Origin of the sequence: Rhizobium sp. SU303, from assembly GCF_021052345.1 — a bacterium.
Lineage (GTDB): Bacteria > Pseudomonadota > Alphaproteobacteria > Rhizobiales > Rhizobiaceae > Rhizobium > Rhizobium laguerreae.
In genome coordinates this window covers 511,751-625,603 of sequence record NZ_CP088096.1, presented here as the reverse complement: position 1 = coordinate 625,603, position 113,853 = coordinate 511,751, and the positions used below count along the sequence as shown (strand labels likewise).

General features: G+C 60.2%; 106 protein-coding genes and 9 pseudogenes (1 of these 115 running past the window's edge). 53 read left to right on the top strand and 62 right to left on the bottom strand.

Annotated features, from left to right (window positions below; translation table 11 throughout):
• Positions 1–226 precede the first annotated feature (226 nt).
• From RlegSU303_RS27565 to RlegSU303_RS27555, 3 genes and pseudogenes are all read right to left on the bottom strand, one after another.
• Positions 227–700, bottom strand: a pseudogene (locus RlegSU303_RS27565) (hypothetical protein); the annotation flags it as partial.
• 319 nt (positions 701–1,019) lie between these two features.
• Positions 1,020–1,187, bottom strand: coding sequence for a hypothetical protein (locus tag RlegSU303_RS27560; RefSeq protein ID WP_017957966.1), 168 nt, complete (start codon positions 1,185–1,187; stop codon positions 1,020–1,022).
• Between the two features lie 340 nt (positions 1,188–1,527).
• On the bottom strand, positions 1,528–1,851 hold the full coding sequence (locus RlegSU303_RS27555) for a DUF736 domain-containing protein (protein WP_131719899.1): 324 nt from the start codon (positions 1,849–1,851) through the stop codon (positions 1,528–1,530).
• Between the two features lie 231 nt (positions 1,852–2,082).
• Between RlegSU303_RS27555 and RlegSU303_RS27550 the strand changes: the two genes are divergently transcribed.
• From RlegSU303_RS27550 to RlegSU303_RS27540, 3 genes are all read left to right on the top strand, one after another.
• Complete coding sequence (locus tag RlegSU303_RS27550) at positions 2,083–2,295, top strand: hypothetical protein (protein WP_131719900.1); 213 nt, start codon at positions 2,083–2,085, stop codon at positions 2,293–2,295.
• Positions 2,296–2,473: 178 nt separating this feature from the next.
• Complete coding sequence (locus RlegSU303_RS27545) at positions 2,474–2,755, top strand: WGR domain-containing protein (RefSeq protein ID WP_131719901.1); 282 nt, start codon at positions 2,474–2,476, stop codon at positions 2,753–2,755.
• Between the two features lie 289 nt (positions 2,756–3,044).
• On the top strand, positions 3,045–4,235 hold the full coding sequence (locus RlegSU303_RS27540; RefSeq protein WP_131719902.1) for a DUF1173 domain-containing protein: 1,191 nt from the start codon (positions 3,045–3,047) through the stop codon (positions 4,233–4,235).
• A gap of 1,288 nt (positions 4,236–5,523) precedes the next feature.
• On the opposite strand, the gene RlegSU303_RS27535 is transcribed toward RlegSU303_RS27540, so the two are convergent.
• From RlegSU303_RS27535 to RlegSU303_RS27525, 3 genes and pseudogenes are all read right to left on the bottom strand, one after another.
• Complete coding sequence (locus tag RlegSU303_RS27535) at positions 5,524–6,003, bottom strand: hypothetical protein (protein ID WP_131719903.1); 480 nt, start codon at positions 6,001–6,003, stop codon at positions 5,524–5,526.
• 204 nt (positions 6,004–6,207) lie between these two features.
• Positions 6,208–7,116 carry an ArdC family protein gene (locus RlegSU303_RS27530; RefSeq protein ID WP_131719904.1) on the bottom strand — a complete coding sequence of 303 codons (909 nt, stop codon included), beginning with the start codon at positions 7,114–7,116 and terminating at the stop codon, positions 6,208–6,210.
• 269 nt (positions 7,117–7,385) lie between these two features.
• A pseudogene (locus RlegSU303_RS27525) lies at positions 7,386–7,520 on the bottom strand (LysR family transcriptional regulator); the annotation flags it as partial.
• A gap of 446 nt (positions 7,521–7,966) precedes the next feature.
• On the opposite strand from RlegSU303_RS27525, the gene RlegSU303_RS27520 reads away from it, so the two are divergent.
• Entirely contained in the window at positions 7,967–8,575 is a 609-nt protein-coding gene (locus RlegSU303_RS27520; RefSeq protein WP_017956925.1) for a J domain-containing protein, read from the top strand.
• Between the two features lie 71 nt (positions 8,576–8,646).
• On the opposite strand, the gene RlegSU303_RS27515 is transcribed toward RlegSU303_RS27520, so the two are convergent.
• A complete protein-coding gene (locus tag RlegSU303_RS27515) occupies positions 8,647–8,865 on the bottom strand; it encodes a helix-turn-helix domain-containing protein (protein ID WP_017956926.1) in 219 nt (72 codons plus the stop codon).
• Between the two features lie 647 nt (positions 8,866–9,512).
• Between RlegSU303_RS27515 and RlegSU303_RS27510 the strand changes: the two genes are divergently transcribed.
• The 3 genes from RlegSU303_RS27510 to RlegSU303_RS27500 all read left to right on the top strand — a co-directional run bounded on the left by RlegSU303_RS27510 (position 9,513) and on the right by RlegSU303_RS27500 (position 10,490).
• Entirely contained in the window at positions 9,513–9,770 is a 258-nt protein-coding gene (locus tag RlegSU303_RS27510) for a CrpP-related protein (protein ID WP_094087784.1), read from the top strand.
• A gap of 17 nt (positions 9,771–9,787) precedes the next feature.
• Positions 9,788–9,955, top strand: a complete 168-nt coding sequence (locus RlegSU303_RS27505) for a hypothetical protein (protein WP_231283873.1) — start codon at positions 9,788–9,790, stop codon at positions 9,953–9,955.
• 292 nt (positions 9,956–10,247) lie between these two features.
• Positions 10,248–10,490 (top strand): hypothetical protein, encoded by a 243-nt coding sequence (locus RlegSU303_RS27500; protein ID WP_094087785.1) that lies wholly within the window; start codon positions 10,248–10,250, stop codon positions 10,488–10,490.
• An 815-nt stretch (positions 10,491–11,305) separates the two neighbouring features.
• Here RlegSU303_RS27500 and RlegSU303_RS27495 read toward each other — a convergent pair.
• The 9 genes and pseudogenes from RlegSU303_RS27495 to RlegSU303_RS27455 all read right to left on the bottom strand — a co-directional run bounded on the left by RlegSU303_RS27495 (position 11,306) and on the right by RlegSU303_RS27455 (position 21,291).
• Positions 11,306–13,267, bottom strand: a complete 1,962-nt coding sequence (locus RlegSU303_RS27495) for an AI-2E family transporter (protein ID WP_131719905.1) — start codon at positions 13,265–13,267, stop codon at positions 11,306–11,308.
• 74 nt (positions 13,268–13,341) lie between these two features.
• On the bottom strand, positions 13,342–13,623 hold the full coding sequence (locus RlegSU303_RS27490; protein ID WP_231283872.1) for a hypothetical protein: 282 nt from the start codon (positions 13,621–13,623) through the stop codon (positions 13,342–13,344).
• Positions 13,624–14,345: 722 nt separating this feature from the next.
• Positions 14,346–14,960 carry an alpha-ketoglutarate-dependent dioxygenase AlkB gene (locus tag RlegSU303_RS27485; protein WP_131719906.1) on the bottom strand — a complete coding sequence of 205 codons (615 nt, stop codon included), beginning with the start codon at positions 14,958–14,960 and terminating at the stop codon, positions 14,346–14,348.
• Positions 14,961–15,356: 396 nt separating this feature from the next.
• Entirely contained in the window at positions 15,357–15,548 is a 192-nt protein-coding gene (locus RlegSU303_RS27480; RefSeq protein WP_205920933.1) for a hypothetical protein, read from the bottom strand.
• Positions 15,549–15,714: 166 nt separating this feature from the next.
• Positions 15,715–16,422: a ribonuclease activity regulator RraA gene (locus RlegSU303_RS27475; RefSeq protein ID WP_231283871.1), complete on the bottom strand. Its 708-nt coding sequence runs from the start codon at positions 16,420–16,422 to the stop codon at positions 15,715–15,717.
• A 29-nt stretch (positions 16,423–16,451) separates the two neighbouring features.
• Positions 16,452–18,186, bottom strand: a pseudogene (araD, locus tag RlegSU303_RS27470) (L-arabinonate dehydratase).
• 50 nt (positions 18,187–18,236) lie between these two features.
• Positions 18,237–19,736 carry a tripartite tricarboxylate transporter permease gene (locus RlegSU303_RS27465; protein WP_017956933.1) on the bottom strand — a complete coding sequence of 500 codons (1,500 nt, stop codon included), beginning with the start codon at positions 19,734–19,736 and terminating at the stop codon, positions 18,237–18,239.
• Positions 19,737–19,772: 36 nt separating this feature from the next.
• A complete protein-coding gene (locus RlegSU303_RS27460; RefSeq protein WP_017956934.1) occupies positions 19,773–20,249 on the bottom strand; it encodes a tripartite tricarboxylate transporter TctB family protein in 477 nt (158 codons plus the stop codon).
• Between the two features lie 61 nt (positions 20,250–20,310).
• Complete coding sequence (locus RlegSU303_RS27455; protein WP_017956935.1) at positions 20,311–21,291, bottom strand: Bug family tripartite tricarboxylate transporter substrate binding protein; 981 nt, start codon at positions 21,289–21,291, stop codon at positions 20,311–20,313.
• Positions 21,292–21,596: 305 nt separating this feature from the next.
• On the opposite strand from RlegSU303_RS27455, the gene RlegSU303_RS27450 reads away from it, so the two are divergent.
• The 10 genes from RlegSU303_RS27450 to RlegSU303_RS27405 all read left to right on the top strand — a co-directional run bounded on the left by RlegSU303_RS27450 (position 21,597) and on the right by RlegSU303_RS27405 (position 32,732).
• On the top strand, positions 21,597–22,550 hold the full coding sequence (locus RlegSU303_RS27450) for a LacI family DNA-binding transcriptional regulator (RefSeq protein WP_231283870.1): 954 nt from the start codon (positions 21,597–21,599) through the stop codon (positions 22,548–22,550).
• Between the two features lie 328 nt (positions 22,551–22,878).
• Positions 22,879–24,030, top strand: coding sequence for a transporter substrate-binding domain-containing protein (locus tag RlegSU303_RS27445; RefSeq protein WP_017956938.1), 1,152 nt, complete (start codon positions 22,879–22,881; stop codon positions 24,028–24,030).
• A gap of 12 nt (positions 24,031–24,042) precedes the next feature.
• Positions 24,043–24,651 carry an ANTAR domain-containing response regulator gene (locus RlegSU303_RS27440; protein ID WP_017956939.1) on the top strand — a complete coding sequence of 203 codons (609 nt, stop codon included), beginning with the start codon at positions 24,043–24,045 and terminating at the stop codon, positions 24,649–24,651.
• Between the two features lie 248 nt (positions 24,652–24,899).
• Positions 24,900–26,150 carry a transporter substrate-binding domain-containing protein gene (locus tag RlegSU303_RS27435; protein ID WP_131719908.1) on the top strand — a complete coding sequence of 417 codons (1,251 nt, stop codon included), beginning with the start codon at positions 24,900–24,902 and terminating at the stop codon, positions 26,148–26,150.
• 151 nt (positions 26,151–26,301) lie between these two features.
• A complete protein-coding gene (urtB, locus tag RlegSU303_RS27430) occupies positions 26,302–27,195 on the top strand; it encodes an urea ABC transporter permease subunit UrtB (RefSeq protein WP_131719909.1) in 894 nt (297 codons plus the stop codon).
• 1 nt (position 27,196) lies between these two features.
• Entirely contained in the window at positions 27,197–28,336 is a 1,140-nt protein-coding gene (gene urtC, locus RlegSU303_RS27425; RefSeq protein WP_017956942.1) for an urea ABC transporter permease subunit UrtC, read from the top strand.
• Between the two features lies 1 nt (position 28,337).
• A complete protein-coding gene (gene urtD, locus RlegSU303_RS27420) occupies positions 28,338–29,087 on the top strand; it encodes an urea ABC transporter ATP-binding protein UrtD (protein WP_017956943.1) in 750 nt (249 codons plus the stop codon).
• On the top strand, positions 29,087–29,782 hold the full coding sequence (gene urtE, locus RlegSU303_RS27415) for an urea ABC transporter ATP-binding subunit UrtE (RefSeq protein WP_131622169.1): 696 nt from the start codon (positions 29,087–29,089) through the stop codon (positions 29,780–29,782). The genes urtD and urtE overlap by 1 nt, the downstream gene beginning before the upstream one ends.
• Before the next feature lie 28 nt (positions 29,783–29,810).
• Positions 29,811–31,562, top strand: coding sequence for a nitrilase-related carbon-nitrogen hydrolase (locus RlegSU303_RS27410; protein ID WP_017956945.1), 1,752 nt, complete (start codon positions 29,811–29,813; stop codon positions 31,560–31,562).
• Between the two features lie 12 nt (positions 31,563–31,574).
• A complete protein-coding gene (locus RlegSU303_RS27405; protein ID WP_131719911.1) occupies positions 31,575–32,732 on the top strand; it encodes an iron-containing alcohol dehydrogenase in 1,158 nt (385 codons plus the stop codon).
• A gap of 8 nt (positions 32,733–32,740) precedes the next feature.
• On the opposite strand, the pseudogene RlegSU303_RS27400 reads toward RlegSU303_RS27405, so the two are convergent.
• A pseudogene (locus RlegSU303_RS27400) lies at positions 32,741–32,886 on the bottom strand (transposase domain-containing protein); the annotation flags it as partial.
• Between the two features lie 643 nt (positions 32,887–33,529).
• On the opposite strand from RlegSU303_RS27400, the gene RlegSU303_RS27395 reads away from it, so the two are divergent.
• The 7 genes from RlegSU303_RS27395 to RlegSU303_RS27365 all read left to right on the top strand — a co-directional run bounded on the left by RlegSU303_RS27395 (position 33,530) and on the right by RlegSU303_RS27365 (position 40,724).
• A complete protein-coding gene (locus tag RlegSU303_RS27395) occupies positions 33,530–35,095 on the top strand; it encodes an ABC transporter substrate-binding protein (RefSeq protein ID WP_231283903.1) in 1,566 nt (521 codons plus the stop codon).
• Positions 35,096–35,173: 78 nt separating this feature from the next.
• Positions 35,174–36,127: an ABC transporter permease gene (locus RlegSU303_RS27390; protein ID WP_131719913.1), complete on the top strand. Its 954-nt coding sequence runs from the start codon at positions 35,174–35,176 to the stop codon at positions 36,125–36,127.
• A 3-nt stretch (positions 36,128–36,130) separates the two neighbouring features.
• Positions 36,131–37,021, top strand: coding sequence for an ABC transporter permease (locus RlegSU303_RS27385; protein ID WP_131719914.1), 891 nt, complete (start codon positions 36,131–36,133; stop codon positions 37,019–37,021).
• The gene (locus tag RlegSU303_RS27380) at positions 37,018–38,079 is read left to right on the top strand and encodes an ABC transporter ATP-binding protein (RefSeq protein WP_131719915.1); all 1,062 of its coding nucleotides are present in this window, start codon (positions 37,018–37,020) and stop codon (positions 38,077–38,079) included. Before RlegSU303_RS27385 ends, RlegSU303_RS27380 begins: the two co-directional genes overlap by 4 nt.
• A 1-nt stretch (position 38,080) precedes the next feature.
• Positions 38,081–39,049, top strand: coding sequence for an ABC transporter ATP-binding protein (locus tag RlegSU303_RS27375; protein WP_131719916.1), 969 nt, complete (start codon positions 38,081–38,083; stop codon positions 39,047–39,049).
• 59 nt (positions 39,050–39,108) lie between these two features.
• Positions 39,109–39,789 (top strand): aspartate/glutamate racemase family protein, encoded by a 681-nt coding sequence (locus RlegSU303_RS27370; RefSeq protein WP_131719917.1) that lies wholly within the window; start codon positions 39,109–39,111, stop codon positions 39,787–39,789.
• Positions 39,790–39,884: 95 nt separating this feature from the next.
• Positions 39,885–40,724 carry a MurR/RpiR family transcriptional regulator gene (locus RlegSU303_RS27365; RefSeq protein WP_131719918.1) on the top strand — a complete coding sequence of 280 codons (840 nt, stop codon included), beginning with the start codon at positions 39,885–39,887 and terminating at the stop codon, positions 40,722–40,724.
• A gap of 93 nt (positions 40,725–40,817) precedes the next feature.
• Here the strand turns inward: RlegSU303_RS27365 and RlegSU303_RS27360 are convergent, their stop codons facing one another.
• Positions 40,818–41,492: a GntR family transcriptional regulator gene (locus RlegSU303_RS27360; protein WP_131719919.1), complete on the bottom strand. Its 675-nt coding sequence runs from the start codon at positions 41,490–41,492 to the stop codon at positions 40,818–40,820.
• A gap of 367 nt (positions 41,493–41,859) precedes the next feature.
• On the opposite strand from RlegSU303_RS27360, the gene RlegSU303_RS27355 reads away from it, so the two are divergent.
• From RlegSU303_RS27355 to RlegSU303_RS27335, 5 genes are read left to right on the top strand one after another with little or no spacing between them, the layout of a single operon-like run.
• The gene (locus tag RlegSU303_RS27355; RefSeq protein WP_131719920.1) at positions 41,860–43,119 is read left to right on the top strand and encodes an NRAMP family divalent metal transporter; all 1,260 of its coding nucleotides are present in this window, start codon (positions 41,860–41,862) and stop codon (positions 43,117–43,119) included.
• A gap of 11 nt (positions 43,120–43,130) precedes the next feature.
• Positions 43,131–43,895, top strand: a complete 765-nt coding sequence (locus RlegSU303_RS27350; protein WP_131719921.1) for a LamB/YcsF family protein — start codon at positions 43,131–43,133, stop codon at positions 43,893–43,895.
• Between the two features lie 24 nt (positions 43,896–43,919).
• On the top strand, positions 43,920–44,726 hold the full coding sequence (locus tag RlegSU303_RS27345; protein WP_131719922.1) for a putative hydro-lyase: 807 nt from the start codon (positions 43,920–43,922) through the stop codon (positions 44,724–44,726).
• Positions 44,727–44,733: 7 nt separating this feature from the next.
• Complete coding sequence (locus RlegSU303_RS27340; RefSeq protein WP_131719923.1) at positions 44,734–46,335, top strand: 5-oxoprolinase subunit B/C family protein; 1,602 nt, start codon at positions 44,734–44,736, stop codon at positions 46,333–46,335.
• A 40-nt stretch (positions 46,336–46,375) separates the two neighbouring features.
• Complete coding sequence (locus tag RlegSU303_RS27335; RefSeq protein ID WP_131719924.1) at positions 46,376–48,127, top strand: acetyl/propionyl/methylcrotonyl-CoA carboxylase subunit alpha; 1,752 nt, start codon at positions 46,376–46,378, stop codon at positions 48,125–48,127.
• Between the two features lie 312 nt (positions 48,128–48,439).
• On the opposite strand, the pseudogene RlegSU303_RS27330 reads toward RlegSU303_RS27335, so the two are convergent.
• The 7 genes and pseudogenes from RlegSU303_RS27330 to RlegSU303_RS27300 form a co-directional block, all read right to left on the bottom strand.
• Positions 48,440–48,702, bottom strand: a pseudogene (locus tag RlegSU303_RS27330) (HlyD family efflux transporter periplasmic adaptor subunit); the annotation flags it as partial.
• A 663-nt stretch (positions 48,703–49,365) separates the two neighbouring features.
• Positions 49,366–50,586: a M20 family metallopeptidase gene (locus RlegSU303_RS27325; RefSeq protein WP_131719925.1), complete on the bottom strand. Its 1,221-nt coding sequence runs from the start codon at positions 50,584–50,586 to the stop codon at positions 49,366–49,368.
• A 22-nt stretch (positions 50,587–50,608) separates the two neighbouring features.
• Positions 50,609–52,240: a dipeptide ABC transporter ATP-binding protein gene (locus RlegSU303_RS27320; protein ID WP_231283868.1), complete on the bottom strand. Its 1,632-nt coding sequence runs from the start codon at positions 52,238–52,240 to the stop codon at positions 50,609–50,611.
• Positions 52,241–52,250: 10 nt separating this feature from the next.
• Positions 52,251–53,075: an ABC transporter permease gene (locus tag RlegSU303_RS27315; protein ID WP_131719927.1), complete on the bottom strand. Its 825-nt coding sequence runs from the start codon at positions 53,073–53,075 to the stop codon at positions 52,251–52,253.
• A complete protein-coding gene (locus tag RlegSU303_RS27310) occupies positions 53,068–54,051 on the bottom strand; it encodes an ABC transporter permease (RefSeq protein WP_445944757.1) in 984 nt (327 codons plus the stop codon). The genes RlegSU303_RS27315 and RlegSU303_RS27310 overlap by 8 nt, the downstream gene beginning before the upstream one ends.
• A 26-nt stretch (positions 54,052–54,077) precedes the next feature.
• A complete protein-coding gene (locus RlegSU303_RS27305) occupies positions 54,078–55,628 on the bottom strand; it encodes an ABC transporter substrate-binding protein (protein ID WP_131719928.1) in 1,551 nt (516 codons plus the stop codon).
• Between the two features lie 19 nt (positions 55,629–55,647).
• Positions 55,648–56,961 (bottom strand): M20 family metallopeptidase, encoded by a 1,314-nt coding sequence (locus RlegSU303_RS27300; RefSeq protein WP_131719929.1) that lies wholly within the window; start codon positions 56,959–56,961, stop codon positions 55,648–55,650.
• 115 nt (positions 56,962–57,076) lie between these two features.
• Here RlegSU303_RS27300 and RlegSU303_RS27295 point away from each other — a divergent pair, with 115 nt between their 5' ends.
• Positions 57,077–57,841 (top strand): GntR family transcriptional regulator, encoded by a 765-nt coding sequence (locus tag RlegSU303_RS27295; protein WP_131719930.1) that lies wholly within the window; start codon positions 57,077–57,079, stop codon positions 57,839–57,841.
• An 81-nt stretch (positions 57,842–57,922) separates the two neighbouring features.
• On the opposite strand, the gene RlegSU303_RS27290 is transcribed toward RlegSU303_RS27295, so the two are convergent.
• Positions 57,923–58,171, bottom strand: coding sequence for a type II toxin-antitoxin system RelE/ParE family toxin (locus RlegSU303_RS27290; protein WP_222351738.1), 249 nt, complete (start codon positions 58,169–58,171; stop codon positions 57,923–57,925).
• Between the two features lie 33 nt (positions 58,172–58,204).
• On the opposite strand from RlegSU303_RS27290, the pseudogene RlegSU303_RS34600 reads away from it, so the two are divergent.
• Positions 58,205–58,294: pseudogene (locus tag RlegSU303_RS34600) on the top strand (MBL fold metallo-hydrolase); the annotation flags it as partial.
• Positions 58,295–58,411: 117 nt separating this feature from the next.
• A complete protein-coding gene (locus RlegSU303_RS27285; RefSeq protein WP_231283867.1) occupies positions 58,412–59,143 on the top strand; it encodes a DUF6088 family protein in 732 nt (243 codons plus the stop codon).
• Here RlegSU303_RS27285 and RlegSU303_RS34425 read toward each other — a convergent pair.
• From RlegSU303_RS34425 to RlegSU303_RS27215, 14 genes are all read right to left on the bottom strand, one after another.
• Complete coding sequence (locus RlegSU303_RS34425) at positions 59,113–59,403, bottom strand: NTP transferase domain-containing protein (protein ID WP_331275230.1); 291 nt, start codon at positions 59,401–59,403, stop codon at positions 59,113–59,115. The two genes, RlegSU303_RS27285 and RlegSU303_RS34425, sit on opposite strands and share 31 nt — an antisense overlap.
• Positions 59,404–59,592: 189 nt before the next feature.
• Positions 59,593–60,288 carry an XdhC family protein gene (locus tag RlegSU303_RS27275; protein ID WP_131719932.1) on the bottom strand — a complete coding sequence of 232 codons (696 nt, stop codon included), beginning with the start codon at positions 60,286–60,288 and terminating at the stop codon, positions 59,593–59,595.
• Complete coding sequence (locus RlegSU303_RS27270; protein WP_131719933.1) at positions 60,288–60,617, bottom strand: XdhC family protein; 330 nt, start codon at positions 60,615–60,617, stop codon at positions 60,288–60,290. Before RlegSU303_RS27270 ends, RlegSU303_RS27275 begins: the two co-directional genes overlap by 1 nt.
• Before the next feature lie 16 nt (positions 60,618–60,633).
• Positions 60,634–62,976, bottom strand: a complete 2,343-nt coding sequence (locus RlegSU303_RS27265; protein ID WP_131719934.1) for a beta-glucosidase family protein — start codon at positions 62,974–62,976, stop codon at positions 60,634–60,636.
• 33 nt (positions 62,977–63,009) lie between these two features.
• Positions 63,010–63,489, bottom strand: a complete 480-nt coding sequence (locus RlegSU303_RS27260; protein ID WP_012759939.1) for a MarR family winged helix-turn-helix transcriptional regulator — start codon at positions 63,487–63,489, stop codon at positions 63,010–63,012.
• Positions 63,490–63,544: 55 nt separating this feature from the next.
• Positions 63,545–64,144, bottom strand: a complete 600-nt coding sequence (locus tag RlegSU303_RS27255) for a cysteine hydrolase family protein (RefSeq protein WP_033184104.1) — start codon at positions 64,142–64,144, stop codon at positions 63,545–63,547.
• The gene (locus RlegSU303_RS27250) at positions 64,144–65,193 is read right to left on the bottom strand and encodes an ABC transporter ATP-binding protein (RefSeq protein ID WP_131719935.1); all 1,050 of its coding nucleotides are present in this window, start codon (positions 65,191–65,193) and stop codon (positions 64,144–64,146) included. The genes RlegSU303_RS27255 and RlegSU303_RS27250 overlap by 1 nt, the downstream gene beginning before the upstream one ends.
• The gene (locus RlegSU303_RS27245) at positions 65,180–65,959 is read right to left on the bottom strand and encodes an ABC transporter permease (RefSeq protein ID WP_003554934.1); all 780 of its coding nucleotides are present in this window, start codon (positions 65,957–65,959) and stop codon (positions 65,180–65,182) included. Before RlegSU303_RS27245 ends, RlegSU303_RS27250 begins: the two co-directional genes overlap by 14 nt.
• Before the next feature lie 10 nt (positions 65,960–65,969).
• A complete protein-coding gene (locus tag RlegSU303_RS27240; RefSeq protein WP_131622157.1) occupies positions 65,970–66,884 on the bottom strand; it encodes an ABC transporter permease in 915 nt (304 codons plus the stop codon).
• Positions 66,874–67,950 (bottom strand): ABC transporter substrate-binding protein, encoded by a 1,077-nt coding sequence (locus tag RlegSU303_RS27235; protein ID WP_003554938.1) that lies wholly within the window; start codon positions 67,948–67,950, stop codon positions 66,874–66,876. Before RlegSU303_RS27235 ends, RlegSU303_RS27240 begins: the two co-directional genes overlap by 11 nt.
• A gap of 365 nt (positions 67,951–68,315) precedes the next feature.
• Positions 68,316–70,550 (bottom strand): MGH1-like glycoside hydrolase domain-containing protein, encoded by a 2,235-nt coding sequence (locus RlegSU303_RS27230; RefSeq protein ID WP_131622155.1) that lies wholly within the window; start codon positions 70,548–70,550, stop codon positions 68,316–68,318.
• Positions 70,551–70,567: 17 nt separating this feature from the next.
• Positions 70,568–73,255 carry a carbohydrate-binding protein gene (locus RlegSU303_RS27225; protein ID WP_131622153.1) on the bottom strand — a complete coding sequence of 896 codons (2,688 nt, stop codon included), beginning with the start codon at positions 73,253–73,255 and terminating at the stop codon, positions 70,568–70,570.
• An 11-nt stretch (positions 73,256–73,266) separates the two neighbouring features.
• A complete protein-coding gene (locus RlegSU303_RS27220) occupies positions 73,267–76,806 on the bottom strand; it encodes a molybdopterin cofactor-binding domain-containing protein (RefSeq protein WP_131719936.1) in 3,540 nt (1,179 codons plus the stop codon).
• Entirely contained in the window at positions 76,803–77,327 is a 525-nt protein-coding gene (locus RlegSU303_RS27215) for a (2Fe-2S)-binding protein (protein WP_131622149.1), read from the bottom strand. The genes RlegSU303_RS27220 and RlegSU303_RS27215 overlap by 4 nt, the downstream gene beginning before the upstream one ends.
• 352 nt (positions 77,328–77,679) lie before the next feature.
• Between RlegSU303_RS27215 and RlegSU303_RS27210 the strand changes: the two genes are divergently transcribed.
• From RlegSU303_RS27210 to RlegSU303_RS27180, 7 genes are all read left to right on the top strand, one after another.
• Entirely contained in the window at positions 77,680–78,816 is a 1,137-nt protein-coding gene (locus RlegSU303_RS27210; protein WP_131622147.1) for an FAD-dependent monooxygenase, read from the top strand.
• Complete coding sequence (locus RlegSU303_RS27205; RefSeq protein WP_131622145.1) at positions 78,813–79,610, top strand: alpha/beta fold hydrolase; 798 nt, start codon at positions 78,813–78,815, stop codon at positions 79,608–79,610. Before RlegSU303_RS27210 ends, RlegSU303_RS27205 begins: the two co-directional genes overlap by 4 nt.
• Before the next feature lie 89 nt (positions 79,611–79,699).
• Entirely contained in the window at positions 79,700–80,452 is a 753-nt protein-coding gene (locus RlegSU303_RS27200; RefSeq protein ID WP_131622143.1) for a maleate cis-trans isomerase family protein, read from the top strand.
• Between the two features lie 55 nt (positions 80,453–80,507).
• The gene (locus RlegSU303_RS27195) at positions 80,508–81,149 is read left to right on the top strand and encodes an N-carbamoylsarcosine amidohydrolase (RefSeq protein ID WP_131622141.1); all 642 of its coding nucleotides are present in this window, start codon (positions 80,508–80,510) and stop codon (positions 81,147–81,149) included.
• Positions 81,150–81,194: 45 nt separating this feature from the next.
• A complete protein-coding gene (locus RlegSU303_RS27190; RefSeq protein ID WP_131719937.1) occupies positions 81,195–82,229 on the top strand; it encodes a leucyl aminopeptidase in 1,035 nt (344 codons plus the stop codon).
• Between the two features lie 128 nt (positions 82,230–82,357).
• The gene (locus RlegSU303_RS27185; RefSeq protein WP_131622137.1) at positions 82,358–82,846 is read left to right on the top strand and encodes a MarR family winged helix-turn-helix transcriptional regulator; all 489 of its coding nucleotides are present in this window, start codon (positions 82,358–82,360) and stop codon (positions 82,844–82,846) included.
• Between the two features lie 207 nt (positions 82,847–83,053).
• Positions 83,054–83,509, top strand: a complete 456-nt coding sequence (locus tag RlegSU303_RS27180; protein WP_231283866.1) for an ATP-binding protein — start codon at positions 83,054–83,056, stop codon at positions 83,507–83,509.
• Between the two features lie 445 nt (positions 83,510–83,954).
• Here RlegSU303_RS27180 and RlegSU303_RS27175 read toward each other — a convergent pair whose 3' ends face one another.
• Positions 83,955–84,878: an AraC family transcriptional regulator gene (locus RlegSU303_RS27175; protein WP_131622232.1), complete on the bottom strand. Its 924-nt coding sequence runs from the start codon at positions 84,876–84,878 to the stop codon at positions 83,955–83,957.
• A 163-nt stretch (positions 84,879–85,041) separates the two neighbouring features.
• Here RlegSU303_RS27175 and RlegSU303_RS27170 point away from each other — a divergent pair, with 163 nt between their 5' ends.
• From RlegSU303_RS27170 to RlegSU303_RS27145, 6 genes are all read left to right on the top strand, one after another.
• Complete coding sequence (locus RlegSU303_RS27170; protein WP_131622135.1) at positions 85,042–86,355, top strand: MFS transporter; 1,314 nt, start codon at positions 85,042–85,044, stop codon at positions 86,353–86,355.
• 53 nt (positions 86,356–86,408) lie between these two features.
• Positions 86,409–87,260 (top strand): SDR family oxidoreductase, encoded by an 852-nt coding sequence (locus RlegSU303_RS27165; RefSeq protein WP_131622133.1) that lies wholly within the window; start codon positions 86,409–86,411, stop codon positions 87,258–87,260.
• A gap of 282 nt (positions 87,261–87,542) precedes the next feature.
• Positions 87,543–88,499: an SDR family oxidoreductase gene (locus RlegSU303_RS27160; protein WP_231283902.1), complete on the top strand. Its 957-nt coding sequence runs from the start codon at positions 87,543–87,545 to the stop codon at positions 88,497–88,499.
• 3 nt (positions 88,500–88,502) lie between these two features.
• The gene (locus RlegSU303_RS27155) at positions 88,503–88,844 is read left to right on the top strand and encodes a DedA family protein (RefSeq protein WP_231283865.1); all 342 of its coding nucleotides are present in this window, start codon (positions 88,503–88,505) and stop codon (positions 88,842–88,844) included.
• A complete protein-coding gene (locus RlegSU303_RS27150; protein WP_231283864.1) occupies positions 88,775–89,140 on the top strand; it encodes a DedA family protein in 366 nt (121 codons plus the stop codon). Before RlegSU303_RS27155 ends, RlegSU303_RS27150 begins: the two co-directional genes overlap by 70 nt.
• Positions 89,137–89,775, top strand: a complete 639-nt coding sequence (locus RlegSU303_RS27145; protein WP_131622131.1) for a class I SAM-dependent methyltransferase — start codon at positions 89,137–89,139, stop codon at positions 89,773–89,775. The genes RlegSU303_RS27150 and RlegSU303_RS27145 overlap by 4 nt, the downstream gene beginning before the upstream one ends.
• A gap of 107 nt (positions 89,776–89,882) precedes the next feature.
• On the opposite strand, the gene RlegSU303_RS27140 is transcribed toward RlegSU303_RS27145, so the two are convergent.
• Positions 89,883–90,563 carry a TetR/AcrR family transcriptional regulator gene (locus RlegSU303_RS27140; RefSeq protein WP_231283863.1) on the bottom strand — a complete coding sequence of 227 codons (681 nt, stop codon included), beginning with the start codon at positions 90,561–90,563 and terminating at the stop codon, positions 89,883–89,885.
• A gap of 79 nt (positions 90,564–90,642) precedes the next feature.
• Here RlegSU303_RS27140 and RlegSU303_RS27135 point away from each other — a divergent pair, with 79 nt between their 5' ends.
• Positions 90,643–91,383, top strand: coding sequence for an SDR family NAD(P)-dependent oxidoreductase (locus tag RlegSU303_RS27135; protein WP_131719938.1), 741 nt, complete (start codon positions 90,643–90,645; stop codon positions 91,381–91,383).
• Positions 91,384–91,479: 96 nt separating this feature from the next.
• On the opposite strand, the gene RlegSU303_RS27130 is transcribed toward RlegSU303_RS27135, so the two are convergent.
• From RlegSU303_RS27130 to RlegSU303_RS27120, 3 genes are read right to left on the bottom strand one after another with little or no spacing between them, the layout of a single operon-like run.
• Positions 91,480–92,064: a dioxygenase family protein gene (locus RlegSU303_RS27130; protein ID WP_131622125.1), complete on the bottom strand. Its 585-nt coding sequence runs from the start codon at positions 92,062–92,064 to the stop codon at positions 91,480–91,482.
• Between the two features lie 55 nt (positions 92,065–92,119).
• Complete coding sequence (locus tag RlegSU303_RS27125) at positions 92,120–93,202, bottom strand: aldo/keto reductase (protein WP_131622123.1); 1,083 nt, start codon at positions 93,200–93,202, stop codon at positions 92,120–92,122.
• 26 nt (positions 93,203–93,228) lie between these two features.
• Positions 93,229–94,221, bottom strand: coding sequence for an MBL fold metallo-hydrolase (locus RlegSU303_RS27120; RefSeq protein ID WP_131622228.1), 993 nt, complete (start codon positions 94,219–94,221; stop codon positions 93,229–93,231).
• 167 nt (positions 94,222–94,388) lie between these two features.
• Here RlegSU303_RS27120 and RlegSU303_RS27115 point away from each other — a divergent pair, with 167 nt between their 5' ends.
• Entirely contained in the window at positions 94,389–95,309 is a 921-nt protein-coding gene (locus RlegSU303_RS27115) for a LysR family transcriptional regulator (RefSeq protein ID WP_131622121.1), read from the top strand.
• A 40-nt stretch (positions 95,310–95,349) separates the two neighbouring features.
• Here RlegSU303_RS27115 and RlegSU303_RS27110 read toward each other — a convergent pair whose 3' ends face one another.
• Positions 95,350–95,763 carry a winged helix-turn-helix transcriptional regulator gene (locus tag RlegSU303_RS27110; RefSeq protein ID WP_131719944.1) on the bottom strand — a complete coding sequence of 138 codons (414 nt, stop codon included), beginning with the start codon at positions 95,761–95,763 and terminating at the stop codon, positions 95,350–95,352.
• A gap of 124 nt (positions 95,764–95,887) precedes the next feature.
• On the opposite strand from RlegSU303_RS27110, the gene RlegSU303_RS27105 reads away from it, so the two are divergent.
• Entirely contained in the window at positions 95,888–96,799 is a 912-nt protein-coding gene (locus RlegSU303_RS27105; RefSeq protein ID WP_131719939.1) for an NmrA/HSCARG family protein, read from the top strand.
• Between the two features lie 225 nt (positions 96,800–97,024).
• Here the strand turns inward: RlegSU303_RS27105 and RlegSU303_RS27100 are convergent.
• A pseudogene (locus RlegSU303_RS27100) lies at positions 97,025–97,515 on the bottom strand (lipocalin-like domain-containing protein).
• 52 nt (positions 97,516–97,567) lie between these two features.
• Positions 97,568–98,401, bottom strand: a complete 834-nt coding sequence (locus RlegSU303_RS27095; protein WP_131622114.1) for an SDR family oxidoreductase — start codon at positions 98,399–98,401, stop codon at positions 97,568–97,570.
• A gap of 91 nt (positions 98,402–98,492) precedes the next feature.
• On the opposite strand from RlegSU303_RS27095, the gene RlegSU303_RS27090 reads away from it, so the two are divergent.
• On the top strand, positions 98,493–99,392 hold the full coding sequence (locus tag RlegSU303_RS27090) for a LysR family transcriptional regulator (RefSeq protein WP_131627650.1): 900 nt from the start codon (positions 98,493–98,495) through the stop codon (positions 99,390–99,392).
• A gap of 102 nt (positions 99,393–99,494) precedes the next feature.
• Here RlegSU303_RS27090 and RlegSU303_RS27085 read toward each other — a convergent pair whose 3' ends face one another.
• Both RlegSU303_RS27085 and RlegSU303_RS27080 read right to left on the bottom strand, forming a co-directional pair.
• Positions 99,495–99,824, bottom strand: a complete 330-nt coding sequence (locus RlegSU303_RS27085; protein WP_131622110.1) for an Atu4866 domain-containing protein — start codon at positions 99,822–99,824, stop codon at positions 99,495–99,497.
• A 54-nt stretch (positions 99,825–99,878) separates the two neighbouring features.
• Entirely contained in the window at positions 99,879–100,433 is a 555-nt protein-coding gene (locus RlegSU303_RS27080) for a nuclear transport factor 2 family protein (protein ID WP_131622108.1), read from the bottom strand.
• Between the two features lie 233 nt (positions 100,434–100,666).
• Between RlegSU303_RS27080 and RlegSU303_RS27075 the strand changes: the two genes are divergently transcribed.
• Entirely contained in the window at positions 100,667–101,557 is an 891-nt protein-coding gene (locus tag RlegSU303_RS27075; protein WP_131622106.1) for a LysR family transcriptional regulator, read from the top strand.
• Here RlegSU303_RS27075 and RlegSU303_RS27070 read toward each other — a convergent pair.
• Positions 101,529–102,035 carry a hypothetical protein gene (locus RlegSU303_RS27070; protein WP_131622104.1) on the bottom strand — a complete coding sequence of 169 codons (507 nt, stop codon included), beginning with the start codon at positions 102,033–102,035 and terminating at the stop codon, positions 101,529–101,531. The genes RlegSU303_RS27075 and RlegSU303_RS27070 overlap by 29 nt on opposite strands.
• On the opposite strand from RlegSU303_RS27070, the pseudogene RlegSU303_RS27065 reads away from it, so the two are divergent.
• Positions 102,012–102,355: pseudogene (locus tag RlegSU303_RS27065) on the top strand (ATP-binding protein); the annotation flags it as partial. The gene RlegSU303_RS27070 and the pseudogene RlegSU303_RS27065 sit on opposite strands and share 24 nt — an antisense overlap.
• A 72-nt stretch (positions 102,356–102,427) precedes the next feature.
• Here the strand turns inward: RlegSU303_RS27065 and RlegSU303_RS27060 are convergent.
• The gene (locus tag RlegSU303_RS27060) at positions 102,428–103,486 is read right to left on the bottom strand and encodes a nucleotidyltransferase family protein (protein WP_231283901.1); all 1,059 of its coding nucleotides are present in this window, start codon (positions 103,484–103,486) and stop codon (positions 102,428–102,430) included.
• A 637-nt stretch (positions 103,487–104,123) separates the two neighbouring features.
• On the opposite strand from RlegSU303_RS27060, the pseudogene RlegSU303_RS27055 reads away from it, so the two are divergent.
• Positions 104,124–104,492 (top strand): annotated as a pseudogene (locus RlegSU303_RS27055) (IS66 family transposase); the annotation flags it as partial.
• Between the two features lie 617 nt (positions 104,493–105,109).
• Positions 105,110–105,823, top strand: coding sequence for a GntR family transcriptional regulator (locus RlegSU303_RS27050; RefSeq protein WP_003549684.1), 714 nt, complete (start codon positions 105,110–105,112; stop codon positions 105,821–105,823).
• 358 nt (positions 105,824–106,181) lie between these two features.
• Here the strand turns inward: RlegSU303_RS27050 and RlegSU303_RS27045 are convergent, their stop codons facing one another.
• From RlegSU303_RS27045 to ccoN, 10 genes are all read right to left on the bottom strand, one after another.
• Positions 106,182–106,853: a Crp/Fnr family transcriptional regulator gene (locus RlegSU303_RS27045; protein WP_011654245.1), complete on the bottom strand. Its 672-nt coding sequence runs from the start codon at positions 106,851–106,853 to the stop codon at positions 106,182–106,184.
• A gap of 32 nt (positions 106,854–106,885) precedes the next feature.
• Positions 106,886–107,044 carry a cbb3-type cytochrome oxidase assembly protein CcoS gene (ccoS, locus tag RlegSU303_RS27040; protein ID WP_003549679.1) on the bottom strand — a complete coding sequence of 53 codons (159 nt, stop codon included), beginning with the start codon at positions 107,042–107,044 and terminating at the stop codon, positions 106,886–106,888.
• Positions 107,041–109,326: a cation-translocating P-type ATPase gene (locus RlegSU303_RS27035; RefSeq protein ID WP_020048102.1), complete on the bottom strand. Its 2,286-nt coding sequence runs from the start codon at positions 109,324–109,326 to the stop codon at positions 107,041–107,043. Before RlegSU303_RS27035 ends, ccoS begins: the two co-directional genes overlap by 4 nt.
• Positions 109,323–109,808, bottom strand: a complete 486-nt coding sequence (locus RlegSU303_RS27030; protein WP_011654243.1) for a FixH family protein — start codon at positions 109,806–109,808, stop codon at positions 109,323–109,325. The genes RlegSU303_RS27035 and RlegSU303_RS27030 overlap by 4 nt, the downstream gene beginning before the upstream one ends.
• Positions 109,805–111,373: a cytochrome c oxidase accessory protein CcoG gene (ccoG, locus tag RlegSU303_RS27025; protein ID WP_011654242.1), complete on the bottom strand. Its 1,569-nt coding sequence runs from the start codon at positions 111,371–111,373 to the stop codon at positions 109,805–109,807. The genes RlegSU303_RS27030 and ccoG overlap by 4 nt, the downstream gene beginning before the upstream one ends.
• 172 nt (positions 111,374–111,545) lie before the next feature.
• The gene (locus RlegSU303_RS27020) at positions 111,546–111,731 is read right to left on the bottom strand and encodes a hypothetical protein (RefSeq protein ID WP_020048101.1); all 186 of its coding nucleotides are present in this window, start codon (positions 111,729–111,731) and stop codon (positions 111,546–111,548) included.
• A gap of 11 nt (positions 111,732–111,742) precedes the next feature.
• The gene (gene ccoP, locus RlegSU303_RS27015; RefSeq protein WP_020048100.1) at positions 111,743–112,606 is read right to left on the bottom strand and encodes a cytochrome-c oxidase, cbb3-type subunit III; all 864 of its coding nucleotides are present in this window, start codon (positions 112,604–112,606) and stop codon (positions 111,743–111,745) included.
• 1 nt (position 112,607) lies between these two features.
• Positions 112,608–112,760, bottom strand: a complete 153-nt coding sequence (locus RlegSU303_RS27010) for a CcoQ/FixQ family Cbb3-type cytochrome c oxidase assembly chaperone (RefSeq protein ID WP_003568501.1) — start codon at positions 112,758–112,760, stop codon at positions 112,608–112,610.
• Between the two features lie 8 nt (positions 112,761–112,768).
• Complete coding sequence (ccoO, locus tag RlegSU303_RS27005; protein ID WP_020048099.1) at positions 112,769–113,503, bottom strand: cytochrome-c oxidase, cbb3-type subunit II; 735 nt, start codon at positions 113,501–113,503, stop codon at positions 112,769–112,771.
• Between the two features lie 8 nt (positions 113,504–113,511).
• On the bottom strand, positions 113,512–113,853 hold the 3' portion of the coding sequence (gene ccoN / locus RlegSU303_RS27000) for a cytochrome-c oxidase, cbb3-type subunit I (RefSeq protein WP_020048098.1). The gene runs 1,281 nt beyond the window's last position; 342 of the gene's 1,623 nt are visible here — the last part of the coding sequence; its start codon lies off the right edge, out of view; the stop codon is at positions 113,512–113,514.

Genomic DNA, 113,853 nt, shown 5'->3' with positions numbered 1-113,853 from the left:
GGCGATCCCTTACATAAGCCGGCCCACCCATGTAGGATTGATCTTCGCTCAAAATAGCGCCGTTAGACTTGACCTCCCCAAAAATTATTTTGTTGGTCGTTGGGTCACGTCCAATGAGATCGACGCCGTTGCCCTGCGGGTTCTGGATAACCAACTGCTGGCTATAGCCCTCGTCAGAGAATTTCTTGCGCGCCTGCTCCTCGGCCTTATCGGACATCTCTTTATAGCTGAATATTGCACGCACCGCATGAACGGGGATGTCAGTTTCTAGCGTGATATCCTGAATTATCGACGCCAGTGTGCCGAGTTCATCGTCGGTCAACCGAACCAATGCCGGAAATTTGACCTCGACCCCACCGTCATCGGCCGTCAAAGCATTGATCCAGTTGCCGCCGTTGATGCGGTATTCATGTGTGTCGTCGTCGATCTCCAAATCATCCAGCAGATTGATGGTGAAGCGCCCGAATATCTCGGTCTCGCCCTGCAGCTGATATTCGGCGACTTCATCCTCTCCGGTTTGAACACGTCGTTCCAATGCCATCATCAAATGGATCCGAGCGATTGCCGCGTCGAGCCCTTCAATCAGGCGGTCGTGAAGCTCTCGCGAGAAATCGGTGTCGCCGCCGAAGCGGTTTGCGACGACGACGAGCCGGAACCCGGCAAGCTTGGTGTAGAGCATGAGGTTGTGGTCGGATGTCATAATGTGATCTCCTTCATCTTGATGAGAGAGATCGGCCACTCTCTGTTGCAAAGAGGGGTCAAGGACCGCGGAACGCGGCTCGCAAGCGGGGGAACCGATTTTGTCGCTTGTGGCAAAATTGGGGGAGACCGCGCCGTCCTTGACGCCGGATTTGCTGGAGTAAAATAGGATGTCAGAGAGAGAAGAGACCCGCGGCCCCAAAGGGGTCGCGACCGTTTCCGGCGTCAGCCGGCGGGGAGTGTCGAGGGGTGAAACCCCTGTAGCCCGGCGGCCGGTCGATCCGGCCGGCCTGGCTCACGAACACAGCGATAAGCCTCCGTCAGAACGGAGGCTCAGCGTCGATGCGGCCGTCCTGCTCGGCCCAGATCACCTCGCGTTCGGCAAGAGCCAGTTCGAGTTCGTTCTCGATCTGCCGACGCTCTTCTGGATCGGCGTTCCGCAGCTCGGCCTGCAGCAGCGCGATGATTTCGTCGATGCAAGTGGTCATTGTCGTCTCCTTGACGTTTGTGAAAGACGACGGCCGCGGCCATGGCGGGATGCAGGGGTCAAGGATTGCGAAGCAACCGGCGGAGCCGGCGAGTGGGGGAGCCGATTTTGTCGAAGTGAAGGGGACCGGAGCGGAGGCAAAATTGGGGGTACCGATCGTCCTTGGGGCCTTCATGCCGCCATGGCACCCTAGGACGGACTGAGCAGACCCTCCCTCTCCGTATGCCACCGGAAAAGCCGGTAACGGGCTCGATGCCCATTGCCGGCTCGAATAACAACAAGGCTCGCGGCAGAGACATTTTGGGAGCCGGCCCCGTTGCCGGGACCGGCTGCTGTGCGGCTCAGGCCGGGTTGTTCCAGAGGATAACCTTGCGGTTCGGCTCGCCGCCGGGCGCCGGTGCGACGTTGCCGAAGATCACGCCGATCTCCGGCGCTTCCAGCTTCACCGAGAGATATTCCTCGCCGGTCAGGCGGGCGATGCGGTTCCAGCCCGCGCCGATCTCAAAGCCGGTCTTGCGGTGGATGATGCGGTAGTCGGGAGCTTCCTCGCTCGCCTTGTTGGCATTCGGGACGATGGCGATCGGGGCGTTGACCCGGATGGTGGCGAAGATGCCTTCGAAGCTGCCGTCGCTCTTTGCGGTCAGAGTTGCGATCGTGGTAGCCATGGTATTGTCTCCTTCGGTTGCTCGGGACCATTCCCGATGGCGCCCGAAGAAGGGACCGAACCGCAGGTGTCACCGAAGCGCAGCGCAGGGGAACCCCTTGCGGGTTGACGCTGATGGCGGCCGGGCCCCTAGAAAGGCGACATGGAGAACGGGAATGGTCTCGTGCAGCCGAGGGGCGGACGAACCATTATGGCCGCCGGTCCGGCTCTGCGTGGGAGGAGGCTACGGCTTTTGAAATGCCTCGCCACCGTTCGCGGCCAAGACTCGCCGCTCCTGGCCATCGCAAGCGAGATGCGCTCACGGCTGCTCCATCATCCTTTGTCGCCCGACGGGGCCGACACGATGATCGCATCGGCGCTGCAGGTGGTGCATCTGCCGGGTGGAGTTGTTCGCTCCGAGATCGAATACGTGAGCTTAGCCAACACGCCCACCAGCGCGTGCTGACGGATCCGACAGTGTTCCGCCGGGCGCCGGGCTTGAACATCCGGACCAGCCCGAGTGACTAGGATCGGCTTCGTCGGGCGTTCTTCGCAAGCCATGGCGCGCCAACACATCACAAAACGGAATCCATCGGCTGCAAAGGATTCAAAACTCTCGTTGGACAAGGTCGGTCCCGGCGGAAATGATTCCCGGCATGAGCCGAATGTCGTTCCACCTCCATTGCCAGCGCATCGATGCGAGCCGCAACATGGCGCGCTATTACATGCTCGCGATCCAGCCTACCTTGTTTGGCGAAACCGCGGTCGTGCGCAGCTGGGGACGGATCGGCAGACGTGGTGGCGAGAGGACCGACGTGTTCGGGACCGAACAGGAAGCCGTCGCGCATTTTCTCGATCTTGCTCGCCGGAAGCGTCGGAAGGGCTATAGGCCGACCAAGGCTGCGATGCCGTTAGTGATGACCTGACCGCTCACCAGCACAGCGCGATCGTCTGCGCGCAAGGGATCGTAACGTCTTCAGGGTGTGAAGACTGAGCGAGGAAGGACCGGCGTGCCGGGGTGCTCTCCAAATCCCGTCAGACGAATCCTTCCCGGCCCCTCTTCCTCACTCAGGCGCAAGCGAGGGGTCATGCTGCCCATGAACGGCGTTCCGGCAACATTATACTCGTTATTTTGCGCTAGTATAATTGCCTAACTCCATGCTACATGTCTGCACGTGCCGGTCAGCCGGCCCGACAGATGGTCATGGGGGTGATGTGCGACGGTTTTTGATTGGCGAGCAGACGTTCGATGAAGACGCTCCAGAGCTTCCGGCCAGGCTAGAACACGCTTATGCGCAGAAGCTCCGCCCGCTTTGCCGATGCAAAGAGCCGCCGCTTCCGATGTACATTGCACGCTTCGACGGTCTCCCTGTCATCAAGCGCATGCCGCTTTCGGGACGAGACCACGACCCCGCATGTCCGTCCTATGAGCCACCCTACGAGTTATCAGGTCTTGGGTCTTTGATCGGCAACGCGATCCAGATCGATGGAAACGGAAAGGCTGCTCTGAAGCTCGATTTTCCCATGACAAAGAGAGGCGCTCCCAATACGCCAGCATCCTCAACCGACGCAGCTGAGCCGGCTCTGCGCAATGAGACAAGGAAGCTCTCGTTGCGCGCCGTCCTGCACTATCTCTGGGAAGCCGGCGAACTGACGGAATGGCGTTCGTCATGGACAGGCAAACGTGGCTGGGGTCGCGTCCGGTCAAGCCTCATGAACGCGGCCTCGCAAATGACCGCACGCGGCGCGCCGTTGAGCGACATTCTGTTCGTGCCGGAAGTGTTTCATCAGGAGGAGCGCGAGGGAATAGCAACGCGCCGGGCGGCAGCCTTGGCTCCTGCCCATACCTTCAGTCCCGGGCCGCGGAAACTGATGATGACTGTGGCGGAGGTGAAAGAGTTCACGGCCTCCCGCGGCGGCCAGAAAATCGTCATTCGTCACCTTCCCTTCTGCTTTATAATCGAGGAACGGACGTGGAACCGGTTCAGCGCCAGATATGAGACGGAGCTGGAGCTCTGGCGGTCGAGCGAGGACTTCCATCTGATCATGATTGCGACTTTCGGGATATCAGGCGCGGGGATTGCTTCGATCGAGGAGATCGCCATGATGGTGGTCAACGAGAACTGGATTCCGTTCGAGAGTATCCATGAGCTACGTCTCCTGGAGCGGCTTTCAAGGCTGAAGCGAAAGAGCGTGAAGGGCCTGCGCTTCAATCTCTCGCGGGAGCACCCGGTGGTATCGGTGACCCTGCAGGACCAGCGCCCGGCTCCCGTCGCCATGTTCATTGTGCCTCCCGGCGCCGGCGAAGATTACGAGAAAATACTGGCTGAGATGATCGAGGCAAGACGGGAAATCACTGCATGGATCTGGCGTGTCGCGCGGGGGGAAATGCCGCGGCTTCCGTGATCGCAACCAGCTTGCATCGGTTCGCCTAATGTGGGCGGAATCGAACGAGATATCAATTACTAGGCTCCGCCCGTGTCGGTATTGTGTGGCTCGACCTTGGCGCATAGCTGCAGTGACAAATAATGTTTTTCCATTTGGTGCTGTGTCGACATATCCGGCGTCGATCGTTGCTATTGTGGACGCCAGCCTGCTTCAAAGCGCACGCGAAACCTTTAGTGGTTTGTTTACCAAATGATGCTGATGAACTGGATATCGAAGCGGTTGTATGTGGTCCAGCGTCCGCTTTCCTCGCCAATACTAATCGAGATATACGGTTAATCGAGATTTTTCTCGAACCTGCATGAAAAGGTCGCGTCCACGGCAGATCGCAGCCAGTCGGCGGCATTTGCAAGGTCGCCTCCGGTGATCGTCGCTCGTGATCGTTGTAGTGGGCAAACACTTGTCGGGCTACCGAGCGGATGGCTCGCGATTGGCCACGTGGCGACAGAAAATCCGCAAACAGCATTGTGGCAGGCGACCGCGGCAGCATGCCCAAGCTTAAGGCGCCGCCGTGCGGGCCATGGCAAGGCGCCCCTCCAAACAATGAGCATACCAAGCAAAGGCGCGTCCTCGCCGGCGCCCGTTCGCGCACGGCTTGACCGGTTAAAGGGCAGCCGCAGGAGGGTTAGCAAAGCGCCGCTTGGAACGAGCGGAACCCGGGACCGACTGCTCCCGGCAAGCCGTTCCATCAAGACGCCACGATAAAGCTGGCGCGATTCCACTACGCGGCAACAAGATATGCCCACCTCTTCATTTCGGAGGAGATAGTTGCCGTCGTGGCGTTTGCAGCAAGCGTATCGATGTTAGCGCCTTTGGAAAGATGCCTCGCCGCGCTACCATCCGGTTAGTGGGGCGCTTGAAGACACAGGCCGCCACCTACCGCCAATTGATCAGGCGCTTGCCATTCTGGGCGATTTAACGGAAAATCCCCGGCGTGGCCCTGAGGCCTGGGCAGCCTGCCATGATCGGAGAACGCCGTGCCTCTGAAGAGCATTCTGGCCGCAGCAGCAATCGTCTTGATGTCACTCTCTGGATGCGCAACAAGTGGATCTGACAATACAACCTATGCGCAACCGCAGGGGATTGGCCCAGTTCGCGGCGACGTTGGCGGTTACTAGCCCAGAGTGTGTTTCGACCGGGGGCGTCAATCCGCAACTGTCTCGAACGGCCCAGCGTCGAGAAGTCGTGCGATGCCGCACTTTTCTTGCCTCCGACGACCGCCAGCAGGCCCGTCGACGTCAATCTGCTGTCACTTCTCGCAAAGCTTGACCAAGTTCTTCGTTAGACTTCGTCGAAGGGCGCCGGTGATTTCGGTTTCCAGTTCTTTGACGATGTCGCCGAACCGGCCACCGGTCTTCACGATCTCGATGGAGGTCTCGGTCATCTTGCAGGTCGTAAGGTCGACCTTCAGCCGAACCTCAGCGGTCGCTGAAAACCCTCCTTCTACCAGCGCTTCGTCCGAGGTCTTGCAAGCTAGCGTGCCGCGGGCGCTCGCCACCGCGGTGTTGCCATTGACCGACAATTGCAGGTTTTCGATCTTCACCGAATCGAGCTTGTCGACGCCTACCTCCACACTGATACCGAAGCTCGATACCTTGGTCTTCAACGACCTGCATGGCTGCGCATCTCCGATGGCCCTCTCCAGGGCATTCGGTGCCTGTGCGTTGGCGAAGGAGCATGGCTGGAGGAGAAAGACTCCTGCCGCTAACAGGCCTAAACAATTCTGCATCGCTCTCCCATCTCCCTGGATTTCATGCAGGCCGCCTTCAAATTACAGGGCCGGATCGGTCTGCCGAAAAGGCAATGACGGGTGACAACTTATCGTCGGCGGCGCGACAGGGCTGCAGAGCCGCGCGTAGGTTTTCACTGCGGGGGTGCAAGGCCCGGGGCGGCCTGGTCATGCAGGCATGTCATCAGCCAAGGAAGAGACGGCTCACGCCGCCTCCTCCTCGTCGAGCCTCGGCTGCAAGGAATGCAGGTAGTCGACGGCGCGCTGCGCATGTGCTGCTGCCGAAAAGATGGCGCGCTTGTCGTTGCCCAGAACCTTCAGCCAGCTATCGATATAGCGTGCGTGGTCCGGGCGCGGTTCGAGCTCGGGGACGATGCCGAGATCGGCGCAGAGAAACGAGCTGCCGAGTTCGGCAATGAGTTCTTCCCGAGCGCGTTCGCTCCGGTCTTTCGCGTAGCGGCTGAGATCGCGATTAAGTCGTCGCGGTGCGCCGGTCCAATGCGTCATCTCGTGGCTGAGGACGGCGACATATGCGGCGTCGTCCCTGAAGGCATCCAGGCAGGGCATCTGGATGTAATCACGCTGAGCGGCATAATAGGCAGCCGATCCTCCGTGCCGGATCAGGGCGCCGGTATTGGCAAAGAAGCGGCCGGCATCGCCAATCCGGCTCATCGGATCCTGGTGAGGTGCGATGTCGTCAAAGTGGCCGTTGAGACCGGCGATCTGATCGGTGTTGAACACCGTGTAGGCTTTGAGGAACGGGATATCCTGTTCGATCTCGGTGCCCGTCTCGGTCGTCTCGGTGCGGATGAACGAACTGGCGAAGACGACGGTTGTGCCGGTTTCGCCCTTGCGAACGGCGCCGCCGAGTTCGATTGCCTGGCGAAACGTCATCCATCTTGATGAGACAAAGCCACGGGCAATGGCTTCGGACCAGAGGAGCAGGACGTTGATCCCGGTGTAGGGTTGGCCGTTGTGGCGCAGTGGCCGGCTGACCTCACTTGCCGCATGTCCCGTCGTCCAGGGTTTGGTCCATGGCCGCACGCCCTGTTCGAGATCGGCGATGATTCTGGCGGTGATGCGGCTGTAGATATCGGATCGTTGTCTGCTCATGTCTGAACCTCCGTTTCGAGGTCGCGGCCACCGCGACCTGCTACGGCGGTCCGAAAGCCGGGCCGCAAGTGCTGCCTGCACCCGCAGGGCCGCAACGCAGTGGAGGACGGCAAAGCCGTTGCCGGCGGCGCGAGCCTGGCAGGACCAAAGCCGGCGCAGGACGCAAGGCTGCAATCCTGGTCGGGAGGTGCTGATGGAGGTAGAAGGCAGATCCGCAAAGCGGTATCAGGTCGTCCACACCGCAGATGAACCGCAGCGAAGGTGGCTTCCCTGCCCGGCCACACCAATGACCGGGCGACCACGATGTCATCACTCGAGGCGATTGAGCCGTCCTTGCTCCAGCCAACGCCAAGCTCGATCGGGAAGTCAATGCCTTTGACTGCCTTCAGCTCGTGCGCCTCATGCGCAGATCTGCCGATACTTTAAATGAAGAGCCTGAAGTCGTTTAGGATGAATTCGGCGTCAAAAATGGCAACTCTTATTGTGTCGTGCGGTCTTCCGGCCGGCGAAGAGGGCTTTCGATGTGGTCAAACAGCCAGCATCAAATCTGGCTTCAAGCCGGCGACGGGTGCATAACCATGCGTCTCTCGACCCATTTATCGGAAGGATCACTCGCTGCTTAAAACCCTAAAATTTGACAAGTTCGCTAATTTCGCCTTCACCAAATAGTCTTTTAGCAGTTTCCTATTTGCGGCTGCTGGCCCGTCTGAGGATCGCCACAATTGCTCGACGGGCCGCAGCAGCCCCTGCCCAAATTGACAGGAGGAGCAGCCCGCGGAATCCTGCATAGCCTCGAACGACACTCTGCGTCGTAGCTTGCCGGTTCGATGAAGACACCATATAACGCGCGATGACTTTTGATTCGAAAATTTTCGTCGGCCTGAGGCCAACCGGCAAAAAATCAGCTCCGCTTCCCGAGCCTTCCCAGCCGAAATGCCAATGGGACGGCTGCGAAAGAGGCGGCACCAATCGTGCGCCCGTTGGTCGCGACGCGGATGGTTTGTATCTTATGTTCTGTCCGCAACATACGAGGGAATACAACAAGGGATATAATTTCGCGAGCAATCTGTCCGATCCGGTAACGGCCCGCTATCAGAAGGAAGCAGCAAGCGGCAGCCGTAAGACATGGGGGACCTGCGTAGATCATGCGACAGAGACGCCGCTCCCTTCGACCGTCCGCTCCGGCACGGCAAAAACCCTTAACGCACGCAAGATTGCTGCACTGCATCAAGCAAAGAAAGCTGATCTCCAGCGACGCAAGCTCAAGGTTTTGGAAGCAAAAGCCTTCGAAACACTCGGCCTTTCGCAAGACGCGACGCCCGAGGAGATTAGACGCCGGTATAAGCAGATGCTCAAGTTGCACCATCCAGACGCCAACCTCGGAGATCGAAATTCAGAAGATGAGCTCCAGGCGGCAATCGACGCCCATAAAATCCTCAAGTTGAACGGGTTCTGCTAGATCCGGGACATAGTCCCCGGGTCAACAGGCAGGACGCCGTCGCGCAAAAAGCGCAGTGCCCGACGAGAGTTTCAAATCTTGTCCAAAACCCCTAGCGCGGCTGCGGTCCTTCGTATCCTTGAGAGGTCGTAATCCACGTCGTTCTCCAGAGCTGTCACCTCGGCCACAGTCAGACCAGTGGTTTCTGCAACGTCATCCAGCGAATAGCCGCGAGCCGCACGAGCTTCCGCAAACAGGGCTCCGACGGACGGTGCGGCAGCGGGTTTCACAATCTTAGAGAGGACGTTCATGTCGTTAAAGCTCCTTTTTGGTGGCCGGACGTTTAAAAAGCGTTTCATAGTCCAGCACGACCGCCCGGGTCCAGCGGTAGACAGTTCATCCGAATTCCGCGAGGCACTCCTTCTACCATTTGCGAGGCGGAGTACAGTCTGACGCGTCGTCGCAGGGACTACTTCGCGTGGCGGCCAGCGAGAGGTGCCACGGCCCACCTGCGGCGCTCGTGCTCGGCTGCAGCGGAGCGGCCGACCCGCGAACGAAAACATTTGAGCGCTTTTTGTGACCCTCCGATTCGAACGAAAGGAATTGACACCATTCTGATGGCCGAGGCCTGCGCCTGCCTCAAATCTGCGGACATTGGGCTCGCCTGGCTTATGCCGCCGATCACTACAACTCTGCTCGCCACGAAACTGCTGGCGACCACAATCATCGCGAAGATCACGACATTATCTCAAATTCTGCCCCAGCCCTCTCCCAGTCTCCAGTGTCGCCAGATAACCTGAACCCCTCGTGAACCTCTTCCTCAATTTTTTCGACCGGTCGACATTGCTGACCGGAGCCGCTCGTCACACGCAACTGTCCCAAATTAACCCATTCTTTAGCAACCGCTTGCATGCGCGGATTGCGATGCTACCGTCTCCGACATCGTGGGGGATCGCGCATGACAATTGAAGAGCTGATTGATCTACAGGAAGCAGGATCAAGGGCGCGGGTGCTTGGCCTGAAAGCCCACGAGAACCCATACCTCGCGGCCCATGGGATGCCTACTGCCGACACCAGCGCTCTCGGGGATTGGCTTGCGCGTCACGACGCCTGGAAGTTCGGTTGGGAAGCCGAGGACGCTAGCCGCGAAGGTAGGATTGGGACTCACTTCAAGGAGCTGATCTCGATTGCCAACCGACGCCCGCTCGATGCGTAATGTAATAGCGCGTTCCAATGAAAAATGAACTCATCCACGAAGTCTGGCTCGATCCCGAACCTGATGGTCAGATGCTCCCTGATCTTTGTCTTGCTGGCCCCATGGGCAATGATTTCAGGGCGCTCCTTAAACCAGGAGCGGTAAAGGCCGCCGAATTGAAGGGACATAGCCATTTGACGCCATGACCAAATATTGGACGCTCCAAGGCTGGGGCGAGGCGAAGGTCCGCGAGATCACGAGCCCTATCCACACGAATGGGCAGCAATTCAGCGCAGTTTTCAGACCGCGATCTGCGAGACCCGCCAGGCTTCCCGAGAGATCGAACAGCTGCCGAACGACTGGGTAACGACACCGCCTTCCCGCTGAACGCGCCATTGATCGCCAGCATTGCGGCTCCTAGCCAACTCGTCTCGACCGCTCGAAACAGCGTGGAACATCAGGGTCGACGTTCCGTTTCCCAACGGAAGGGAGACCTGCATGCCCGGCACGTTCACAACTGTCTACATCGTCGCCTTTGACCTTGATGACCGAGATCAGGCCGTCCGAGCGTTCGAGCCACGGGTGGCGGCGAACGAGGAGGCCGCGATCGAGGAGGCGGAGGTACTGATAACTAAACATGTTGGGGTTGTGGTATGGCGGCGGCAGAATGACCCTGTTGTCGGCGAGGAAGGCGAATCCGAGGTTGTTTTCAGCGTTGGCAGGGTTGGGGAATTCGGATAAACGGTCTCCATTATCTCGCCAGGCATCTGGCGATATGACCCCACGCGGCCAGACCGAGCCTCGTGGCACGAAAAAAGACAGAAGCTGCCCGTAAGCGACCATCCTGTCCGCAGTTGGATCGATGCCAAACTGTCGGATGAGGTCGTATAGCTGTGCGAACGGACCGCCGGCAGCAACTGCCTGCTGCACATCGTTCAGGAGGACCACCATCGTGTCTCAGATCGAACCACCACCGGCACCGTTTTGACCGAACGGACATGGATATGCTGCGGATTAAGGGGATTATCTCTTTGGCCGATGAAGACCACTTCGACGTCCAGGCCGTGCACATGCCGCTGGAAGGCGATCACGAGCGGTAACCGCAACCTACGTGGTCGGCCTTCTTAGTGCGCTTCTTCTCGCCTTCACGCCGGCTTTCAGTATTCTTTCCGCACCTGCGGGATTGGCCCTTCTCTACGCGATGGACAATGTTCATCCCGTGGCGATTACCGAGGCACAGGCATTGTTGCCGTATCGAATGAGAGGCATCGGACTGGGAGCACTCAACACGCTAGTTTTCCTGGGGTGTCGGCGCCGTCTTCAGTTTTTGGAGTCCTCGCGGAGCTTCCTTTCAGCGCGGACGTGACGTATCGCCTGGTCTTTGGAGCGACGGCAACCGCGCTTGCAATTACCCTTGCGGTTTACGTGGCATGTCGTCCGAAGGCCATCGAAGTGCAAGGGGTCGCGACCGCGTCGGCTTGAAGGCGACTCTTTCACGGCGGCGGAAAACGAAAGCACCAGCACCGTCAATACGAGCAGCGAAGGAGAACCGATTTTCAATTCGATGCAGCGGATGGCCTGCCGGAGGGCAGTCCGCGCCGCGCAATCTTCCGAACTACGGTTTTGAGACTTACGGGCGTCGACATGACTAGGCCGGATCGGGCCGCCTGCGCTATCGACGTCTCGATGAAGTCGGCATCGATCTCGGACGGGTCGATCGGCGGATAATCCACACCATTCGCCGTCGGCATGAGAAGCCCGACGCGCAGGTCAGGCTTAAGTCGCTTCAGTCGACGAATGATCTGACGGGCGCGAGACTTCGAATTGCCGTTTAGATATACGACGATCGCCGTGTCGACCCCGTCGATGGGAAAAGCGAGAGATCCTCGCGCGGCATGATCGGAATATGATGACGTCGTTGACGTTGCTCCCTGGACCTCCAGCACCTGCGAAAGCATCGCGGCGGCGGCGTCGTCCAAACCGCCGCGGCCTCCGATGCACAATAAGGAGCGGCCCTGGCCATCGGGAAGTTCCCGTTCGGAACCCGTTTCGAGACCGGCGTCCGATGCGGTCTCGTCCTCGTTCTCCTCCTCCTCCGCAATGTCCGACAGGTTCTCCACCAAAGACAGCGAGCTGGACGCCACCAGAATGATCTGGTTTTCCGACAATACGCCGCGCTGACGGTCGGTCTCGCCAAGCAGGAGCGCAGGAAGGCCCACATTGTCGTAATAGTCGATGAGATATTCCTCTTGCAGGAACTCCTCGGCGTTGTCGGAGGCTTCGTTCGGATCGCCCGCGAGGAGACGCTGGTAGAGCTTCTCGTGAGGCTCCAGAACCGGCTCGTTGCCAAGCAGGACATCGAGGACACCGAACTGGGGGACGTGTCTTCCGAGCACGACCAGACAGACAGTCAAAGGCGTCGAGAGCATCAGTCCCAGCGGCCCCCACAGCCACGACCAGAAGATCGCCGAAATAATGATGGCAAGAGGCGAAAGACCGGTGTTGGCCCCGTAGAGCCATGGCTCGAGCACGTTGTTGCTGACGAGTTCTGTGGTCAGATAGAGAGCGCCGACCCAGACCACGAGCGACCAGCCAGGCGCGATCGCGAGGGCCAGAAACAACGGAAGGATCATGCCGATAATCGCGCCGATATATGGCACGAACCGCAGAACAAGTGTGAGCAGCCCCCAGAGGATGGCGTTCGGAATGCCGAGCGCCCACAGGCCGATGGAGATCGGCACGGCGTAGAGCGTGTTCACCACCAACTGCATCAGCAGGTATCGCCCGACCCGCTTGCCTGCGTCCTGGAGAGCCGCGGTCGTGCGGTGAAGGTCTCCCAAACCAATCAGCCGGATGAAACGGTCGCGCAGGTCTTCTCGCTCGAGGAGCATGAAGATCACAAGCACGACCACGAGACCAGCGGTCGCGAACGGGCTGATGAGCGGCAGAAGAAGGTTGCCCAGCGTCTGGATCGGATCCGAACGTGTCACGATCTCGACTGGCATCGGTTCGCGGATCGTGGGCGTCTGGGCCGTCGGGCTCTTGCTTTCGATGGCCCGCGTCTGGATCTCGGCGCCGACGCGTTCGACCGCCCTGCTCAGATGGTCGAGGACGCCGTTTCCGGCGCCCGCTTGGGCGAGGGAATGAACCTTGTCGACCAGATTTCTTTGATAGGTGGGGATGTTCTCCGCAAGGTTCGTCACCTGCGTCGCCACGACCATGCTGAATACGGCGATCGCGCAAAACGCTGACACAACGGCGAGAAGAACAGCGGCGATCTTTGGAACGGATCGCTTGCGAAGGAAAGAGACGATCGGGGCCAGCGTGAACGCAAGGAGAAGCGACAGCGCGAGGGGAACGAAGATCTCCTGGCCCAGCCGGAGGATGACGGCGACTCCAATGAGAATCAATATTGTGCTGCCCGACAGCTTGCTGCGAAGCTCGCCCTCGCCCACTGCGAGTCGATGGGGTTCGCCGGTCGGCCCCTTCGTGGTCTTTGAAAGTTCCGCTCCGCTCACCGCCCGCCCCCTATCTTCAAAGGAAAACTTATGCGCTCGACCTGGATGGAGGCGCACATCCTATTCGTAAGTGCTCAGTCGTATCGCAGCTTGGCCTTCAAGTCGCTGAGTTCGCCGCTCTGTCTAAGCGCGACTTGCTCGGTGCCAAGGCGACAGGCGTCGTTGGTCGCCGATATCACCTCGTTCAATTGGTCGATCTGCCCCTGAAGTTCGAATGCCATGCAAGTCGAGGTGAGCTTGCTGCCATCGACGACAGCCTGCCGCCTCATTGCGGGTGCGGGTTGCTTCCACGCATCCGTGAACGCGTCGCGCCAGTAGGCAGGCGCGTCGGCAGACAAGTTGAGAACCATGTTCATCAACGGCCCGCTTTCAGCCGGGCCGGACGCATCTACATCCAGTTCGGTTATTCTGATGTCCTGGAACTCGGTCAGTTTCTTCTCCTTATGGCATGGGCAGTCAGCGAACGTATCGCATGGTGGGATGCGTGGCCGAGTCAAGGCTCATTTGAAGCGGTCATTGGGCGAAGACATCGGGCGACCAGCGGTGGCTGCGTCGCGGCATAGTCATGTTTGATTTGGAAATGTCTTTTTCGGTTCGGCCGCGATCTCACGACCGTGAGCAAGCAACTACCCCGTAGAGTTTTAGTTCCTTGCATACCCGAATATACCCCGACTGCGAACAGCGGTTCACGTCGTGGAACCATATCTCGCGGATCGGTATGCTGGATTCGTTACCGACCATGGTGGCCATTAGGCTCTCCTTCGCGTTGAACTGGAGAACTGGGAATGGGTGTCCGAAAGCAATGTTCCAATAAATCCCGCCTCCGTCTTGTACCGCACCGTGCCGTCGCGTTGCTCGAAGCGGGGCACACCGTTAGCGAGCGCAAACGCTGTGACTTTTTACCGCCCTCCTATCGACGAGAAGCTGACGGCCAACGTTCGACGGCTATTCAGCCGCTGCTGCTGAAAGATCTTCCGCACGGCGGACGGTTTGGTCAGGAAGATCCGCCTCCAAACGTCAGCCGACTTCACGAGGCAAAAATCGAAACAATCCCCTGCTATTTGTCGGCCCCGTCTTATCAGCCGGAGCCGTTTGCAAGGTCACCACCTGACATCGATCGGCTTATCTCGCGAAACGTGATCGAATAGCGCAGTTTTTCCACCGCCGGAATGGAATGCTCCCACTCGCTTCGGGCCGCCCCAGATAGCAGATATGCTGAGCCCGGCTCAACCGTAAGCGAGACGCGCTGCCACTTGGAGCCAGCCCGCCGTCTCAGCCTGAATATGCAAGGGGATAACAGCGACAGGCCGACGACCCTGCCAAATACTTTCTTGTCCTTGTGCCATCCAATCGGCGCGCCTTCGCCATATTCGCTGACCAGCGCTTGCTCCAGCAGCTTGGCCTCGATCCCGGCAAAGGCGGCGGCAAGCTCACGCACCGGAAGAAGGAAATCGGGGATGCTCTCAGCGGGCTTCATCCTTTCCGTCTCGAAATCATACTTCCAGCCAAAGGAGACGACCCTTCTTTTACCCTCGAAGCCATGAAAATCGAAGGGTTTGAGCGGCAACAATGGTATCTGTTCGAGAAGACGAGACTGTTCGGGTTCAGGAACGATGGCTGCTCCGTAGCGGAAGCCTTCAGGCAGCTCCGCTTCGGCTTGGGCAAACAGGTCTCCTTGGTGCGTTCGGTTCATGACGAAGTGTCAGCCTACGCGGCACTGGAGTTACCGGCGCTGGGAAATCCTCGGTGCACCCTGCTCATCTCGGTGCATAGATCGGGCAGCGGGCGTTGATCTCACGTTCTATCGTTACCATGTCGTCCTCCTGTCGATTGAGGAAGGCAAACCCCTTAAGTGGAGTGTTGTTCCTTTGGGATGACGGTCAAGAGCAACAGCCGCGCGGCCAGCAGGTTTCGTCGGTCGGCGTGTCTAGCATCAGTGGCATCGTAAGATTTTCCGGTGAGGAAATGTTTTGGCTTCACCATGCCGAAGACTAGTGGGGCTGACGTGTTCGTAGGATTGGCCCGGTTCCACGCGACGGCTTCGGCGGCGTTACAAAGGCTCCTGCCGGTCGCGAACACTTGCAGTTCTTCAGGTCGGCATGGACTGCACGATCAGGACGTTTCCGGCATGGGTGCTGATGGCACTGGCACTGCAAGGCTGGCGAGCAGGTTGGTCAAGACGGCGACGATCAGCAGGCCGATCGCACTGCGCCAAACAGAACTCGCCGCCCATCAGCGAGGTACCGCCGATGACCACGACGGTAATCGAATCGAGCGCCATCAGGGAGCCGATATCTGCCTGGCGCCGAGATTGATCTGGCCGTTTTCGAGGCCGCGGATGATGGTCTAACGCTATATGAACTTTGATGAATCAATCCAGAGTGCTGGATCTGCAATAAGGCGGCTCAGCACTCCGCATTTGAGCTCTGGAAACCAGAGCCTATTGCCTACTGGTTGTTGGTCTTTCGCCACTCGGCAAATAGCATGAGATTGTTCTCGTCCGTTGCAGGATAAAGGCCGATGATCGTGTGGCCCTGCTTCACCCTTTCGACGGCGAAGTCCTCATAGGCGGTCATTTCCACCGCCTCATGCGCGATTTCGTCGGCGATCTCGGCCGGGATGACGATCACGCTGTCGTCGTCGCCGACCATGATGTCGCCGGGGAAGACAGCAAGATCGCCGCAGCCGATCGGCACGTTGATGTCGATCGCTTCATGCAGCGTCAGGTTCGTCGGACTGGAGGGACGATGGTGGTAGGCCGGAATGTCGAGCTCTCCGATCGTCATCGCATCGCGAAAGCCGCCGTCTGTAACGACCCCTGCCCCGCGCACCATCAGACGGGTGATCAGGATATCACCGGCGGACGCGGCGCGGGCATCCTTGCGGCTGTCCATGACCAGAACGTGGCCCTCTGGGCAGGTTTCGATAGCGTGGCGCTGGGGATGCTTCGGATCGCGGAAGACCGTCATGGGGTTCCGGTCTTCCCGCGCCGGCATGTAGCGCAGCGTGAATGCGGGGCCGACCATGTTCCGGCCCTTCGCCCTGACAGGGCGCACGTCCTGGATTGTCTGGTTTCGCAGACCGCGCTTGTAGAGCGCCGAACACAACGTCGCGACGGAAACGCCCATCAGCTTCTCACGGGTTACGGGGTTCATCGTTCCTCCTTGGACATCGTCCCATCTGGTCAATTGATCACCGGCTCGGATACGCGCGTGCCGAAGTCGGTTTTGAGAAAGTCAAAGTCACAGCCTTTGTCGGCCTGCTCGATGTGCTTCGTGAACATGAAGCCGTAGCCTCGTTCATAGCGCGGCTCCGGCGCGACCCAGCGTGGGCGCCGCTCGTTGAGCTCTGCCTCCGGCACCAACATGTTGAGGCTGCGCGCCGGGACATCCAGCTCCACCATGTCGCCGGTCTTCAGCAGCGCAAGCGGGCCGCCGATATAGGCCTCGGGCGAAACGTGAAGAACGCAAGCGCCGAAGCTCGTCCCAGACATGCGCGCATCGGAAATCCGCACCATGTCGCGCAGTCCGAGCTTCAAGAGCGCTTTCGGCATCGGGATCATGCCCCATTCGGGCATGCCCGGTCCACCTTGAGGGCCGGCATTGCGCAACACCAGCACAGTCTCCGGCGTCAGCGGATAACCCGGATCGTCGATGATCGCCTTGAGTTCCGCATAGCTATCCGCAACGAGGGCCGGACCGCGATGGCGGTGGAACACCGGGTCGCAGGCGGCCGGTTTGATCACAGCGCCATCCGGGCAGAGATTGCCCTTGAGCACGGCGAGCGAACCCTCGTGATAGACGGGATCGGTGAGCGGCCGGATGATGTCCTCGTTCCACACCTTGACCTGTTCGAGCCCCTCGACCAGCGGCCTGCCGGTGACGGTGATGGCAGTGGGATCCAGCTTGTCGCCCAGTTGCTTCATCAGCGCGCGAAGCCCGCCCGCATAGAAGAAGTCTTCCATCAGGTACGTCGTTCCCGAAGGGCGGATATTGGCGATGACGGGTGTCGTGCGGCCGATCCGATCGAGATCGTCGAGGGCGAGCGGTATGCCGGCGCGGCGCGCCATGGCAATCAGATGTATGATCGCATTGGTCGAACAGCCGGTGGCCATGGCGACGGTCACGGCATTGTCGATGGCCGCCTGCGTGATTATCTTGTCCGGCGTCAGGTCTTCCCAAACCATCTCGACGATGCGCCGGCCGCAGCTTGCGGACATGCGCTGGTGGTTCGCGTCCGCTGCCGGAATGCAGGAGGCGTTGGGAAGTGTCAGGCCCATGGCCTCGGCGATCGCCGTCATAGTCGAGGCCGTGCCCATCGTCATGCAATGGCCGTAGCTGCGGGCGATGCCGCCTTCGATCCCCTGCCATTCCTCCTTGGACAAGGTTCCGGCCCGTCTCTCATCCCAATACTTGAAGCCATCGGTTCCCGAACCCAGTGCCTTGCCGGCATAGTTGCCGCGCAGCATGGGGCCGGCGGGAAGGTAGATGAAGGGAAGGCCCATCGAGACTGCGCCTCACCAGACCCGGCGTGGTCTTGTCGCACCCGCCCATCAGGATGGCGCCGTCGACGGGATGCGAACGCAGCAGCTCCTCGGTCTCCATGGCCAGCATGTTGCGGTAGAGCATTGTGGTCGGCTTGACGAAATTTTCCGACAGCGAGAGCGCCGGCAGCTCCATGGGGAAGCCGCCCGATTGCAGCACGCCGCGCTTGACCCACTCCACCCGCTCGCGAAAATGCATGTGACACGGTTGGGCATCCGACCACGTGTTGAGGATCGCGATGATGGGCCTTCCCTCCCAGTCTTCCGGCGCATATCCCATCTGCATGGTGCGCGAGCGGTGGCCGAAGGAGCGCTGGTCGTCCGGCACCATCCATCGCGCCGAGCGCAGGTCTTCATATGTCTTTCCGTCTGCCATTCCGAACTCCCGTGCCGACCGGCACCCGTGCATTGGACGTTGACCGTCCGTTATTCCGTAAATGCCTCTTCGCGCTTGCGGCTGATGCCCGGCGCCAGCACGAGCGCTAGGACGACGACGGCGAAAACGAGGAGCGAGAGGCTGAGCGGGCTGCGCAGGAAGATCGTCGGGTCGCCCTGACTGATTAGCATGGCACGCCGCAGGTTCTCCTCCAGCATCGGGCCAAGAATAAAACCAAGCAGCAAGGGCGCTGCCTCGAAGCGCAGCTTGCTCAGCGCGAAGCCGACGACGCTGAAGCCCGCCATGACGAAAACGTCGAAGACGCTGTTGTTGATGCTATAGGCGCCGATGCAGCAGAAGCCGATGATGGCCGGGAACAGCAGGTGGTAAGGCACCGTCAGCATCCGCACCCAAAGACCGATGAGCGGCAGGTTGAGAACGACCAGCATCAGGTTGCCCGACCACATCGAAACGATCATGCCCCAGAAGAGGGCCGGCTCTTCCGAAATGACGTTCGGGCCGGGCGTGATACCCTGCATGATCATTGCCCCCACCATCAGGGCCATCACCGGGTTGCCGGGAATGCCGAGCGTCAGCATGGGGATGAACGAGGTTTGCGCACCGGCATTGTTGGCCGACTCGGGCGCCGCCACGCCTTCGATCGCACCCTTGCCGAACTCCGCCCGATTCGGGGACAGGCGCTTCTCCATCGCGTAGGATGCAAAGGACGCGAGCATGGCGCCGCCCCCGGGAAGGACGCCGAGAAACGAGCCGAGCGCCGTGCCGCGCAGGACGGGGCCGACAATGCGCCTGGCTTCATCCCTCGTCAGCATCAACCCGGTCACGCGCTTGACACCGACCGACCTCTCCTGCTCATTCTCGAGATTTCGAAGGATCTCGCAGATCCCGAATATGCCCATGCTGACGGCGACGAAATTCAGGCCGTCATAGAGTTCGGGAACGTCGAAGACATAGCGTGGCGTGCCGCTCTCGACGTCGGTTCCCACTGTGCCGAGCATCAGTCCGAAAACGATCATCGCCATGGCTTTCGGCAACGATCCGCTCGCCAGCGCCACCGATGCGACGAGCCCGAGCACCATGAGCGAAAAATACTCCGCCGGGCCGAAGTTGAGTGCGACGGCAGCCAGGGGCGGCGCCGCCATGGCCAGCAGGATCGTCGCCACCGTGCCGGCGAAGAAGGAGCCGAGCGCGGCCGTCGCGAGAGCGGCGCCGGCCCGACCGTTGCGTGCCATCTGATAACCATCGATCGCCGTGACGACCGAGGAGCTTTCACCGGGAAGGTTGATCAGGATGGCCGTCGTCGAGCCGCCGTACTGGGCGCCGTAGAAAATGCCCGCAAGCATGATGAGCGCGGATTCGGGCGGCAAGCCGAAGGTGATCGGCAGCAGCATGGCAATCGTCGCGGTCGGCCCGAGGCCCGGCAGCACGCCGATGGCCGTGCCCAGAAGGCACCCAATGAAACCGTAGAGCAGGTTCATCGGAAGAAAGGCGGTCGATGCACCGAGCATGAGGTTCGAGAAAAGGTCCATAGAAAATCCAATCCGGTTGTCGGCTGCCCGCCAAAGTCAAACGCTGCCGAAGAAGGGAACCCACGGCCCGAAGGCGCTGACAGGTAGTGCCAGCAGCCGCGTGAACAGCAGAACGGAACAGACCGATAGAAACAGGCCGAGCAGGATCGAATGCCGCCAGTTCGCATAGCGGCTGGCAGCCGCTACCCCGACGATGAGAAGGAACATGGTGGGCGCCAATCCGAGACCGGATAGTGCTAGGCCGAAACCGACAGGCCCGAGGATGACCAGTGCGAAAGCCATCCAGTTCCACGTTTCCGGTTCGCTTTCCTGCGCATGAACGACGATCGATCCCACAACAATCAGTGCTCCGATTGCGATCAGAAGCAGGCTCAGCATGACCGGGAAATAGCCGGGCCCCATCTGGAAGGAATTGCCGACGTTCAGTTCCCGGCCGAACCAGATGAACAGGAGGGCAACGCAGATCATCGTCAAGCCGCCGATGAAGTCACGGCCGTTTCTTATCTTCAGCATAGGAAAGGTCTCGCATATGAAGGGTGTTGCCGGCCCGGCAAGCGCCGGCCGGCAAGACAGGTCATTGCAGGGGGACGTTCGCAGCCTTGATGACGTCGGCCCACTTCGCCGTTTCCTTGGCGATGAAGTCCTTGAACTCGGCCGACGTGCTGCCGATAGGCTTGACTCCCATCCCCTTGAGCTTCGCCGTCATGGCCGGATCGGCGATGATGGCCTGCACTTCCTTGCTGAGCTTTTCGACGATCTCGGGCGGCGTGCCGGGAGGGGCAAAGAGGCCGTGCCAGGACGTCGCTTCGAAGCCGGGGATGACGCTTGCCATTGTCGGCACATCGGGAAGAAGGTCGGCCCTCTCCAGGCTCGTCACGGCGAGCGCCTTGACCTTGCCGGCCTTGACCTGCTGCGCTGCCGTCGGGATGTTGTCGAACATCATGTCTACGTGACCCGCTACGACATCGAGAATGGCCTGGCTGCTGCCCTTGTAGGGAACGTGGGTCATCTTGATGCCGGTCTTGGTGGCCAACAATTCGCCCGCAAGGTGGATGGAGGTGCCGACACCCGAAGAAGCATACGTGTGCTTGCCTGGCTCCGATTTCAGGAACGCAACCAGCTCCTCGACGGAATTTGCCTTGATCTTGTCGGGATTGACCACCAGCACGTTCGGCAGGCTCGCAATCAGGGAGATCGGCTCGAAGCCCTTTTCCTTGTCATAGGGCAAGGTCTTGTAAAGCGTCTGGTTGATCGCGTTCGAGCTCACCGTACCCATGCCGATCGTGTAACCATCGGGTTTCGACCGTGCCAGATCGCCAAGGCCGATATTGCCGCCGGCTCCGGGCTTGTTTTCTACAATGAACCGTTGCCCCAGGCGCTTGTCCAGTTCTTCGGCTACGAGGCGGCCGAACGTGTCGGTGTTGCCCCCAGCTGCGAACGGAACGACGACGGTGACGGTCTTAGACGGATACTCGTCGGCGGCTCGCCCAGGCTGTGCGCCGGCCAGTCCTAACGTCGCCGCAATTGTGAATGTCACGAACTTCTTCAGGTGCATGGTCTCTCCTCCCTTGCCTGGCTCTCGCCAGTTTTGAATCGTCACCTCTTCCAGGTCCTCTCCCAGATGAAATGAAAGCGCTTCCATTTTATCGTCGCGCTGGCTCGCCGCAAGCCGTTAAGGAAAATTTTTAGTGTATTATAATCAAGCGCTTAGTATTATTGGGCGGCGATTTTGCCTCAAGCCTCTTGATCGAACATGAAATGAAAGCGTAGATCATTTTACAGGGGGAAACCATGGCGGATCAAATCAAAAACAGGCAGACAACATCGTCGGGCCCGGTCACGTTGGCCGATATCGCAAGAATGGCCGACGTATCCCCCGTCACCGTGTCGCGGGCGATCAATACGCCGAGCCTCGTCAAGCCCAAGACCCTGGAAGCGATCGAACGCGTCATAGCCCGGACCGGCTACGTTCCCAATCTGCTCGCCGGCGGCCTGGCATCCCGTCGGACCAAGCTGATTGCCGCCATCGTTCCCGCGGTTTCCAGCACGATCTTTGCGGAAACAATCGAGGGACTGAACACGGAACTCGTCGCGGCGGGTTATCAGCTGCTGCTCGGCCTGAGCGGCTACGACGCACGACGGGAGCTGGAGCTGACGCGTGCGATTCTGGCGCGCCGCCCGGACGGCATCATCCTGACCGGTATCACGCATCTCAAGGAGACGCGCGCCATGCTGACGGGCGCCCGCCTGCCGATCGTCGAGATTTGGGATACGACACCGTCGCCGCTCGACACGGCGGTGGGCTTTTCCCACGCGGCCGTGGGCGCGCTGGTCGCGGACCATCTGCTTCGCAAAGGCTACGACCGTTACGCCCAGATTGGGGCGAACGATCCGCGCGCGGTCCAGCGCCGGGATGGTTTCGTCCATCGTCTTGCGGGCATTGCCGAGGTCGAGCTGCCGGATCTCGAGATGAACTCGCCTTCGACGTTTCGGGATGGGCGCCAGGCGATGGCGCAGCTTCTCGACCGCGGCCATGGCACGCTCGGCGTGATCTGCTCGTCGGATGTCGTCGCCCATGGCGCGCTGGCCGAAGCCTATGCGCGGGGATGCACGATGCCGGACGATCTCGCCATCGTCGGGTTCGGAGACTTCGACTTCGCCCCGCACACTCATCCTCCGCTGACCACCGTGCGCATCGACCGCCGCGATATCGGCACCAAGGCTGCGCAATCGATCCTCAGAAAGCTCGCGGGTGAGACCGTGGAGACGATGATCAATGTCGATTTTCACATCGTCGTGCGTGGGACGGCCTGAAGCACCAGACCTACGGCCGCTTGCCGAACTCGGTCTCCGCCCTCGTCCAATGCCGCGCCCGTTCAGACTGCATCTGTCATGCGTCGATCATGCCGACGATCACCTCCTGCAACACCAATACGCCGACGGCGATGATCGCGATGAAAGGTGCTGCGATGCTGCTTGAGGATGCACGCGAATAGCCATGCATGGCCTTTCGTTCCGCTATTGTCACCGGACACGGAAACTGACATCATAGTTTGGCAGGCTTCAACGGGCCGCTGATAATCCATGAGCAGGGTAGCTCTCGACCGGAAACGGGCGGGAGCTTTTTTATTTTTGGTGGGCGATGATGCATTCAGAAAACTGGCGGGTCGGTGTGCTGTTCTCCGAAACGGGTGTGACGGGAGCCGTGGAAACAACCCAGAGGGCCGCGACCTTGCTGGCGATCGACGAAATCAACGCGGCCGGCGGCGTGCTCGGCAGGACGATCGAGCCCGTCGTGTACGATCCGCAATCGACGCCCAATCTCTACAAAGAACTTGCAGTCAAGCTTTGCGACGAAGATCGGGTCCGGGTCGTTTTCGGTTGCCATATGTCGAGCACCCGCAAAGCCGTTCTGCCCGTCGTCGAGGCCCGTGATGCACTGCTGTTCTACCCGACGCTCTACGAGGGGTTCGAATACTCCCGTCACTGCATCTATACGGGTGCAGCCCCCAACCAGAACTCCGTCCAACTCGTCGACTTCCTGACCGAGCATTATGGAAAGCGGGTTTTCCTTGTGGGGTCGAACTACGTCTATCCTTATGAATCCAACCGGACGATCAGTGACCTGTTTCTTCAGGTGGGCGGAAAGGTGCTGGACGAGATGTATGTTCCCCTGAACCTCAAAACCGAGGACGTTGACAAGATCATCCGGCATATTCGCGCGGCAAAGCCGGATGTCATCTATTCGACGATTGTCGGCGACGGTATCATTCCCTTCTACACGGCGTTCAAGGAGGCCGGATTCGATGCGGCGACGATGCCGATCGCAAGCCAATCGACCAGCGAGGCGGACGTGATCCGTATGCGACCGGAGGTGGCCGAGGGGCATATTACCGCAGCCCCCTTCTTCGCCTCTCTGGATACACCCCGCGCCCGCGCCTTCGTCTCCGCTTACCAACGGCGATACGGCCTACAGATGCTGCCAACCGCACCGGCCGAAGCGGCCTATTTCCAGGTTTATCTCTATGCGGCGGCTTTGCAGCGCGCCGGTGGCGACGGGCTTGAGCAGCTTCTGCCGGCTCTCTATGATGTCGAGTACGATGCACCGCAGGGTGCGGTGAAGATAGACCGGCTGACAAATCACACGCATCTGTGGCCAAGAGTGGCAAGGGTGAATCCACAGGGCAGCTATGACATCGTCTACGATCCGTCGCTCCGGGTGGCGCCAGACCCGTTCATGCGCGAATATCGCCCGGACTTGACGCAGACTTTCCCACATCGCGTTCAGGTTTGAGAAGGAGCGACGATGTCTTTCGCCCTTCTCAGAGATTTGCGGGATCTCAAGGTTCTGGTCATCCATCCTTGGACATCCGAAGGGGAGTTTCTCGTGGATCACCTGCGCCGTATCGGTTGTACGGTCAGTTGCCTCTGGCCGGTGCCAGCCGAGTTGCCGCACGGCACGGATGTCGTCTTCCTTGCCATGGAAGATGAGGCGCGACCGGAAATCGAACGCCTGCTGAAGTCTTTCCCCAATCCTGCCCCGACAATGCTTGCCATCGTCGGTTACGAAAACCCCTCGACGTTGCAGATCGTTCTGGAAAGCGGCGCGCTCGCCATTGTCGAGAGACCGATCAAACCCTTTGGTCTGCTGACCAATCTCGCCATCGCCCGCAACCTCTGGCTGGAGCGGCAAAAGCTCGTCAAGGAAGCGCGCAAATACAAGCGCAAGGTACTGGGAGACCAGAAACTTGCCCGGGCCAAAGCCATTCTGATGGCCAATCGCGGCACCAGCGAGAATGAGGCATATCGTGAAATGCGCGAGCAGGCGATGGCTCGGCGCGTGCCGATCGATGAAATCGCCAATTCGATTATCAACGCCGAACAGCTCTTGCGCCCGTCCCAAAAACATGATTAGTTTTTCACGTGTTTCGAACAAAACACCTCCGGCACATCCCTTCGTTTGACGAAGCCATGTGCCGCTGTTGCACGCGGCGCAGCCGTGATGCGGTGATGGCAAGGATGCCCGCAGGCTGTGACAAGCCTCGCGGGTTTTTTGTTGTCTGCTGACAGTGACGTCAGTTCTCTACTCATTTCCGGCATGAAAGCCTTGCCATTCGGCGGGCCGTGCCGCCGTGCGCGCCAATCAAAAAAAGGGGAACCAAGATGGTGTTCAACAGACGAGAATTTCTGAAAACCGCAGCGACCGCTTCCGCCGCACTCGCCCTGCCGGCTCTGGGCAGCCGCGCCTTCGCAGCCGATGCCATCAAGGTCGGCGCGCTCTACTCGCAGACGGGCGGGCTTTCCGTTGCCGAGAAGCTTCTGGCAAACGGCGTCATGATGGCCGTGGCCGAAATCAACGCGACCGGCGGCGTTCTCGGCCGCCAGGTCGAGGTGGTCGTCGAAGACGGTGCTTCCGATCCGAAAACCTTCAGCGAGAAGGCTTCGAAACTGATCCTCAAGGACAAGATTTCCACCGTGTTCGGCTGCCACACATCGGCCAGCCGCAAAGCCGTGCTGCCGATCTTCGAGCGACGCGGCGTGATGCTGTTCTACCAGACGCATTACGAAGGCTTCGAGTGCTCGCGCAACGTCGTCTATTCCGGCGCCGTTCCGAACCAGCAGCTCGCCAACTACATTCCCTGGATCGTCGAGAAACTGGGCAAGAAGAAATTCTTCATCGTCGGCTCGAACTATGTCTATCCGCGCGAAATGGCCAAGGTTTCCAAGAAGCTGATCGAGGCGGCCGGCGCCGAATGGGTGGCGGACGAATATCTGGAACTCGGCCATTCGGAATGGGCCGTCATGGTCAGCAAGATCAAGGAATCCGGCGCCGACGTGGTCCTGTCCAACGTGGTCGGCGACTCCATCATCGCCTTCTACCGCGAGTTCAAGAACCAGGGGCTCTCGCAGGAGGTTCTGCCGATCTGCGCGACGGTCACCTCCGAAATCGAAATCGCGGCGATGGGCGCCGAATATGCGGCCGGAAGCTACACCTCCTTCCCCTATTTCATGTCGATCGATACGCCGGCGAACAAGAGCTTCATCGACCGCTTCAGGACCTTCGTCAACGATCCGAAGGCCGTGACCTACCACTCTCTCGAAGCCGCCTATTTCCAGGTCTTCCTGTGGAAGCAGGCCGTGGAAAAATCCGGCGATCTTTCGGCTGACGCGATCAGGGCCGGCATTCGTGGCCAAACCTACGAAGCGCCTGGCGGCAAGGTGACCACCGACCCCGACAACCTGCATTGCTGGCTGACGCCGCGCATCGGGCAATGGCAGGCGAACGGCCAGAGCAAGGTGGTGAACGCCTACCCGGCGCCGATCAAGCCTCTGCCCTATTCGGCCTATGGCGAGACGGAGAGCAATCTGTTCTGCACCAGCAACGGTCTCGACGCCGCAAAGCTCAAGGGCTGACTCCTCCCCGCGTCGTCCCGCCATCCATCGGTGGCGGGATCATGTCTCGGTAAGACGGGCCTCCACTCTTCTTCCGCAAGCTGCCATCCTGTCTTCAGGAGGTGCAAGTCGCAGGAAAGTCCGGCCCGCCCTTCTCACGAACGGTGGCGTTATGCTCGACATTCTCTTCATCGGCCTCAGTCTCGGCTCGATTCTTCTTTTGGTGGCGCTTGGCCTTGCCATCACCTACGGCGCCATGGGCGTCATCAACATGGCCCATGGCGAGATGGTCATGATCGGCGCCTATGTCGCCGTCCTCTCCGGCATCTGGCTGAAGGCAAGCCTTCTGCTTGCGATCCCGCTGGCCTTCGTCGTGACGGCCTTGCTCGGTCTACTGATTGAGCGGGTGGTTGTGCGGCGGCTTTATGGCCGTCTGCTGGACACGCTTCTCGCCACCTGGGGGATCGCCATCCTCCTGCAACAGGCCGTGCGGCTGGAATTCGGCCTATCCTTTTTCGGCATTCATGTCGAAGGTCTTGGGGCCGGCCTGCAGAACGTCGCGGTGCCTGCCTACCTGCAGGGCACGTTCAGGCTCGCCGGCGCTGACATCAACGCCTACCGCGCCTTCATCATCGCCGTTACCGCCGCGCTGACACTGGCGACATGGTTCATTCTCTACTGGACGGCGGCCGGCATGCAGGTTCGCGCCATCATCCGGAACCCGAAAATGGCCGCAGCCTGCGGCATCGACGTGAAACGCGTCAACGCCATGACATTTGCGTTCGGTTCCGGCCTTGCCGGCGTTGCCGGCGTCATGATGTCCGGCTTCAAGACCGTCTTTCCCGACATGGGCACGACGATGGTCGTCGACGGCTTCATGGTCGTCGTCACCGGCGGGGTCGGCAGCCTTTTCGGCACCATCCTGTCGTCAGGGCTGCTCGGCGAAATCAATGCACTGGTCGCCATCGGCACCAACGACATCCTGGCGCGTGCCGTCGTGTTCGGCGTCGTCATTCTCGTCATTCTCGTCAAGCCCAGCGGGCTGTTCTCGTTCAAGGGGCGCTGACATGAGCATCGAACGGAAATTCCAGGTCGCCGCCTATGTGCTCTTCATCGCGGTGATTTTTGCAGCGCCCGTTTTTGGCGACGAATTCTGGCTGAACCGCATTTCGAAATACCTGGTCTACGGCATGCTGGGCGTCGCCATCGCGCTCACATGGGGATATGCCGGTATTCTCAATCTCGGCCAGGGGCTGTTTTTCGGTCTCGGCGCCTACATGCTGGCCATGTCGCTGAAGCTGTCGAGCCTGACCAGTCTCCAACAGGGCTCCGACAAGCCGGTTCCTGATTTCATGCTCTGGAATGCCGAGCCTGGCGCGCCGACGGAGCTTTGTTGCATCAACAAGGGCTCCTTCCTCTGGCTTCCGTTTCAAAGCCAGTCGGTGGGGCTTGTGCTCGGCATCGTGCTTCCGGTGGTGATTGCCGGAGCACTCGGCATGCTGGTTTTCCGCAAGCGCATTTCCGGCGTTTTCGTCTCGATCATCACGCTGGCGCTCGTTCTGCTTGTCCGTCTCGTCATGGTCGATGCGCAACCGGTGACAAACGGGTTCAACGGCCTGACAGATCTTGGTTGGCTGACGATCGGTGGCATCGAATTCGATCCCTATAGCCGGGCGACCTATTATCTGTGTGCCGCGTGCCTGTCGCTGACACTCATCGGTGCCCGTCTCATCGTTGAAACCCGCGCGGGCATGATCCTGCAGGCGATCCGCGACGATCACGTGCGCGCCCGCTATCTCGGCTTCGATGTCTCGCTCTACCAGGTGTTCTTCTTCGTGATTTCGGCGGGGATCGCCGGCGTTGCCGGCATGCTCTACGTGGTCGTCGCGGAGTTTGCGTCTCCGACCTTCATGGACCTGTCCTTTTCCGTGACGATGGTGGTCTGGGCTGCCGTCGGCGGCCGCTCCTCCCTGCTTGGCGCCTGCATCGGCGCGATCCTGATCAACATGATCGAGGCGGAGGTCAGCGAGACCGAGGCGCTGGTCGAGGCATGGAAGGCGATCATCGGTCTCATCTTCGTGCTCGTCGTATTGTTCATGCCGCGTGGCCTTGGCGGCCTTGCACATGATGTGCTGCGGCAGTTTATCCGCCGGCTCAAACCGGGCGCGGGATCTCCATCGTTGCAGCAACAAAGCGAGGCATTGTGATATGAGTGCGATCGCATTGACCATCGACGGCCTCAGCGTCGATTTTGGCGGCTTCCGCGCCGTCAACAATGTCAGCATCACCGTCTTCGACGGCGAGCTGCGTGTGCTGCTTGGCGCAAACGGCGCGGGTAAGACGACCTTGATGGATCTGGTCAGCGGCAAGACGCGCAGCACGCAGGGCAAGGTCTTCGTCTACGACACCGACATCACCAACTGGCCCGAACACCGCATCGCGCGCGCCGGCATAGGCCGGAAATTCCAGATCCCCAGCGTCTTTCGCGACCTTACCGTGCGGCAGAATCTCGAGGTCGCCAATTGCCGCAATCCTTCGGTGCTTGCCAATCTTCGCTTCGGCTTTTCACGAGCGGAGGCAAACCGCGTCGACGACGTCCTTGCCCTCATCGGTCTCGATGCCGAGCGCGACGTGATGGCCGCCTATTTGAGCCACGGCCAGACGCAGTGGCTGGAGCTCGGCATGCTCATCGTTCAGGATCCCAAGGTGGTCCTGCTCGACGAACCGACAGCCGGGATGACCCAAGCGGAAACCCGTAAGACCGCCCAGATCATCAACAATCTCAAAGGTCGCCATACGATCCTCGTTGTCGAGCACGACATGGGGTTCGTCCGCGAAATCGCCGAACGCATCACCGTTCTCCATCTCGGAGAGGTTCTGGCGGAAGGAGGCGTCGAAGATATCGAGCGCAATCCTAAAGTCCGTGAAGCCTATCTCGGTTCGAAAGGAATATCCTGATGCTGTCGTTGAAAGACGTGCACAGCTACTACGGCCGCAGCCATATCCTGCACGGCGTCACGCTCGAGATTCCGGCCGGCAAGGTGACGAGCATCCTCGGCCGCAACGGCACCGGCAAGACGACCCTGTTGAAAACCCTGATGGCACTGACCGACCGCATGACTGGCGAGATGCGTCTGCAGGGAAAGGACATGGCCGCATCCCCAACGCATGAAAGGGCAAGGGCCGGTATTGCCTACGTCCCTCAGGGCAGGGAGATCATTCCCGATTTTACTATCCGCGAGAACATCCTGATGGGCGCCTTTGCCCGCACCGATGGCAAACGCGAGATTCCTGCGCTGGTGCCAGAGCTTTTTCCATACCTGATGGCCAATCTCGATCGGCCGGGCGGCGTGCTTTCGGGCGGCCAGCAGCAGCAGCTCGCCATCGCCCGCGCGCTGGCCGGAGATCCGAAAGTGCTACTTCTCGATGAACCGAACGAAGGCATCCAACCCTCCATCGTCGAGGAGATCGAAAAGATCATCATCCGGCTCAATCGCGAGATCGGCATGACGATCATCCTCGTCGAGCAAAACGTCGCATTTGCGCGGCACGCGTCTCACCAGTTCGCAATGCTGGAGAAGGGAGGCGTGGTCGCGGCCGGCGCCATCGACACGCTCTCCGACGCGCTTGTTCACCGGCATATGGCTGTCTGAAACAGACCGATATCCTTTCATAGAGACAATGGGAACAACCATGACATCGACACAAAGCTATACCGCGGCCACCATCCAGTTCGAACCGACCATGTTCGAAAAGGCCCGCAATATCAGCCGGCTGGCAGCCCTTTGCGAAGAGGCCGCGGAGGCAGGCGCACGCCTGATCGTCACGCCCGAAATGGGCACGACCGGCTATTGCTGGTTCGACAGGGCCGAAGTGAAACCTTTCGTCGAGGTTATCCCCGGACCGACCACCGATGTTTTCCAGGCCATTGCCAGAAAACACCGCTGCTATATCGTCGTCGGCATGCCGGAAGTCGATCCGGCGAGCGATCTCTATTACAATACCGCCGTCCTCATCGGTCCCGACGGCGTCGTTGGCCGGCATCGCAAATCGCATCCCTATATCGCGGAGCCGAAATGGGCTGCCAACGGCGACATCGTCCACGAGGTATTCGAAACCGAGATCGGCCGGATCTCGATGCTGGTCTGCATGGATCTGCACTTCTTCGAGACGGCGCGGCTGGAGGCTCTGGCCGGTGCCGACATCATCTGCCACATCTCCAACTGGCTGCAGGAGCGCACGCCGGCACCCTACTGGATCAACCGCGCTTTTGAGAACGCCTGCTACGTCATTGAAAGCAACCGTTGGGGGCTGGAGAGAACGGTGCAGTTCTCAGGCGGAAGCTGCCTGATCGAGCCCGACGGTACGGTTGCCGCATCGATCGATACGGGCGACGGGATTGCCTATGGCACGATCGATCCTGCCCGCGCCCGCCGCCGCGAGGTCTTGTTCGAACCGGTATTCAAGTCCCGCCGGCCCGAGCTCTACATGAACATGATGACCAACAGCTTCACCTGGAACCCGGGCGATTACTTCCGTCTCTATGGCTACCAGCCGATCCCGCGCGGACGCGCATCCCGCGCCGCTGTCGCCCAGTTCGCCCCCACCTCCGTCGTCGCCGACAATCTCGCCCGCATCGCCGATCTGGCAACCGAGGCGAAGGCAACGACAGCACCGGATATTCTGGTTTTCCCGGAACTGTCGCTGACCGGACTAGCGGCCCCGCAAGGCCGGGCGGAACCGCTCTCGGGCCCGACGGTATCGGCCTTCGTTCGTCTGGCGATGAAGCTCGGTTTCTATCTTGTCGCCGGATTTGCCGAAGAGGACGGGGACAAGGTTTACAACAGCGCTGTTCTCGCTGGCCCCGAGGGGCTCGTGGGCAGCTATCGCAAGACGCATCTCGGCATTGCCGACAGCTGGGCGACCGCCGGCGACGAATGGAAAGTCTACGATCTTGCCATTGGCCGCGTCGGCCTGGCGATCGGCCATGACGCGCTCTATCCGGAAGCCATCCGTTCGCTGGCGCTGATGGGATGCGACGTGGTCGCTTGCCCATCAGCCATAGCAGGCACTTTCACCGGCAGCCACAACGGCACGAAAATTCCGCATAACTATCCGATACCCAAGGGCGCCGATCCCTATCACTGGCATGCTTTGCGCGTGCGCGGGGGCGAGAACAACCTCTATTTCGCCTTCGCCAACGTCCTGGATGCGGCACGGGGATACCAAGGCAAGAGTGCGGTATTCGGGCCGGATTCCTTTGCCTTTCCGCGCCAGGAATCGGCAATCCTAGACGAGGACGGGATTGCGGCGGCAGCCGTCGACACCACCAATCTCGATACGCCCTATCCGACGAACATCGTCCGGCGAAAGGATCTTGTCGTCATGCGCCAGCCGCATCACTATCAGCCGCTCGTCAAATGGCATCAGTGAAAGACCGGCAAGATGTCCACATTCACATTCGCGACCGTCCCGCAGATCATCGCGGGACCGGGTTGCATCGCCAGACTTTCGGAGCTGACGAAAACGCGACTCGGGCCGCGCGTCGTGGTGATTTCAGACGAAGGGGTCGTCAAGGCGGGGCTCGTTCAGCCGGCCCTGGCGAGCCTTGCGGACGGCGGCTCTGACGTATCGGTCTTCACCGGCGTTGTCGCCGATCCGCCGGAAGCCATCATTCATGCGGCCGTTGCGCAGGCGATCGGATTCGGCGCCACGGGTGTGCTCGGCATTGGCGGCGGCTCGTCGCTCGATGTGGCAAAGCTGGTGGCCCTTCTCTGCAAAAGCGGCGAAGCACTCGATGATATCTATGGAGTAGGCAAAGTAAGCGGGCAGCGCTTGCCGCTGGTGCTTGTGCCCACAACGGCAGGCACCGGCTCCGAAGTCACGCCGATTTCCATTGTCACCACCGGCACACACGAGAAAAAAGGCGTCGTATCGCCGGTGCTACTGCCGGATGCGGCACTTCTCGACGCGGAGTTGACCCTCGGCCTTCCTCCAGCCGTGACGGCTGCAACGGGGATTGACGCCATGGTGCACGCCATCGAGGCTTTTACCTCCGCGAGTACGAACAACAATCCGGTTTCCCGTGCCCTTGCCAAGGAGGCTCTTCGGCTTCTCGGGGCGAATCTCGAAATCGCGGTGATGAACGGAACCGATCTCGCCGCCCGACAGGCGATGCTGCTCGGCGCCATGCTGGCCGGTCAGGCCTTTGCCAATTCGCCGGTCGCTGCCGTCCATGCTCTCGCCTACCCGATCGGTGGCCGCTATCACGTTGCGCACGGCCTTTCCAACAGTCTGGTCCTGCCGCATGTCCTGCGCTTCAACGCGACGGTGTGTGGTAATGCCTATGCGGAACTGGCGCCGTGCCTCTTTCCTCACCTTGAGTCTGCCGGTGAGGCCGAACGGCTTTCCGGTTTCATCGAAGGACTGGCATTGATCCCTTTGCGCCTGAACCTGCCCGTACGCCTGCGCGATGTCGGAATTCCCAAGGACGGGCTTCCCCGGCTAGCGGAAAGTGCGATGGAACAGACCCGCTTGCTGGTCAACAATCCGCGCACGGTGTCGCTGTCGGATGCCGCGAGGATCTATGAAGTCGCTTGGTAACAAGGTGCCTAACGTGAGGATACGGAGCAGCGTACGATGGCGGTGAGAGTGGCGGTCAGATAGGCAAGCGGATCGACGGCGTTGAGCTTGCAGGTTTCGATGAGCGAGCGATCGTGGCCCTGTTCTCCGCTCCCACGTCGTGCCCGGCAAAAAAAGAGCGTTCTTGCCGGAAGCACATCGGCGCCGGTGGCCCGAGAAAACAGCGCACTCTTCGTCTAGGTCCCAAGCTCATCACTGGCGGGATTGTCTCCAAGCAAGCCGGAACTACACGGGCGCAGTGAGGGGCAAATGAGCAGTTGGTCGGCTTCGTTACGAGCGCTGGGGGATCCGGCGATCGTTTCCAGGCGCGATCCGCGACGCGCATTGCGAAGATTGGCCGTCAAGAGGCCACGCGTGTAACCGCGTAGGACGTCGTAAACACAGCCTTGCTCGATGGAATATTTGTCTGAGGAGTCCGTCCGCCCACGGCTGAGAAATAGCTGTTTTTGCTCACGGTGGAGCCCTGGCGCTTGTTTGAGCATATGCTTTCTGCAGTTCACAAACTCGGCAACATCAAAGTCATCATGAGCGAGCAATACATCTCCCCCTAAGAGGTTATCTAATTGACCAATGAGATGAAATTATAGTTTCACATAACTTGGCACGAAACCTGCTTCTCTTCCCTCGACTGGGCAGACGCTCAGCGGCAGCAAAAAAGAGGGAACAGAATGACGCATAGGGACACTCACATTTCCCGTAGCCAGCGAATGACCATGATCTTCCGCACGGCAATCCTTGCAGTATCTGCTACGTTTGCAATGATGACGGCAAACGCAACCGGAGCGCTGGCTGCGGGTACGTTGCGCATCGGGATGACTGCCTCCGATATTCCCCTGACGACTGGCCAAACTGACCAAGGGGGCGAGGGTCAGCGGTTCATGGGCTATACCGTCTACAATTCGCTCATCGAATGGGATCTGACGAGCGCAGACAAACCTTCGAGCCTGATACCGAGCCTTGCGGTCTCCTGGGACGTCGACGCGACGGATAAAACGAAATGGGTATTCAAGCTTCGTGATGGGGTGAAGTTTCATGATGGCAGCGCCTTTGACGCGAATGCCGTTGTATGGAATCTCGACAAGATCCTGAAGCAGGATGCCCCACAATTCGACAAGCGTCAGTCCGCGCAAGGCAAATCACGCATTCCGGCCGTTGCCTCCTACAAGGTCATCGATCCGCTCACGGTCGAAATTACCACCAAGACACCGGATGCCACCCTGCCCTATCAGATCAGCTGGATCCTGATATCATCGCCGACGAACTGGGAAGCCCAGGGCAAGAGCTGGGACGCGGTTGCCCAGAAGCCCTCCGGCAGCGGCCCATGGAAAATGGAAAGTGGTTTCACCCCGCGCGAGCGCGTCGAGCTGACGCCGAACAAGGACTACTGGGACAAGAAGCGCGTACCGCAGCTCGACAAGCTGGTTCTAATCCCGCTGCCTGAACCGAACACCCGCGTCGCCGCGCTTCGATCCGGCCAGGTCGACTGGATCGAAGCACCGGCTCCAGATTCCGTCAGCTCGCTGAAGGACGCAGGCTTCAAGATCATCACCAACTCCTATCCGCACAACTGGACCTGGCATTTCTCTCGTGTCGAGGGTTCCCCGTGGAATGACATTCGCGTTCGCAAGGCGGCAAACCTTGCGGTCGATCGCGACGGCCTGAACGAACTACTCGGCGGCCTGTCGATCCCGGCACAGGGCTATCTGCCGCCTGGCCACCAGTGGTTCGGCAACCCGACGTTCAAGCTGAGCTACAATGTCGAAGAGGCAAAGAAGCTGATGGCTGAGGCCGGTTTCGGTCCGGACAAGCCCATCACGACCAAAGTCATCATCTCGTCCTCCGGCTCGGGCCAGATGCTGCCGTTGCAGATGAACGAATACATCCAGCAGACGCTGGCTGAAATCGGCATCAAGATCGAATACGAGGTCGCTGACTGGAACACCGTCATCAACATTTGGCGTGCCGGTGCTAAGGATCCGAGCGCCAAGGGTGCGACGGCGATCAACTACAGTTACTTCATCCAGGATCCCTTCACCGCGCTGATCCGCCAGTCGCAATGCAACCTCGCACCACCTAACGGTACCAACTGGGGTTACTATTGCGACCCTGAGATGGATGCCCTCTTCGACAAGGTGCGCACGACCTTCGACGCTGCCGAACAGGACAAGGTGCTTCAGCAGATCCACGAGAAATACGTAAACGAAGCACTGTTCCTGATGGTCACGCATGACGTCAACCCGCGTGCCATGACCGACAAGGTCAAGGGCTTCGTCCAGGCACAGAACTGGTTCCAGGACTTCTCCACCATCAGCATGGACCCCTGATCCAACGCATGGGCCTGCGCGCCGGCCCGCCGATGCGCAGCCCATGATGCCCGATCCGAACCGTATTGTGAGGAAACCATGCTCGCCTATGCCTTGAAACGACTGCTGCATGTCATTCCCGTGTCCATCGGTGTGAGCGTCGTTTGCTTCATGCTGATCCATATAGCTCCGGGTGACCCACTGGCCGCGATCCTGCCATCCGACGCCTCTGCAGAGATGCAGAACCAGATGCGGGCCTTCTACGGCCTTGATCGCCCGCTGCCGGTGCAATATGCCCTGTGGGCATGGCGTACGCTGCATGGCGACCTGGGGGTCTCGATCGCGTCCGGCCGCCCGGTGCTCAGCGAAATCATGGACGCCTCGGTCAACTCGATCATCCTGGCGGTTGCCGCGACGATCATCGGCTTCACCGTCGGCTCGGTACTCGGCTTCGTGGCAGGCGTCTTCCGGGGCGGCTGGATCGATCGCCTCGCCTCCGCTTTCGCGATGCTTGGTGTCAGCGTCCCGCATTACTGGCTGGGCATGGTTCTCGTCATTGCATTTTCCGTCACGCTCGGCTGGCTGCCGGCAATGGGCGGCGGGCCCGGAGGATCGGACGGACGCAGCTTCAGCTGGGAATATCTGCAATACCTGATCCTGCCTGCGGTCACGATGTCCGTCATCCCGATGGGAATAATCGCCCGCACCATCCGCTCGCTGGTGGCCGACATTCTGTCACAGGATTTCACCCAAGCGCTGGCTGCCAAGGGGCTGATGAACCGGCAGATCATGCGCCATGTGGTGCGCAATGCCGCCCCGACCGCAATTTCTGTCATGGGCCTGCAGCTCGGTTATCTCCTGGGCGGATCGATCCTGATCGAGACCGTGTTCTCCTGGCCGGGCACCGGCTTCCTGTTGAACGGCGCCATCTTCACCCGCGACCTGCCGATCCTGCAGGGCACGATCCTCGTACTTGCGATGTTCTTCGTCCTCCTGAACCTCATCGTCGATGTGCTGCAGAGCGCAATCGATCCACGCATCCAGAGGAGCTGACCCATGGCCGTCATTACAGCAGATCTGGCCTCGGAAGCGCCAAAAGTCTTCAAATCACCGGGATTCTGGCGCGGTGTCGGTCGCCGTCTTTGTCGTGATCCGGTTGCGCTCGCGGCTTTGGGCGTCGTTATTCTTTTGGTGCTCATCGCGATATTCGCGCCGTATATCGCCCCTTACGACCCGTCGAAAGGCAGCGTCATTCGCCGCCTGAAGCCGATCGGCACGCCCGGATATATCCTCGGCACCGACGAACTTGGACGCGATATGCTCTCGCGTTTGATTTATGGCGCCCGTCTCTCTCTGGTGATGGGCGTCATCCCGGTTCCGATCGCCTTCGTCATCGGCTCGGCGATCGGCATCATTGCCGGTTATGCCGGCGGGATCACCAACACGCTGATCATGCGCACGATCGACGTCTTTTACGCATTCCCCTCCGTGCTGCTCGCCGTCGCCTTGTCAGGCGCCCTTGGTTCGGGCCTGACCAATGCGCTGGTCTCGCTGACCGTGGTCTTCATCCCGCAGATCGCGCGCGTTGCAGAAAGCGTCACGACCCAGGTCAGGAAACTCGACTACGTCGATGCGGCCCGCGCGTCCGGCGCTCCTGATCGCACCATCATTCGGGTGCACATTCTCGGCAATGTTCTCAGTCCCATTTTCGTCTTCGCCACGAGCCTGATCTCGGTCTCGATGATCCTTGCATCCGGCCTGTCGTTTCTCGGCCTTGGCGTGCGTCCGCCCGATGCCGAATGGGGACTGATGTTGAATACGCTAAGAACAGCGATCTACAACAATCCGTTCGTCGCTGCTCTGCCGGGATTGATGATCTTCACCACCTCGGTCTGCTTCAATCTTTTCTCCGACGGGCTGCGCGCAGCCATGGACGTGAAATCATGAGCGCAGCAATTTCACCCTACAATCAGGATATGGAGATCGGCGAGCGCGGTGGACCGGCTCAGCCCCTCATCTCCGCCCGCGGGCTTCTGAAGCATTTTCCGGTCAAAAGCAGTGGCTTTCTCCGGCCGCGGAAAGTCGTACGCGCCGTCGATGGCGTCGACTTCGATATTCTCAAGGGCGAGACGCTCGGCGTCGTCGGGGAAAGCGGCTGCGGTAAATCGACGACGGCGCGGCTGTTGATGAACCTCATCGTTCGCGATCAGGGCGACATCCTGTTCGATGGCGAGACAGTCGGCGGCACGCTGCCGCTTGCTCAATACCGGCGTCAGGTGCAGATGGTCTTCCAGGACAGCTATGCCTCGCTCAATCCTCGGCTTACGATCGAGGAATCGATCGCCTTTGCGCCGCAGGTTCATGGTGTTCCAACCGGAAAGGCGATTGCGCGCGCTCACGACCTGCTTCATCGGGTGGGGCTGGAGCCGACGCGCTTTGCCGGGCGATACCCGCACGAACTGTCGGGCGGGCAGCGGCAACGCGTCAACATCGCCCGCGCGCTGGCGCTCCAACCAAGACTGATCATCCTCGACGAGGCGGTCTCCGCGCTCGACAAATCGGTGGAAGCACAGGTTCTCAACTTGCTGCTCGACCTCAAGCGCGACTTCGGTCTGACCTATCTCTTCATCTCCCACGATCTCAACGTCGTCCGCTTCATGTGCGACCGGGTCATGGTGATGTATCTCGGCAAGGTCGCCGAGATCGGCAGCCGGCAGGCAATCTTCGAAAACACGCAGCACCCCTACTCTTCAGCGCTGCTGGCCTCGATGCCGAAAATGGATCCATCTGAGAGAACGCTGGAGCCGCCGCTTTCTGGAGATCCACCGAACCCGATCGATCCGCCCAGCGGCTGTCGCTTTCATACCCGTTGCAGCTTCGCCGAGGATGCCTGCAGCCGAACTCTGCCGCCGTTGGCAACTGTCTCAGACGAGCAGTCCACCGCCTGCCTGATGTCGATACCGGGTTCGGGCCACAGCCGTGCGCCCATCACTATGGAGGCTTGAGATGACGCAATCCGATGTTGTGGTCGATATCCAGAACCTCTCCGTTACCTTCAATCGAGGACGCAAGCCGGTGAAGGCCGTCAATGGCGTGAGCCTCCAGGTAAGGGCTGGCGAGGTCGTGGCCCTCCTGGGGGAGTCCGGGTCCGGCAAGAGCGTCACCATGCGCTCGCTGCTTCGTATGCATCCGAAGGGGACGACAATCGACGGGTCTATGTCGGTGGCCGGCCGCGATGTCACCGGCCTGTCGACGCGCGAACTCGGCAATCTGCGTGGCGCCGTTGTGTCGATGGTGTTTCAAGAGCCGCGTCTCGCCCTCGATCCGGTCTATACACTTGGCCGGCAGATCGAAGAGACGATCATGCGCCATGAAAAGATTTCTCGCTCCGCCGCGGCTGCCCGGTCGCTTGCCTTGTTTGAGAAGGTTCGCATTCCCTCGCCGGAGCGGCGCCTTCAGAATTATCCCCACGAGATGTCGGGCGGCATGTTGCAGCGCTCGATGATCGCCATGGCGCTGGCGTGCAATCCAAAGGTCCTTCTCGCCGATGAGCCGACGACAGCGCTGGATGCCACCGTGCAGATCCAGATCCTGCTCCTCATCCGTGAATTGCAGAAGGAGTATGGATTGTCCGTCATCTTCGTAACCCACGATATCGGCGTTGCTGCCGAGGTCGCTGACCGCATCGCGGTCATGTACGCGGGACGGATCGTCGAGGAGGGGCGCGTTGAAGACATCATCCGCGATCCGAAACACCCCTATACAAAAGGGCTGCTCGGCGCGCGCGTCGAACTCGCAAACGGTCGCGATCGGCTGATCACCATTCCGGGCGCGCCGCCGGATCTGGCCAACATGCCACCGGGCTGCGCGTTTGCGCCACGATGCGCGCAGGCATCAGAACCCTGTCGCACCGAAGTTCCGGCACTCGTCGCCGCGGAACGGGCTGGCCAGGTTGCCTGCCTTCTATTCGGCTGAGAAAGCCGAAAATACAATGAATCAGGGAGGTGGCGCGCGGCTGCGGCGTCCAAAGCATCATGACACACATCGTTATCATCAATCCAAACACATCGGGGGCGACCACGGCAATGATGACCGACATCGCTCGCCAGTCTGTTCCCGCTGGCATTTCGGTCGAAGGCATGACGGCGGCAAGAGGCGTGCCGATGATCCTCAACGGCAATGAGCTTGCCGCCTCCGCCGACGGCGTCGTGCAGATGGGGTTGACCGCGGCGTCAAGGGCTGATGGCATCATCGTCAGCGCCTTCGGGGATCCGGGCCTCGAACAGCTGAGACAAATGACCGATACACCCATTATCGGCATATGCGAGGCAAGCATGCTGGAAGCTGCGTTCGGCGGACGACGGTTCGGCATTGCGACAGTCACACCAGATCTCGTCGAGAGCTTCGCGGCAAAGGCGGTGAGCCTCGGGCTTGCCAACCTTTTCTCCGGCACTCGATTGACCAGTGGGGACCCAATCTCTCTCTCCTTCGAGCCAGAGCGGCTGCAGACAGCACTGGCCATTGCCGTCAAAGAGTGCCTGGAGCTTGATGGCGCCGAGGTGGTCATCATCGGCGGCGGGCCGCTTGGCAGAGCAGCGGCACAACTTCAGCAACAGCTGTCCGCGCCAGTGATAGCCCCGATTGAGTCAGCCGCTAAACTCCTCCTCAACCGGATGTTTCCTCTCGCATCAGTCGCTGCGAGTTTGGCGCAGTGACAAGGGCGCTCCGGCACGGCAGCTTGAGTTTTCCGATTGCAAATCGGGAGATTGCGACGGAAAGTCCGCCGCCTGGAGATGTCGCGGAGAGTACTGTGCCGAAAGATCGTTCGTTCCTGTTTCGCGTGAGAGAGGCGCTTCCCAACCTTCATCCGGCGGAAAAGCGGCTGGCTGAGTTCGTTTGCGATTTTCCCGGCGAACTCGCGAGCTATTCAGCACAGGAACTTGCGGCACTCGCGCACGTTTCAAAGGCCACTGTCACACGGTTCATCCAGCGGCTCGGCTATGAAACCTACGAGGAAGCACGCCGCCACGCGCGGGAGGAAAAGCAAACCGGGTCCCGGCTTTTTCTCGCGAGTTCGGCCAACGCTGCGTCGATCCAGCCGGTAGAGGCACATATAGCCCAAGGCATCGCAAACCTTGAAGCGACGTTCATTTCTATTCCCGACAGTCAGATAGAGGCCGCAGCTGAAGCAATCCTCCATGCGCGAAAAGTCTGGGTTGTCGGGTTTCGAAGCAGTCACCCATTTGCCTCGTATCTTCAATGGCAACTGATCCAGGTCATTGAAAACATTGTCGCCATCCCCGGTTCTGGGGAGACACTAGGCGAACATTTCGTGAGCCTTCGTGAGAAGGACGTCGTCGTCGTCTTTGCTATGCGCCGACGAATAGCGCAGATGGACGCAATTCTCGACCAAATCCGGAGATCGAAGGCAAATCTTCTTTACATTACGGACGAAGGCGCGTCCTTCGAGACTGCCGCCGGTTGGCACTTCCAATGCCAAACACTTGCGCCCGGCCCGTTGTTCAACCACACCTCGGTGATGGCGTTGTGCCATTTGCTGATTACCCGCTGCTTCGAGAAAGCCGGGATTGAAGGTCGAAAACGCCTTCGCAACATTGAGGCCCTAAACGAAAATCTTGAAGAACTATAAGTCGTTTTAACTTCCATAAATGGCATGGAGGGCGTGAGCCTGGAGTTAAGCAGAATCGACCTCGCGGACAGCTCCCCACCTACCCTTACGCGTTCACTTCCCGGATGAGTTCCTCACATTAATTCGCGAAAAGGCAGCGAGAACGGTGCGCTCAGACTGCGTCAAGTAAGCCTCGAGTGCCCCGGAAGCCTCGGCCGTCATCCCAGCTTCGAGCTTTTCGAGTATCGCCGCATTCAGGTCGACATAGGGCGCGTGCAACAGCTCGGGATCGGCGAGCAGACCAAAGCTAAGGCGTAGCTCTGCGGCGATCTGAGCATAGAAGGCATTCAGCCGCTGACTGTCAGCAAGATCGACGATCGCTGCGTGAAAGATCATGTTCTGGCTGCCGACCGTGCCCCAATCTTTGTCGCCGCGCGCGACCCTGGCTCGTTCAACAGCCAAGCGCATGCGCGCCACCGCCGGATGATTGGGATAGGCCTTGGCGAGTGCCTGGCATTCGATTATGCGGCGCACCCGGTAAATGTCGATGATTGAGGCCATGCTGGGCGTGGCGACAAAGACGCCGCGATTGTGCTCGTGCCGGAGAAGGCCTTCCTTGGTCAGAAGTCGGAAGGCTTCGCGCAGCGAGTTACGAGACACATCCATGCCGACGCTGAGCGCCGCCTCGGAGAGGCGCTGGCCCGGCTTCAATTCGCCCGCAATCAGCTTGTCGCGGATCTCCTCCGCCAGCCGCGGCGCAAGCGCCGATGTGGTATCCTGCTCAGCCATCAAAACCCCTTATACACGCACACGGCTGAAACAACCGTCTCTGTGCCCATCGATATAGCGGTTCGCGCGCCATGGGAACCATGGCTGGACAACGCGACCAGGTGGATCGCGGCAACGTCAGACATGGTCCCTAATGAAAGGAAGGAGGCAAGCGCGGCTACAACGCGGCCCAAGTCTGCGCCAATCAAGGCTATTCTGTGCCTAATCAAGCCCAAGATCGCTCAACATTTGTGCAGGATAGTAGAACGATAAAATAAAATCGTTGAACAATATTGACAGAATTATGAAACGCGACGACGCTGCCGCTATCGACAGTCAGTTCGGGCAACAGATTTCGAATGACGAAGCGATCAACGGAGAGGGTAACATGGATCAGAATTCGACGTCCCAAAGCAGCGCCAACCCGGGCGGAATGTCCGTCAAATCACGCCGAGCCGCACTGACGGCCGCCATTTTTCTGATGGCCACCTCGGCCATCGGCCCGGGCTTCATCACCCAGACGGCCACATTCACGACCAAGCTCGGCGCGGCCTTTGCCTTTGCCATTCTGGCCTCGATCCTGATCGATTTCGTCGTCCAGTTGAACATCTGGCGCATCGTGACGCTCACCAAGATGCGCGCCTCCGATATTGCAAATGCCGCCATACCGGGCACGGGATATCTCCTGGCCATTCTCGTCATCGTCGGGGGCCTGTTTTTCAACATCGGCAATATCGGCGGCTCGGGCCTCGGCCTCAACGCAATGCTGGGCCTTGATCCGAAATGGGGCGGCGCCATTAGCGCTCTGATCGCCATCGGTATCTTTTCTTCGAAGCGCGCCGGCCTCGCCATCGACCGGTTGATCGTTGTCGCTGGGGTTCTGATGATCCTGCTGACGCTCTATGTCGCCATCGTCTCAGGCCCGCCGGTGGGTGACGCGCTCTTCCAGACCTTCTTGCCGAGCACGATCGATTTCGCCACGATTACCACCATCGTTGGCGGTACGGTCGGCGGCTATATCACCTATTCCGGCGCACACCGTCTGCTCGACAAGGGCTCCGTTGGCATCGAGAACCTTGGCGCCGTCAACCGCGCAGCCTTGACCGGCATCGCGGTCACCGGCCTGATGCGCTACGTGCTCTTCCTCGCCATTCTCGGCGTTGTAGCCAGCGGCGTCGTTATCGACGTGTCGGGCAAGGGTGCAAACCCGGCGGCACAGGCCTTCCAGGCGGCAGCAGGCGATGTCGGCTTCCGCATTTTCGGGGCCGTGCTCTGGTTTGCCGCCATCACCTCGGTTATCGGCGCCGCCTATACGTCGGTTTCCTTCATTACCGTGTTCAAGAAGGACATCAGCGAGCGCGCCCGCAACATCGCGACCGTAATTTTCATCGCCGTATCGCTTTTCTTCTATGTCGTCATCACCACGCCACCGGCCCAGATGCTGGTCTTCGTCGGCGGCCTGAACGGTCTGATCCTGCCGATCGGTCTCTCGATCTTCATTTATGCGGTCTGGGCCCGTTCCGATCTCATGGGCGGCTATCGCTATCCGCGCTGGTTGCTGGCGCTTGGCGTTCTGGTCTCCGCACTCACTTGGTACATGGGCTACAAGTCGATCGGCCCGATCTTCGCCCTTCTCACGGCTGCTTGAGGAAAACAGAAATGACTGCCATCGATCTGAACAGCGATCTCGGTGAAAGCTATGGTGCCTGGGGTATGGGTGATGACGCGGCGATGCTTGCCGTCGTTTCTAGCGCCAATGTCGCCTGCGGCTTCCATGCTGGCGATCCGCTCGGCATCCTGAAAACCGTCAAGGCGGCCACTGAAAAAGGTGTTTCGATCGGGGCGCATATCTCATACCCGGATCGCGTCGGCTTCGGCCGGCGCGACATGGACATCACACGCGACGAACTGATCGCCGACGTCATCTACCAGATCGGCGCGCTGAAAGGCATTGCCGCTGCGGCCGGCGTCACTGTCGGTTACGTCAAGCCGCATGGCGCGCTCTACAACCGCATCGCCCACGATCCGAAACAGGGTCAAGCCGTCATCGACGGCATCAAGGCCGTGGACCCCTCGCTGGTGCTGATGGGATTGGCCGGCGCACCCATCTTGGAACTCGCGCGAAAGTCAGGTCTTCAGGTCGTCGCCGAAGCCTTCGCCGATCGAGCCTACACGCCGAACGGCCAGCTTGTCTCGCGTCGCGACGCGGGTGCGGTCCTGCATGATACGAAGCTCATTGCCCAGCGCATGCTGCAGCTTGCCAACAAGGGCACGCTGGAGGCTATCGACGGTTCAACCATCAGGATCGACGCACAATCGATCTGCGTGCATGGCGATAGTCCCGGTGCTGTTGTCATCGCCCAGGAAATTCGTCGCGTCTTCGAAGCCGACGGCATCACCGTCCGCTCATTCCTATCCGCCTGATCAGGCATCCACGGGAGGGCCATCATGATCGCCATGGACCATCTTCGCCACGTCAATGTCGAAGCGGCGCGCACCGCGCGCGCGCGCTATCGCGCGGGCACCATTGAGCCGACCTCGGGCATCGCCCCCGGTTTTACCCAGGCCAACATGATCGTGCTGCCGCGCGATTGGGCCTTCGACTTCCTGCTCTATGCGCAACGCAATCCGAAACCCTGCCCGGTTCTCGACGTTTCGGATCCAGGCTCACATGCGACACTTCTGGCGCCGGGGGCCGACCTCCGCAAGGATTTGCCGCTCTACCGCATCTGGCGTGACGGCAAACTGGCTGAGGAAACGGCGGATGCAACTGTTGCTTGGGGTCAACACCCAGACCTCGTCAGTTTCCTGATCGGTTGCAGTTTCACCTTCGAGACGTCGATGGTCGAGGCAGGTATCGAGATCCGCCACATCACCGACAGGTCCAATGTGCCGATGTACCTGACCAACAAGGCCTGCCGCCCAGCGGGACGCCTGCACGGCAATATGGTCGTCTCGATGCGGCCGATCCCGGCATCGCGTGTGGCGGATGCGGCCACCATTTCGGGCCGCTTTCCGGCGGTGCACGGCGCGCCCGTGCACGTCGGCGCGCCCGAAGAGATCGGCATCAAGGATCTGGCCAAGCCGGAGTTCGGCGATCCGGTGCGCATCGAGCCCGGTGAGGTCCCCGTCTTCTGGGCCTGCGGCGTCACTCCGCAGGCAGCTGTCATGGCGTCTGGCGTGCCTTTTGCCATCACCCACGCGCCGGGGCATATGTTCATCACCGATATTCCCGATTCAGCCTATTACGCCTGAGGTTCCGATGCGTTTCCTGCCTGTCAGCCTGACGGTTATCCTGGTCGAACTCGCCGATCTCGACGAAACGCTGGCGCTGTTTGCCTCTCTCGAGGCAGAGCCCGTGGACGGCGTCGTCGATATGGTGCCCGCCGCCCGCACCCTGATGATCCGGTTTCGTCCGGAAAAGCTGACGGCAGAGGCGCTGGCCGCCAATATCGCCACGCGCGATCTTTCCGCCCGCATTTCGCCTTCGGACATGCTGGTGGAAATTCCCGTGCAATATGATGGAGAGGATCTTTCCGACGTGGCCGAACTCACCGGCCTTTCGGTGGAAGAAGTCATCCGCCGCCATACGGAAAGCACCTTCACCGTCGCCTTCTGCGGATTTGCGCCCGGCTTCGGCTACCTCGTCGGCGGCGATCCAGCGCTGCAGGTGCCGCGCCGGCAGAGCCCGCGGACAAAAATTCCGTCGGGTTCGGTTGCGCTCGCCGGTGCCTTTTCAGGCGTCTATCCGCAAGCGAGCCCCGGCGGCTGGCAGATCATCGGCACGACGACGACGAAGATGTGGGATTTGTCTCGCGATCCGCCGGCGCTGTTCCAGCCCGGCTACCGGGTCCGATTTTTTGATCTTGCCAAGAAATCGGTCCCCGGTTCGACGACAACGGCAAAAGCCGCAACGTCCGCATCTGCCCAGGCGCAAGCCGATGCACTGACGCTGAGGGTGTTGCTTGCCCCCATGCCAGCGCTCCTTCAGGATCTCGGTCGCTTCGGCCAGACAGGACAAGGCGTGTCGTCTTCCGGTGCACTCGATCAAGGCGCGCTTAAAGCCGCCAATCGCCTTGTCGGTAATCCTGCCGGCACGGCCTGTCTCGAAATCATCCTCGGTGGTTTCTCCTTCGAGGTATCCGGCCGTACTGTTTTCGGCGTATCGGGTGCCCCCTGCCCGATCAGCATCCGCGACGTGTCGGGCCGTATGTTTGCTGCCGAAACCTACCAGCCGGTCTCGCTCGAAGCCGGCGATGTCGTGACCCTTGGACAGGCGCCGAAGGGCATGCGCAGCTACTTGTCCATTCGTGGCGGCTTTCATGTGAAGCCGGTGCTCGGCAGCGTCTCAACCGATACGCTCGCCGTGGTCGGGCCTGATCCCGTGACTGCGGGCATGGTTCTGGCTATCAACAACGAGGTATCGGACCTCACCAGCGTCTCGCTCACTGAAGCGCCGGCCTTCGAGCACCCGGCCCCCGGCGAAGTCGTGACGCTTGATGTGATCATGGGGCCACGCAGCGACTGGTTCACCGAGGCTGGCATCACGACCCTGACCAGTCAGCTCTTCTATGTGACACCGCAGTCAAATCGCGTCGGCATCCGACTTTCCGGTGAAATGGCGCTCGAGCGCAAGGACAAGGCGGAACTGCCGAGTGAGGGAACAGCGACCGGCGCCATTCAGGTGCCGCACAGTGGTCAACCGGTACTCTTCCTCGCCGACCATCCCTTGACCGGCGGCTATCCGGTAATCGGAGCGGTTGCCGAACATCATCTCGATCTCGCCGGACAGATCCCGGTCAATGCCCAGATACGCTTCAGACCCGTGAGAGATTTCGCCGATATCAAGCCCGCCAGGGTCTGAGACGAGCGAAGCTGAGCGAAAAAACAGTGAGGAGACGTCAATGAAAAAAGTGCTGATCGCCAATCGTGGTGAAATCGCCGTCCGTATCATCCGCGCCTGCCGCGATCACAGCCTGAAATCGGTTGCCGTCTATGCCGATCCGGACATGGATGCGCTTTTTGTGCAATTGGCCGACGAAGCCTACGGGCTGGACGGCAGCCGGCCGACCGAGACCTATCTCCATATTGAAAAGCTGATCGCCATTGCCAAACGCTGTGGCGCCGACGCCGTTCATCCGGGTTATGGCTTCCTGTCTGAACGGGCCGAATTTGCCCGCACTGTGCAGGAAGCCGGTCTGATCTGGATCGGCCCTGATCCACATGTCATCGAGGCGCTCGGCGATAAGGTCGAGGCACGTCGGATCGCAGCCAGCGTCGGCGCGCCACTCGTCGCCGGCAGCGATGGCCCTGTCGAGACAGCCGCCGAAGTGATTGCCTTTGCCGAACAGCACGGCTTGCCGGTCGCCATAAAAGCCGCCCATGGTGGCGGTGGCCGTGGGTTGAAGGTCGCTTGGAAGATGGAGGAAGTGGCTGAACTCTACGAGTCGGCCGTGCGCGAAGCCAAAGCCGCCTTCGGCCGTGGTGAATGTTTCCTCGAACGTTTCCTCGACCGTCCGCGCCATATCGAGGCGCAGGTTCTAGCCGACAAGCACGGCAATGTTCTGGTTCTCGGTACGCGCGATTGCTCGCTGCAGCGACGCAACCAGAAGCTTATCGAAGAGGCGCCTGCGCCCTTCCTCTCGGATGCCCAACGGCAGCAGATCCATGACGCGGCCAAGCGCATCTGCGCCGCCGCCGGATACTCCGGCGCCGGCACGGTCGAATTCCTGCTCGGCGTGGATGGCACGATCTCCTTCCTCGAGGTCAATACCCGTCTGCAGGTCGAGCATCCCATCACGGAAGAAACGACCGGCATCGACCTCGTCATCGAACAGTTCCGCATCGCCGACGGGTTGCCGCTGCGCATCACCGAAACGCCGGCCCCGCGTGGCCATTCGATCGAATTTCGCATTAACGCCGAGGACCCGGGTCGTGGCTTCCTGCCAACACCGAGCGCGATTACGCGCTTCGATGCCCCGTCAGGACCCGGCATCCGTCTCGACAGCGGCGTGGTTTCCGGTTCGACCGTGCCGGGCACTTTCGATTCCCTCATGGCAAAACTGATTGTCACCGGAGCCACTCGCGAACAGGCACTCGCTCGTGCTCGGCGCTCTTTGAGCGAGTTCAAGATCGAAGGCATTGCGACCGTGCTGCCCTTCCACCGCGCGGCGTTGGAAAGCCGCGATTTTACTGGGGAGGATGGACTCAAGGTGCATACGCGCTGGATCGAGACCGACTTCGCCGCCCGTCTTGAAGCGGAAGCCCGGCCCTTGCCGAGCCCTGATAACACGCTCATCCGCACCCATGTCGAGATAGACGGCAGACGCCATGAGCTCGGAATTCCATCTGCACTTCTCGCCAGCTTGGGTAGCTTGCCGACCACTGCCGCTCCGGTTTCAGCTATTGCGGCCCACGACCCTTTGAGCATTACCGCACCGATTTCGGGTACGTTGCAAGCCTTCAAGGTCGAGGATGGGGCTGAGGTCGCAGCCGGCGATCTGATTGCCATCATGGAAGCCATGAAGATGGAAACCCGGGTGACGGCATCACAGGCTGGCAACGTCCGTTTCAAGGCGGAGGCTGGCACCTTTCTGCACGCCGGAGCCGAGATCGCGTGCTTCGAGGTCCAGGCGGCAGTCAGCAACGACGCTTAATCTTCGAGGAATCGGATCAAAAGCCTTCGACGGCGCGACTTTCTGCCCTTCGTTATTTTTCGCGAGCGTCAACGGTTGATTACCGTGTTGGTTTATTGGGTAGGACAGTTACCGCTACGCAGCCGGGAATATCCGTCTGGCCGGCACTTTTCAATCAGTGAGAGATCGGTATGTTGAGCGCGGTGGAGTTTTCAAAGGCACGTCTTCAAGCAAAAGCGATTGCGGACGCCAGTCTGCTTCGCGACAGGTCAGGGTCTGGTAGTGGAATGACAAATGGCGCTCGATCACGTCGTTGACGCAATTACGATCTCCATAATAGCTGAGACCCGAGCGTTGGTCAGATGTAAGATTCGCCGCAACGCCTGTCACGACACCGTTCAATTCAGGCCTGTTCCGCTGGCTGAACGCAGAAATCTAAGATCCACCGCTTGTCCTGTAGTGACCTGATCGATGTCCGCCGGCATGAGCTTGCGCTCGGCGACAAGCGCATCGCGATCCGGGACGATCTGCATGATTGCCTCGCCCGGCGCAATAACAGCGCCAGATGCGTGGACGGCGAGTTGGCGTACGATACCTTGCGGAGTGCTGGAAGCTCAGTGTTCGACCATTGTCTCAGGCTGATAACTGGAAGAAGCGGGAGCGTATGCACAGCAGGACGGAAACATACGTCGGCACATTCGCGCAGAAGGATTTTGCGGCATTGCAATAGTTGATAACGCACTGCAATATAGCTGTCACAAATCTGTGCAGTTAGGGTGCCGTGCGATGAGGATTTGCATCTATAAGTCGGAAAGAGCACCTGAGCTTACCCTCTTGCTGCGAGAAGGCTTGCCTCTACCGCTCGATACCAAGATAGACAAATGGACCAAAATCAAGGTCGTCACCGACAGGGAAATGAGAGCAGACCTTTTGATTCAAGTTGGCGGTGCGGGCTATGCGTTAGTTCGACTTGGCGCGGTTAGACAACATTAGGCAATAGCACTTCCTTGTTGCCGCGTTATCACGACACTACCATCGCATCGCGAGGCTTTGTCTGCTGGAAACACGCACCCTGGCGCTCGTGCGCGGACCGGCGGCCACATTGCCCACCTCGAACTGAAAGTTGCCTTGCTGAATTGGTGGTCTTGAAGGGATCTGAACCGAGGACCACTCCGTCGCCAACTATCTCGGCGAAGCCGGTGAGCAGGCATCCCGGGCGCATGCGATACGGCGATCGAATTCCGCCCGGGAGAACATGGTCAGGCAACCTCGCAGATATCGAGGATGGTCAGCATGTAGACGCGGATCATGTCGAGATAGTCGACGATGTCGACACGCTCGTCGGGCATGGTGTTGTAACGGCCGCCGGGGCCACAGACGATACCTTCCATGCCGAGTTCCTTGTAGAGATGGCCGGCATCAGTACCGTAGAAGCGGGTCGGCGTGATCGCGCCGGTCGGCTGTTTTTCGCCGCGCACGGCTTCATAGGCCGCGTTGATGGATTTGACGATGCGCGATGTCGGCGAGACCTCGAAGGGCGGCATCAGCGGGCGACCCTCGATCAATTCCGGAACCAGCTTTGCCTTGAGGCCGGGGAAGCGGCCTTCGAGGGCCGCCAGTTCCTTTTCGAGATCGGCCAGCACGCCCTCCTGCGTCTGCCCCGGCGCATAACGGCACGAGCCCTTGAGGCGGACGAAATCTGCGACCTGCGGCGGACGCCATTCTTCGAGACTGCGCCCGAGAGCACCATGGACGACGCCGACATGGCCGCGGTTGATCGACCGGTGCACGTCGCTCCTGGCGCCGCTGAAGGTCATGGCGTTAATGCGCGGGATGATGTCGCAAGCCGCGGCGATCGCATCGACGGATTCCTCGCGCTTGGAGAGATGGCGCGTGTCGCCGGTCAGTTCGATGACATAGCTGAGAGCTGCCGCATGCATGGTGACGGCGACGAGATCGCTCGGTTCGCTGTTGATAAAATAGTCCGCCTTGACGCCGTGTCTGATCGCCGCAAGCGTGCCGACCCCGCCCTGCAGTTCGCCGACCACGAAGGTCAGGATAACGTCACCCTTGAGCTTGACCCCGGCATCGAGCAGCGTCTTGACCGCGCAGAAATAGGCAGCATCGCCGGCCTTCATGTTCGACACGCCGATACCGTAGATGAACTTGTCATCGACGAGGCCGGCATAAGGATCGACCGTCCAGCCTTCGGTCACCGGATTGGTGTCGAGATGGCCGTTGAACAGCAGGCTCTGGCCGCCGCCGGTGCCCCTGAGGCGTCCGATCGTGTTGAAGCGGCGGTCTTCGTCGAATGGCTGCAGTTCGGCTTCGACCCCGATCTTTTCCAGTTCGCCGGCCATGTAGCGCGCAAGGTCACGCTCGCCATCGGTTTCCGAATGGCTCTTGTGCTGGACCATCTTCGATAGGAAATCGAGGCAGGCCTTTTCGTCGATCCGATCCACCAGGGATTTCGGGTCCATTGTCATACTCCTTGATGCATTGTCATAGGTATTGGCCGGCCGGCCGCGGCACCGCCTCGATCAGGCGGCGGGTATATTCGGCCCGATCCTGGCTATCGATGTCTGCGGCCGGTGCGATCTCGACGAGATTGCCGCGATACATCACGGCGATCCGGTGGGCGATCTGGCGGATAAGGTTGAGGTCGTGGGTAATGAACAGGTAGGCGGTGCCACTGGCCTTCTGCAGCTCCAGGAGCAGTTGGACGATGGACGCCTGCACCGATACGTCGAGCGCGGAAGTGATCTCGTCGCAGATCACCAATTTCGGCTTGGAAGCAAACGCACGGGCGATCGCCACGCGCTGTTTCTCGCCACCCGACAGCTGATGCGGATACCGCTGGGCATGGGTGCGCGGCAGGCGCACCTGCTCCAGCATATCGCCGACCTTCTGGTCGAGATGAGACGCGTCCCCGAACAGCTTTAGCGGCCGCGACAGGATCTCGCTGATCTTCTGGCGGGGATTGAGCGAGGCGTCGGGATGCTGGAAGATGATCTGCACGTCCTTGCGATAGGCATTGTCCATGTCGCCAAGGTTCCTGATCTCGCGACCGCCGAACCAGATCTTGCCCTCGAAGCGGTTGAGACCGGTCATCGCCTTCGCCAGGGTCGATTTACCGGAGCCGGATTCACCAACGACGCCGAGAATTTCCCCCGGATTGATGCTAAGGCTGATGGCATTGTTGCCGGCAACGCGTTCGGTGGCGCGGCCGGTCAGCGCTGCCAGAAACGGCTTGCGGCCATAATGGACGCTGACGTTTTCGACACGCACTAGCGGCTTGTCGGTTTCAACGACGATGTCGCCGACCAGCCGGCGGGCCGGATCGGGAACCGCCGCGATCAGCTCGCGGGTATAATCCTGCTGCGGATTGGCAAAGATATCGCGCACCGCGCCCTGCTCGACGATTTCGCCGCGACGGATGACCGCGACGCGGCTGGCCGTGCGCGATACCAGCGCTAGATCGTGGGAAATGTAGAGCGAGGCGACGCCCGTCTCGGCCTGCAGTTCCACGAACAGGTCGAGGATCTGGCATGAGGTGATGACGTCGAGCGCCGTCGTCGGTTCGTCGAAGATGATGCATTCGGGATTGCACGCGAACACCGATGCGATGACGACGCGCTGCTTCTCGCCGCCCGATGCCTCGTGCGGCATGCGGTTCATCATCGCGGCCGGTGTCTTCAGACCGACGCGGTCCAACATCGCCTCGCCTTCCTTCCAGGCCTGCTGCCGTGTCAGCCCGCGGTGACGGACCAGCACCTCGGCGAGCTGGGTGCCGAGCGACAGGGTCGGGTTGAGCGACGTGCTCGGATCCTGGAACACCATGCTGATGCGCCGGCCGCGAAAGGTCTCGATCTGGGCATCGGTCTTTTCGAGCAGGTTCTCGCCGCTCAGCAGTATGCGGCCGCCCGGTTCGCGGGCGTTCTTGGGCAGATAGCGCATGATCGACCAGGCAAGCGAGGTCTTGCCGGAACCGGATTCACCGACCAGGCCGAGGATCTCGCCTCGGTGGACGGAGAGGTCGATGTTCTTGACCGCATGGAAGACGCCGGAGGCCGTGTCATAATCCAATGAGTAATTTTCGATCGCGAGAACCGGAGTGTCTGGTTTTGTCGTCATGGTGGTGGCCTCATGTTCGCGGATTGAGGGCATCGCGAAGACCGTCGCCCAGAAGATTGAAGCCGACGGCGACGATGGCGATCGCAGCACTCGGCCAGATCAGGATGCCGGCGGAGAGATGCATGTAACGGCGCGCCTCCGAGACCATCAGGCCCCATTCGGCAGCCGGCGGCTGGGCGCCGAGACCGAGGAAGCTGAGCGTCGCAAACAGCATCACGGCAAACGACACGCGGATGGTCATCTCGACGATGATCGGCGCAATCACGTTGGGCAGCATTTCGCGACGGATGATGTAACCCGAGCTTTCGCCACGGGCGATCGCCGCGTTGACATAGTCCTGCTTGCGAACCGAAAGCGCCACGCTGCGGGTAATGCGGGCCATGCCCGGAGCAAAGGCGATGGCGACTGCCACCAGCGCGTTGACGGTGCTGGAACCGAGCAGGTTGACAACCAGAAGCGCAAACAGGAGGCTCGGGATCGACATCACGGCATCGATGGTGCGCATGATGAACTCGTCGGCACGTCCGCCGAAAAAGGCGGACGCGGTGCCGATCAGAGCGCCGACCAGCGTGCCGCCGATGGTGGCGAGAACTGCCATGACGACCGTTGCGCGGGCGCCGATCAGCAGGCGGCTGAAGATGTCGCGCCCATACTGGTCGGTGCCGAGCCAAAAGGCGGCACTCGGGCCTTTGTAGCGGGCAAGCGGCGAGATCGCTTCCGGATCATGCGGGGCGACCAGCGGGCCGAAGACGACGATCAGCAGCACAAGGGCAACGAGGAACAGGCCGATGGCGCCCTGCGGCGTCTTCAGCAGACGTTTCAGGAAATCAGTCATACTGGATCCTCTTGTCGAGCCAGGCATAGAGGATGTCGGCAATGAAATTGACGATTGAATAGGTGGCGGCCATGATCAGCACCCCGGCCTGGATGGCCGGCAGGTCGCGCGCCTGGATGGCGACGATCAGCTGGCGGCCGATACCGGGAATGGCGAAGATTTCCTCCACCACGATGACGCCGCCGAGCAGATAACCGACGTCGAGCGCGACGATGGTGATGGTCGGCAAAAGCGCGTTGCGCAGCGCATGACGGCGCAGCACATGTCCGCGCGACATACCCTTCAGCCGGGCGGCGCGGATATAGTCGGTATGCAGCACATCGACGAGTTCGGAGCGCACCATGCGCGAAACGTGGGCTATCAGGATGATCGAGATGACGCAGACCGGCAGCACGAGATGGGCGAGGCCATCGGGGAAATTTTCCGTCAGCGGCACGTAGCCGGTCGGCGGCAACCACTTCATCCAGTCGGCAAAGACGAGAACGGCGATTGTCGCCGTCACGAATTCCGGCAGAGCGACACCGGCATAGGAGATCAGACTGACGACCATATCAGCAATCTTGCCGCGGCGGACCGCGGCGATGATGCCGAGCGGAATCGCAAGCACCAGCATCAGGGCGATGGAAAGCACTGCTAGCAGAAGCGAGCGGCCAAGCGCTTCGAACATAACCGGGCCGACGGGCTGACCGGTGCGCAGCGAGGTGCCGAGGTCGCCCTGCAGGACATGCCAGATCCAAGTGAGATATTGCTGCCAGACCGGCTGGTCCAGACCCATGGTCTGGCGCAGCGCGTCGAGCGCATTCTGTGTGGCGTTCTCGCCCAGCATCATGACTGCAGCATCGGCCGGCAGGATCTGAGTGATGGCGAAGACGATGAGCGATACGACTAGCAGCGTGTAGACGATCATCACCAGCCGCTTGGCTATGTAGTTCGGAGACAGGAGCATGTTCCTTGGGACAAGAGGGCCGGACGCCATGTCAGGCGCCCGGCGATATTGACGGATCAGCCGCGCTTGGGCGCCTTGTCGGTCAACGAGGCGTAGTCGAGACGGAAAACCGAGGCGCGCGGATGCGCTTCGAACCCCTCGACCCAGTTGCGCTTCGCAGCCAGCACGTCGAAGAAGGACGGAATGATTGAGGGCACTTCGTCGTTCATGATTTCCTGCGCCTTCGTGTAGAGGGCGGTGCGCTTCTCCGCATCGATCGTGCCGCGGGCTTCTGCGACCAGAGCATCGAAAGCCTTGTTGTTCCAGCGCGTCTCATTCCAGGAGGCGTCCGACGTGTAGAGTAACTTGAAGATGCCATCCGGGGTCGGCTGCATGTTGTAGAAGCCGACATAGAAGCTGCCCTTCTTCCAGACCTGGTCGAGATAGGTCGCATGCGGCATGGTCTGCACGTTGATGGTGATGCCGGCCTCCTTGGCCATCTCCTTCAGCGCCACGGCGAGCTGGGTGCGCACGGCCGGACGGTCGGAGGCGACCAGCGTTGCTTCGAGGCCCTTGGGGAAACCTGCTTCCGCCAGCAGCTTCTTGGCTTCCTCGATGTTCTTCTCGCGCTGCTTGACAGCCTTGAAGAAACGGTAGGACGGGTTGAGCGGCGTGTCGTTGCCGATGGTGCCGAAACCTTCGGTGACGAAACCGACCATGGCTTCGCGATCGACGGTGAGCGCAATCGCCCGGCGCACGCGGGCATCGTTGAACGGTGCCGTGTCGCAACCGAAGTTGATGTTGCAGAACTGGCCGGACGGCGTGCGCAGAGTGGTGATGCCGTCATTGCCATCGACGCGCATGAATTCCGGCGGCTGGATGGTCGAGACGATGTCGATATCGCCGGCGAGCAGCGCGGAGCTTTCCGCCGAGGTATCCGGGAACACCTGCACTTCGATACGGTCGACATAGGGACGGGCCGGATCGTAGTAGGTCGGGTTGCGCTCGACGACGATCAGGCGGTCCGGCTCGTAGGACACGAGCTTGAACGGACCGGTGCCGACAGCCTTGCTGGAAAGGCTCTTCAGGTCGCCGGTGGCGATCGATGCCGGGATGATGCGGGCGTTGGTATAAGCCATGGCGACGGGAAGGTCGGCATAGGCGCTCGACAGCTTGAATAGCACGGTCGAATCATCGACAGCGACGATCTCGGCGATCGGGCCGACATTGTTACGGCCCGGCGACGCAGTGGCCGGATCGAGGATCGCCTTGAAGGTGGCGACGACATCCTTGGCGGTGAAGGCGGAACCGTCATGGAAAGTGACGCCCTTGCGCAGCTTGAAGGTCCATTCGGTCAACGCGTCGTTTGCGCTCCAGCTCTCAGCCAGATCCGACTCCACCAACATGTCGACCTTCAGCCGCGTCAGGTTGCTGTAGAGCAGTTCGGTGACCAGGTATTCCGGGTTGACGCGGGTCAGGAGCGGATGGATGACGCTTGCTGCTTGATCGACCGAGATGCGCAGCGTGCCGCCCATGGCCGGCTTTGTGGTCTGCGCCAGGCCCAGCACCGGTGCAGCAAAGACGGCGGCGGTGCCGGCCAGGAAGACGCGACGTTTGATTTCCAGCATTTTTCGGTTCCCTTATGGTTCAGGCGCGGTTTTCAGGAATGGAGTCGGCGGCAAAGTCCGCCGCGAGATAGGCCAGTATGCTTTTCGCCAAGGCGATGATGTCCCGGCGGGTAGTATGCTCTTCGGGACTGTGGATGCAGCTTTCCGGCCGGCCGAGCCCGCCCAGCAGCACTTCCTGCGCAAAGCCGGACTTCTGCACGTAGCCGAAGTCGGAGCAGCTTGCGGCGCCCCATTTTTGGAAGTCTTCCGGCTTGTAGCCGAAGCCCAGCGACAGCGCCTTTTGCCAGCGCGGCCAATGGGGACCTTCCGGATCGTCCGTCGGGATGAGGTGGCCGACAAGGTCCATTTCGAGCCCCAGCCCTGTGCCCGCAACGCTGTCGTGGATCAGGCTTTCGATCTCGGCGCTCGCATCCTCATAGCTTTCTTCCGGAGCGTAACGCCGGCTCACGAGAATCTTGATCTCGGCCGGGACCTGGCCGCCGGCAGTGCCGCCGTTCACGGCCGAAATTGAAAGCTGCGGTCGCAGCGGACCTGACGCGTGCGGCGGTGGCGTCAGTGCGGATGCCCGGCTGGCCACGTCCGGCTTCAATGCCATCAAGGCATTGAGCAAAGGTAAGGCGCCTTCGATAGCATTGATGCCGGCGCCGGTGCGATTGCCTTCGCCCGCATGAACGGCGTGGCCCCTAATCGTCAACTGCAGATGGAAGACGCCGAAGCAGCCCGCCCAGATGCGCGGCGCCGCGGACCCGTTGAAATTGACGATATGGCCTTTCAATATGCCCTGCTCCGCCAGATAGCGAATGCCGGGATATAGGCCCCCTTCCTCATCGGTGCAGAGGAGCAGCATCGGATCGTAATACAGAGGCAGACCGCATTTTTTGGCAGACCGCAACGCCAGCAGGGTTGCTGCGATCGTGCCTTTCATGTCCGCTGCGCCGAGCCCGAACAGATCGTCACCCTCGACCGTCAGTTTCAAAGGATCGCGTGCCCAGCCAGGCGCGGCCGGGACCGTGTCGACATGATAATAAAGACCGCAGACCGGCTTTCCCGTATCACGCGTAGCAATGAGGTTGGTCCGCTCGCCGGATGCCGGTCCACCGGCCACGTACCAAAGATCACGTGGCACGACGACCCGCTCGAATTCAAACCCCAAGGGCGAGATGAGTTCGGCCATCAGATCGGCAAAAGCGTCATAGCCCAGTCCCGGTGGGAATGAGGTGTCAACTTCGATCATCCGGGCCAGATCATCGACAGCAACCTCGACATCCCGCTCGATCGCTGCCATGGCAGGTCCAAGGATCTGTTGCGAAGAAGCTGGCTGCGGCATGTTCATGGCAGTGCCCTCGGTACCCGTCGCGCCAGCCTCCCAGCTTGCGCTTTTATATAAACTATATAGTAATACTGCGTAGTTCGAGACCCTGAGTCAACTCCAAAGAAGAGGCAAATCATTGCCGGAACTGCCCAACAATTCATCAGGAGTGGTCAAGCTGACGGAGTTGTCGTTGCCGCTTTATGAAGTGGTCAAACGACAGATCACCGAAGCGATCATGCTCGGTAAACTGGAACCGGGTTCGGTTCTGCCGAGCGAAGTGGCGCTGTCGCAAACCTACGGCGTGGCCGTGGGCACCATCCGGCGGGCGCTGATGGATCTCACCAATGACGGCCTTCTCAGCCGCCGTCGCAAGACTGGCACAGTCGTGACCGGCCGCAAACCGCAGCACAGCCTGCGCCTTTTTTTTCAGTATTTTCGACTGCACGGGCTGGATGGTTCACTCAGCAAATCGGTCACGAAGGTGACTTCGCTCGACAGGAGCTTTGCTTCCGCGGCCGATGCGGGAAAACTTCAGATCGACGAAGGATCGCCGATCGTCAGCTTCCACCGTGTGCGTTACGTCGACGAACGCCCGATCATGCACGAGACGCTGACGCTTTCGCGCGAACGGGTCCCCGACTTCCCGGAAAGGCCAGAGGAAATCCCTCAGCTCTTCTACCTGCATCTGCTGGAAAATTATGGAATCCGCATCTCGGCCATACGCGAGCAGATCGGCGCCGATCTTGCGGCCGAGTGCGATGCCCATTGGCTGGACCTGAGCCGGCCAGCAGCGGTCCTAACGATCGACGAAGTGGCCTATGACCAGATGGCTGTACCGGTTTTGATTTCAGCTCACCGGGCAACCACCGCCAACCACCGCTATGTCAACGAGGTGCAGTGAGGCGATGTCTTCGTAGGCCACATGGCCGCCTTGAAGAGATTCGACCCCCGACCCGTTGATACTCAGCATCGAGAACAAAGCCTAGCGCGTTGGCAAAGTGTCTGGCCATTCCTGCGCGCCATGGAGGACGCGAAGAATACGAACCGCTGTTTCGGTAATTGCATACGCCACGACGTACGACGTGCCGGTGCCAGCAATTCTGCCAACACGACCGCTCGCGGGAAAATCTACTAACCGACGGACGGCAGCAACGATCCGTTCGTCGACCAGTATAGCGGCTGACGGATTTTCTGCTTCTATGTATGTGGAAATGGCTGTCGAGCGAGAGATTGACGGCCGCTTGCTCGGTGCGGCTGTTGGTTCATCGAAGCCGGCGCGGGCGGCACGATGGGTCCGAACGCGGGCCGGGTCTTCGAAAATCTGGCTGCGATTGGCTTGGGGACAAGGTCTATATGAAAGCGCGATCGTCATACTGACCAATTTCTTGATATAAAAATTGGTCAGTAGATGCTATTAGATTGCCACTGACCAAACTTTGTATATAATCTTCGGTCAGAAAGTAGAGCCATCATGCCGGATCCCACATCCGATACTCTCGAACGCATTCACCACCGAATTGCCGGCGCGGCGCCCTCGGGTGTTTGGTCGCGCGCCGATTTCCTCGATATTGCTACACCGAACGCCGTCGAAAAGGCGCTACAGAGGCTGACCAGCCGCGGCGACATCCGACGCCCTCATCGTGGCCTCTACGACAAGCCGGATACCAGCCAGTTGACCGGCAAGATGGTGTTTCCGCCCCGCGCCTCATTCATCGATGCGATCGCACGGCGCGACAAGCTTCGTGTGTGCGTCGATGGCATGACGGCAGCCAATGATCTTGGCTTGACGACGGCCGTTCCGGCCCGGTCCACAATCTATGCCGATACCTATCCTCGAACCATCGAGATCAAGGCGAATGCCGGTGACCCGCAGGCTAAAAAACCGGTCATCTATATCTTGGACTTCAAGCGCATTTCGGCAAAGACAGCCTTTTGGGCCGGCCGGCCGGCGATGCGGGTGATCCAGGCCCTCCACTGGTTTCGCGATGAGCGATCCAATCTCGAAGCAGTCATCGATGGGATCGTCCGTTACCTCAGACGAAGCCCGCACAGGCAACCGATCGTCGAGGATCTGCGCGAAAACATCCACGCTATCCCTGCCTGGATGTACCAGGCGGTAGAGACCATAACACGTATCGGCAAGGAAGATCAGAACACCATCGGCGCCGTCGGCTACAGCAGCGGCAAATCCGGCCGCCAGTGAACTCGACATGCCCGCTCCGTAGTCTGGATTGACGATAATATGCAGGGGCAGGCCGGTGAGAACGTCGCGGATATCGTCTTGCCGATGCCGACGACGACGACGATGGAAAGGGCGGTACTGGCCTTGGCGACCAAAGCCGAGCGACGCACGAGCGGCATCCTGTCAAACATGGCCAAAAGCTTGTGCCCGCCATTCGAGCCCGTGCGCGTTGCCAAGCCAGCCGCCAGCACGACGATTGATACCTTCGGCTCTGCTCCCATCTCTTTCCCGATCCCACCAGCGCCGCAGCGTCCTCCGTCGACAAGCTCCACGTTGCGAGGTCGCGAACGTGCAGCGGCTTTTACATCGGCAGCAATGCGTCTTCGAAACAACGCCTTGCAGCAGCTTGGCGTCCAGGCAAGCTATTTTCCATCTGCGTCATCGTCAGAGGGTGAGCCTCTCCGTAGGCGCTACGCAGGCATCGTCTGGCGGCTGCTCGTGCGAAGCGCTTTGATGACCTGAGCAAGGATCGCTACGGAGATCTCAGCTGGATTGGATGCGCCGATGTCGAGCCCGATCGGCGCGTGGATCGTTGAAAGCGCATCGGCACCGAAGCCGTGTGCAGCAAGGCGGCTTGTCCGCGCTGCGTGGGTCTTTCGGCTGCCGAGCGCGCCGATATAGAAGCAGCCGGTGCGCAATGCCTCGGCCAGGGGAAAATCATCGATCTTGGGATCGTGGGTGAGTGCGACTAAGGCGGTATAGCGGTCGAGTGGATCCGCCATCAATGCATCGACGGGCCAATCGGTGCACATCTGCACATCGGGAAAGCGATCACGCGTCGCAAAGGCTGTGCGCGGATCGATGATGCGCACATCGAAGCCGGCCAACCTTGCCATAGGCGTCAGATACTGGCTGATATGGACGGCGCCGATGACGGCGATGCGCGGGGCAGGTATGTAGACATTGAGGAAGCCGCTAGCATCTATCGTGTTGAAAGCCATCGAGCGGCCAGACCGAAAGGCGCCTTCGACGAGCGCGGCAAATGGCGGCTCGACCGGATCCCCTTCCAGGAAGATATGCTCTTCTCCCCGAAAATCTGTCAGCAGCACGACGGCGAGACGCTTCCGGCGCGCGGCGTTCAAACGCTGCAGGCTGTCGCGGAGCATCAACCGAGCCTCTCGACAAAGACACGGATGCGCCCGCCGCACGACAGCCCGGCGCGCCAGGCGGTCTCGTCCGCAACGCCGAATTGCAGCATCTGCGCCTTGCCTGCGGCAATCACCTCGGCAGCGGCGGTAACGACCGCACCCTCGACGCAGCCACCGGAAACCGAACCCTCGAAGTTGCCATCAGCATCGACCACCAGATGACTGCCAACCGGACGCGGCGCCGAACCCCACGTCTCGATCACCGTCGCAATCGCAACAGCTCGGCCCGCCTCCATCCAGTGCTCGGCCGTCAGCAGCGGGTCGGTCAGGTTCGTCTGGATGGTCATTCCTGCGGGCCTCAATCTAGTGTTGGTTTAGTTCTGAAAAGACTTCGGCAATATCCGCCTCTTTGACGCTGTCTCCGACATACCAGCTCAAAGTGTCGTAGAAGCCGAGAAAGGAGCCCTTTGTCTTGGCAAGAAGGGCGATGGCTTCGGCAGCGGAGATCGAAAGCCTGCTGACGAAGAAACGAACGAGAGCGGCCTCGGTGTTCGGGTGGGCAAAGACAAGCGCTGTCGGAGAATTGGCCGAAATCGTCGGCAGGGCCGGAGCCTCCGACCTGCATGGCAAGGTGATCGACAAGCGGATGTCTCTGGAGGATGCAGCCGCTTCGATTACAAAAGCCTCGGCATCGAGAACCCAAGCCGAACGCGACGTGTCGAAATACTGGAAATCGCGCTGCGCCAGCCCAAGCGTTACCCTCTTCGCTTCTCCTGGCGCCAGATGAAGCTTGGTGAAGGACTTAAGCTCACGGACGGGTCGTTTGAGACCCGGCTTAATCGGCCGGACATAGAGTTGCACGATTTCCTTGCCGGCAACCGTACCTGTGTTGCGGATGGTAAGGGCGGCGGTGCAGCCGGCGCCGGGCGTGATCTCCTGCGTGTCGAGCCTGAGATCCTCATAGGCGAACGTGGTGTAGCTGAGCCCATGGCCGAACGGAAAGGCCGGCGTCATCGCCTTCAGATCGTAGAACCGGTAACCGACGAAAATGCCCTCGCTATAGATATGCCGGCCATGCTCGCCCGGATAGGTGTGCCAGCCCGGAATATCCTGCATGTGAACCGGCATGCTGGCGGAGAGCTTGCCGCACGGGTTCTGCTCGCCAAACAGGATGCGGGCCAGCGCTTCGCCACCGCCCTGCCCGGCATAGAAACTGGCCAGGACGGCGTCGACATCCCCGATCCATGGCATCTCGACCGTGTCTGGCATCGAGAGCACGACGACGAGCTTGCGACCTGTCGCCGCCAACGCCGTGATGAGTGCATCGTGGCTGGGGGCGAGCTTCAGTGTGTCGCGGTCGTTGCCCTCGCCGTGACGGCTCTTCTCGTTTTCCGCAAACACGACAACTACATCGGCACGCTCCGCGGCTTCGACGATCGCCTCGATTGACGCCATCACGTCGGGCTGCGCGACCGACGAGAAGGGCAGATGCCGGACCTTCAGGCTGTCTCCCGCCCGCGCGGCAATCTGAACGAACGGACTGTCGACGCGATAGGGATTGGTGGTAGCCGAGCCGGAGCCTTGGATAACAGGAGTGACGGCGCCGTCGCCGACAATGAGAAGCTCACCCGGCCCGCCGGGATCGAGCGGCAGCGCCTGGCCCTCATTGCGCAGCAGCACGATCGATTCCGCCGCGATGTCGTGCGCCAGCGCATGATGCGCCTCGAAATCCGCCGGCGTGCCACGCCGCTCGCTCGACTTGCATTTGCGCACGAACGCCAAAACTTTAGCGCAAGCCGCATCGATCACCTCGGGCGCCACGTCGCCGGCGTTGATGGCCGCATGGAGACGCGCCTTGCGGGGCTTGCTTTCCGGCATGTCGAGTTCGGTGCCGGCATCGAGTGCTGCGGCACGATCCTTGATCGCGTGCCAGTCTGACAGGACAAGCCCGTCATAGCCCCATTCATCGCGCAGCACGGTTCGCAGCAGCCAATGATGTTCGGCTGCCTGGATGCCGTTCAGCGGATTATAAGCGCTCATCACGGTCCACGGCGCGCTCTTTTCGATGGCCCTCTCGAAGCCTGCCAAGTATATTTCGCGCAGGGCGCGCTCATCGACATCGGAACTGGTCGTGGTTCGCTCGATTTCGGAATTATTGCAGGCGAAATGCTTGAGCGAGGCGCCGACGCCGTTATCCTGCAATCCGCAGATGACGGCCGCTGCGATGTCGCCGCTAATAACAGGATCCTCGGAATAATATTCGTAGGCCCGCCCGGCCAGCGGCGTGCGCCTTATGTTGATGCCGGGTCCCAAAAGCAGATGAACCCCGAAATCCTGGCACTCCGCCGCCAGCGCAGCGCCCATGCGATAGGCAAGATCAATATCCCAGGAAGAGCCGAGCAGATTGCCGTTGGGAAAGCACGTGGCTGGACGGGTGGCACCAAACATGCCGCCCGATCCGTCGCCCTGTTGCCCGACGAGATCGAGGAACGCCCGCAGACTGTCTTCGTCGTTGTCGCCGGCGTCGATCTGGGTGGTCGAATAGCGCACCCCATAGGCCCCATCGGTCATGACGATCGAAGGAACACCGAGCCTGCTGATTGATGCCGTCTTCCACAGGCCACGTCCGCTCAGGAGTTCGACCTTTTCGGCCACCGTCATCTGATCGACAAGCGTTCGAATGTCGGCGTCGCTCGGCTGGAACATGATTGGTCTCCGGTACTGCGGATCAGGCGTGTGTCAACAGATCTTCTGAAGGAGTTCCATCAGCATCATCCGCTCGGCAAGCGTCAGCGTGCTCAGCGTTTCCTGCGAGATCTGCAGCGCGACCGACAGGTTGCGGGCGACTGTCACCTCGCCTTCCGGCGTCAGCGTCAGCACCAGCCGACGCGCGTCGGTCGAGTCGGGGGCGGTGTGAACGAGGCCACGCTTCACCAGTCGATCGACAACGCCCTTGATGGTCGCCATATCCATGGCGGTCTCGCGGCCGAGATTGCCCTGCGAACAGGGCTGCAGGTCCTTCAGCCTGACGAGCGCCGCCCATTGGGTGGTGGTCAGCTTCTCCGCCATCAGGCTCGCAAAGATCGCCACGTGCCGCTGGTTGGCCTGGCGCAGATAGAAGCCGATCTGCTCGCCAAGCGCATACTGTGCCTGCTGGCCGGGCGCCTCGGTCGCTGCGGTCTTTTGTCGGCCGCCTTTGTCTTTGAACGGAACGTCCATAGGATCTCTCAAATCTGCCTGTTCATCGTCGTGACCGGCAATGGTGCTGCCGAATTTACTCTCGCCACAATTTCAGAATGGCTTCTGTCGTTAGAATTTCAATCTGCTCCGAAAGCCTTGGCGCCAGGATCTCGATGACCATGGCGTGCGCCTTCAAGTCGCCGCTTGCCAGTGCGTCCTCGGCGAGGATGACCCGGTAGCCGGCGTCGACCGCATCAAGAACGCTGGCGTAGACGCAGACGTCGGTCTCGACGCCCGAGAAAATCAGCGTGTCCGTTGCCGATCCTTGCAAACGCGCAGTAAACCCGGGCGAGCCAAAGACCGAGTAGGTCTCTTTGTCAACGATGGAGCCTGGAGCGGCTATCGCTGTAAGCGGCGCGACCAGATCCAGCATGGCGATATCGAGCTCATCCAGCGTCACCGATGACCAGCGACGATAGTAGGTCTTCCAGCGGCCTGTGGCACCTTCGGCATTTTGGGGCACCATGAAGCGAGCAAAGACAGTCTCAGCGGGCCGCGCTTTGCTCAGCGCCACCACATTGGGAAGGATGCCTTCGATCGCTGGCGTATACCACGCCGTTTGCTCAGCGAAGAGACGTTGCATGTCGATGACGACATGCAACGCATTCCTGGAGAGTGGCGCGGGTGCCATCATCAGTCGGCCACCGGGACGGTGTGTTCCGCGGCCCAGGTCAGGGTGATGGTGTCGCCATCGCTCAGGACCTTGCCATCGCGGTTCTGTGCAAACAGCTTCAGCGGCAGACCGTCTGCCGTCTCCAGCAGATAGGACAGCACGGGACCTGCGTAGATGACGGTGGTGATGCGCGCCGTCAGGCTGTTGCCATCCGTCGGACCCGATGCGATCGACATCTTCTCCGGGCGCACCGCGAGCGTGACGTTCGAGCCGCTTGATGGCAACGTGCCGGTGGTCTGAACTACCGTCCCATCGGCGAGACGCACGGCGCCGTTGTCCACGGTGCCTGTGAGGAAGTTGGAATCGCCGAGGAATTCGGCGGCAAAGCGCGTCAGCGGTCTCTCATAGACGGTTTTCGGCTCGCCGATCTGGACGATGCGGCCCTTGTCGAGGATCGCTACCTTATCGGACAGCGTCAGCGCCTCTTCCTGGTCATGGGTGACGAAGATCGTCGTCAGGCCGCTTTCGCGCTGGATGCGCAGCAGTTCGACCTGCATTTCCTGGCGCAGGCGCCGATCGAGCGCCGACAGCGGCTCGTCGAGGAGCAGTACGCTCGGCTTGATGACCATGGCGCGAGCCAGCGCAACGCGCTGCTGCTGGCCCCCGGACAACTGCTTGGGCATGCGATCGGCAAAGCCAGGCAGATGCACCATTTCCAGCGCACGGTCGACTTCCTTGCGGGCGGCGGCGCCCTTGATGCCCCGGCGTTCGAGACCGAAGGCGACGTTCTGGGCAATCGTCATATGGGGGAACAGCGCGTAGGACTGGAACATCATGCCGATGTTACGGCCCCAGACCGGAATGTCGGTGACATCATTATTGCCGATCGTGACGACGCCCTGGTCGGGCTTGATAAAGCCCGCGATGATGCGCAGCAGCGTGGTCTTGCCGGAGCCGGATGGGCCGAGAAGGCTGGTGAAAGAGCCTTCAGGGAATTCGGTGGTGATATCGGACAGGACCGGTGTGGTGCCGTAGGTCTTAGCAACGGAATTGACTTTAACGTTTGTCACTTGTGTCTCCGGGCTTGGCGAAGCGCGCAAAAATCAGGATGATCGTCATCGAGCCGAGCAGAAGCACGGTGGAGATCGCGTTGATTTCAGGGGTGAAGCCCTTGCGGATCGAGGAGTAGATCTGCACCGGCAGGGTGGTGTACCCGGGCGTTGCGAGGAAGTAGGAAATCACGAACTGGTCGAGCGACACGGCGAAGGCGAAGAGCGCGGCGCCAAGGATGCTCGGATAAAGCAGCGGTAGCGTCACCGAGAAGAAGGCGTGAACCGGTGTCGAACCAAGGCTCATCGCGGCTTCTTCAAGGTCGGCGCGGATTGTCTTGAAGCCCGTGCCGACGACCAGAACAACGTAGGGGATGGCGAGCGCCACGTGGCCGATCAACAGGGCATGCATACCGCGCCCGATACCGGTCCAATAAAAGAAGATCAGCATGGCCGTGCCGGTGATCAGCCAGGGAATGGCAATCGGCGGCAGCAGCATCAGTTGCAGGAGACTTCTGCCGCGAAAGGTCCGGCGCGACAGCGCAACGGACGCCATGGTACCCAAAGCCGTCGCCAGAACCGCGGTGATACTCGCGATCACCAGGCTGTTCAGACCCGCCGTCAGAAGGATGCTGTTGTCCCAGAGCGCGTCGTACCATTGCAGCGAGAAATGGAATGGCAGTTCGTAAAGTGGCGAAGCGTTGAACCCCATCGCCATCATCACGAGAATGGGCGTGTAGAGGAAGATGAGGATGGCGATGAGATAGATTGGACCGAGCGTTTTCATGATCCCTTCCTCAAGCGACCGTTCCGCGGCGCAGGACACCGGAGAAGGTTGCGAAAATTGCGAGCACGACAGCCAGCAGCGTAAAGGACAACGATGCGCCCAAAGGCCAGTTGAAGGCCTGGGTGAACTGATCCTCGATCACCGTTCCCATGGTCACGCCGACACGACCGCCCAGAATGCGCGGTTCCATGAATGAACCGATGACCGGAATGAAGATCAAAACGGCGCCGGAGATCAGTCCGGGAGCCGCAAGCGGCATCAAAATCTTGAACAGGATGGTCCACCAGCGCGCGCCGAGGCTTGAAGCAGCCTCAATGATCGCGTCGTCGATGGCCACCAGCGCTATGTAGCAGGTCAGGATCATGTACGGCAGGTAGCCGTGAACAAGACCAACCACCACGGCATAGCGCGTGTAGAGAAAGCCGATGGAACCCGCGTCCGGAGCAATCATATGCAGCAGACTGTCGAGAAAGCCGTTTTCGCGCAGCACCATGGTCCACGAAAAGACGCGCACAAGACCGTTGGTCCAGAATGGCAGGAGAATGAGGATCAACAACATCTCGCGCGTCTTGCCGAAGGTCGAGCGGACCAGCGCCACGGCCGCCAGGAAACCAAGCACGGCGCAGAACAGCGTCGTCCAGAAGCCGATCAGCAGGGACGTGATGCCGATCCCGACCAGATAGGGTTGATCGATGAACGCGCGGTACTGCTTCAGCGTAAAGACGATCGGGGTCTTGCCCATCGGTGTCGCCGACATGAAGCTGAACACGAACATGGTCAGCAGCGGCAGAAAGACGGCAAGTGTCAGCCACCCATAGGTCGGCAGCAGCAGCGCTGTCGTCGAAACCCATGGCGGGAGTGGGCGCCGGCTGCGCGGACCCGAAGGTCCGCGCCCTGACGCTGATATCAGACGATCATTCTGCATAGAAGGCTTTCACTTCCTGCCAGATATTGTTGAAGGCTTCGCGCCGGTCGTCGGGAATGCCCGAGACAAAGGACGTCGTCTTCAAATATTCGGTCTTGTGTACCAGGCGGGTGAGATCGTCGGCAGGAAGTGCTGAAAGGGCTGCCGAATTTGAAGAAGCGGGGGCTCCAATCTTGGTTGCCCATTCGACATAGAATATCGGATCGATCATCCAGTTGACGAAGGCAAGAGCACCTTCTGGATTCGGAGCCGATGCCGGAACACCGAGACCATCGACCCAACCGACGCCGCCTTCCTTAGGCACTACGAACTGAACCGGAAGTTTGGAAACGCGCTTGGATCGCACCGAGCCGCCCGACCAGAACAGCGACAGGTCGAATTCCTTGGCGGCGAATGACTTGTTCCACTGATCTTCCGTCGACCACAGCAACTTGACGTTCGGCTTGATCGATTTCAGCGCGGCGGTAACAGCAGCCAGATCCTTGGGATCGTTGATGTCCTGCCCGCTCATCAGCGCGCCAACGCCGACATTGATGATGGCGTCGTCGTCCATGGCAACACGGCCCTTATAGGCCGGGTCGGCGAGCACCGCGTAACTGTCGGGAACGGTCATGCCTTCACGGATGGCAAGCGAGGTCATGCCCCAGACCCACGGAACGGCATAACCCTTGCCATCCTTGCTGAAGTTCGGGTTGGCGCGCAGGGTCTCGTCGACTGTTGACGCGTTGGGAACCTTGCTGAAATCGATCGGCTGCAGCAGGTCTTCGGCAACCGCCTGGGCGCAACGCGCAGCGTTGAGGATAACAAGATCGTAGGCGCCCGGATTCGTGCGCATCTTGGTCAGCATTTCCGATTCCGAGCTGTAGTAGTCATGGACGACTGTGATGCCCGTCTTTTCGGTGAAAGCCTTCAGCGACCAGGCTTCGTCGGTGCCGTAGCCCTGCCAGTTGAGGACCGTGATGGATCCGGCCGAAAAGGCTTTGCGCGGCAAGGTGGAGATGCTGACGCCAGCAATCAGTGCTGCGGACATCAACTTCATTGTGTTGCGTCTGGTGAGTTCAGTCATTGTGGCACCCCTCTTGAAGATACACAGTTATGGACCATCATGACCCGCGGTCATCGACCTCAACGGATCGGCTAGCTTGAAAACAAACAACGTGCCAAAGCGCGCTTAATCATTTGTATACATACTAAAAGCAGATGGGCATTGTCCGTGGGGCGCTGACGTCTCGGCGAAATGAAGCGCGCGCTGCGACGCAGCGGCACACCACCTCTGTAAGAACAGCACATCACTTCACTGAGCGGCCGGCATGAATCCACGGATCTCCTGCAAGCTGTTCGTTCAACCCTCTGACTTTAGCATCAGTCTTTTATTTTATATGTATACAAACTATCTGTGAGGAATCGAGACCTGTCAAGCACTGCCTTGCTTTAGTGAGCGCTTGACGATGAAAAATAGACGTCGAGCCGGCGATCCTCCGCGTGTTCAGCAATCATGACGCGTATTCCGTCGCCGCCCGACACATAGTTGATGTCCTGCCCGTTGATGCGGGCGGCAAGAACATCGCCCAATGCCAAGCCTGGCAACTCGATGAAACCTGCCTCGGAGACCGGAGCAATCGTGCAGGCCACCCGCCCGTTGGCGAAGACGATGCGCGACAGCGTGGTGCGCAGATCTGTCTTCAGTGCTGCGCACCCGTTCAAAGTCATCACCAGTGTTCCGGACTTGACGACCAGCTCGAGCGTTCCCGACGGCGAAACCATAGGTCCGAGCACCACATCCCGGCCGGCATGGCGCATCGTCCATCCGGTCCACGGATCGAAGTCAACAATCTCACTGGCAGCCATCAGCGGCAGCATGGCGGCCCAAATGTAGAACGGATCTGTATCACCCTGATCCATTGCCTCGCCGGTCACCGCGTTGTAATTTTCGGATGCGATACGCTGCTCGCGCCAATTCTTCATGAACAGGTCGTAGCTCTGGCTTGCCAGCTTGCTCGCCGCCGCCACGAAACCGTAGCGCCGCAGGCCGAGCCAGACCATATAGTTGACGTTCGGCCAGATGCGGCCGCGCCAGTAGACGTTATCGGCGAAGGCCGGATCGTCTCGCGTTGCGTTCGGCAGCACGAAATCGCCGCCGAAGGTCGTCTCGTCGCTCAGATGCTCGAGCAGACGCGCCGCCTGCGCCGGCGTCGCGGCGCCGCACAGCAGCGGGTAGAAGCTGGTCGGCGACAGCGAGCGCACGAATCCGCCGCGCCGCTGGCGATTGGCGAAGATGCCGCGGCTCTCGTCCCAGAGCGTCTGCGAGATCAGCGTCTGCTGGCGCTCGGCCAGAGCGGCGAATTCGCGGGCATCGTCATGCTTGCCGAGCACGGCGGCCATTTTCGAAAGCATCTCGGCATCGAGAGCGGCCGCGCAGTTAAGGCCGAGATCGAAGGTCGACAGCGTCCGGGTGACGGGATCGTAGATCGCCTCGTCATGGGTCGCGGAATTGTCCATGCCGGTCTCATTGCGCGCGGCAAAGGCCGTCCCCTTGTAGAGGCCCTCGCCCACATCGGAGGTGCCGCAGGACAGCAGGCCGAAACCGTCCGGATCGCGGTTGTCCTGCCACCAGCGCCGATTGCGCACCAGCGCCTCGTAACTTGCCTGGATCATCGACCGCTCGCCGGTCCGCTGGTAGAGCTGCCAGACGACCAACGCGCCGAACGGCAGCTGGCTGCGATCGACCCAGGCATCGTTGGAGGTGACGATGCAGGCGATATTGCCCTGCGGGGTTGCGCCGGCCATCGCGGTCGCCATGTTCTCGCGCGCCAGATCGGCGTCGAACACGCCCGCAAGAAGGGCGGCGAAAATCTGGTCGTTGAACCAGACGGCGAATTTCCCGAGGTTCCAGATCCGGGTGACCGCCGTGTAGGAACGCGCGTTGGTTTCGTCCCAGATGGTGTTCCAGGCGACGACGTCGCGCATCGCGTCGAGCGCGCCCTCGAACACGCCGGTCTGGGCATCGGCGATCGCAGCTGGCGCGTCGGCAAGGCATGTCTGCGCCTTGGCGATCGCCAGTTCGGCACTGTCGGCGACGCCTGCGGCATAGGCGCCCTGGCGCATCATCTCGAGATTGAAACGCAGGGCAATCAACGGCGCTTCGCTCCTGCGGGTGGCGGTATAGAAATAGCCGTTTTCCTCGAAGTCGGCCCGCAGCGCGTCGATCGTCTCATGGCCGGTGACGTGCACCGGCGCCTCGGCGGTCGCGACCGCCACGAAGCGCGTTCCGACCTTCAGCAGCGTGATGTTGCGGCCCGCGTCATGGACCACCACCTCGCCGCCATCTGAGGAGATTGCCAGCGTCAGCCAGAATCGCAGTCCCCACTCGGCCGATACCTTGCCGTTCCAGCTGCTGCGGATGGCGAAGGGGTCTGTCTTCGTCGTAGAAAAGGCGACCGTCGTGCCGCTGAGCTCGGTCTCCAGCTCGATCAGCGAGCCGTCGATGGTGTGACGGCCGAGGCGAACCATATCGCGTCGCGGCTCAATCGCAGAGGTCGTCTTGCTGCGGGTCGAATAGAGAACCGGTGTGATCCGCACGCCGAGCGGCAGGAAGACCATTTCGGCCGGCCGGTTGGACCAGCTATTCCAGGCACGCATCAGGGGTATCGTCGAATGTTGTAGCATGGATCTGTAACTTCCGGTCAGTTTGCCAGCTGGATGAGCTTCGGTGCGGCGGACAAGCCGCTCTTGTCGGCGGTGTCACCGAGATAAGGCGTGTTGATGTAGTAGCGATTTGCGGCCGTGTTGGCGACGCGCAGTTCCAGCGAATGGACGCCTGGAAGCAGCCGCCCCAGAGCAAAGCGGTAGGGGCGCCAGCCTCTTCGATCGATCTGCCGGCCATCGAGCAGCGCCGCGACCACCGTGTGGACCTCGGGCAATTCGAGGACCCACTCGGCCTCATCGCCGATTTCGAGCGCCAGCCGATAAATGCCGGTACCGGAGAAACCGGCAAAACCCTGCGTTTCCCACCCTGCAACCACCGAGATCGGCACGAATCCCGCGTCAGGGCCCGGCGCGAAGCTCCAGCCGTCGACAAGCGACATGGCACGAGCCGCGGCAAGCACCGGCTGGTGCTCGAGATGGCCTTCTTGCACGGTGGTCTTCTGCGTCGTCTCGCTCAGTCGAATGCATTGCACCTCCTGGGGCGCGAGCGCGACTGTCAGGTGGCTGAAGGCGGTTGCCTTTCCCACGTCTCCCGTCGTCGCGGACCAGACCTCGCACGCGAAACCGTCGCCGAAGGAAATCTCACTGATGAGGTGCGATGCGCCATCGTTGAACAGCACGACCCGCCACCAACCAGCGGCCTCATACCCCACCCATTGCCAGGGTCTACCCGCGGAATGACAGGCAACATCTGGACCCGATGACCGAAGCGACTGCAACAGAGCGGTGATGTCGCCTTTGCCGGGCATTCCTTCGAGATGGATCGACGTGCCGACGGCACGCCCCGCTGCGCCATCGCAGACGGTGGAGAGCCGCTCGCCTGAAGACCAGACAGCACCACCCGCCGCCTTGAAGACGGCGAGCGTGTGCAAGGTCTTCGTCGTCTCGAGCACGGTGACGGACGGCAGAACGACAGCATCGAAAACAAGGCCGGACGCGCGCAGGCGGCCGTTCTCGATCGTAGCGGTCGCCAAATCGGCCTCGCTGACGAACATGAAGTCGCAGCCTTCTGCTAAGAGCCCTTTGCACCAGGCGCCGATATGGGTTGCATGGCTGTGGCGCGGCCCTTCTGCGAAAGCTGTATGAAGAGGATAAAGGATCGCAACCGGCGTGCGGGGCGTGGCCCCCTCGATGAAGGCGGAAATCCGTGCCGTCTCCTCGGCAAACAGATCGTGGTAGCTCCACCACGGCTCGAAATTGATGCCCGGCCCGAAATCGAAACGTGGATTGGAAAACGGCGTCGGATCGTCGTCGCGCCCGTCCGTCTGGTAGACGCCGTGCCAGAGGAACTGTCGGCTCCCGAGGCAGTGAAGCCGGATGGCCTGCACCCGCATCGTCCCCAGCGTCAGTTCCCATTGCCCGGCGGCACGCACGGGCGTTCGCTCGGCGCTGGCATAAGTTTCGACGACGCATCGGCTGCGACCATTCGAACGGGCAACGGAGTCGCCGAGCTTCGGCGCCAGCTGCGCCACGAAATTGTTGCAATCAACGGCCGTCTCGTGCCGGTAGGCATCGATGCCGAAGAAATCCACGGCAAGCGCCACCCTGGGGTCGATGCTGGTAAAACCGCCGTTCAGCGACCAGGAACTGACATGCGGCAGGATCTCGTGCCCGGTGAGGACGATCCCTCTGCCCTCGGCCCATCGGCGCAACGTGCCGGAGAAGGCCTCGTTCATCAGGGCCGAATAGGCGGCGTAGAATTGGGCGCGCAGGCGCAGGGTTTCAGGCCCGACGTCACGCACCAGCGCCAGCAGGGCCCTGGCGAAGGTCTCTCCCGTACCGCGCGACACGGCGTCCGGCAGGGTCGGCGCATAGAGCAGGCTGTTGCCGAGGTCACCGGAGATCTGGCTCCACTTGTAGAAACCCGCCGCCGGCTGGTCGTAGAACACGAAGCCGACGGGGTCTGGCACGAGATCGCCAAGCACCTCGACCAACGGGTCGAGCCCGACCTCGGTGAATCGTTCCGCTGCCTCTGGCAGGAGATAATTGATCAACCGCGAGGTCGTCGACCGGGCGCTGACGAACACCGTGAGCATCTGCCCCTCGGCGGGTACACCGTCGAACGCATGGGTGCAGGATATTCCGTCGCTTTCGATGATGGATGTCAGCGCCGTGACATCGACCACCTGATCGAGGCTGTCGATGCCGACCGACGGATGCAGCAGCGCTGCCTCCACGGTCCACTGGCACCACTCGACGACGCTGCCCTCATACTGCCACGCGACGATATCGGCGCCCATCGTCCGGGTGAACGGCGGATGGATGCCGCTGATCTCGCCCCGCGCCTCTCCCGAGGACGACCAGAACAGGTGGCGCTCGCGCAGGTCGTCGCGGTCCGCGACCGTCCGGCCGCCGGCGTGACCGCTGATCCAGTTGTAATCGTCGTAGATACCGAGCTTCAGCCCCAGTTTGCCGGCAATCCCAGCCGCAACACGATAGGCATCCAGATAGGCCGGCGACAGGTAGTCATCGCGCGACATTGCGAGACGGGCCTGGATCAGGATCGTGCCGATCCCCTTCTGTTTGAAATCGGCGAGCTGCGCATGGCAAACGTCCTCTGTCGGGATCGAATGCCAGAACCAGTAGGCCGACGGGCGAAACGCTGCTGTCGGGTTCTGGAACAAGTCGCGGCCGCCGATATCCTGTCCGGTTCGGATCTGCTCCAACTCGTCTCTCCCTAGTGGCTTGCTGCCGTCACGCGTTGCATGGCTTTGGTCGTTTCCGTCCAGGCCGGCTTATCGGGGGCGAAGCGCGCTCTCAGATAATCGGCGAGATCCTTGATCTGGCCGTCGTTCAGCGTCTGGCGGAAAGCCGGCATCGACATCACTTCAGGGGCTTGGCGGCCGGTGGTCTGCGCCAGGATTGCCGGCGCCTCGACACCCTTCAGGATTGCCTGGATGAGATTGTCCGGGGTCGCCGCATGAAGATTGCTGTTGAGCGCCAGCGACGACAGGATCGTGTTTCCAGTGTGGCATGTGGCGCAGGCGCCATTAAACAGCCGCTCGCCCTTCGGCGATATGCGCGCGGCGGAAGCCTTGGCCGCTTCGCTCGCGGCAAGGGCAGCCTGGCTCTGCACCTTGCTATCGGCCGGGGCCTCGTTGAGGCTTGCGAGATATGTGGCCATTGCGCGGATATCACTGTCCGGCAGCGGCTGCATGACCTCGACGACATGCGCCATCGGGCCGGCCGCACTGCCGTGATCGCGCGAATGTCCGGTGCGCAGATAGTCATAGAAGGCGTCTGCCGTCCAGCCGACCGGGCCGTTGGCGAACGCATTCAGGGCCGGCGCCTCCCAGCCATCGGCAAAGCCGCCGGAAAGCCGGGCGCTGCCGCTCTTTTCCGCGCCGAGCGCATTTCGGTCCGTGTGGCAGGCCGAACAGTGGCCCAAGGTCTCGACGAGATAGGCCCCCCTGTTCCACTGCGCATCGCGGGTCTCGACATATCTGAACGGCTGCGCCTTCAGGAACAGCGCGTTCCAGCCCGCCATCATCGCGCGGATGTTGTAGGGGAATTTGAGCTTCGTCTCAGGCGCCTTTTCGGCGACCGGCGCCTGCGTCATCATGTAGGCGTAGAGCGCCTGAAGATCGGCATCCTCGGCGCCGGCGAACGAGGTGTAGGGATGCGCGGGATAGAGGTGATGGCCGTCGCGGCTGATGCCCTCGCGCATGGCACGTTCGAAGGCCGGGTAGGACCAGGCGCCGATGCCGCTTTGGACATCGGGCGTGATGTTGGTGGCATAAACTGCGCCGAATGGCGTGTCGAAGCGCCGGCCACCGGCAAAGGGTGTTCCGTCGTTTCCGACATGGCAGGAATTGCAGGCGCCGGCCGCCGCCGCCAGCCGGCCGCGCTCGATGGTGGCGGCACTGTAGACATTGGCGTCCGGCTTCTGGATGGTGCCGATCGCCGGGCGCCATGGCGATGCCATGGTCACGATACCGGACAGAGCGGCGACGGCACCGATCGCCGACAGGCCGACGTTCCACCACCTCCGCTTTTTCGCAAGCGGGGTGGCCGGCGTTTCGTCCGTCTTGCCGTTCAGCGCGGCAAGGACCAGTTCCGGCGTCAGCGGCAGTTCGCGGAAACGAATGCCGGTGGCATCGTAGACGGCATTGGCGATGGCCGAGGCGCTGGGAACGGAGGCGGACTCTCCGACGCCGAGCGGCGGCTCGTCCTGGCGCGGCACCATCAGCACGTCGATATCAGGTACCTCGGGGAAGGTAATCAGCGGATAGCCGCCCCATTCCTTCGACTGCACCGCAGTCGAGGAAAATTCGACCTTTTCCTTCAGCACCCGGCTGGTGGACTGAATGATGTTGCCGTGGATCTGGTGGCGCACTCCGTCGGGATTGATCATCATTCCCGAGTCCTGCGCGCATGTCACCTTGGTAACCGCGATCTCGCCGGTCTTCTTGTTGACGGCGACATCGGCAACCCATGCAGCCCAGGCGGCGGCCTTGCCCGGAAACGGCCCGTGGACGTAGACGGCATAGGCAAATCCACGGCCGTAGAGCAGATCGCCTTCGCCGCCGAGCGTGCCCCACGTCGTATGCGGCACCCACTTCGCCCGTTCGGCAAGCGCGTGCACCAGGTCGACGGCGCGTGGGTCGTGGAGATAACGGAGCCGGTACTCGACCGGATCGACGCCGGCGGCGGCGGCCAGCTCGTCGACGTAGCATTCGTGGGCGAATGTATTCGGCATCGCCGACACGCCACGGAACCAGGAGGCGCGTGCGATCGGCGGCATGTCGTGCACGGTTACGCGCAGGTTGCCGTAGGCATAGGGTGGGATGGCGGTACGATCGCCCATCTGCACGACGTCGGAAACGGGCGGCAGCTTGCCGGTGAGGATCAGGGGAAGGGTTGGCGCCAGATTGGAGGGATAGCGCGTTTCGAAATCATAGGCGGACGGACCGCCCTCCAGGTCGAGACCGCCGCGCACATCCATGATCTGGGCGGCGCCCTTCGGCTCCCAGGCATGTTCCTGTTCGCGCGTCAGCTGGACCCGGACGGGTGCCTTGACGGCCCGCGACAGCAGCGCCGCGTCGGCTGTTACGTCATCGGCGCAGTTGCGGCCGTAACAGCCGGCCGCCTCCAGCCGCTCGACCCTAATCTGCTCTTCCGGCATGTCGAGCAGCAGCGCCAGATCGCGGCGCATGGGATAAGGGTTCTGGGTTCCCGACCAGACGGTCAGCCCGGCGTCATTGTAATCGGCCACCGCGCAGGACGGGCCGATCGAACCGTGCATCTGGTAAGGCCAGACATAGGTGCGGTTCATCGGCTGGGCGCTGCCGGCCAATGCCATGTCGACATTGCCGCGATCGGCAAGCTTGCGTGGCGTCGACGGATTGGCACGCAGCGCCTTCTCCGGCATGTTCAGATCCGGCCACTCGGGCGGCGCGCGCCACACGACCTTCAGGCTCCCGGACGCCTCGATGGCGATTTCCTCGCGGGTCGCGACAACACCGACGAAATCACCGATGGCGACGACGCCGACCAGCCCGTCGATATGCGCGACCGAGGTCTCGTCGATCGAGATCAGGCTGTTTCCGACATGCTCGCCGTGATCGAATCCGGCATATGGCGGGCGAATAACTCGGCCATGCAGCATGCCAGGCACGCGCACATCGTGGACATAGGTCCAGCGCCCGGTTGCCTTCTCGGGAATATCGACGCGCGGGCGCGACGAGCCAACCAGTTTATAGTCCGAAGCCGGCTTCAGCGCCGCATTGCTGTCGATCGACAGCCTGACATGGGTGCCGACGACAACATCGCCGAAGTTCAGCTGCCAGTTCTCGCCGCCGTCGGCACGGATAATGCCGTCCTCCAGCCGCAGCCGCTCAATCGGCACACCGACCTTCTCGGCGGCCTTGACGAGAAGATGTCGGCGGGCGGTCGCGGCGGCCTGGCGCAGCGGCACTGCGGTGATCTGGATGGTTTCGCTTGCGATGGTCGCCCCCTGATTGGGCGCGGCGGTCGTCGTGCCGAGAACCATGTCCACCTGTTCGAACGGCACGCTGAGCTCTTCGGCGACGATTTGCGCCAGCGAGGTGCGGATGCCTGTCCCGAGATCGACGTGGCCGTTGAACGCTGTCACCCGGCTATCGGCCCCTACGGCGATATAAAGCTCGGCGGCGTCGCCCATCGACGCGTCATTGACAATGAGAAGCGTGCTCGCGGCTGCCATGTAGGCGGACTTGGGTGCTTCGCGGTGGTTCATCGCGAAACCTCCGTCATGTCGTCGGCCATCGAGTCGACTGGCCGGCCGGCTTTGGTAAGGGTTACGGCGCGCCGCACAGCGGCCAGTATCTCAACATGCGTTCCGCACCGGCAGAGATGGTGCCGCAGAGCATCGCGAATATCGCTCTCGTCGGGATCCGTATTTCGCTGAAGCAGTCCAACCGTGGCGATGATCATGCCGTTGAGGCAATACCCGCATTGCGCCGCCGCCTCTTCGATGAAAGCCTGCTGTACCGGGTGCAGAAGCCCATCCACCGCCAGCCCCTCGAGCGTGATCACGCGTCGTTTGCCGATCGCGCCAAGCGGCACAGTACAAGACCGCACCGGACGGCCGTCAACCAGAACCGCGCAGGCGCCGCATTCGCCCAGGCCACAGCCATATTTCGGTCCATTCAGGCACAGGTCGTTACGCAAGATGTAAAGAAGCGGTGTTTCCGGTTTCGCGCTAACGCGCCAACGAGCGTCGTTGACATTCAGTGAAACGGAAACGGGAGGCTTCACGGGAACTCCTCCAGCATCACGCAAATAGCCAGGCATTTTGCTACTGGACGGATCGCTATACGGCGGGCGCCTTGGCGGCGCGTGCGCATCATAACGATGCGACTGTCACCGACATTACGCATCTACTGCCCCTCATTTTTATATAAATAGCGTATACGCTTCATATGGAACGCTGGCAAGTCGAATTTCGTTGTTGCAAACGTCGAAAAACGCGTTACGCTGGGGTATCCAACTAAACCAGCCGGCCACGAATGCTTCGTCTCGCTGTTGCATTTTAAAGTGTATACACTATAAGTAAGCCAATTCGCCTATCGCCAGAACGATACGTTGAAAACCGGAAAAAGGGGTCGCCATGTCCACGGGAAATGAAAAAATCGCGATCATCGGTGCCGGCCTCGGCGGCGCGGCAGCGGGGGCGCTGCTCCAGCATGCCGGCTTCAACGTCCAGATCTTTGAACAGGCCCCGAGCTTTTCCCGCCTCGGCGCCGGCATCCACATGGGACCGAATGTCCTGAAGATCTTCCAGCGCATCGGCATGGACCAGAAGCTGATCGATATCAGCAGCACGCCGGCCTATTGGTTCAGCCGGGATGGCCTGACGGGAGACTATCTCTCCCGCATCCCGCTCGAAGGTTATGGCGCGACCTATTGTACCGTCCATCGCGGCGATCTCTCTGCCTTGCAGATGGACACCATGACTCCCGGCACCGTCCAGTTCAACAAGCGATTGACCCGCCTCGAAGACAATGGCTCGGACGTCTACCTCGAATTCCAGGACGGCACCTCGGCGCGCGCCACGATTGTGATCGGTGCCGACGGCATCAATTCGCGCGTCCGCGAGACATTGCTGGGCGCCGAAAAGCCGCACTATAGCGGCTGGGTCGGTCATCGCGCGATGATCTCGGCGCAAAAGCTGAAGAAGTTCGACCTGACCTTCGAGGATTGCGTCAAGTGGTGGGGGCCGGATCGCCACATGATGGTCTATTACACGACCAGCCGCCGCGACGAATATTACTACGTGACCGGCGTCCCGCACCCCGCCTGGGAATTCGACGGCGCTTTCGTGCAGAGCAGCCGCGAAGAAATGTCGGAAGCCTTTGCCGGATACCATCCGGTCATCCAGGCGCTGATCGAAGCCACCGACGACGTCACCAAGTGGCCCCTGTTCAACCGTAACCCGCTACCGCTCTGGAGCCAGGGCCGCATGGTCCTGCTCGGCGATGCCTGCCACCCGATGAAGCCGCATATGGCTCAGGGTGCCGCCATGGCGATCGAGGATGCGGCCATGCTGGCGCGATGCCTGGAGGAAACCGGATCGCAGGATTACGCGACCGCCTTCCGCCTCTATGAGGCCAGCCGACGCGATCGCGCGACGCAGGTTCAGACCGTGTCCAACGCCAATACGTTCCTGCAGACGCAGGAAGATCCTTCATGGGTCTACGGCTACGACGTCTATGCCGAGCCTATCCTCGACAAGAGCGTCGCATGAGCGCGGCCCTTCTCTACGGCGCGAATGTCTCTGCCAACGGCATTCGCCAGCATTACCTCCGCTATGGCGGCAAGGGTCGGCCGGTCATCCTCATTCCCGGCATCACCAGCCCGGCGATCACCTGGGGCTTCGTTGCCGAACGCCTTGCTGAACGCCATGACGTCTACGTTCTCGATGTCCGGGGACGCGGCCTGTCCTCGACCGGTCCGGATCTCGACTACGGTCTCGATGCCATGGCCGCCGACGTCATCGGCTTTGCCCAGGCGCTTGGTGTTGGCGCTCCTGCGCTGCTTGGCCATTCGATGGGTGCGCGCATCGCCATGCGGGCGGCAAATACCGGCGGCGAGTTCTCCCGCCTCGCCCTTATCGATCCCCCCGTCTCCGGGCCGGGCCGCCGGCCCTATCCGAGCAAGCTGCCCTGGTATGTCGATAGCATTCGCCTCGCGCTGGCAGGCATCGATGCCGAGGGCATGAAGGCGTTTTGCCCGACATGGACTGAAAGCCAGCTGCAGTTGCGCGCCGAATGGCTGCACACCTGCTTCGAGCCTGCCATCGTCACCGCCTTCGAGGACTTCCACAAGGACGACATCTTCCCGGATTTCGCCACGCTGAAGCAGCCGTCGATCTTGATGGTCGCGGGACGTGGCGGCGTGATTGCGCCGGAAGATGAAGCGGAAATCCGTGGGCTCAACCCCGCTATCGAGATCAGCCGCGTCCCGAATGCCGGCCACATGATCCCTTGGGACGATCGCGACGGCTTCTTCGAGGCGCTTGGAGATTTCCTCTCCCGATAAACGCCAATGGCGGGTCTTTGGCCCGCCATTTCTATTGCCGCAGCGAGAGCGCCCAATGTGCGCCCGCTCACTCATCAAAGGAGCCGTCCGTGCAGAAACCCTATCGTATCGGCCAGATCGTGCCGAGTTCCAACACAACGATGGAGACGGAAATTCCGGCGATGCTGATGGCTCGCCAGCTGATCCGCCCGGAGCGCTTCACCTTCCATTCCAGCCGCATGCGCATGAAGAAGGTGGTCAAGGAAGAACTGGCCGCCATGGACGCCGAATCCGATCGGTGCGCCATCGAACTGTCCGATGCCCGCGTCGACGTGCTGGGATATGCCTGCCTCGTCGCCATCATGGCGATGGGCCTCGGCTACCATCGCCAGTCGGAAACGCGCCTGACCGGCCGCACGCAGGAAAACGACACGAACATCCCGGTCGTCACCAGCGCGGGCGCGCTGATCGAGGGCCTGAAGGTGATGAAGGCGAAGAAGATCGCCGTCGTCGCGCCCTATATGAAGCCGCTGACCGAACTCGTCGTGAACTATATTCGCGAGGAAGGCTTCGAAGTGATGGATTGGCGGGCGCTTGAAATTCCCGACAATCTGGATGTTGCCCGCCACGATCCGGAAAACCTGCCGGCCATCGTCCAGACGCTCGATCTTTCCGATGTCGATGTCATCGTGCTTTCGGCCTGCGTGCAGATGCCGTCGCTGCCCGTCATCGCCAAGGTCGAGGCCATGACCGGCAAACCGGTGCTCACCGCCGCCGTGGCGACCACCTATTGCATGCTGAAATCACTAGGATTGGAAGCCGTCGTGCCGGGTGCCGGTGCCCTTCTGTCCGGCGCTTATTGAACCTGAATTTGTCGTTTCCGGCCGCATTGCGGCGGAGGAAAACAAGGAGTGCCCCATGCAGAGTGCTGAAACCAACTATCAGGGCGTTTGGGGCAACCGCATCGGTTTCGGCCAGCGGCCAGCCCTTCTGGTGATCGACTTCCTGAAAGCCTATACGGTGGAAGGCGCGCCGCTCTATGCGCCGGGTGTCGTCGATGCCGTCGCACAAACACCGGCACTTCTGGTCGCCGCGCGCGCCGCAGGCATTCCCGTCATCCACACCCGCATTCTCTATCTCGCCGAGAACTGCGCCGATGGCGGCATGTGGGTGAAAAAGGCTCCGGTCATGATGGCCATGGTCGAGGGCAACGTGCTGGCCGAATTCTGCGACGGCGTCGAGCCGGAAAAGGGCGAGTTGGTCGTCGTCAAGCAATATGCCAGCGCCTTTTTCGGCACCAGTCTCGCCTCTCTACTTCACACGCAAGGTATCGATACCGTCGTTCTTGCCGGATGCTCGACAAGCGGCTGCATTCGCGCAAGTGCGGTGGATGCCGTCCAGCACGGGTTCCGGACCATCGTCGTGCGCGATTGCGTCGGCGACCGGCACCCCGATCCGCACAATGCCAACCTCTTCGATATCGACAGCAAGTATGGCGATGTCGTTTCGAGGGAGGATGCCATCGCCGAAATCGCCAAGATCAAGTCCGACTGTCCGTAACTTTGCAAAAACAGCCAAGCCTTCACGTAAGATAGGGGAACGAGCATGGATCAATTCAGCTTCACCGAAATCTGCCTGCATCAGTTGAAGATGTCGGGCGTCCACGAGGGCGAAAAACTCATCGTCCTGACCCAGGGCAACGAGCGCCTCGATTATGCCGACGCCTTCATGGCGGCGGGCATGCGTCTTGGGGCCAAGATGTATCACATGCGTTTGCCGCCGGTACCACCGGCGGGCGCATGGGCCGTCGGCCAGACAGGCCTCGCGGCAATGCCTGACGCGGTCGAGGCCCTGAAGGCCGCCGACATGCTGATCGATTGCATCTTCCTGCTCTTCAGCCCGGAACAGATGGCGATCCAGGCGGCCGGAACGCGCATCCTGACCGCCGTCGAACCGCCGGAAATTCTTGCCCGCATGTTGCCGACAAAGGAACTGCGCGAGCGCGTCGAATTTGCCGGAGAGCTGCTCTCCAAAGCGAAGGTGATGCGGATCACCTCGGACCATGGCACGGATGTCACCTACAAGCTCAACACCTATCCGGCCGTCACGGAATATGCGTGCACCGACGAGCCGGGCCGCTGGGATCATTGGCCATCCGGCTTTGTCTTCACCGGTGGCGACGATGACGGCGTCGACGGTACGATCGTCGTTGCTCCGGGCGATATTCTGCTACCGCAGAACATCTACGTGCGCGATCCGATCTACTACACCATTGAAAACGGTTGGATCGCCGACATTCGCGGCGGCCTCGACGCCGAGTTGGTCAAATCCTACATGGACGGTTTCAACGATCCGCGTGGCATGGGCATGAGCCATGTCGGCTGGGGTCTTAATCAAAACGCCAAGTGGCATCGCATGGTGCCCGGCGAATTTCCGGGCGGCATGGGCATGGAGGCCCGCTCGTTCTACGGCAATGTCATGTTCTCGACCGGTCCGAACAATGAACTGGGCGGCCCGAACGACACGGCCTGCCATCTCGATATCCCGATGCGTAATTGCTCGCTCTTTCTCGACGATGAGCCGATGGTCCTGAACGGCGATATCGCCGTCAAGGAAATGAAGCACCCCGTCAAATCCTGATCACAACCCAGCTGCTTGGCGTGAAAACACGCCAAGCAGCTCGAGCCTCGTACGCCTTGACCGGTGAAACATGCTGTGGTGTTTCCTGCATGGACGCACTAGACGCCGCAACCGATGGACCCGCTAACATGACTGTCAAAGACACCGAACGCCCACGTGAAGCCGCGGTGTCTGAAACCGCCTATGATGTTACCGAGCAGGTGGGTCACTTGCTGCGAAAAGCCTATCAGCGGCATCTCTCGATCTTCCAGGCCAACGCCAGTGACCCAGACCTGACATCCGTCCAGTTCGTCACGCTCTGCGCGCTACACGATCTCGGCCCGAGCTCTCAGGTCGAATTGGTGAAGGCCACCTCGGTCGATCAGGCGACCATCCGCGGGATCGTCGAGCGTCTGAAAGCACGTGGATTGATCGACCTGTCCAAAGACAAAGCCGACGCCCGCAAGGTCGTCATTTCTCTCCTGCCGAAGGGTGAGGCGCTGCTTCAGGACATGTATCCTCGCGCATATCTCATCAGCGAAAAAACCGTCTCTCCCCTCAATCCGGCGGAGAGAATTGCGCTGCTGTATCTTCTTCGTAAAATTGCGGACGATGAGACTGGAGATACGTCACGGTAATAGTTCAGCGCAGGGCCTATGCGGGCCCTGGTTTCGAAAGGAAGCGAGCCCACGCCCGCATGGGAAGCGTCATGATTCCCCTTCGTTCGCAGTTGAGAAGTCTTCGTCATTCCACCGGTCGGAGCTGACAGATTCGATCACCAGCGGTGTTTCGCTCTGCAGGGCGATACTCTCCCATCGGTCGGCGAATGGACCGCAAAATTCCTGATGGGACGCCTGCCCAAGGACGAACGCTATATCGACGGGGTTCGACGCATGGTTCCGCACTTCCCGGAAACAGCTATCCGGGAAGTGATTGCCAACGCACTCATCCACCAGGATTTCATGGCGACCGGCGTCGGTCCCGTGGTCGAGATCTATGATAACCGGATCGAGGTCAGCAATCCGGGTAATTCTCTGATCAGTACCGACCGGATCCTCGACGAACGACGCTCCCGAAACGAAAAACTGGCAGCGACTATGCGTTCATTCGGCCTCTGTGAGGAACGCGGTGGCGGGCTCGACACGACGCTGATCGAGATCGAAGCGGAGCATCTCCCGGCCCCCGATTTCATCTCGTCCGAAAACTCAATGCGTGTCGTGCTGTTCGCACCCAAGAGCTTTAACCAGATGTCGAAGGCGGAGAAAATGCGGGCGTGCTTCTTTCATTGTATTCTGCGCTGACTAACTCACGACTACATGAGTAACGCAACCCTAGGTTCTCGCTTCCGGCGGAAGAGTATCAGGCAGTATCCGCAATTATCGCGGAATCGATCAAACTCGGCCGCATCGCACCGGCAGACCCGGACGAGGGCAGGAGAAACGCGAGATACGTTCCTTACTGGGCCGTGTAAAGCAAGTGATCGCCTTGAACCAACCCGAACCGCCGCCACGCGACTCCGTTTGGAAAAGCCACAGGAGCTATTCACGATTTGCAGAATATGCGCGTGAAGCCACCACCGTGGGTGAAATCGTTAATCTGGCCACCTGAGGTGATCGAGACAAATCTTCGCTGCTAAAGCTCTCGCAAAGGAAGCTTATTGAAGCCAGCTGCAATCCGAGGCGACGGAGTCTACAGGGCGCATGTGGTACTGCTGACTCTCCCTATATCGGCGGCTCCGCTAATGCACTACGCTGAACGCACGGTACGGCTAGCATATAGGTCCTGGAGTTGTTGTTGTTTTAAGGCATCTTGTTTGGGTGCGACACCGAAGGCTCGCGAATATTCTCGACTGAACTGAGAAGCGCTCTCATATCCGACTTTGTAGGCGGCCTCGGCGACACTCGCAGCTTGGGTTGCCATGAGTCGGCGCGCCTCCAGTAGGCGAAGTTGTTTCTGAAACTGGAGAGGTGTCATAGCTGTCAGCGCCTTAAAATGTTGATGAAACGATGACGGACTCATCCGCGCAATTTCAGCCAGTTCTTCCACCCGAAGCGTTTCTGCAAAATTGGTATGCAGGACTGATACAGCTCTGACGACGCGCTCAATGTTCGACTCCGGCAAGGCCAGCTTGCAGATTTCGCCGCCATGCGGCCCGCTCAACAACCAGTAGCAGATCTCCCGGACGATCGAAGGTGCCAAAACAGGAATCGCTTTCGGTGTCGCCAGCAACCGAACGAGACGAAGGATGCAATCTTCCAAGGGCTGATCGACCTTCGCGACGAAGGCGCATGGACCTGATGCGTCCGACTGCAGAGGGAGCGCTTCTAATTGTTCGAGGAGTTCCCTTACGGCCGCCACATCAAAGTCAATCATCACACCAACGTATGGTGTCTCCTCACTCGCCTCGACGATCTGACCGGTTGCTGGTACTCCCACACTGACGACGAGGCACTCCATCGTTCCATAGCGCAGCAGCTTCTCTCCAAGCTGCAGCTCTTTGCCGCCCTCAACGACGACGCAAAGCGACGGCCGATAGATGTTGCGCATGGGCATCATCGACTGAAACGAGCGGACGATATTGAAGCCTTCTATGGCCGTCGGAAACAGGCCCTGCCCGCCACCTTGGTCTTCAATGTAGGCCGTTACGGCTGATAGCAACGGAGAATTCAAACGGGGCTCCGGCTGTTTCAGAGGCCACGGTAAGACGTGGGTCCTCGCCGGCATCATCGCCTCTCCTGCAGGAATAGGCAAGTTTCTTGAAGGTTCGGGCATTCTGGTCATTGGACACTCCATCTAGCTTAAGGGTGCAACCAAGCGAGGAGTGAACCTCAAGATGACAGAAATCGTCGCCCGGTCAATAGACCCCTTAGAGACACGAGCGCCGCCCATTGCGTCCAACAGGGAATACGTAACAGGCCTGCGGATGGCCGCCGTATGCATTGTGCTTTTGCTGATCAACGCGTTCTCCCAGATCGATCGAATATTGCCGTTCATCCTGGCGGAAAAGATCAAAGCGGATCTGGAACTGACCGACACGGAGATGGGCCTGCTCACCGGCCTTGCGTTTGCCGTCTGCTACGCACTCCTCTCATTGCCGCTCGCCCGAGCGGCAGATCGGGGGTCTCCCCGGCTCGTATTGGTGTCCTGCGTTCTGATCTGGAGTGTCATGACGACACTCGGCGGTTTTGCCGCCAGTTTCATGTTCCTCGCCCTCACACGTTTCGGCGTTGCGTTCGGGGAGGCTGGCGCAGTGCCGGCAGGTCACGCTCTCATCGTCCGCAAAATTGGCCCGGAGCGACGCGGTCTGGCAATCGGCCTGTTCGCAATGGGCATCCCGTTGGGCACCATGGTGGGCTTTGCCGCCGGCGGCGCGATCGCAGATGTTTTCGGCTGGCGCGTCGTTTTGATCGGTGCTGGAGCTATTGGAATTCTGATCGGGCTGGTGACCATCGTTGTTGCCGGCCCCACCCCTCCACTTCCGACAACCGCCTCTCGCAATGAACCCTTTCTGCAAACCAGCCTTGACCTTTTATCATCCCCGGCGTTCCGCTGGTTGTTCGCGGGCACTATTTTCCTGGGCTTCGCAGGCGCGCCTTTCTATGCCTTCTCCATACCGTTTCTGATCCGCACCCATGGTTTTACCGCGACCGAGGTCGGCGTTTCGTTCGGCATGTTGCAAGGGTTGATGGGCATTATCGGGACTTTGGGCGGCGGACGCTGGTTTGATTTCGCGGTTCGCTCAGGCACCGGCAAGGTGCTCGGCCCGCCGGCAATTCTGTTCTTGATCGCCAGCGTAACGACAACTGCGGCGCTGTTTGCACCGACCGGCTGGATGGCCATTGCACTCTTCGTGCCTGGAATGCTGTCATTTTCATTCATGTTGCCCTGGGGCTTCGGCGCCGCGCATCTGATCGCCGGTTCTGGACGTCAGGCGCAGGCGACCAGCCTCGTCATGATCGGAAGCGGCCTCCTCGGGCCTGCACTTGGCCCTCTGATCGTTGGCATTGTCAGCGATGCTGCCAGCGCAGCCAATATTTCAAACGGCCTCGGCCTTGGCTTGTTGATCGTGCCTTTGTCGACCATGCTAGCAGGCATCACTCTCCTCATCGCAAACCAACGGGTTGGCGCCTTCCTTCGCCAACCCTGACCGCAAACCGCCGTTGCCGGCTGAACACTCGAAACTTCTTAGGAGATATTCCAATGTCCAACACAGACAATTCCCGGCGCACGTTCCTCGCGCTGGCAGCGGCCGTGCCATCCGCCATCGCCATGAGCGGCATTGCATCGGCCCAATCGTCAGATACTGGCGCTATCGCTCAACCAAGTGACAAGCGTGGTGCGATCGTCACTGGCTCTTCCCGCGGCATTGGCGCCGCGACCGCACGACGCTTGGCGCGGGACGGGTATGCTGTGACGGTGAACTATCTGACGAACCGGGATCTTGCCGAAGCGGTCGTTCGTGACATCGAGGCGGCTGGCGGTCGTGCCATCGTTCGTCAGGGGGACGTTGCAGACCCGGCCGCGGTCAAGGCGCTATTCGACGCCAATGACGAGGCGTTCGGCGGCGTGGACGTGGTGGTCAACAATGCCGGCATCATGAATGTCGGTCCGTTCGCTGAAATGACCGACGCGGCCTTTGACCGGATGATGGCCACCAACGTCAAGGGAAGCTTCAATGTCCTGCGCGAAGCGTCGCGACGGGTCCGCGATGGTGGCCGGATCATCAGCCTGAGCTCAAGCATCATCAAAATGAGCCCTCCCGGAACGGCAGCTTATGCCGCAACCAAGGCGGCGCAGGAGATCTACTCAAACGTTCTCGCCAAGGAACTGGGCGGCCGTAACATCTCGGTCAATGCAATATCACCAGGCGCTGTCGATACCCAACTCCTGCGCCAGCACGGGGAGGAAGCGCTTCGCGGCATACCCGAAGCAACGCCGCTTCGTCGGCTGGGCCAGCCCGAAGATATCGCCAATGTCATAGGGCTCCTCTGCTCGCAGGACGGGGCGTGGATCGATGGCCAAAACGTCTTTGCAAACGGCGGTATCGCATGACGGATGACCGCTGCGGCGAACTTGCCTCGCAGCCAGCAGGATCGCACCCGAATATTCGCCGTGGATGCAGCGAACGCGTGAGGTCGCGGCAAGCCTATAACGCGATCGAATAGGCTCGGGCCCGGAACCGTCCCGGTCCGGATGCGCGAAAGGTCGCCTCACCCCATGGCGGCCTCCTGTCCGCCGAAGACGCGCGCCTGAACAATGCGTCTTCGGCGGGCGATCTTGTCCCACCAGAAACAGAAGGATTTGCTGATGTCACAGCCGTGGACACTTGACGATATGCCGTCTCAAAAGGGCCGGACAATCCTGATCACCGGCACCGGAGGTCTGGGCTTCGAAGACGCGCTTGCGCTGGCTCGATCCGGCGCCGACGTTATCATCGCAGGACGCAATCCGACGAAGGGTGCCGAGGCGATCCGTCGCATCAAGGAACAGGCGCCCCAAGCATCGGTCACTCTGGAGATTGTTGATCTCGGCAACCTCGCTTCGATCGAGGCGCTTGCGAAGAGGCTGAAAGAAACCCGCGACCACATCGATGTGCTCATCAACAACGCCGGCGTGATGACGCCGCCGACGCGTCAGACGACGAAGGATGGTTTCGAACTGCAATTCGGCACCAACTATCTCGGCCACTTTGCCCTGACGGGCCACCTGCTGCCGCTGCTCAAGCTTGGACAAGCCCCACGCGTCGTCACGCTTTCCAGCGTTGCTGTTAGAAGCGCAAGCGCCGCAATCAACTTCGACGATCTGCAATGGGAGCGGCACTATAAGCCGATGCTTGCCTACGGTCAGTCGAAGCTGGCTTGCTTGATGTTTGCTTTCGAATTGCAACGGCGAAGTGAAGAGGCAGGCTGGGGTGTCACCAGTATCGCTGCCCACCCAGGCGTGTCGCGCACCGATCTGCTTCACAATGCCCCTGGGCGCCACAGTGCTCAAGGCCTCCTCAGGACGTTCTTGTGGTTTTTATTCCAGCCCGTTGCACAGGGTGCGCTGCCGACGTTGTTTGCAGCCACATCCCCAGAGGCCCGAGGCGGCGGCTATTACGGTCCCGACAGGCTCAGCGAGACCCGTGGACATCCAACGGAAGCACAAATTCCGCGCCAGGCGATGGAAAAGCATGTGGCGCACAAGCTGTGGGAAATCTCGGAAAAACTCACGGGCATTTCGTTCAATGCCCAGGCTCCCACTCCAGAGCTCTCTGGCCCAGGCGCGACAACGATCGCGCGGGAGGGGTAAGAGATGGACCCGCTCGGAAATCTTGTCGACTGGATTGCGATATACGGCATATTCGGTCTCTTCGCGATCGGTTTGGCGGAGCGTTTCTTGCCTGCCCTGCCCTCCTATGGCGTTCTCGTCGCCATCGGTATCGCGGCCGACGACGAGGTCTGGTCGCTTCAAACTGCCGTCATCGGGACGACGGTCGGAAGTTCCATTGGAGCGCTCGGTCTCTACCTTCTCGTACGTGCAGTCGGCCAAAAGCGGTCTAAAGCGCTTCTTTACTCGGTGAGCGGATGGATGGGTATGTCGCGGCCGCGTATCAATTGGACATTGTCCTCCTGCGCGACCGGGAACAAGCGCTGACGATCCTGTCGCAACTCATTCCCACTGTGCGGCTGATCGCGCCGGTCGCGGCGGGGCTTTTGGGCACAAGTACGCTGCGGTTTGTCGCTGGCGTAGCAGTCGGCATAGTCTTGTGGAACGGCTTGTTCATCGCCGCAGGTTATCTCGCTGTTTTGGTCATTCCGGGTATCAATTCATCCGCGCTCGCACTGAAGATACTGATCCTGCTTGTTGTCGCAGAGGGACTTGTGGCCTTGGTATGGCGGCTTCAGCGACGATATGCGGTGCGCGTTAATCCGGGAGCCAGCGAGCGATGACGAACGGGACTGCTGATGCCTTTTTGTTTTTTCGGGCGTGGCTTTCCGCTCCCCTTCGCGTCGCCTCGGTTACGCCATCAGGACGCGCGTTGTCTTCACTCATGACGACCGAAATTTCTGCGGACACAGGCACAGTCATTGAGCTGGGTCCGGGAACAGGCGTTTTTACGGAAGCATCGCTGAATCGAGGTGTCGCTGAAGAAAATCTCGTGCTGGTCGAGTATGGTGCTGAGTTTGCCAACCAACTTAGCGATCGCTTCCCAACCGCAAAAACCGTCCAGATGGATGCTACACAGTTGCGCAAGTTGCCGCTTCATGCCTTTGCGCCTGTGGGTGCTGTCGTCAGCGGACTTCCTCTTCTATCGATGCCATTGCGCAAAGTGCATGCTATCCTGGAGGGGGCATTTTCGCATCTTCGCCCGGGTGGAGCATTCTACCAATTCACTTACGGGCCGAAATGCCCGATCGCCAGACCTTTGCTCGACCGTCTCGGCCTGAAGGCAACGTATGTCGGCTGCACCCTCGCCAATATTCCACCCGCCGCCGTCTATCGTATTAGCCGAAGACGACCGCGGAGGACATTCGAACCGGCGCATCAGGATCTAATGTTCGATGGCCAGAAAGCTCCATCCTAGCGAGCAGCAGCTCCACCTGCATTGCTATTCCTGTTCCGGCTGAATCCGGCGAGCACCGGACATTCCAGTACAGCCTGAAGCATTCCTTCAGCACTCAGTCAATGGGATTACGCCTTGCCCTGCATCCGGTGATCGATGGTGCCGGTGATATGGTCCCAGCCAGAAAGCGCAATTTCCGCCACAGCATGGAGTTCGTCGCGATCCGCTCCGTCGCGGGCGCGGATCGCCATCCCACTTTGCACCGTTTGCACGAATCTCGCCAGTTTGGTCGTGTCTGCCGTGGCCTTGAGGTCACCGGCGCTCTTCGCCCTGTCGAAGCGCGCCTTGAGGAGGTCGAAGCCGCCGGCGCGGGTTGCGCGCATGAGTTCGTCCAGTTCGGCATGTCCTTCGCTGCCCACGGTCGCGAGCGTCGCCATGCACCCATGGGGTAGATCGAGATCTCCACCGGTCATGGCGATCGCCGAATCCTGGAGAAAGAGCAGCGCGGCCTGCCTCGCTGTCGAAGCAGCCCTGAAGCGGGTCCAGACCAACCCTTCGTACGTTGTGTAGTAATATTTGAGCGCCTCCGCATAGAGCGCATCCTTCGAGCCGAAGGCCGCATAAAGGCTCTTGGTCCCGATCCCCATTGTTTCCGTCAGGTCCGCAATCGAGGTCGCCTCATAACCCTTGATCCAGAACAGCCGTGTCGCCGCTGCAAGCGCGGCTTGGCGGTCGAATTCCCGCGGGCGCCCGCGTGAGCGGCGGGTCGGCTCTGAGTGGTTGGGGTAGATTGAAACATCATTGTGCATCGACCACTGCATAAATCAGTTGACGACCATTTGCAATGCCGCTACCTATTTATGCATCGATCACTGCATAAAGGAAATGATGATGGAATTGCTTGGAAAGCGTGCCCTGGTGAATGGTGGTTCCCGGGGTATAGGTGCCGCGATCGCGATTGCGCTCGCCGAGAAGGGCGCAGATGTCGCGTTCACCTATCAACGCTCGGCAGACAGGGCTGCATCAGTGGCTCAGACGATCGTGGAAAAAGGCCGGCGCGGGCTTGCCATTCAGGCCGACAGCGCCGACCCGGACGCCATCCGTCGCGCCGTGAGCGAGACGGTGGACACCCTTGGAGGGCTCGATATTCTCGTCAACAGTGCCGGCATCGGAACCGCCGGCATGACCGCGGATCTGGCACTCGCCGACCTGCAGGCCATGCTTGACGTCAACGTTCGCGCGCCCGTCCTCTTCGCTCAGGCGGCGATCCCACATTTGTCATCCGGAGGCCGGATCATCTCGATCGGCTCCTCTCTGGCGGAGCGCGTGCCTTTCCCGGGCGTGACGACTTATGCCATGTCGAAGTCGGCGCTACTGTCCTTCACGCGAGGCCTTTCGCGCGAACTCGGGCCTCACGGCATCACCGTCAATCTTGTTCTCCCCGGCTCAACGGACACGGACATGAACCCGGCCAATGGCGAGAATGCCGATTATCAGCGGAGCCTCACATCGCTCGGCCGGTTTGGCGAGCCCCGCGAAGTCGCCAGCGCCGTCGCGTTTCTGGCAGGTCCAGGTGCAAATCTGATTACGGGTGCAGTTCTCAGTGTAGATGCAGGCTTCAACGCCTGATCTTGGCCTCGCGTTGTCCGGACGTCGTGTCTTACGGCATCCGGCTTTCAGCTCGTATCGCAACTGAACCCTATCCTCTCCGGCGGCTGTCTTCTGTCAGGTCACGAAGTCATACCGCCCGAAGCTTCCGTCACCGGTTTGCTTGATTTCGAGGAGCAGCGCTTCGTCAAACAGCCTATCTCCCGCATTTCTGGCCTCTCCGGGAAAATAGAGTTGAGTGGTGAGGACGCGCCCACCGGGGCGTTGAACCTTGAAATGGAAATGCCGCGTACGGCCGGGATAAAGCGCGGGCACGATAGTGTTGAACCACCAGCGCCCTTGGGAATCGGTGAACTGGTGTCCGCGCAGACGGAAACCCACGCTGTCATAGTCGCCGTTTTCGTCCGCGTGCCAGATTTCGACGAGACTGCCGCCGAGCGGCCGGCAGCGATTGTCGAGCACGAAACCCGCGACGGTTATTCGCTCCCCTCCGGGCGCATCCGGATAGAGATCCCGATTGACCGGTGAGTTCGGCTTGAAGAAGGGACCGGCTTCCCGTTCGAGCGTCAGCTCGTCTTCATTGTCACATGCGGGGGTGAGCGGCAGTTCGGGAGCGGCCTGCGCAAACGCGTTCATTCTCGCTACGTCAATAAGAGGGAGCGTCAGAAAGGCAGTCAGAAGCGAACGTCTGGTGGAAGGCAAGGCTGGCCTCCAAGTGATTTTGTTCTAGGATGATGGCGAATTGGTCCAGGCGGCCTTACCGTAGGCGTTGCGCGGCATTCGCCTGCGCCTCACGGATCAGGCCGGAATACATATTCTCCTTGCCGGGATACCACGGCATCGTGGCGATGGAGCCGAAGCCGGGAATCGTTTCCATATGTGCGACCATACGGGCGCGCATGCGCTCGTCAGGTAGCGGTCCCGTCATCGCCTGGACATTGTCGCTCATGTGGTCGGGGTTGGACGTGCCGCACAGCACGGTGCTGACCGCGGGATGCGCCATGACCCACTTCAGGAAGAACTGCGCCCAGCTGGTCGCCCCGAACTCCTGCGCAAAGCCGGGGAGCGGCTGCCCCTCGACCACCTTCATCAGGCGGGCCTTTTCGAGCGGCAGATTGATCAGGACGCCAACGCCCTTGTCGGCGGCGGCCGGGAGCAGGCGGCGCTCGGCATCGCGGTTGAAGATCGAGTAGTTCGTCTGAATGAAGTCGACCTCGTCGCGCTGGACAATCGCCAATAACTGGTCCTGTGCCACCGACTCGTGATGGGTCACGCCGACATGGCGGATGAGGCCCTCCTTCTTCCAGGCCTTCATCAGCGGGATGACGACTGGCGCATTGGTGATGCTATGGCATTGCATGAGATTGATCGCGGCGCGCCAGGTCCGCATGCGCGATTGCCGAAAGCTTTCGACGGCGTGGCTTTCGTCGCCGAGATATTCCCCTGTCGACCAGATTTTGTTGGCGAGGAACATCTCGTCTGAGCCTTCAAACTCTCCCATAAACTGGCCGACGCTGACTTCGGCCGAGCCGTAGAGCGGCGATGTGTCGACCACGCGACCGCCCGCGGCGACGTACCGTTCGAAGACCTGCCGAAGAGCCTCGCGGCGATCGCCGGGCTTGAGGTCGAAAGTCAGGAAGGTGCCGAGGCCGAGGGCCGTGACACGCTCGCCGGTACGCGGCAAGGTGCGGGTCAGCACGTCCGGGTTTGATCCCGTGGTCGGCGACGCAACATTCGTTTCCTGGGCTTGCGCCGTGGCGTGAGCGGCGAGTGCCAGCCCTGTTGCAGCCGCACCCATCGTGCCGAGGAAGCCGCGCCTATTGATATTCGACTGGTCCATGGGATCTCTCCTGTTTCGTTAAACCGTCAGAACTGCCAGTTGGCGGGAACCCAGGCGTAGCCGCCATCGGTCTTCAGCATCCGGCCAAGACCAGGGAATGGATAGTGGAAGCCAAGCACGGGCATGCGCTCGGCAGCCGCCCTGTCGAAGATGCGCCGACGGGAGGAAAGAGCCGTCTCCTTGTCGCGGTCTGGGCCGGGAAGCCAAGGATTGTCGACATTGACGACAGGGTGATAGGCAAGGTCTGCCGTCAGCAGCAACTGGTCGCTCCCTGAATGGACGAGGAAGGTCGCCATGCCCGGCGTATGCCCGAAGGCGGCGATCGTCGTCAGACCCGGCACGATCTCGGCGCCGGCTTCATAGAGCTCGACATCGTTCATGAACGGCTGGAAGCTGTTCTTGATGTTCGCTGCGAAGCGCAGGCGGAATTCTTCCGGGACCGGCATGTAGGAGAGGTCCGGATCGGTTCGGACGAAGAAGTCCCAGTCTGCCTTCGGAACGAATACAGTGGCGCGGGGAAAGGCCTTGCTGCCGTCTGCGGTTCTCAGATTGCCGACATGGTCGGGATGGGTGTGGGAGATGACGATCGCGTCAACGTCCGAAGGACTGAGGCCGATCGCCGCGAGGTTATCGAAGATGCGCCCGCCATTCGCGCCCATGGTCTTGCCCGCGCCAGCCTCGATCAGAATCCGCCGGCCGCCGGTCTCGATCAGCAGCGTGTTGAGATTGAGCGTCATGTGGTCGGTCGGCAGAAATGCTTGCCGCAGGACCTCCTGAAGCTCGGCTTCCGGCGCGTTGCTTGCATAGACGCGGGGCGGGCCACCAATCACACCATCGCTCAAGACAGTCGCGCTGATGTCGCCAACGCGGAAACGGTAGTGACCAGCATTGCTGCTCACCGAAGACGCGGCCTGCGCGTTGGCCCTGCCAGAGCCACCCAGGCTTGGGATGAGCACGCTTGATGCGCCTGCGACGGCGGACAGCATGATGGCTCGTCGGTTGAGAGTGAAGGCATTCATCGGTTTCCCCTTCTTCATTGGGTGCGCTCCGCTTCGTTTTCCTGGATCGGACATGACCGGCAAAAGGAATTTGCCAGAACGCGAACTTAATCCGCACAACCATGACATGGGACGATTGATCTGATAACCTGCGTTAAGTTTATCAGCTTGATTAGAAATACTTCTCAATGGACCCTATTCGCCTGGACAGCTTCGATGTATTCGTGGCCATCGTGCGCTGTGGCGGTTTCCGCGCCGCAGCACTCGAGCGAGGCGTCTCGTCATCGGCCTTGAGCCAAACGATGAACGCCCTGGAAGAGGCTCTTGGTATCCGGCTCCTCAATCGAACGACGAGGAGCGTGTTCCCGACGGAGGCAGGACAGCGCCTTCTTGAGCGTCTGGCACCTGCGTTGAGCGACATCAGGCTCGCCATAGCGGAGGTCGACGATTTACGGGACAGTCCGTCCGGGACTCTCAGGATCAACGCTCCCGCACCGGCCGTCGATCATTTTCTCTGCCCGCTCGTATTGGACTTCATGGATGCCTATCGCGAGGTGAGGATCGAGATTATTAGCGATGCGGCCGTCATCGATATCGTGGAACAGGGGTTCGACGCCGGTGTCAGGTTCGGTAAGCAGCTGGCGCAGGACATGATTGCGCTGCCGCTTGGACCCGCGCTTCGTTATGCAATCGTCGCTTCACCTGACTATATCGCGAGGTGCGGACGGCCGCAGACGCCGGATGAACTCGGCGACCACGATTGTGTACGGCGTCGTTTCCCGGGTGGCACGCTCGTCACCTGGCGGTTCAACGAGGGCGGCGAAGATATCGAAGTTGCGCCGACGGGCCGCCTGACGGTCAGCTCTGCGCACAATGAACTGCAAGCGGCACTTGCGGGCAGAGGCATCGCCCATGTCTTCGACGACTACGCCAAACCGTATATCCAGAGCGGCCGGCTGGTGGAGCTTCTGTCCGACTGGAGTCCCACCTTGCCACACTGGTTCTTATACTACCCCAGCCGCCGCCTCCCGAGCGCAGCCATGCGTGCATTTCTCGACTACATGAGGAGCTACGACTGGAAGGCGAAGGACGCCCTCGCCCCGTGGTGATTTGGCCGCAGCTTGCGTAGAGGCAAAATCGGAGCTTCTTCTAAATCCGGCGTTGTTCGGCCGCATCGAACTCTCTACGGGCGGCTTCGATGTCTTGCCATGTGTCGCGGATCCAGTCGGTGAATCCGGCGAGCGGCTTGAGCATCGATTTTCCGCGATCGGTCAACTCGTATTCCACTCGCGGCGGCAGTTCGGTGTAATAATGCCGCGTGACCAGCCCATCCCTCTCAAGATTGCGAAGAGTGAGCGTCAGCATACGCTGCGAGATATCGGGAATGCCGCGTCGAAGGGCGCCGAACCGCATGGGCGCATCGGGGGAAAGCGATAGCATCGATACGACAAGAATCGTCCATTTGTCTCCCAGGCGAGCCAGCACGCTGCCGGGGGCGCAAGGGGTCAGAACCGGCCCTTGCGGCGTTTCGATCACGGGTCGGCCGTTTATCTCGCGTGGCATTAAACCTCCGTCAGACATTTCCATTGGTTATCTTCGTGTGCCCGAGGACCAAAATTGTGCCGTCTTGCGCGCATTTTCCAATTGTTCCACATGGTAACTACGTAAGTTACCAAGGAGAACTAACATGTCAAATACGCCGGAGTTTCTCGTGTTCGGAGCGACAGGCCAGCAAGGGGGAGCGGTGACTCGGGCACTGCTCGAAGCAGGCCGCGGAGTTCGCGCCTTCGTTCGCGACCCATACAGCGAAAAGGCCAAGTCTCTTGCCGCGGACGGTGTCAGCCTAGCGGTGGGTGATTTGTTCGATCGCGCATCGATCGACCTCGCGATGAAAGGAATCCGTGGCGTTTTCAGCGTGCAGACGAGCTCCCCGTCGGGATTGCTTACGGATGAACAGGAAGTCGAGCAGGGCAAGTCTGTCGCTGACAGCGCGGTGTCCAATGGCGTTGCTCATCTTGTTTACTCCTCGACCGGAGCTGCCGGGAAGGGCCACACCGGTATGGGTCATTTCGACAGCAAGTCTCGCATCGAGGACTACGTTCGCAGCTTGCCAATCGCCACGACGATCACCCGCCCCGCCAGCTTCATGGAGATGATGATGCTCCCGGGAATGGGTTTGAACACCGGCGTTTTTACCTACTTCATGCGGCCGGATCAGTCGATGCAGATGATAGCACTCCATGACCTTGGTCGCATCAACGCGCAGATACTGTGCGAACCTGATATTTATGCCGGCCAGGTCATCGAGCTATCTGGACAAGACATCACAGGAAAGGATCTACAAGACGCATTCTCGCATGCCGCAGGACGTCCTGTTCGCTACCAGCGGTTTTCCGAGGAATTGTTGAGCGAGAACGACTTTCTGAAACGGCTGACTGCTCTCGTAGACAACGGCGTGGTCGCGGGGATCGCAGACATCGTTGCCCTCGAACGCGAGTTCGGACCCATGTTGAGATTGGGACAGTGGCTTGCCGGTCCAGGAAAAACGTTGTTTGAAAACGCACTCAGCGCGGAACCGTCAAGTATCGGACTGCGATGACGCATGAAACAGCCGGAGGGATCGATCCCTCCGGCAGCGAAAGCTGCGCATGTCATGATTTGAGGCGTTGAAAGAACCAGTGCAGTTACGGCGGCCCCTGCCTTGGACATGGAACGACGATGGAAGAGCATGACATTCCTGCTCTGGATCGACTTCGCCCTCAGGCGGTTGGAAGGGCTACGCTCACAAGATCGGGACTTTGCTTGAGGCCCGGCCTCCGGTACCTCATTTGACGCGCTGCCATTCGATTCTGATTTCAGTGCCTTCCGGCCTGCGGAATTGCTCCGTCATACGATCATCTTCAACAATCAGCCTTAGATCATTGCGTGTTCGCACGCTGCCAACCCAGTTCGGAAACGTAGCCCCTTCGACACGGTTGCCGCTGAATTCTCCCCTCTCATCAACGGTGTAGGTTCCGAAAAACCGATACTGCGTGACATCGCCATGCGATTTTCATCATCTGTCCCCTCACCGCGAACATTGGAAGCAAACCGAGGGATCTCGGCGTCGGTCAGAACTTCCACGAAGTGCATGTCGGGAGTGAAGACGAGAAGACCGTTGGGCTTCTCCCCATAAGCGGCAATATTTTTGCCGCCGGGGTCGATCGTCGCCGACATCATGCGCCAAGTGCCTGCGACCTGGTTTTCTGCGGTCTGCGCGAAGGCAGAAGACGAGATGCTGAAGGCGAGAGCCAAGATAACCGGCCGAATGGACATTTTGTTTCCTTTCCTGTTCATCAGGTCTGTGTTTGCAGGCCGATGTCGCGGCTTAAAGGTCCTGCCGGTCGGCGGAATTCGCCACCTCCCGCTGTGCCTCAAGAGCAGATAGGCGTGCGGAAAGCGCCTTTGAGATAGAGGTATAAGCCGTGCTACCCAGCGCCAGCCGCAATGACGGTGTTTCGCTCTCGGCGGCTGATATGATTGCAGCAACGGTGCGCGCCGCATCTCCCTTGATCTCGAAGGTGCCCTCGGCAATCGCCCGGCGAACGGCTCCGGCAGGGGTTTCATCGTAAGCATCCATCGGTGTCCCACGAACGAGATTGACTCCGAAATTCGTGCCAGTCGGTCCCGGCTCCGCAATGATGAAGTCGATGCCGAAGGGAGCCACTTCCTGTGCGACGGACTCGACGAAGCCTTCGATGCCCCACTTGGTTGCGTGATAGAGGCTGAAGCCCGGATAGGCGATCTGCCCTCCTTCCGACGAGACCTGGACGATCCGTCCCCCACCTTGCTTTCGAAAACGGGGCAGTGCTGCACGGATCAGATGGATGGATCCCGTAAGGTTGGTGGCGATTTGCCGGTCGATCTCTCCATTCGTGAGCTCTTCCGCAGCACCGAACAGGCCGTAGCCGGCATTGCTGACGATCACGTCGATGCGGTCGTGACGCTCGAATGCGCCTTCGACGGCCGAGCTTACACTCTCCGGGTTGACCAGATCGAGCGGAACGACGTCGAGGCGTTCGCCGAAAGCCTGATTGAGTTGCGTCAGCGCCTCCGCGCGGCGGATCGTTGCGACGACCTTGTGTCCCTGGGTGAGCAGCTGTTGCGTCATCTCGAGACCGAGTCCCGAGGAAGCGCCGGTGATAAACCATGTCTTTGGCATGTGAACTCCTTCTGTCCATGCAAATGTAAAACGTCAACTTTGGTGATATAAGATCCTCAATTTGAGATGAGATGGTGAGGATTTTTCACGAGTGGTACGCCCTAGTTTGAACGATCTCGCCGCCTTTGCGGCGGTGGCCAGTCACCAGAGCTTTCGCAGAGCGGCCGACATCATGGGCGTTTCGCGCTCGGCTCTCAGCCACGCGATCATCGGACTGGAGGCAAAACTGGACGTGCGGCTCTTAAACCGGACGACACGCAGCGTGTCGCTGACCCAGGCCGGCGCTCGCCTGCTCGCGCGCCTCGATCCGGTCCTCCAGGAACTCGATCAGGCGCTCGATACTTTGTCGGAGGAACGCGGCACCCCGAGCGGCACACTGCGGATTAATGCAAACAAGAGCGGCTCGCGCATCCTCCTCGCAGAGGTCGTGCCACGCTTTCTGGATCTCTATCCCGACGTCGAGCTTGATCTGGTTTCAGAAGGCCGGCTCGTCGATATCGTGGAACAGGGTTTCGATGCCGGAATACGCCTGCTGGAAACCGTCCCGAAAGACATGGTCGCGGTGAAGTTCGGTGGCGACGTGCGTTTCATCGCCGTGGCGGCGCCTTCCTATCTGGACGGGAAAGCAAGACCGCACACGCCCGACGATCTTTATGCGCATTGCTGCGTCCGCCAACGTTTGCCGAGCGGAAAGCGCTATCGCTGGGAGTTTTCCAAACGCGGCGCCGAAGTCGCGATCGATGTGCCGGGCAACCTCACACTCGATGACAATGATCTTCTGGTGCAGGCGGCGGCGGACGGGCGCGGTATCGCCTATGTCCCGGAATACTTCGCCCAGCCGTTTCTGGGGTCCGGTCAGCTGGTGACCGTGCTTGATGACTGGTGCCCGCCGACGCCTGGTTTGGCCCTCTATTACCCGCGCAGCCGGCACGTCCCATCCCCGCTTCGGGCCTTCATCGACCTCTTGCGAGAGGTGGACAGAACACGATGAGGGGACGACGGTGAATGGCATCCGCCCCCTCAGATGGATGTGGTAGACCCGCGGCACCCATCGCTTTTAGCCCTTTCGCATTGCGGATGCTCGCCGGGTATGTCAGGGCGTCGATGGCTTGCGCCGCAAGATCATGCCGCCATGGTGCAACGTGTTGGCATCGACGAAATCGCCGTCGGCAGTGAAGCCCGTGTCATCCCAGTACTCGATATGCGTTCCGTCGACTTCATAGCGGCCCTCATAGGCTCGCTCACGCTGACCGCGGGCCTCGACATAGCGTCCGCTTGGCAGAAGTTCATGGCGAACACGGTTGTCGTCGGTGACCCACATGCCAACGTAGGGGTGGTTCGGCTGCAAATTTGTCTCCTGTGCTTCTGCGGGTTGAAACGAAAGTGTGGCCGCTGTGATGAGTGCTGCAAATGGCTGTCGCATGGTCGGGCTCCGTTAAGCGTTACCGTTCTCAGTTTGGAGGGGATCGCGCGTTGGTCATTGGGAACGTGGGGCGTTGTTGTCGACGACCTGCTGATAGGCAACGAGGTCCAGGAAGGCTTCCGCGTTGACAACGAGGCCATCCTTCATCTTGAAGATCCAGACAAACTGGTTGCGATAAGGTGCGCCCGACGTCGTGGTCGCCGTCCCGTCGAAGCGGATAATGATGGTGTCGCCGTCGGCAAAGATGTCGTGCACCTCGGGCACGACCGGCGACGCAAGGCGACTGGTCAGAGGGCGCGATGCCTGTTCGATAAAATCCTTCTGGTTGCGATAGGTGCCGGCAACCGGTCCGGAGCCGTGGATCGTCCAGACGACGTCGGGAGCGAGAAGTTCCGCGAAGACATAGGTACCCCCGCGCCATTTTTCGAAGGCGGCTTCGACGATAGCCTTGTTCCGTTGCTCCATTGCGGCACTGTGCGGAGCCTGCATCTGCGTTGCTGCGGTGTTGGCAATGGCTGGGCCCGGCAGGGCGGGCGACAGCAATGCCAGTGTGATCAGAGCCGTTCGGCTTGCGCCGGCAATCCGGTTGTATGTCGGGAGAATGGTCATGGTATCGGTCCTTTCCTGTTGCTGAGTGCTTGATGGGACCTGTCGACCGACACTGAAGCTGAGCGCACCGTCGACAGGCCTCAACGGCGAAACTCGCAAGCCCGAGCGTCCAAGAAGTTTATATTGATCAAGCGTCATATCGCTGTCTCCTGGTTGCGAGATCCAAGATAGACGCGCCAAGGAGAGCGAACAATTTGCCCAATGATGACCACTATGGTAACTAATTCTAACCAATGGCGATCGATCTGAATGGCATCTCTGTTTTCCTGGCAGTCGCCGAAGCGCGGAGCTTTCGCTTGGCCGCGGAGAATTTGGGCGTGACAAGGCCCGCCGTCAGCCAGACCATCCGGCGTCTCGAAGATCGGCTGGGTGTGGCGCTCGTACAGCGCACCACGCGCAGTGTCAGTCTCACAGAGGCCGGCGAACGACTGTATCAGCGGGTGGCGCCGGCTATTTCCGAAGTCGGACTGGCGCTCGACGCGACGGCGGACCGCGACAACGCACCGAGCGGACTGTTGAGGCTGGCGGTGTCATCCATCGCCGAGCAGTTCATCTCAGGGCCGCTTCTGGCGCGTTTCGCGGACGCATTTCCTGCCGTTCAGGTTGACGTGACCGTCACGGACGAGGAATTCGACATTGTCGCGGAAGGCTATGACGCGGGGGTACGTTTGGGCGAAGTCATCGATCAGGACATGATTGCGGTTCCGGTCTCGGGCGAGCAGCGCCAGGGCGCCTTCGCTGCGCCGTCCTATATCGAACGTTTCGGCAAGCCTGAACATCCCTCGGAGCTCTCCGCGCATCGTTGTATCGGCTGGCGTCCAGCGCCACACAGCGCGCCCTATCGGTGGGAATTCGGCCAGCATGGGCGTGAGTTCGACGTGGCTGTCGCCCCCCAGATCACCACCAACGACATGTGGCTTATGATCAGAATAGCATGTGCCGGCGGCGGCATCACCTTCGGGATGGAGGACACCTTCAAGCCCTATGTCGAATCTGGTCAGTTGGTCCCTCTCCTTCAGGAGTATTGCCCTCCGTTTGCCGGTTTTTTTCTTTACTACCCCAGTCGGCGCAATCTTGCTCCGAAGCTTCGGGCACTCATCGACCATGTGAAGCGGTGGCGATAGCATCTGACCGTGAGATAGCCGTCCTGACAGGCATTGCCCGGCTGGCCGGGTCGACGCGGAACCGCGGGGAGAGGCTACCTTGAAGCTGTGGTCGCATCGAGGATGACCGCCTGGATTCCCGCTCCATCGCGTCGCTTTCGTCGAAGACGGCCGTCATTAAAGTCGCGCCCTCAATCCGAACAAGCGCGTCGGTCGCGAGTTCTTCAGCTATCTCGCTTGGCAGCACCCTTGCGAGTATGGCCGTAAGGTGATCCCTCAGAGACAGGAAGAAGATGCGCACCGCTTCCTTGGCGGCAGGCGTTTCGTCATCCACCCCGTAGGCAAGATGCAAGCCCACGCAGCGCTTTCGATGGGCCAGATTCTGAGCGATGTCCCGGATTTTGTCAGCATATATCTCGAGCCACGACCGGTCATCCGACGCGCCTTCCAGCACCGTCTCCCGTAACGTCATGTCGAGATTGCCAATCGCCTCGTGCATTCCGACCTGGTCATCCTTGACGAGCTCGGTTACTGCCGTTCAGCGCTTCAGGCGGCGCATTGCTCTTCCACCTGCTAAGCAAACTCTACGAACGCACCAGTGTCATCATCACGACCAACCTCAGCTTCAGCGAGTGGGCGAGTGTCTTCGGCGATGCAAAAATGACCACCGCGCTGCTTGACCGGCTCACACATCATTGCCACATCCTGGAAACCGGCAACGACAGCTTCCGCTTCAAGAACAGTTCAGCGCATGAGCCAAAATCGACAAAGGAGAAACCTAAGACCTTGACCACCACAACGGACCCGAACAATACCTAAGAGGCGGGTTACTTCTCAGTGCAAATCCCGGGTCAACTCTCAGCGCAAATCAACACTCAAACGGGCCTATCTTTATCTCGTGAGAGTGCCAACCATTCGATTGACGCCGCCCCAATATTCCTTGTGCATGGTTTCAGCTGCCTCCGAGATTGCCAGCTTCCAGGCAGGTCCGCGATTCCATGCCTCTTCCACGGCATCAGCCAGTGAAGGCCCGTGGCCGGTGACCGGCAGGGCGTCGAATAGCATTCCTGCCTGTCTCAGGTCTTTATCCCGTTTGGCTTGGCCGCCAGCGTCATTTTGGCGGCGACCGGCAACGATAAGCTTATGCACTGCATACCTGCAAGGATCAGGGATGACCACCGAGATGCCGGCACCATGTAGCAGGATCGAACGAACGGGATCACGGATCAAGAAATCCATGAACCTTAGCGGTTCGGCTGACGCGCCGCCGAGAGCGGGCATGTTGGCGGGTTTGTCAGAATATTCTTCAGCTCCTCTGTTCGTCGTCATGAATTCGACCCGGTAGCCGGTTTGATTCCGGAAGGCATGAGATCGAGGGCTACCACTGATGTGCGGCACGGCCCGGAACGTTGGATCAAGCCCTTTCAGGAGATCGAGGATCGGCGGCAGTGAATCCGCTACTTCGGCAGAGATCGCGAAATCCTGGGCTAGGTCTGCATCACCTGTTAGGATCGCCGCCGAGGGCAGACGGATGCCGAGATATGCTGAGTAGCATTGAAAAGCGACAGTGCCGATGAGAACACCGCGCAGCCGGAAGAGACCGGCCTTGGCAAGCGCTTGTACGACATCGCCGGTAAAGCGATCAGGAGCAATCAAACCGGCTTCCCGCGTCAGCGTGGAAACGAACTTGCGGCGTGCCTTATAGTCCGACTTCTCGCCCTTGAAGGTTTCGACCCGTTCCGAAATCACGGGATCGTCGGCAGGCCCGACATACCGGCGCTTCTGCCCGCCCTCACCGTCGGGTTGGTCGAAATACCAATAGCGCCGACCATCGACTGCCACCGGCACAAATCTACCCGACGGGGGGAAGTCTTCCGCCCAATCGTCATCGAATGCCCGTTGCTGAAGTTCCGCGACCATGGTCCGGAACATGAGATCAATCTGCTTGATCACGGCGGCCTCTATATTGTTTTCACAAATCTAGTATAGACACTGTCTTTGAGCAAGCGGTAGTCGGTACTACCCTGGGGCACTGCCCCCACCTTCACGACACGAATACCGGGCTCCCGGCCAAGGCAGGGATATGCTCAATCTAACACTTGTCACTATCCAAAGGCCTCTCTATATTGTTTTCGCAAATCTAATATAGTGAATCAGTTGAAACGCTCCTCCTTACTGTCTGCGTTTATAAGTTCGCTCCGCTCACATACTGGCCTCTCGGGACCGGATTGCAAAAAAATCAGAGGGGTCAAGTGATCGCGCCTCCAAGAATTCCTCGGTTTAGGAGCGCAGCAAGGTTGTCAGCATTTCATACTCAGGCAGCTCATTGAGCAAGTCGCACGCCTTGAACCGAACCGAACCGGCGACCCTAGCATTCTTCCTATTCTAGTGGCGTCCTAAGATGCTGTAAAAGTTAGTTTTTGAGGCGTAAGCAGATTTATGGAACTAGGTTGTTCCCCCGACAATGCGGTATGCATGGCGGTTTGCCTGGTAGGAAGTGCGGGCGATCACGATTCTTGTTCAATCAACAGAAACAAAACGAAGCCGACGGTGACGCCGCTGTGAAGTGACGCGGAACGTCGACATCTGCCCGACCTGTGGTGGCGCATCGTTCCTGAAGGCGGCCGACAGGGTGGTCCAGGTGTTGGAGCACGTGCCGGCGTCGGTTAAGATTGTCCGCCATGTCGAAAAGCGCATGATCTGCAGGGATGGCGATACGACGGTAGCTGGCGAGATGCCTACCCTGCCGATCGAGCGCGGCAAACCCGGGCCGGGACTGCTCGCCCATATCATGATCGCTAAATTCGACGATCACATTCCCCTCTATCGCCTATCCGAGATGTACGAGCGGTTAGGGATAGACATCTCGCGATCCGTAATGGCTGACTGGGTCGGTCGCGCATCCAGTCTGCTAGCTCCTCTCGTCTCGGCTACTAGGGCCCATAGTGCCTCCCTCCATTCTAACGAAAATAATGCACCATCAAATGCCGGGACTAAACACCCAGAGCTTTTTCGATCCGCCAACCGGAATCGCCAACTCGGAAATCCGCGCAAACCTTTCAGCGGGCTGGATAATGCGTCACAAATTAGACGCTGCCTGAGTTCTTTGCCAACAGCAGAAAAAACAAAACGTTAAGGTGGCGCGATAGGCCAAAATATATCAAAAAAAATATCAATGTTATGTGTTGATATATCGCGGAGCGCCGTCTAGATCTGGTCAACAAGCGGCACGGGGGTCTACCCCGGTCAGCGACGGGAGGCTTAGGTGAACCGACGTGACAACATGCACCCAGACAAAATCAGATCCGACAGGCCAGAGATGAAGATCGCCCTCTTAGATGGAGAACGTGACAGCTTCCTCTTGCCCCATTCCGTTGAACTCAGCGGCGAGAGAGTGCGATAGCGGCCAGCTGCGGCCGCGGCTGTTATAAAGGTCCCGAATCTCGCCTGGGTTAAAACGCGTGCCGATATGGTGAGGCCAATTAATTCGGGCTTGAATCGGAACGCCGCCCGATATCAATGAATAAGCTCCTGTAGGGTCCCCGAAGGACATCGACAGAGGAAAACCATCAAATGCGGTGTTGCAAGAACGCGCCCCCACAGCGTGGGGCTGACACAAACTTTTCTACTGAACCAGAACCTGCAAAGGCCGATATTGCCTACGATGCTATTCGACGAATTCTCCACAATAACGGCCGTGTGCCGGGGCAACATCTCAGGGAACAGGATCTGGCGTCTAATCTTGATCTTGGTCGAACACCAATTCGCGAAGCACTTCAGCGACTAGCAGCTGAAGGGAAGATCCAATACATCCCTCAGAAGGGCTTTTTCACCAGGCCGATGTTGGAGGGTACTCTGTTAGATTTTTATGTTGTTGGAAGTGAGACGCTAATCTCGGCGTTGAATCGAAAGCGGCCGCAGATCCCAGAGAGCTGGGCCGTGGCAGATAAATTGTCCCCCGACGAACTCGCCCTAACGGCAGAAGCGATATTTACTAGAATCGCCGAAGAAGCATCGAATTGCGAGGCATGTAAAATCGTTCAACGATTCTGTTTTTGCACTCACCCTCTACGAATGGAAATAACTGCGTCGGAACTTAGGCCCGCATTTGTCGAAAGCCTCGAGAAATTAATTGCCGCAATGTCTGAACTAGGCGCCGCGACAAACTTGGTGGAGTCCGCGTTGATGAACCACCTTGACCTAGAACGCGATGCCGTCCCAAGGGTCGTACAAGAGGTGAACGAACGTGGGTTAACAGGGCTTCCTGGGCACGCGAAAAGCTTGTGATATCGCCGTAATCTGAAGCACTCGGCTCGAGCATTTAAAGCCTATGTCGGAATAAATGCCCGCATCATTGCGTTACTAATAGGATCGACACTATTGGGCTAGTCGGATTCTTCCGGTTCCCCGAACTCCGCGATAGATAATAAAATGATTGGCACGCGCTGGATGTTTAGACCTGGCATTAGATAGAGCGAATCTGGTGAAGCGCTCGGGTTATGAAGCCCATGCTTTGCAAATGAACTCGTAGTGTGTGGAGGCCTTGAGAGGCTTGAGTCTGCGGCGAACAGGTACCCCATTGACATGGTAGTTAATGGCAGGAACAGCGCGGCGAACTTCAACATGTGGCCCGGTGATCCAACGGTTAACATGCCTCCCGCAGCAGGTCGACGCTATCGACGAGGACGACCTTGCCTCTGACTTCGACCCCCGACGGGGCGAGCGCCGCAAACGCGCGGGAAAGGGCTTCCGGCGCCAGTCCCAGTTTGCCGGCCAGGATTCGCTTTCGGTAAGGAAGGCGGAACGTAACCCGCGAGGTGGCCGCCGAGGCGGGGCAGCGGCTCATAAGGTAGTTTGCCACCCGTTGCGCGGCTGTGAGCAAGCGGTCTCCGGCAATACAATCCATCGCGCCCAGCAGGTGCCTGCCCATGATGCGCATGACGTTCCTGTGTACGACCGGATGTTGGTCGGCGAACGCCTGCAACTCCGCAAGCGCAAACAGCGCGACCTCGGCCCCGTCGGCGGACCGCGCGCTATAAGCGTAGGAGCCGCCCCCCGCGAGTAGATATTCTCCAAAGGTGTCGCCCGGCTCGCACACGCAGATATCCGCTTCGCGCCCGGCGGATTCCGATTTTGAAAGTCGCACAAACCCGTTCATGACGCAGTAGACGAACGATTCCTGCTGGCCCTCGGCTACGATCTTCTCGTCAGCGGCGAAGGTTCGAAACTCAGCCGTTCCGGTGAATTGCTCCACAGTCGCCTGATCCAAGCCAGCAAACAGGTCAGACTGCAGAAGCATAGAATTTTTCGCAAGCATCCATCTTCCTTTCGTGTTTGGACCCACTGCGGTCAGGGTTCTCGTTGATCGGTTTCGTCCTCGGCGAGGATCCGCCAGGCGGCGCCTTGAAGGTCGTCATACTGGCCGCTCTTTAGCGACCAAAGGAATGCCAGGAGCCCTATTCCTCCCATCAACAGCGCGATCGGTATGAGATAGATCAACATGTTCATGCGGCTTTGACCTCCTCACTCCTGCCGATCCGCCCTCGAATGTGCATATCCCGACGCTTGCCGAAGGCGTTCAGGCGCAGGGCGTTCGTCACGACGATGATCGAGGATGTCGACATTGCCACCGCCGCTATCAGCGGCGTCGCCAATCCGGCGATGGCGATCGGCACTGCCAGAACGTTGTAACCGATGGCGAGAGCGAAGTTCTGCCGGATGAGGCTGGCGGATCGTCGCGCAACGGCGATCGCTTCCGGAACAGCGTCAAGGCGATCGTTGAAGAAAACCAGGTCGGCCGCCTGTCTTCCGATATCGGAGGCTGTGGCCGGCGCCATCGAGACATGCGCGGCTGCAAGTGCCGGGGCGTCGTTGATCCCGTCGCCAACCATGAGCACGCGACGACCTTCGCCATTCAGCCTCTGGCATTCCTCGACCTTCTGTTTCGGCGTCAGAGAGCCCAAAGCCCTGTCGATACCCAGGGCATGCGCCGTATTGTCGACGACGGTCTGCCTGTCTCCGGACACGATCAGCGTTTCAAGGCCGGCTGCATCGAGCCGGTCGATTGCCTCGCAAGCACCCGGACGAAGCGTGTCATCGAAGAAGAAGCGAGCAAGATCGACACCATTCTTCGACAGGACCACTTCCGAGAACGGACTGTCGGCGGTGCGGGGCACGATGCTGGTTCCGCAGGCAAACGCCAAGTTGCCCAATCGATAGACATCTGCTCCGTTCCTGGCTTCCAGTCCCCCGCCGGGGATTTCCGTGACGATGTCGAAGGACATGAGGTCGGTTTCGGTGTCCCGTACCAGGGCCCGAGAAAGGGGATGCCGTGAATGCGCTGCCAATCCACGGGCGATCGCGGTGGCGCTCTCGTCCATGGCATCCACTCTGACAAGGCGCGAACTGCCGATCGTCAAGGTGCCCGTCTTGTCAAAGGCCACGGTGTCGGTTTCGGCCAGTCTTTCGAGTGCTGAGCCGTCCTTCACCATGATGCCCTTCCGGAAAAGTTCGCCCGTGGCGACGACCTGGACCACAGGTACGGCAAGACCCAATGCGCATGGGCAGGTAATGATCAGCACCGCAACGGCGACCAGCATGGCCTGTTTCCAGTCTCCGCCCAGGAGGCCCCAGGCAAGGAAGGAGACCAGCGCCAGCAGATGCACGACCGGAGAATAGAGCGTCGCAGCGCGATCGGCGATCCTTCGATAGCGAGCTCTTCCGCCCTCGGCGGCTTCCATGAGGCCGATGATCTCCGAGAGAAGCGAATCCTTGGCAATTCTTGTCGCCCGCAGCACGAGGGAGCCGGTCAGATTCATCGCCCCGGAACTCACTTCGCTGTTGCTGGCGACGGCGACCGGGCTGCTCTCGCCGGTGACGATGGAGAGGTCCAGGTCGCTCTCTCCGCTGACGATTATGCCATCGACGGGAACCCGTTCGCCTGCGGCTATCGAGATTTCATCCCCCGCCGCGATCTCATCTACCGCAATGTAGCGTCGCGACCCGTCCGGATTGATCAGCAATGATCCGCGCGGCGCCAGTCTTGCGAGTCCGTTGATCGCCGCCCGAGCCTTTTCGCGCATGACATGATCGAGGGTTCTGCCGATCAGCAGGAAGAAGAGCAGCGAGACCGAAGCGTCGAACCACGCATGCTCGCCGTGATGGACGGTCTCCCACAATGAAACGGCATAGGAGAGCGTCACGGCGAGCGAAATCGGAACGTCCATGTTGGTGCGCCGGTGCCGCAGCGCATTCCAGGCCGATTTGAAGAAGAAGCGCCCCGCATAGACCAGCGCGGGCGCTGCTATCATCGCCGAGATCCAATGAAACATGTCGCGCGTCGCAGCATCTGCACCCGACCAGACCGATATCGAGAGCAACATGATGTTGGCAGCGGCAAAACCGGACACGCCGATCGCGAGGAGAAGTTGATTTCTGGTCTTGTCGTTCTCGGGAGCTGAGGGCGTGAAGAGATGCGCGCGATATCCGGCCGAGTTGATCGCTGCCAGGATCTTGGACGGATCGGTTGCGCGTGTCTCTATCTCCTCCTGGTAGACGCAGCTCACCCTTCGAGCCGTGAGATTGACTCGCGCTGTCTTGACGAAGGAAAGCGCCAACAACGCCCTTTCGATGGTCGAAATGCAGCCACCGCAGTGGGCGTCGGGGACGCTCAGGTCCAGCTGGCGCAATCCTTCGCCGAGCGGCTGGCTCGCAAGGCGAACCTCTTCGGCACTGAATGATGTCGTGCTGAGGGCAAGCACGCTTTCTGCGTCCATGGTACAGCAGCTCACTGGCCTAACTCCGCGGTATCGATGCGTTTTGCCTCATGCATGACGACCACGCCGCCGTTTCGCGAGATGGCCTCGACGATCCAGTCACCGTCGGCTAGATCATGCTCCGCTTCGAACCGCCCCGCGGCTGTCTTCCTGAGCGTAAGGAGGAAGTCCTCGTGGTCTCCGACCGGACGTTTGAAATTCAGAATGACGTCGTCGACGATCGCAGGCGATCCGCTCTTGTCGTGAATATCGTAGCGGATCTCGTGCCCCTTTATGGAGAGGTTGCCCTCGATGCCGGAAGCGGCCATTGCCTTCATCGCCGCCGCTTTGCGGTTGAACTCCTGACTGGCGACATAGGTGTTTTCCACGACCAGACCGCTCCAGCTGGAAGAGGCATAGAAGGCCATGGTGACGTTCACCGCGATCACCACGCCAAAGAATGCCGAGGTCGAAAGCAGCATGTGCAAGCCTGTAAAACCTTGAGCGGAGGTCTTCATTTGATGTCTCCCGGTGCATTGAACGCCGCGCGGTAGGTTGCCCGGTCGGCATGCTCGGTATCTTCGATAACGAACAGAAATTCATTGATCGCGGCTCCGGTAGGCTTGCGCGTAACGAAGACCTTCAGCGTCGTGGCGGCGTCGGGTTCGGCATGGACTGTAAAGCTGCGAGCGTCTTCCTTGCCGAACTCGGGAATGCGCATCGTCGCCCCCTCCAGCCCGACCAGGCTTATGTTCACATCCCTAGGCGTCGGCACCATGTTCAGGATACGAAGCGTGTAGCCATTCCGCAGCGAGCCGTCGCTTTCCAGAACATATTGGGGGTTTCGGTCGTGAACGACGTTGAGTTCAAGGCGCTCCCGAAAGGTGAGATGGACGAGCATGGCCACGCCGACCGACGCCCAGGCGACTGCGTAAAACACGGTTCTCGGACGAAAGATGATCCGCCAGTTGAAATGCCGGATCGCCGGAATGAAGGTCCCATCCTCGTTTCGAACTCTGGAGGGTTGGACGGCCGTTCGTCCTTCGTCGGTGGCAAGCGACATGTTGCTTGAGTATTCGCTCAGCGTGGCGTAGGCGATCAGGCCGCGAGGCTTTCCGAGCTTATCCATGACACCGTCGCAGGCGTCAATGCAGAGAGCGCATGTGATGCACTCCATCTGCTGTCCGTCGCGAATGTCGATTCCCATCGGACACACCGCCACGCAGGCATTGCAATCCACGCAATCCCCGACCGATAGGCCATTGACTAAAGCCTTCTTGGCGTGACGCGACCGCTGCTCGCCCCGCCAGTCATTGTAGGTGACGACGAGAGAATTTTCGTCGAGCATCGCACCCTGGATGCGTGGCCACGGGCACATATAGGTGCACACCTGCTCTCGCATGAGACCGCCGAGCACATAGGTCGTCGCAGTAAGGATGGCGACGGTGGTGTAGGCGGCTGCAGGAGCGTGGCCGGTGAACAGCGAAACAAGCAGACTCGGCGCGTCGGCAAAATAAAAGATCCACGCTCCGCCTGTGACGATGCCGATCAGCAGCCAGATCGAGTGTTTGACGACACGCTTCCTCAGCTTGGCAAAGCTCATAGGGCTAGCGTCAAGCTTCATTCGCGCGTTTCGATCGCCTTCTATCGCACGTTCGACGACGAGAAAAAGATCAACCCAGACCGTCTGCGGACAAGTGTAGCCGCACCATGCGCGGCCAACCGCGGAAGTGACGAGAAACAGCCCGAACCCCGCCATGACGAGCAGGCCCGCTACATAATAAAATTCCTGAGGCCAGATTTCGATGAAGAAAAAGAAGAAGCGCCGTGAGGAAAGGTCGATGAGGATTGCCTGGTCAGGCGCGTAAGGACCGCGATCCCAGCTAATCCATGGCGCGAGATAGTAGATGCCGAGCGTAACCAGCATGACGATCCACTTGATCCGACGGAATCGTCCCTCTGCACGCTTGGGAAAGACCTTCCTCCGAGGTGCGTAGAGAGGTTGCCGGTTGCGACGGGCATTGACCGGCTCGACATTGAGCCGCTCGATGTTATCGGGATATGGTGCAGTGTAGAGGTTCATGGGACCTGTCCGATTTCACCCGCCTTTGTCCCATCTGCCGCGCATCCGTTCCTTGATGCAGATCAAGAGACAAGGCCTTCCCGCGAAAGGAAAAGGCCACGCCCTGGACAGAGGGCGCGGCCTGCAGGAGCTGCGGGGGAACAACTACCGCTGGGACGTCCTCGACGAGGCTCTAGCGGCTTGTCTGCTCGTGGTCTTTGAGGCAGCTCAAACTGACGATCGAACTGCCGATCTTTGCCGGGTCGTCCTGATCGGAAGGGGGCGGCGTGGCCTTGGCGCTCGCCGACACACGCAATCGTATGGTGGCGCGCGGCGTGCCATAGAGATCGAGGATCGGGTTGTGGCCGTGAGCTGCCATGGCTTTTCTCCTCACGTCCCGCCGCCAAGCGAATGGACGAAAATCGTAAGTTCCTTGACCGTCGTATCGCCGAGGCGCCCTGCCCAGGCAGGCATGACGCCATGCTTGGGAGCGGCCACCTGACGGGTGATCGCATCCTCGCCGCGTGCCTTCAGCCAGATCGCATCGGCGAGATCCGGCGCGCCCATTTCGGCTTTTCCTTTGGCGTCGTCGCCGTGACATGCGGCACAGTTATCGACGAAGACCTGTTTTCCGGCCTCTGCGAGGCCGGGGTCCGACGGTGTATTGGTCAGTCCCCAGACGTAAGCCGCGACCTGCCTTGTCTGGAGGGGATCCAGAACATCGGCAAAGGGCGGCATCTCGGAAGCATGAGTGTCCGTATCCTCGTTGAAGCGAATTCCATGCGCGATCGTCGCCTGGATGGCATCCAGGTCTCCACCCCACAGCCAATCGTCGTCGTTGAGGTTCGGAAATCCCGGACCGCCGCTTGCTCCCGAGCCATGGCACGGCGCGCAGTTCACCTTGAATGCAGACGCGCCGCCGGCGACCGCGAATTCGCGAAGGGCAGAATCGGAATCGATCTCGTGCACCGTCTTGGCGGCGATCAGATCACGCAGCGTCGTCTGCGATACTTTGGCCTGATCCAGATTCTGCTGCAACTCGGCGCGGCTGGAGAAACCCAGCATGCCCTTGGTGGCGTCGGTAACCATCGGGATCGCGGGATATGCGATCACATAGCCCAACGCCCAGACAATGGTGGCGTAGAAGGTCCACACCCACCAGCGGGGCATCGGATTGTTGAGTTCGCGGATGCCGTCCCATTCATGCCCGGTCGTTTCGACGCCGCTAAATTCATCGATATGTTTTTCCGACATCTTAATCGTCCTTCAAGGGAATATCGGCGGCTTCTTTCGCGGTTTGCTTGCTGCCTGGGCGAAGGGTGAACACAACCGCGCCGACGAAGAATGCCGCCATGGCCAAAAGGCCCCAGCTGTCGGCGAAGTGTCTCATTGCAGTGTAGGTTTCCATGGATCACCTCATCGGTAGCCGGTCGCGTCGTCGTAGGTCGAGAAATCGACCAACGTTCCGAGCATCTGCAGGTAGGACACCAGGGCATCCATTTCGGTCAGCGCAGCAGGATCGCCGTCGAAATCGCCGGTCTTCGCCTTCGGATAGCGGGAAAGCAGGGCCGTCGTATCTGCGTTCGGATCGGCTTGGGCCTTCATGTCGGCCTCCGCGTTCGCCAGCATGTCGTCGTTATAGGGCACGCCCACGTCCTCGTTGGCCTTCAGGTCCATTCCCACGTCCTTGACCGTCACCCTCTGCTCTTTGAGGAAGGCGTAACTCGGCATGATCGACTCCGGCACGACCGCCCGTGGATCGGCGAGATGCTGGACATGCCATTCGTTGGAGTAACGTGCGCCGACACGGGCCAGATCCGGCCCGGTTCGCTTGGATCCCCATTGGAAAGGATGATCGTACATGGACTCGGCCGCGAGCGAATAATGGCCGTAGCGTTCGACCTCGTCGCGGAACGGCCTGATCATCTGGCTGTGGCAGAGGTAGCAGCCTTCGCGGATGTAGATATTCCGGCCGGCCAATTCGAGCGGCGTATACGGCCGCATGCCTTCCACCTTTTCAATCGTGTTCTGCAGGTAGAACAGCGGTGCGATTTCGACGATGCCGCCGATGCTCACGACGAGCAGCGAACCGACGAGAAGAAGCGTCGCGTTCTTCTCGAGGATCTGATGTTTATCTAGTATCGATGCCATGTCTCACCTCATTCGGCAGGCTGTAGTTGGGGCGCGAAAGTGGTTGGGATTGCAGCTTCATCGCGCAGGTGGCCGCGGATCGTCATGAACACGTTCCAGGCCATGACGAGACCGCCCGCCAGGTAAAGCGTTCCGCCGACCGCGCGCAGCACGTAGTAGGGAAACATTGCCGCGACCGTCTCCGCGAAGGAATAGACGAGGAAGCCCTGGGAATTGTACTCGCGCCACATCAGCCCCTGCTGGATGCCGGCAACCCAAAGCACGGCGGCGTAGACGACGATCCCGAGGGTCGCGAGCCAGAAGTGCCAGTTGACCATCCGCAGGCTGTAGAGACGCTCGCGTCCCCATAG

Coding starts and splice junctions, on each gene's coding strand:
- RlegSU303_RS27560 (WP_017957966.1), bottom strand. CDS start 1,187: ATGACCACTTGCATCGACGAAATCATCGCGCTGCTGCAGGCCGAGCTG.
- RlegSU303_RS27555 (WP_131719899.1), bottom strand. CDS start 1,851: ATGGCTACCACGATCGCAACTCTGACCGCAAAGAGCGACGGCAGCTTC.
- RlegSU303_RS27545 (WP_131719901.1), top strand. CDS start 2,474: ATGATTCCCGGCATGAGCCGAATGTCGTTCCACCTCCATTGCCAGCGC.
- RlegSU303_RS27535 (WP_131719903.1), bottom strand. CDS start 6,003: ATGCAGAATTGTTTAGGCCTGTTAGCGGCAGGAGTCTTTCTCCTCCAG.
- RlegSU303_RS27530 (WP_131719904.1), bottom strand. CDS start 7,116: ATGAGCAGACAACGATCCGATATCTACAGCCGCATCACCGCCAGAATC.
- RlegSU303_RS27520 (WP_017956925.1), top strand. CDS start 7,967: ATGACTTTTGATTCGAAAATTTTCGTCGGCCTGAGGCCAACCGGCAAA.
- RlegSU303_RS27515 (WP_017956926.1), bottom strand. CDS start 8,865: ATGAACGTCCTCTCTAAGATTGTGAAACCCGCTGCCGCACCGTCCGTC.
- RlegSU303_RS27510 (WP_094087784.1), top strand. CDS start 9,513: ATGACAATTGAAGAGCTGATTGATCTACAGGAAGCAGGATCAAGGGCG.
- RlegSU303_RS27505 (WP_231283873.1), top strand. CDS start 9,788: ATGAAAAATGAACTCATCCACGAAGTCTGGCTCGATCCCGAACCTGAT.
- RlegSU303_RS27500 (WP_094087785.1), top strand. CDS start 10,248: ATGCCCGGCACGTTCACAACTGTCTACATCGTCGCCTTTGACCTTGAT.
- RlegSU303_RS27490 (WP_231283872.1), bottom strand. CDS start 13,623: ATGAACATGGTTCTCAACTTGTCTGCCGACGCGCCTGCCTACTGGCGC.
- RlegSU303_RS27485 (WP_131719906.1), bottom strand. CDS start 14,960: ATGAACCGAACGCACCAAGGAGACCTGTTTGCCCAAGCCGAAGCGGAG.
- RlegSU303_RS27480 (WP_205920933.1), bottom strand. CDS start 15,548: ATGGCGCTCGATTCGATTACCGTCGTGGTCATCGGCGGTACCTCGCTG.
- RlegSU303_RS27475 (WP_231283871.1), bottom strand. CDS start 16,422: ATGAACCCCGTAACCCGTGAGAAGCTGATGGGCGTTTCCGTCGCGACG.
- RlegSU303_RS27465 (WP_017956933.1), bottom strand. CDS start 19,736: ATGGACCTTTTCTCGAACCTCATGCTCGGTGCATCGACCGCCTTTCTT.
- RlegSU303_RS27460 (WP_017956934.1), bottom strand. CDS start 20,249: ATGCTGAAGATAAGAAACGGCCGTGACTTCATCGGCGGCTTGACGATG.
- RlegSU303_RS27455 (WP_017956935.1), bottom strand. CDS start 21,291: ATGCACCTGAAGAAGTTCGTGACATTCACAATTGCGGCGACGTTAGGA.
- RlegSU303_RS27450 (WP_231283870.1), top strand. CDS start 21,597: ATGGCCGACGTATCCCCCGTCACCGTGTCGCGGGCGATCAATACGCCG.
- RlegSU303_RS27445 (WP_017956938.1), top strand. CDS start 22,879: ATGATGCATTCAGAAAACTGGCGGGTCGGTGTGCTGTTCTCCGAAACG.
- RlegSU303_RS27440 (WP_017956939.1), top strand. CDS start 24,043: ATGTCTTTCGCCCTTCTCAGAGATTTGCGGGATCTCAAGGTTCTGGTC.
- RlegSU303_RS27435 (WP_131719908.1), top strand. CDS start 24,900: ATGGTGTTCAACAGACGAGAATTTCTGAAAACCGCAGCGACCGCTTCC.
- urtB (WP_131719909.1), top strand. CDS start 26,302: ATGCTCGACATTCTCTTCATCGGCCTCAGTCTCGGCTCGATTCTTCTT.
- urtC (WP_017956942.1), top strand. CDS start 27,197: ATGAGCATCGAACGGAAATTCCAGGTCGCCGCCTATGTGCTCTTCATC.
- urtD (WP_017956943.1), top strand. CDS start 28,338: ATGAGTGCGATCGCATTGACCATCGACGGCCTCAGCGTCGATTTTGGC.
- urtE (WP_131622169.1), top strand. CDS start 29,087: ATGCTGTCGTTGAAAGACGTGCACAGCTACTACGGCCGCAGCCATATC.
- RlegSU303_RS27410 (WP_017956945.1), top strand. CDS start 29,811: ATGGGAACAACCATGACATCGACACAAAGCTATACCGCGGCCACCATC.
- RlegSU303_RS27405 (WP_131719911.1), top strand. CDS start 31,575: ATGTCCACATTCACATTCGCGACCGTCCCGCAGATCATCGCGGGACCG.
- RlegSU303_RS27395 (WP_231283903.1), top strand. CDS start 33,530: ATGATGACGGCAAACGCAACCGGAGCGCTGGCTGCGGGTACGTTGCGC.
- RlegSU303_RS27390 (WP_131719913.1), top strand. CDS start 35,174: ATGCTCGCCTATGCCTTGAAACGACTGCTGCATGTCATTCCCGTGTCC.
- RlegSU303_RS27385 (WP_131719914.1), top strand. CDS start 36,131: ATGGCCGTCATTACAGCAGATCTGGCCTCGGAAGCGCCAAAAGTCTTC.
- RlegSU303_RS27380 (WP_131719915.1), top strand. CDS start 37,018: ATGAGCGCAGCAATTTCACCCTACAATCAGGATATGGAGATCGGCGAG.
- RlegSU303_RS27375 (WP_131719916.1), top strand. CDS start 38,081: ATGACGCAATCCGATGTTGTGGTCGATATCCAGAACCTCTCCGTTACC.
- RlegSU303_RS27370 (WP_131719917.1), top strand. CDS start 39,109: ATGACACACATCGTTATCATCAATCCAAACACATCGGGGGCGACCACG.
- RlegSU303_RS27360 (WP_131719919.1), bottom strand. CDS start 41,492: ATGGCTGAGCAGGATACCACATCGGCGCTTGCGCCGCGGCTGGCGGAG.
- RlegSU303_RS27355 (WP_131719920.1), top strand. CDS start 41,860: ATGGATCAGAATTCGACGTCCCAAAGCAGCGCCAACCCGGGCGGAATG.
- RlegSU303_RS27350 (WP_131719921.1), top strand. CDS start 43,131: ATGACTGCCATCGATCTGAACAGCGATCTCGGTGAAAGCTATGGTGCC.
- RlegSU303_RS27345 (WP_131719922.1), top strand. CDS start 43,920: ATGATCGCCATGGACCATCTTCGCCACGTCAATGTCGAAGCGGCGCGC.
- RlegSU303_RS27340 (WP_131719923.1), top strand. CDS start 44,734: ATGCGTTTCCTGCCTGTCAGCCTGACGGTTATCCTGGTCGAACTCGCC.
- RlegSU303_RS27335 (WP_131719924.1), top strand. CDS start 46,376: ATGAAAAAAGTGCTGATCGCCAATCGTGGTGAAATCGCCGTCCGTATC.
- RlegSU303_RS27325 (WP_131719925.1), bottom strand. CDS start 50,586: ATGGACCCGAAATCCCTGGTGGATCGGATCGACGAAAAGGCCTGCCTC.
- RlegSU303_RS27320 (WP_231283868.1), bottom strand. CDS start 52,240: ATGACGACAAAACCAGACACTCCGGTTCTCGCGATCGAAAATTACTCA.
- RlegSU303_RS27315 (WP_131719927.1), bottom strand. CDS start 53,075: ATGACTGATTTCCTGAAACGTCTGCTGAAGACGCCGCAGGGCGCCATC.
- RlegSU303_RS27310 (WP_445944757.1), bottom strand. CDS start 54,051: ATGGCGTCCGGCCCTCTTGTCCCAAGGAACATGCTCCTGTCTCCGAAC.
- RlegSU303_RS27305 (WP_131719928.1), bottom strand. CDS start 55,628: ATGCTGGAAATCAAACGTCGCGTCTTCCTGGCCGGCACCGCCGCCGTC.
- RlegSU303_RS27300 (WP_131719929.1), bottom strand. CDS start 56,961: ATGAACATGCCGCAGCCAGCTTCTTCGCAACAGATCCTTGGACCTGCC.
- RlegSU303_RS27285 (WP_231283867.1), top strand. CDS start 58,412: ATGCCGGATCCCACATCCGATACTCTCGAACGCATTCACCACCGAATT.
- RlegSU303_RS34425 (WP_331275230.1), bottom strand. CDS start 59,403: ATGGGAGCAGAGCCGAAGGTATCAATCGTCGTGCTGGCGGCTGGCTTG.
- RlegSU303_RS27275 (WP_131719932.1), bottom strand. CDS start 60,288: ATGCTCCGCGACAGCCTGCAGCGTTTGAACGCCGCGCGCCGGAAGCGT.
- RlegSU303_RS27270 (WP_131719933.1), bottom strand. CDS start 60,617: ATGACCATCCAGACGAACCTGACCGACCCGCTGCTGACGGCCGAGCAC.
- RlegSU303_RS27265 (WP_131719934.1), bottom strand. CDS start 62,976: ATGTTCCAGCCGAGCGACGCCGACATTCGAACGCTTGTCGATCAGATG.
- RlegSU303_RS27260 (WP_012759939.1), bottom strand. CDS start 63,489: ATGGACGTTCCGTTCAAAGACAAAGGCGGCCGACAAAAGACCGCAGCG.
- RlegSU303_RS27255 (WP_033184104.1), bottom strand. CDS start 64,144: ATGATGGCACCCGCGCCACTCTCCAGGAATGCGTTGCATGTCGTCATC.
- RlegSU303_RS27245 (WP_003554934.1), bottom strand. CDS start 65,959: ATGAAAACGCTCGGTCCAATCTATCTCATCGCCATCCTCATCTTCCTC.
- RlegSU303_RS27240 (WP_131622157.1), bottom strand. CDS start 66,884: ATGCAGAATGATCGTCTGATATCAGCGTCAGGGCGCGGACCTTCGGGT.
- RlegSU303_RS27235 (WP_003554938.1), bottom strand. CDS start 67,950: ATGACTGAACTCACCAGACGCAACACAATGAAGTTGATGTCCGCAGCA.
- RlegSU303_RS27230 (WP_131622155.1), bottom strand. CDS start 70,550: ATGCTACAACATTCGACGATACCCCTGATGCGTGCCTGGAATAGCTGG.
- RlegSU303_RS27220 (WP_131719936.1), bottom strand. CDS start 76,806: ATGAACCACCGCGAAGCACCCAAGTCCGCCTACATGGCAGCCGCGAGC.
- RlegSU303_RS27210 (WP_131622147.1), top strand. CDS start 77,680: ATGTCCACGGGAAATGAAAAAATCGCGATCATCGGTGCCGGCCTCGGC.
- RlegSU303_RS27205 (WP_131622145.1), top strand. CDS start 78,813: ATGAGCGCGGCCCTTCTCTACGGCGCGAATGTCTCTGCCAACGGCATT.
- RlegSU303_RS27195 (WP_131622141.1), top strand. CDS start 80,508: ATGCAGAGTGCTGAAACCAACTATCAGGGCGTTTGGGGCAACCGCATC.
- RlegSU303_RS27190 (WP_131719937.1), top strand. CDS start 81,195: ATGGATCAATTCAGCTTCACCGAAATCTGCCTGCATCAGTTGAAGATG.
- RlegSU303_RS27185 (WP_131622137.1), top strand. CDS start 82,358: ATGACTGTCAAAGACACCGAACGCCCACGTGAAGCCGCGGTGTCTGAA.
- RlegSU303_RS27180 (WP_231283866.1), top strand. CDS start 83,054: ATGGGACGCCTGCCCAAGGACGAACGCTATATCGACGGGGTTCGACGC.
- RlegSU303_RS27170 (WP_131622135.1), top strand. CDS start 85,042: ATGACAGAAATCGTCGCCCGGTCAATAGACCCCTTAGAGACACGAGCG.
- RlegSU303_RS27165 (WP_131622133.1), top strand. CDS start 86,409: ATGTCCAACACAGACAATTCCCGGCGCACGTTCCTCGCGCTGGCAGCG.
- RlegSU303_RS27160 (WP_231283902.1), top strand. CDS start 87,543: ATGCCGTCTCAAAAGGGCCGGACAATCCTGATCACCGGCACCGGAGGT.
- RlegSU303_RS27155 (WP_231283865.1), top strand. CDS start 88,503: ATGGACCCGCTCGGAAATCTTGTCGACTGGATTGCGATATACGGCATA.
- RlegSU303_RS27150 (WP_231283864.1), top strand. CDS start 88,775: ATGGATGGGTATGTCGCGGCCGCGTATCAATTGGACATTGTCCTCCTG.
- RlegSU303_RS27145 (WP_131622131.1), top strand. CDS start 89,137: ATGACGAACGGGACTGCTGATGCCTTTTTGTTTTTTCGGGCGTGGCTT.
- RlegSU303_RS27140 (WP_231283863.1), bottom strand. CDS start 90,563: ATGCACAATGATGTTTCAATCTACCCCAACCACTCAGAGCCGACCCGC.
- RlegSU303_RS27135 (WP_131719938.1), top strand. CDS start 90,643: ATGATGGAATTGCTTGGAAAGCGTGCCCTGGTGAATGGTGGTTCCCGG.
- RlegSU303_RS27125 (WP_131622123.1), bottom strand. CDS start 93,202: ATGGACCAGTCGAATATCAATAGGCGCGGCTTCCTCGGCACGATGGGT.
- RlegSU303_RS27120 (WP_131622228.1), bottom strand. CDS start 94,221: ATGAATGCCTTCACTCTCAACCGACGAGCCATCATGCTGTCCGCCGTC.
- RlegSU303_RS27115 (WP_131622121.1), top strand. CDS start 94,389: ATGGACCCTATTCGCCTGGACAGCTTCGATGTATTCGTGGCCATCGTG.
- RlegSU303_RS27110 (WP_131719944.1), bottom strand. CDS start 95,763: ATGCCACGCGAGATAAACGGCCGACCCGTGATCGAAACGCCGCAAGGG.
- RlegSU303_RS27105 (WP_131719939.1), top strand. CDS start 95,888: ATGTCAAATACGCCGGAGTTTCTCGTGTTCGGAGCGACAGGCCAGCAA.
- RlegSU303_RS27095 (WP_131622114.1), bottom strand. CDS start 98,401: ATGCCAAAGACATGGTTTATCACCGGCGCTTCCTCGGGACTCGGTCTC.
- RlegSU303_RS27085 (WP_131622110.1), bottom strand. CDS start 99,824: ATGCGACAGCCATTTGCAGCACTCATCACAGCGGCCACACTTTCGTTT.
- RlegSU303_RS27080 (WP_131622108.1), bottom strand. CDS start 100,433: ATGACCATTCTCCCGACATACAACCGGATTGCCGGCGCAAGCCGAACG.
- RlegSU303_RS27075 (WP_131622106.1), top strand. CDS start 100,667: ATGGCGATCGATCTGAATGGCATCTCTGTTTTCCTGGCAGTCGCCGAA.
- RlegSU303_RS27070 (WP_131622104.1), bottom strand. CDS start 102,035: ATGCACGAGGCGATTGGCAATCTCGACATGACGTTACGGGAGACGGTG.
- RlegSU303_RS27050 (WP_003549684.1), top strand. CDS start 105,110: ATGCGGTGTTGCAAGAACGCGCCCCCACAGCGTGGGGCTGACACAAAC.
- RlegSU303_RS27045 (WP_011654245.1), bottom strand. CDS start 106,853: ATGCTTGCGAAAAATTCTATGCTTCTGCAGTCTGACCTGTTTGCTGGC.
- ccoS (WP_003549679.1), bottom strand. CDS start 107,044: ATGAACATGTTGATCTATCTCATACCGATCGCGCTGTTGATGGGAGGA.
- RlegSU303_RS27030 (WP_011654243.1), bottom strand. CDS start 109,808: ATGAAGACCTCCGCTCAAGGTTTTACAGGCTTGCACATGCTGCTTTCG.
- ccoG (WP_011654242.1), bottom strand. CDS start 111,373: ATGAACCTCTACACTGCACCATATCCCGATAACATCGAGCGGCTCAAT.
- RlegSU303_RS27020 (WP_020048101.1), bottom strand. CDS start 111,731: ATGGCAGCTCACGGCCACAACCCGATCCTCGATCTCTATGGCACGCCG.
- ccoP (WP_020048100.1), bottom strand. CDS start 112,606: ATGTCGGAAAAACATATCGATGAATTTAGCGGCGTCGAAACGACCGGG.
- RlegSU303_RS27010 (WP_003568501.1), bottom strand. CDS start 112,760: ATGGAAACCTACACTGCAATGAGACACTTCGCCGACAGCTGGGGCCTT.
- ccoO (WP_020048099.1), bottom strand. CDS start 113,503: ATGGCATCGATACTAGATAAACATCAGATCCTCGAGAAGAACGCGACG.